The following is a 106,075-nucleotide window of genomic DNA, read 5'->3' as shown; positions in this document are numbered from 1 at the left end:
GCCCTAAGGTGGCAGGAGGAGGGGGCAGGCCTCCTCCACCTGGTGGACCTGGACCGGGCCCTGGGGCGGGGAGACAACCGGGAGGCCATGGCCCGCATCGCCGCCGCCCTCCGCATCCCCTTCCAGGTGGGGGGCGGGATCCGCTCCCTGGAGGCCCTGGGGGAGGTTCTGGCCCTGGGGGCGAGCCGGGCGGTGGTGGGCACGGTGGCGGTGAGGGACCGGGGCCTCTTGGAGAGGATGCTGGCCCTGGTGGGGCCAGAGCGGCTGGCGGTGGCCTTGGACGCCAGGGGCCTCGAGGTGGTGGTCTCGGGCTGGCAGGAGGCCGCCCCCATCCCGGCCCTGGACCTTCTCAAGGCCTGGGGGGAGATGGGGGTGCGCACGGTCATCTACACCGATGTGCGCCGGGATGGGACCCTGAAGGGCCTGGACCTGGAGGTGGTGGCCCGGGTGCGGGAGGCCTGGCCCTTCACCCTCATCGCGGGGGGCGGCATCGCGGGCCCTGAGGACCTGCGGGGCTTGGAGCACCTGGGCGTGGAGGGGGCCCTTCTGGGCAAGGCCCTCTACGAGGGGCGGATCCGCCTCCGGGAGTGGGGGCAGGAAGGTATGCTATAGGGCATATGAAGCTCGCGCACTGGGTCTTCCTCCTGGTCACCCTGGCGGTGATGGGGGCGGGGCTTTACCTGTACCTCTCCCTCCCCTACCTCCAGGTGCCCACCCCGTGGGGCCCGTGGCCCCTCTACTTCCTCCTCCCCGGGGCCTATGCCCTGGGGTTCCTGGTGGGGGGGCTTTATGCCCTGGCCTTCTGGTGGGCGGGCTTGGCGGAGCGGCGCGCCCTCCTCAGGGAGGTGCGGCGGCTGCAAGGGGAGGTGAACGCCCTGAAGCGGGAACGCATAGAGGAGATCCCCAGGATCCCTGACCGGGAAGAGGCATGAGGGACCGGACGGTCTGGCGCTTTCTCCCCCTGCCCCCTCTGGCGGCGTGGCGGGGCCTCATGGAGACCTTCGGGGTGGGGCCGGAGGCCGCCTTGGTCTACTGGCACCGGGGGGTGAGGCTTAAGGAGGACCTGGACCCCCCCCTTCGCCTTCTTCCCCTAAAGGGCCTGGAGGAGGCAACGGTCCTTTTAGAAGAGGCCCTCCGCCTGGGGAAGCGGATCCGCGTCCACGGGGACTACGACGCCGATGGCCTCACGGGCACGGCCATCCTGGTGCGGGGGCTTTCCGCCCTGGGGGCTAGGGTCCACCCCTTCATCCCCCACCGGCTGGAGGAGGGCTACGGCGTCCTGATGGAGCGCGTGCCCGAGCACCTGGAGGCGGCCGACCTCTTCCTCACCGTGGACTGCGGCATCGCCAACCACGCGGAGCTTCGGGAACTGGTGGAAAACGGGGTGGAGGTCCTGGTCACCGACCACCATACCCCCAAGGACACCCCGCCCCCCGGCCTCGTGGTCCACCCCGCCTACACCCCGGGGCTCGAGGAGCACCCCACGGGGGCCGGGGTGGCCTTCCTCCTCCTCTGGGCCCTGCACCAGCGCCTGGGGCTCCCCCCGCCCCTGGAGTACGCCGACCTGGCGGCGGTGGGCACCATCGCCGACGTGGCCCCCCTCTGGGGCTGGAACCGGGCCCTGGTGCGGGAAGGCCTGGCCCGCATCCCCACCTCCTTCTGGGTAGGCCTTCGGCTCCTCGCCGAGGCCGTGGGCTACACGGGGAAGGCGGTGGAGGTGGCCTTCCGCATCGCCCCCCGCCTCAACGCGGCAAGCCGCCTGGGGGAGGCGGAGAAGGCCTTAAGGCTCCTCCTCACGGACAGCGAGGCGGAGGCCCGGGCCTTGGTGGAGGAGCTAAACCGCCTGAACGCCAGGCGGCAAACCATAGAAGAGGCCACGCTGAAGAGGCTCCTTCCCCAGGCGGACCCTGGGGCCAAGGCCATCGTCCTCCAGGACCCCGAGGGCCACCCCGGGGTGATGGGCATCGTGGCGAGCCGCCTCCTGGAGGCCACGCTTCGGCCCGTCTTCCTGGTGGCCCAGGGGAAGGGGACGGTGCGGAGCCTCCACCCCATCAGCGCCGTGGAGGCCTTAAGGAGCGCCGAGGACCTGCTCTTGCGCTACGGCGGCCACCGGGAGGCGGCGGGCTTCGCCCTGGAGGAGGCCCGCTTCCCCGAGTTCCGGAGGCGGATAGAGGCCTTCGCCGCCCGGTTTCCCGACCCCGTGCGGGAGGTGCCCCTCCTGGGGCCGTTCCCGCCCCCTGCCCTCCTCCCCGAGGTCCACGAGGGGCTTAAGGCCCTCGAGCCCTTCGGGGCGGGCAACCCCGAGCCCCTCTTCCTCCTCCAGGGAAGCCCGGAAGGGGCGAGGACCCTGGGCGAGAACAAGGGGCTCGCCTTCCGGCTCCAGGGGGTGCGGGTGGTGGCCTGGCGCATGGGGGAAAGGCCCCTTCCCCAGGCGGTGGAGGTGGCGGCCCTCCTGGTGGAGAACCGCTTCGGCGGCGAGGTGAGCTACGAGGCCCAGGTCCTGGACCTCCGGGAGCCCGGGGAGGTCCTGGCCGAGGCCCAGCCCTTCGCCTTTCCCCTCTCCCTGGGGGAGGCCCTGGCCCGGGCGAGGCTGGGGGAGGGCGTCTACGTCCCCCAGGAGAACGGGGAGGGGTTGGCCTACGCCAAGGAGCAGGGCTTCCGCCTCCTTCCCCCGGAGGAGGCTTCCCTTTGGCTTGGGCTTCCGCCCTACCCAATCCGCCCGGAGCGGGTGGAGGTGGCCTTGGGGAGGGAGGCCAGGAGGCGCCTTTTGGCCCCTTTGGCCCTTGCCACCCCCGAGGAAAGGCTTCGGGCCCACGTGGCCCAAAGGCTCCTCTTCGCCTACGAGAGGCGGCATCCGGGGCTTTTCAGCGAGGCCCTTTTGGCCTACTGGGAGGTGAACGGTGTACAAGCAGCCGCGGGAAGCCCATGAGGCGCGGATTTACACCCAAGCCTACCGGGTGTACGGGGTCATCTACCTGGTGCCCGGGGCCGGGACCGCCGACCTCCTCAACCAGGAAAAGGCCTACCTTCCCGTGACCGGGGCCCTTCTCTACACCGCAGGCTACCTCCACCCCCCTGAGGCCAAGGACCTCAAGGCGAGCACCGGTTTCCTGGCCCTGCGCAAGGAGCGCATCCAGTGGGCGGTGGGGGGAAGGCCTTCCGAGCCCCGGACCAGCCCCGCCCTTCTGGAGCGGAAGCGCCTGGCCTTCCTCTTTGGCGATTACCTCCTGGCGGGGGAGCTCCTGGTGCCCCGGGGGGTGCGGCTTTCCGACCACCTTTCCCAGGCCAAGCCCTTCCAGACCCTCCTCGAGGCCAAGCTCTACACCCTAACCCCCGGGCGGCCCATCGTGGAGCTTGCGCCCCAAGAGGCCTTCCCCTTCGTCACGGTGAACCTGCGCCTGGCCGAGGCCCCGGGGGAGGCCCAAGACCCCCGGCTCACCCTATTTGGCTGAGGGCCTCCTTAAGGCGGGCGGCCTGCTCCAGGTTCTCCCGCAGGCGGGCCTCCTCCGCCTCCACCACCTCCTTGGGGGCCTTCTCCCGGAACCCGGGGGCGGAGAGCTTCCGCTGGCTTTTCTCCGCCAGGGCCAAGAGCTCCTGCAGGCGCTTTTCCTGGCGCCTTCTCCATTCCCCCACGTCCAGGAGCCCCTCCAGGGGCATGCGCACCGTCACCTTGGGCATGGCCTTCACCAGGGCCCGCTCGGGGGTGGCGGGGAGGAGGTCGGCCCGGGCCAGGAAGCGGAAGGCCTCGAGGTTTTCCCAAACGGGCCCCGCCTCCCCCTCCAGGTGGACCCGCACCTCCTGGGCGAGGGGAATCCCGGCCTCCGCCTTCAGGGCCCTCACCGCCGTCACCGCCTGCCTCAGGGCCTCAAACCGGGCCTCGGCCTCCGGCTCCTGGGGGCCGGGCTCGGGCCAGGGCTCCCGGGCGAGCTCCTCCCTGCCGGTGAGGGCCTGGTAGAGCTCGCTGGTGAGGAAGGGCATCAGGGGATGGAGGAGCTTTAAGAGGACGGCGAGGGCCTCCTCAAGCGTTCTTAAGGTGTGGGCGTTCCCCGCTTTGAGGGCGGGCTTGGCGGCCTCCAGGTACCAGTCGCAAAACTCGCTCCAGACGAGCTCGTACACCTCCCGGGCCGCCTGGGCCAGGTCCAGGGCCTCGTAGAGGGTGGTGACCTCCTGGACCCCCCGGCTTAGGCGGCTTCGCATCCAGCGGTCCGCCAGGGTGGGGGTGTCCTCCTTGGCCTGGAAGCCTTCCCGGGAGAGGAGGACGAAGCGGGCGGCGTTGTAGAGCTTGTTGGCGAAGTTCCGGGCCATCTCCAGCCAGCGGAGGTCAAGCCTTATGTCCTGCCCCCCCGTGGCCAGGTATATGAGGGCGAAGCGGAGGGCGTCCGCCCCGTAACGCTCCACCATCTCCAAGGGGTCTATGACGTTCCCCTTGGACTTGGACATCTTCTGCCCCTTCTCGTCCAGGACCAGGCCGTGGAGGAGGACGGTTTTAAAGGGCCTTTCCCCCATGAAGTGGTAGCCCGAGACCTCCATGCGGGAAACCCAGAGGAAGAGGATGTCGTACCCCGAGACCAGGACGTCCCCGGGGTAGAAGGCCTTGAGGTCCTCCGTCTCCTCGGGCCAGCCCAGGGTGGAAAGGGGCCAAAGGGCCGAGGAGAACCAGGTGTCGAAGACGTCCTCGTCCCGCTTGAGGCGCGGGCTTCCGCAGGCCTCGCAGAAGGTGGGGTCCTCCAGGTACCGCTCCGGCTTGGGAACGTTCACCGCGTGGCAGTCCTGGCAGTACCAGGCGGGGATCTGGTGCCCCCACCAGAGCTGCCGGGAGATGTTCCAGTCCCGGACGTTCTCCAGCCAGTCCATGTTCACCTTCTTCCAGCGCTCGGGGACGAAGGCGATGTCCCCGCGCCGGAGGCCCCTTAGGACCTCCTCCGCCAGGGGCTTCATCTTGAGCCACCACTGGGGGAATTGAGCGTACTCAATGGGGGTGCCGCACCGGGAGCAGGTGGCGAGGGCGATGGTGTAGTCCTCCTCCCTCACCAGGTGCCCTGCCTCCCGGAAAAGCGCCACCGCCCGCTTCCTGGCCTCAAAGCGGTCCAGGCCCCGGAGGGCCTCGGGGACCCTCTCCCCCTCCATGCGGCCTTCCAGGTTGATGACGGAGACGGGCTTTAGGCCGTGGCGCTCCCCGATCTCGTAGTCCGTGGGGTCGTGGGCGGGGGTCACCTTGAGGGCCCCGGTGCCGAAGTCCTTCTCCACCGCGGGGTCGGCGAGGATGGGGATCCAGACCTCCGTGAGGGGGATCCGGGCCCTTTTGCCGATTAAGTGCCGGTAGCGCTCGTCCTCGGGGTGGACGGCGATGGCCTGGTCGGCGAAGACGGTCTCGGGGCGCACCGTGGCGATCTCTATGAAGCCACCCCCCTCCACCTGGTAGCGCAGGGTGTAGAGCTTGCCGGGGGTGGGTTCGGTTTCCACCTCCAGGTCGGAGAGGGTGGTCTCGCACCGGGGGCACCAGTTCACGAGCCTGGGGGCGCGGTAGGCTAGGCCCTCGTGGTAGTAGCGGCTGAAGGCGTAGCGCACCGCCCGGGAGCGCCGCTCGTCCATGGTGAAGGCCTCCCGGCTCCAGTCGGCGCTGGCCCCCAGGCGCTTAAGTTGCCTCAGGATCGTCCCCCCGGACTCCTCCTTCCACTGCCAGACCCTTTCCAAGAACTTCTCCCGCCCCAGGTGGTGCCGGGTCTTGCCCTCCTTGAGGAGGAGGCGCTCCACCACCACCTGGGTGGCGATGCCCGCGTGGTCGGTGCCGGGAAGCCACACCGCCTCAAAACCCCGCATGCGCTTGTAGCGGATGAGGGCGTCCTGGAGGGAGTTGTCCAGGGCGTGGCCCATGTGGAGGGAGCCGGTGACGTTCGGGGGTGGCATGAAGATGACGAAGGGGGGCTTGCCGCTCTTGGGGTCGGCCACGAAGGGGTTCGCGGCCCACTTCTCCGCCCACTTGGGTTCCACGGACTTGGGGTCGTAGGCCTTGGGTAGGTCCATGCTACCCTCCACTTTACCCAAAACCCCGCGGGCAAGCCCACCGGGGCCTTCCCGGGGGCGGGGGGCTTAGGCGGGGGCGAGGGCGTAGAGGTAGTACCGCCCTTCCCCCAGGTGGAAGAAGGCCTCCTCGTAGGCCAGGCCCTCTATGGGGGTTTCGGGGGGGATCCGGAGGAAGACCTCCCCCACCCGGATCCCCTCGGGGAGGAGGGCCAAGGGGCCTTGGGCGAGGGCTTCGCTTTCCTCCTCGGGGTCGTTCAAGGGGGTGTAGAGGAGGCGGACCGGGAGGCCCTGAAGGCTTTGGAGCACGTTGCTGGGGTCCCGGAAAGCCGCCCGGTGGAGGAGGCGCTCTTCCACCTCCGCCACCTCCCCCAAGAGGGCGTAGCGGTCCAAGGGGAGGAGGGCCTTGCCGCTTTCCAGGAGGAGGAGGAAGCGCCCCTTGTCCTCCTCCGAGAGGAGGAGGGGGGCCCTATGCCGCCCCACGCGGGGGTCTTGGTCCAGCCGCCCTTCCTGAAGCAGCCTCCTTGCCGCTTCCAGGGCCTCCTCTCGGGTCTGGTAAAGGCTATAGGGGTTCACCTTGAAGAGGAGGTCGTACCCCCTGGGCCCCTGGACCAGCCAGGCCAGGTGGAGCTCGTAAAAGCGGTGCTTCCGCCACTCGGGGTGCACGGGACCAGTATAGGGGGCCTGGGGCTCTCATTGTGCCTTCACCTCTTGCCCAAAGCTATATCCGGGTATACCCTAAGCCCGGTATGGCGCTCTCCGAAGAGAGGGTCCTCGAGGCCCTGCGCACGGTGATGGATCCCGAGCTGGGCAAAGACCTGGTTTCCCTGGGCATGGTGGGGGAGGTCCGCCTGGAGGAGGGCCGGGTGGACCTCCTCATCAACCTGACCACCCCGGCCTGTCCCCTGAAGGGCCAGATTGAGGCGGACATCCGCCGGGCCCTCCTGCCCCTGGGGGTCTCGGAGGTGCGGGTGCGCTTCGGGGGCGGGGTGCGGCCCCCGGAGCAGTACCCCATCCCTGGGGTCAAGCACGTGGTGGCGGTGGGCTCGGGCAAGGGCGGGGTGGGGAAGAGCACCGTGGCCGCCAACCTGGCCCTGGCCCTGAGCCGGGAAGGGGCCAGGGTGGGCCTCCTGGACGCCGACCTCTACGGGCCCAGCCAGGCCAAGATGTTCGGGCTGGAGGGGCAGCGCCTCAAGGTGGACCAGGACCGGCGGATCCTTCCCCTCGAGGCCCACGGCCTCAAGGTCCTCTCCATCGCCAACATCGTCCCCCCAGGCCAGGCCATGATCTGGCGCGGCCCCATCCTCCACGGCACCCTGAAGCAGTTTCTGGAGGACGTGAACTGGGGGGAGCTGGACTACCTGGTGGTGGACCTGCCCCCTGGGACCGGGGACGTGCAGCTCTCCCTCACCCAGCTCACCAAGGTCTCCGGGGGGGTCATCGTCACCACGCCCCAGGAGGTGGCCCTCCTGGACGCGGAAAGGGCCGCGGACATGTTCAAGAAGGTGCAGGTGCCCGTCCTTGGGGTCTTGGAGAACATGTCCTTCTTCCTCTGCCCCCACTGCGGCAAGCCCACCCCCATCTTCGGGGAAGGGGGCGGGAGGCGGCTGGCGGAGAAGCTAAAGACCCGCTTTCTGGGGGAGATCCCCCTCACCCTGGCCTTGCGGGAAAGCGGGGACAAGGGCGTGCCCATCCTGGCGGAGGCCCCCGAGGGGGAGGAGGCCCAGGCCTTCCTGAAGGCGGCCCGGGAGCTGGCGGCCGCCTTAAGCGTGCAGGCGTTTATCGCCCTGCCCATGGCCTAGTATGGCCTTAGTCCTGGAAGGCACCAAGGAACGGGTCTTGGAACTGCTCCGGGCCCGGCCCCGCACCGCTAAGGAGATGGCCGAGGCCTTGGGGGTGAGCCGGGCCGCTATCCTGAAGCACCTTCAGGACCTCGAGGCCCGGGGCCTGGTGCGCTCCGAGGTGCGGAAGTGCCCGGGCCGGGGCCGTCCCTACCGCCTCTACCGCGCCCAGGACCAGGGGGCTCCCTACGCCGCCCTCTGCGGGGACGTGCTCAAGGGGCTGGAGGGGGCTTTGGGGCGGGAGGGGGTGGTGCGGCTTCTCCTGGCGAGGAACCGCACCCTCTTCGCCCCTTTGCACCTTAAGGACCTCCCCTTGCGGGAAAGGCTCGCCCGCTTGGCGGCCTTCCTCCGGGAACAGGGCTACGAGGCCGAGGTGGTGGAGGAGGGGGGGCACCTGTACCTGTGCCAGCACCGCTGCCCCAAGCTCGCCCTCTCTAGGGAGCACGAGGTTTTGTGCGAGAGCGAGCTCCTGGCCTACCAGGAGCTTTTGGGCCTTCCCCTGGTGCGGGAGGAGCGCATCGCCCAGGGGGGAAGCTGTTGCCGCTACCGGGTAGAATAGCGGGGTGTGGGTTTACCGCCTGAAGGGCACCCCCTGGGAGCTGGACCCCCTCATCCCCGAGCTCTTCCAACGGGGGGCGCGGGGCCTTTGGGAGCGGGAGGGGGAGGTCTTGGCCTACTTCCCCGCCCCCCTGGAACTCCCCTTTGGGGGAGTCTGGGAGGAACTCCCCGACGAGGACTGGCTTTTGGCCTGGCGGCGCGACCTAAAGCCCGTTCTCCTTCCCCCCTTCGTGGTCTTGGCCCCTTGGCACGCCTGGGAGGGGCCGGAAATCCCCTTGGTCATAGAGCCGGGCATGGCCTTCGGCACCGGGCACCACGAGACCACCCGCCTGGCCCTAAGGGGGCTCGCCCGTCACCTCCGCCCCGGGGAGAGGGTTTTGGACCTGGGCACGGGAAGCGGCATCCTGGCCATCGCCGCCGCCAAGCTCGGGGGTGAGGCCTTGGGGGTGGACGTGGACCCTTCCGTCCTGCCCCAGGCGGAGGAGAACGCCCGTAGGAACGGGGTGGCGGTGCGCTTCCTGGAGGGGAGCCTGGCGGAGGCCTTGCCCCATGGGCCCTTCGGGCTGGTGGTGGCCAACCTCTACGCCGAGCTCCACCGGGACCTGGCTTCCCGCTACCTCGAGGCCCTGGCCCCGGGGGGAAGGCTCCTCCTCACCGGGATCCTAAAGGAAAAGGCCCCCTGGGTGCGGGAGGCCCTAGAAAGGGCGGGGCTTTCCCCCGTGGAAGCGGAGGAGGAGGGCGAATGGGCCCTCCTCGTCTACCGGAGGTGAGGGTGCGCCCCCACCGCGCCTACAGTCCGGGCCTCACCGGGGTGCTTTCCCCCCGGGAAAGCCGCCACCTCCTGGAGGTCCTCCGGGCCCGGGTGGGGGACCGCTTCACCGTCTTTGACGCGGAGCGGGAGGCCTTGGCGGAGATCGTGGACCTGGGGCCCCCCGTGCGCTACCGCCTCCTGGAGGAGCGGCAGCCGGAGCGGGAGGTGGGGGTGGAGGTGGTGCTCTACCAGGCCCTTCTGAAGGGGGACAAGCTGGCGGACGTGGTGCGCATGGCCACCGAGCTCGGGGCCACCCGCATCCAGCCCCTGGTGACCCGGCACAGCGTCCCCAAGGAGATGGGGGAGGGAAAGCTGAAGCGCCTCCAGGCCGTCGCCCTCGAGGCGGCCAAGCAGTCGGGCAGGCTCAAGGTTCCCCAGGTCCTCCCCCCCATCCCCCTAGAGGCGGTGCCCGCGGTGCCCCAGGGGCTGGTGGCCCACGTGGGGGCTGCCCTCCTGGTGCGGGAGGCCTTGGACCCGGCCAGGCCCCTGGCCCTGGCGGTGGGGCCCGAGGGGGGGTTCGCGGAGGAGGAGGTGGAGCTCTTGCGGGAACGGGGGTTTGTCCCGGTCACCCTGGGGCGGAGGATCCTGCGGGCGGAGACCGCGGCCGCCGCCCTTTTGGCCTTGTGCACCGCGGGGGAGGGGCGGTAGGGCCATGCGGCTCGCCGGGCTCCTCCTTCTCCTCCTCCTGGGGGGATGCCGCTACACCTTCCTGCCCTTGGACCCGGGGAGGCCCATGGGGCCGGAGCGTCCCTTCCTGGTGGCCAGGCTCTACCCGGAAGGGGGGGAGGCCCGGCTGGACCTCCGGGTGGAGCGCCTTCCGCGGCCCGGCTACCTGCACCTCAAGTGGTTCCGGGAGGAGGCGCTCCTTGCGGAGAAGGCCCTTTTTCTGGAGGGCCCTGGCCGCCATGAGGCCCGTTTTCCCCTGGGCGAGGGGTACCACCGCCTGGTGGGGCTTTGGGAGGGGGAGGCCCTCTTCCAGCTGGACCTGGGAAGCCCCAGGCTACCGGACCCCGATCAGGTAGAGGACCAGGGGGAGCGTTAGGAAGGCCAAGGCGGTGGAGACCACCACGCTCCGCGCCACCCGTATGGCGTCGTGGCCGAACTCCCTCGTGAGGAGGAAGGCGTTCACCGCCACCGGGGTGGCGGACTGGAGGACCAGGACCTGGTGCTCCAGGCGGGGAAGGCCCAGGAGGAGCCCCACCCCGTAGGCGAGAAGGGGGCTGAGGAGAAGCCTTAAGGCGCTCGCCACCCCTTCAAACGCCCCCAGGGCGAAGCGGGTCTGGGCCATCTGCATCCCCAGGGTGAGGAGCAAGACGGGGATGGCCGCCTGGCCCATGAGGCGCACCCCCTCGTCCAGGCGGAAGGGGAGGGCCACCCCCAGGGCCCGGAGGAGGAGGCCCAGGAGGAGGGCGTAGAAGAGGGGGAGGCGGAGGGTGAAAAGGAGGCCCTCCCGAAGCCCTCCCCCCCGGATGAAGGCCGGGCCCAGGCCGAACATGAGCACGCTGGAGAGGATGAAGTAGACCACGGCCCGCCGCAGGCCCTCCTCGCCCAGGGCGAAGTAGACCAGGGAGAGGCCCATGTTGCCGGAGTTGGGGAAGAGGCTGCACACCAAAAGCCCCTTGGCGGCCTCCGGGGAAAGGCCCAGGGCCCTGCCCGCCCCCCGGATGGCCAGGAAGAGGAGGAGGTAGGTGAGGGTGAAGCCCAGGGCCAGGCCCACGATCCCCTCCCGGGAGTACTCCGCCCGGTACATGCTGTCAAAGATGAGGGCCGGCACCAGGAGGTAGAGGGTCAGGCGGCTCAGGGTGGTGAGGTCCATGGGCAGGCGCCTGCCCAGGAGGTAGCCCGCCAGGACCACCAGGGCCACGGGAACCACGGTGTTGAGAAGGGCCTGCATGTGGGGCATTCTAAGGGTATGCCTTCCTACCTGGCCCTGGCCGAGGCCATCAAGGGGGTGCTCTTGCGGGGGGCTGAGGCCCCGAGGCGGCAGGTGCTTCCCATCCCCGGGGGCCAGTTCCTGGTGATGCCCGCCGCCGACCAGGACCTGGCTTTGTGCAAGCTGGTGACGGTGGAGCCGGGGAAGACCCCTTCGGTCCAGGCGGAGGTCTGGGTGCGGCGGCTCGCCACAGGGGAGGTGTTCCACCTGCCCGGGGAGGAGCTCACCAAGCGGCGCACCGCCGCCCTTTCCCTCCTGGCCGCCCGGGAGCTCGCCCCCAGGCGGGAGGGGGCTTTGCTGGTGGTGGGCCCTGGGGCACAGGGGGAGGCCCACCTCGAGGCCTTCGCCGAGGGGTTTTCCCTCACCCGGGTCCTGGTGCGGGGGAGGGGCCGGGAAAGGGTGGAGGCCTTCTTGGCCAAGGCCCGCTCCTTAGGCCTTCCCGCCCAGGAGTGGAGGGAAGGGGAGGTCCCGGAGGACGTGGCCTTCCTCGTCACCGCCACCCCAAGCCCCACCCCCGTCCTGCCCGAGAGGGTGCCGGAAGGGGTCTTCCTGGCCGCGGTGGGGTCCTTCCGCCCGGGGATGCGGGAGGTCCCCGAGGCCCTGGTCCGGGAGGCGGCCCGCTACTGCGACACCGAGGACGCCCTGGCGGAGGCCGGGGAGTTCCAAGGGGTCACGGGGCCCGTCATCCCCTTGCGGGAGGCCCTTCTGGGGAAGAGGGGCGAGGGGCGGTTCGTCCTCTTCAAGAGCGTGGGCCACGCCCTCTTTGACCTGGCGGCGGCAAGGGCCTACCTGGGCCTTTAGGCGTCCCCTGGCCCCGCCTGCTAAACTCAGGGCCATGACGGAGAAGAACCTCGGCCGCTTTTACCAGGTGGCCCAGGACACCTGGAGCCAGCTTCCCCCCCAGGCCCGCTTCCGCCCCGTGGAGGACGGGAAGGTGCTGGCCCGCCATGGGCCCTTGATGGAGGGCTGGACCGAGGAGCTGGTCCAGGGCTTTTACGACACCCTTTTCGCCCACGCCGCCACCCGGGCGGTCTTCCGGGAGGGGGAGCGAAAGGAGCGGGAAAAGACCCTGAGGGACTGGTACCTGCGCACCCTCCGGGGCCCCTTCAACGGGGTCTACTTCGCCTGGCAGGCCCTGGTGGGCCTGGTGCATGTGCGCCGGGGCGTGACCAACGCCATGATGGCCTCCATGTGGAACTGGCTCACGGAAAAGGTGGCGGAGAAGGCGAGGCAGAGCCTCCCCCCTGCGGAGGCCCAGGCCCTGGAGGACGCCTGGCGCCGCCTGGCCTTCACCGTCATGGCCCTCATCGCGGAGGAGTACCTGCGCTCCTACCTCGAGGCCCTGGCCGTGGCCCTGGGCCAGGACCCGCAGGCCTTTGCCGAAAAAGCCCAGGAGCAGGCCGCTGCCATGCTGGCCGGCTTGAGCCCTAGCCCTTGACGGACCCCGCCAGGAGCCCCCGCAGGAAGTACCGCCCCAGGAAGATGTAGACCAAAAGGGTGGGCAGGGCGGCCAGGATGGCCCCAGCCATGGGCAGGTTCCACTTCACCGCCTCGCCCCCGGCCAGCTGCGCCAAGGCCACCGTGATGGGCTGGCTCTCGGGCCGGGTGAGGGTCACGGCGAATAGAAACTCGTTCCAGATCTGCGTGAACTGCCAGATGGCCACCACCACGAAGGCGGGGGCAGAAAGGGGCAGGATCACGTGGCGGAAGATGGCGAAAAACCCCGCCCCGTCTATGCGGGCCGCCTCCACCAGCTCGTCCGGGACCTCGCTGTAGTAGTTGCGGAAGATGAGGGTCACGATGGGGATCCCGTAGACCACGTGGACCAGGATCAAACCCCAAAGCGTCCCGTAAAGGCCGATGGCCTTCACGAACTGGAAGAGGGGGATGAGGATGCTCTGGTAGGGGATGAACATGCCGAAGAGCATGAGGGCGAAGAGGAGGTTGGCGCCCCTAAAGGGCCACTTGGCCAGCACGTAGCCGTTTAGCGCCCCCACCAGGGCGGAGAGGGCCGTGGCCGAAAGGGCCAGGACCAGGGAGTTTTGGAACTTGGGCCGGAAGGCTTCCCAGGCTATCCGGAAACTTTCCCAGTAGACCGGGTCCGGCCAGCGCCAAACGGTGTCCAGGGTGATCTTGGCGGGCTCCTTGAGGGCGGTGAGCACCACCAGGTACACCGGCATGAGGAAGAAGAGGGTGGCCAGGAGGAGAAAGGCGTAGAGGAAGGCCCGCCCCATCAGCGCCGCACCTCCTTCCTGAGCTGGCTCGCCAGGTAGGGGATCACCACCACCGCCACCAAGAGGAGGAGGAGGATGCCGATGGCGGCCCCCTTGGCGAACTGGTTCCCCCGGAAGGCCAAGAGGTACATGTAGATGGCGGGCACGTCCGTGGGGGCGTAGTCCAGCCCCGCCATGGCGAAGATGAGGTCAAAGATCTTCAGGGCGATGTGCCCCAGGACGATCATGGCCGAGAGGGTGATGGGGGCCAGAAGGGGGAAGATCACGTGGCGGTAGGTCTGCCACTCGCTGGCCCCGTCCACCTTGGCGGCCTCCAGCACCTCCACGGGGATGCCCCGGAGGCCCGCCAGGTAGAGGGCCATGGTGTACCCGGACATCTGCCACACTGCCGCCAGGATGACCCCCACCAGGGCCAGGCTGAAGCCGTGGGGCTCGGGGTAGGGGAGAAGGTGGAGGCCCCGCCCTAGCGTGAAGGCCCAGAGGAAGAGGACCCCCGCGGCGAGGAGGCTCCAGGCGAGGCGTTTGGGCTCCCCCTCCCGGTGGGCCCGCCAGGCCAGGTAGAGGAGGACGAGGCCCACCACCAGGGCGGTGTAAAAGGGGAGGGCGTTCCAGTCAAAGACCAGGACTTGTTCCCGGGTGGTGAGCCAGGGGAAGGAAAGGGGGGGAAGGCCGAAGAGGCTGGGCAGGACGTTGACCCCCCCGTGGGGCTGGAGGAGCCAGCGCCAGATGGTGCCCGTGACCACGAAGGAGAGGGCCATGGGGAAGAGGAAGACCGTGCGGAAGAAGCCTTCGCCCCGGGGCCCCCGGTCCAGGGCTATGGCCAAAAGGAGGCCCAGGCCCAGGCTGCCCCCCATGAAGAAGAGGGTGAAGAAGACGAGGTTCACCACGCTCTGGCGGAAGCGGGTGTCCACGAAGCCGGTGAAGAGCTCCCGGTAGTTTTCCAGGCCCACGAAGTGGAGTTCGGGCCTTAAGGCCAGGGCCTGGGCCGGGTTCTTCCCCCAGTCGCTGAGGGAGACCCAGAGGTTTTGGGCGATGAACCCATAGACGAAGATGCCCACCGCCACCAAGGAGGGCAGGAGGACCAAAAAGGCCGTGATGCGGTCGCGCATGGTGCCTCGGGGAAAAGCCCGTGGGGGCTCCTGCCCCCACGGGCAGAGGGCCCTTAGCGGCCCAGACCCACCTGGTTGGCGATGGCCTGGGCGGCGTTCGCGGCAGCCTGGGGGTTCTTGCTCTGCAGGAAGATCTCCATCACGGTGCCGAACTGGCTCATGAAGCTCTCGGGCGCCACCGCCCCGTGGACCAGGGAGCCCACGATGCGGTTGGACTTCCAGTCCTTCATGGCCGACTGGCCGTAGGCGTTGTACTTGGCGGGGTCAGAGTCCAGCCGGGCGGCGATGGAGCCCTTGAGGGGGTTAAAGGTGTCCTGCCCCTCCTTGGAGCCCACGAGCCTGAGCCAGTTGAGGGCGTTCTGGCGGTTCTTGGCCCCCTTGGGCAGGCCGAAGGAGTCGGAGAGCATCATGAAGACCCCGGAGGTGCCGGGGGAAGGGGCCCAGGCGAAGTCGGTGCCGGGGCGGAGCTTCAAGGTGGTGGCCATGTAGCCCGCGGCCCAGTCCCCCATGATGTTGAAGGCCGCCTGGCCCTGCACCACCCGGTCCACCGCCTGCTGCCAGGAGAGGCCGGCGGCGTCCTTGTTGGCGCAGTCCAGCACCTTGCCGAAGGTGTCCCACACCGCCACCGCCTTGGGGTCGGTGAACTTCAGCTTGCCGCTCCAGAGGTTGGCCCAGCCGTCCGGTCCCAGCATGGCCAGGGCCACGCTCTCCCACAGGTGCTGCTGGGTCCAGTTTTCCCCCAGGGCCAAAGGAGCCTGGAGGCCCTTCCGCTTCAGGGCCTGGCAGGTGGAGAGGAACTCGGCCCAGGTCTTAGGAGGCGTCACCCCCCACTCCCGGAGCTTGGCGGGCATATACCACATGACGTTGGAGCGGTGAATGTTCACGGGCACGCTCCAGATGCCGCCCTTGTAGGAGAGGAGGTCAATGAGGCCCTTGGGGAAGGCCTGCAGCCAGCCCTCCTGACGGAAGAGCCCCGTGAGGTCTTCCATCCGGTCCGCCACCACCCAGGTGCCGATGAGTTCCTGCCCCGCGTGCACCTGGAAGGTGTCCGGCGGGTCGCCGCCCAGCATGCGGGTCTTCAGGACCGCCTTGGCGTTGACCCCGGCCCCTCCCGTCACGGTGGCGTTGATGACCTCCACCCCGGGGTACTTCTGCTTGTAGAGCTTGATGAGGGCCTCGAGGGCCGGCCCCTCGTCCCCCGCCCACCAGGAAAAGATCTCCAGCTTGCCCGTCTGGGCCAGGGCGCTAAGCCCCAGGACCACGCCGATTGCCCAAAGCCATTTCCTCATACCTACCTCCATTGCGACGTGGGCTTTCCGCCCACAGGCCGCCCAGCTCAAAAAAGCGCGCCAGGAAGAGGCTGGCCCCACCCACCGCCGGGGCCAGGTGCCCGTAGACCGAGGGCCGCACGGGGAGGGCCCGGTGCGCTTCCACGAAGGCGTGGGCTTCCAGGGACTGGCGCAGGGAAGCCTCCAGGAAAGGGAAAAACTCCGCCGCCTTGCCCCCTACCACCACCAGGGCGGGGTCGTAGGCCACGGCGAGGTTGGCCAAGAAGCGGCCCAGGCCCTCCCCCAGGTGGCGGATGGCCTCCAGGGCCAGGGCCTCGCCCTCCCGGGCTTGCCGGAGGAGGTCCTCCAGGTCCTCCGCCCTCCCCCCTAGGGCCCGGTGGTGGGCCAGGAGGGTGCCCAGGCCCAGGGCCGTTTCCAGGCACCCCACGCGGCCGCAGGCGCAGGCCCTTCCCCCCGGCCCCAGCCAGTGGCCGAGCTCTCCCGCTGCCCCGTTGGCCCCCCGCAGGAGGCGGCCTTCCGCCACCACCCCAACCCCCAGCCCCGTGCTCAGCACCACGTAGGCCAGGTTGGCCTCCCCGTGGAAGAAGACCTCGGAAAGGGCCGAGGCCTTGGCATCGTTTTCCAGGGCCACGGCCAGGGGAAAACCGGAGAGGAGGGGCCTGAGGTCCAGGTCCCGCCAACCCAGGTTCGGGGCCAGGAGGAGGCGGTCTCCCACCACCACCCCGGGCAGGGTGAAGCCCAGGCCCAACGCCCCCGAGGCCTGGGGCAGGACCTCCTGCCGGAGCCTGTCCAGGCGCTCCTCGGGTCCGGCGTGCGGGTCATGCCGCCACTCCCGGGCCCAGAGGACTTCCCCGCGCCAGTCCAGGGCGAGGAGGACGGTCCCCTCCACGCCCAGCTCCGCCCCCAGGGCGAAGCGGGCCCGGGGCCGCAGGTGCAAGAGGGTGCCGGGCCGGCCCAAGGGGGGAGAGGTGGAAGCCCCCTCCTCCAGGAGTCCCTCCTGCAGGAGCTCGTCCACCAGGCGGCTCACCGCGCTCTTGGCCAGGCCGGTGAGCCGGGAGAGGTCGGCGCGGGTGAGGGGGGCGCGGCGCAGGTGCCCCAGGATGGCCCTGCGGTTCAGCCTGCGGATCTCCTGCGTGTCCCCCTTGCGCACACCCCACCCCTTTAGTTCGTTCTCGGGACTAAGTAAAGCACGCCCCTCGCGCGGCGTCAAGCCCTTGCCTTTTGCCCCCGGAGGCCTTAGCCTTTCCTCGAGGCCCGCTAGGGCCCAAAGCCAGGTCCCGTTGCCCTGGTGCCTGGGCGCGTAGCCCCGGCTTAAAGTGGGGAAGTCCGGTGCAAGTCCGGCGCTGTCCCGCAACGGTAACCGGTCAAGCCTCGTGCCTTGCTCCGTAGGCCGGAAGCCCGAATACCTGCCAGGGCCGCCCGCCAGACCCCACGGCGGGCACCTCACGCGGATGGGGGAGCGATGGGGGCAAGAAGAGCCTTTTTGCCCCTGCCGCTTTCCGGCAGGGGTTTTCCCTACCTCCCCCGGGCCTGGCCCTAGCGGCCTTAGGGAGGTAGGCATGAGGAAGATCCTGGCGTTTCTTGCGGTCCTTTGGGCTTTGGCCTTCGCCTTTCCCCTTACCCTCACCGATGACCTGGGGCGCACGGTCACGGTCAAGGCCCCGCCCAAGCGCATCGTCACCATGTTGCCCTCCGTGACGGAGACGGTGTGCGCCCTGGGGGCCTGCGACCGGATCGTGGCCACGGACGACTACTCCGACTGGCCGGAGAGCGTGAAGCGCCTGCCCAAGGCGGGCGGCCTCTACAACCCCAACCCCGAGTTCATCGTTTCCTTGAAGCCCGACCTGGTCTTGGTTTCCAAGTACGGCCGCCTGTACGAGACCTTGGAGCGGGCGGGGCTTACCGTGTTCGCCGTGCGCACGGAGACCTACCAGGACATCTTCAAGACCGTGCGCACCCTGGGGCAGCTCTTGGGCCTTTCCGGCCAGGCGGAGCGGCTTGTGGCCGAGATCCAGCGCCAGGTCTACCAGGAGGAGTCCCGGGCGGCTAAGGCCAAGGCCCGTCCCCGGGTCTACTACGAGATTGACCCCACCCCCTACACCGTGGGCCCGGAGAGCTTCATCGGGGTCCTCATCCAGAAGGCCCGGGGGGTGAACATCGTCCCCAAGGAGCTCGGCCTCTTCCCCAAGATCGCCCCCGAGTTCGTGGTGGAGAGGAACCCGGAGGTGATCGTGGCCACCTACCCGAACGCCCTGGAGACCATCCGGAGCCGGCCGGGGTGGAGCCGGGTGAGCGCGGTGCAGAAGGGGCACATCTGCGTGTTCACCGGGGGTGAGGACAGCCTCCTCTCCCGCCCCGGCCCCCGGGTGGCCCAGGGCCTCAGGCTCCTGGTGGACTGCTTCCACGGGCGCTAGGCCATGACCCGGGCCCTGCCCCTCGGCCTCAGGCGGAGCCTGGTCTTCGCCTGGCTCCTCCTCGCCCTCCTCCTGGCCCTGGTGCTGGGGGTGGCCCTGGGGACGGTGGCCCTCCCTCCCCTGGAGGTGGTGCGGGCCCTCTTGGGGCAGGGGGAAAACCCCATCGTCACCGAGATGCGCCTGCCCCGGGTCCTGGGGGGGATGCTGGTGGGGGCCGCCCTGGGGGTGGCGGGGGCCAGCTTCCAGGGCCTTTTCCGCAACCCCCTGGCCGACCCTTACCTCATGGGGTCGGCGGCGGGGGCGGCCTTCGGCGTGACCCTCCTCGCCGCCCTCCTGGGGGAGCTTTCCCCCGCCTTCGCCCAGCACGCGGTCTTCCAGCGCCTGCCCCTTTCCGCCACCCTTTTCGGTTTCCTGGGGGCCCTCTTCGCCACCCTCCTCACCCTGGTCCTGGCGGGCGGGGTGGCCCGCACCGGGGAACTGGTCCTGGCGGGGGTGGTGGTGGGGAGCGTCCTCACCGGGGCCACCACCTACCTGATGATGCAGGACGCCGACCGGGTGCGGGCGGTCTTCGCCTACACCCTGGGCAACCTGGCCTTTCTGGGCTGGCCCTCGGTGCGCCTCCTCCTCCTCTTCCTGGCCCTGGCCTTGCCCCCCTTGCTCCTCCTGGGCCGGATGCTGAACGCCCTGCAGCTGGGGGAGGAGGTGGTCAAGAGCCTGGGGGTGCCCCTCCAGGGGGTGAAGCTCCTCCTCCTGATGGCGGCCAGCCTCCTCACCGCGGCCGCGGTGGCCCAGGCGGGGATCATCGGGTTCGTGGGGCTCATCACCCCCCACCTGCTCCGGCGGCTCGTGGGGGACGACTACCGCGTCCTCCTCCCCGCCAGCGCCCTGGGCGGGGCCCTCCTCCTGGCCCTGGCCGACCTCTTGGCCCGCACCCTCACCCGGCCCGCGGAGTTGCCCGTGGGCGTGGTCACCACCCTCCTGGGGGGGCCCTTCTTCCTGTACCTGCTCTGGAGGCGCCGTGGACGGGCTTGAGGCCAGGGGAGTGGTGGGGCCCTACGCCCTTCAGGGGGTGGACCTCGCCTTGAGGCCCGGGGAGTGGGTGGCCCTCCTGGGCCCCAACGGCTCGGGGAAAAGCACCCTCCTCCGGGTGCTGGCGGGGCTTTTGCGCCCTAAGGAGGGGGAGGTCTTCCTGGAGGGGAGGCCCCTCAGGGCTTACGGGAGCTACCACCGGGGTCGCCTTTTGGGTTACCTGCCCCAGAACGGCCCTTACCCCGAAGGGCTTTGGGCGGAGGAGGTGGTGCGCTTGGGGAGGCTTCCCCACCAGGGCCTTTGGGGCCAGGAGCGCCGGGAGGACCGGGAGGCGGTGGAGTGGGCCCTGGAGGTCACCGGCACCTCGCCCCTCCGCCGCCGGACCCTCGCCACCCTCTCGGGAGGGGAGCGCCAGCGGGTCCTCCTGGCCCGGGCCCTGGCCGGGAGGCCCAAGTACCTTCTCCTGGACGAGCCCACCACCTTCCTGGACCTCGAGCACCAAGGGGAGGTGGTCGCCCTCCTGCGGCGGCTTTCCGGCCTGGGGGTGGGGGTGCTCTCCGTCCTGCACGATCCCAACCAGGCGGCCCTGGCCCACCGGGTGGCGGTGCTGGAGGGGGGGCGGCTCCTGGCCGAGGGGCCGCCTGGGGCCGTCCTCCTCGAGGCCTTCTTGCAACGCCTCTACGGTCCCCGGGTGCGGGTGGCCAAGCTGGAGGGGAATAGGCCCCATGTCTACCTGGACGGATAGGGCCAGGATCTACGTGCGGGGCCGGGGTTTTCTCCTGGACCTGGGGGAGGAGGTGGCCTTTTACACGGAAAGCGGCCCCAGGCGGGCCCGCTACCTCCTGGTGGGGCGGCTTTCCCCGCCCGAAGCCCTACGGCTCGGCCTGCCCCGGCACGGGGTGTTGCACTACCCCTTGCGGGTGGACCCCCTGGACTTCGAGTGGGAGGGGGATACCTTGGTCTTCCCGGGCCTCAGGGTGTACCTGGGGGGAGCCCCGCCCTTCGTGGAAACCCCCTACTACGCCTGGCGGCTTGGCGGCTTGACGCCCTCGGCCGGGAAGGGGTAGGGTGGCCTTACCGACCGTTCGGTCGTGAGGAGGGTGGCGCATGCGGCTCAAGGACAAGGTGGTTCTCATCACGGGGGCGGCCCACGGCATCGGCCGGGCCACCCTGGAGCTTTTCTCCCGGGAAGGGGCGAGGCTCGTGGCCTGCGATGTGGAGGAAGGGCCTCTAAAGGAGGCGGCGGAGGCCACGGGGGCCTTGCCCGTGGGGATGGACGTGGCGGATGCCGCCTCGGTAGAGGCGGGCTTTGCCCGGGCCCTGGCGGCGTTTGGCCGCCTGGACGGGGTGGTGCACTATGCGGGCATCACCCGGGACCACTTCCACTGGAAGATGCCCCTGGAGGACTGGGAGCTCGTCCTCAAGGTGAACCTCACGGGAAGCTTCCTGGTGGCGCGGGCGGCCTCCGAGGCCATGCGGGAGAAGAACCCGGGGAGCATCGTCCTCACCGCGAGCCGGGTGTACCTGGGGAACCTGGGGCAGGCCAACTACGCCGCCTCCAAGGCGGGGGTGGTGGGGCTTACCCGGACCCTGGCCCTGGAGCTCGGGCGGTGGGGCATCCGGGTGAACGCATTGGCCCCGGGGTTCATTGAGACCCGGATGACGGCCAAGGTGCCGGAGAAGGTGCGGGAGAAGGCCATCGCCGCCACGCCCCTGGGGCGGGCGGGGAAGCCTTTGGAGGTGGCCTACGCCGCCCTTTTTCTGGTCTCCGACGAGTCCAGCTTCATCACCGGGCAGGTCCTCTTCGTGGACGGGGGGAGGACTGTCGGGGCGGCCCCCGCCTGATAGGTACCCCACCGCGGCGAAAGCCGCGGTGGGGGCCCCCAAAAGGCCTAGCCTTCGTTCGGGCATCAACCAGGGCGCGGGAAGCGGAAGAGGGTGTAGGCTTGGGGCATGCGGATCCTAGGCTGGCTCCTCCTCCTTCTCGGGCTCGTCCTCGCCTGGTTCCTCCTGAGCCCCTTCGTGGCCCTGGTCCTTGCCCTTTTCGCCCTGCCCCTCGTTCTCCTTCTCGCCGCCTTGGCCCTCCCCGTAGCCCTGCTCCTTGCGGTTCTGGGGGCGGCCTTGAGCCTTTTGGGTCTTTTCGTGAAGTGGCTCCTCCCCTTGGGCCTGCTTCTCCTCGCCCTCTGGCTTCTTTTGAGCCCGAGGAGGCCCGTTCCTGGGGGGTGGTGAGGGTGGACTTCCGGAGGCTTGACGCCCACTTCCGGCGCCTGGTGGAGGAGGGCCTCATCCCCGGGGCCGTGGTCCTCGTGGCCCGGGAAGGGGAGGTGGCCTTCCAGGGGGTCTACGGCTTTTTGGACCCGGGAAAGGGCCTCCCCATGCGGGAGGACGCCCTTTTCCGGATTTACTCCATGACCAAGCCCTGGGTCTCCGCCCTGGCCCTGACCTTCGTGGAGGAGGGGAAGCTTTCCCTCCTGGACCCGGTGGAGGCCTACCTCCCCGGCTTTGCCGCCTTGAAGGTGGGGCGGGAGGTGGGGGAGGAGGTGGTCTTGGAGCCCTTGCGGAGCCCCCCCACGGTCTACGACCTCCTGAGGCACACCGCGGGCTTCACCTATGGGGTCTTCTTCCGTTCCCCCGTGAAGCGCCTCTACCTGGAGGCGGGGGTGGACCGCTTTGACCTGGACCGGGAGACCTTCTTGGAGCGCCTCGCCGGTCTTCCCCTCCGCTTCCAGCCGGGGGAAGCCTTTGAGTACGGGCTTTCCACCGACGTTCTGGGGCACCTCCTCGAGGCCCTTTCCGGCAAGACCCTGGACCGGCTCCTGGAGGAGAGGGTCTTCGCTCCCCTTGGCCTGAAGGACTCGGGCTTCCAGGCCAAGGACCCCGCCCGCCTGGCCCAGCCCTTCCCCAAGGACCCGGAGACGGGCCGGAGCCTCCGCCTTCTCCCCGTGGAAGGCCCCCCGCCCCGGTACGCCGGGGGGATGGGGGGCGTGGGCACCGCGGGGGACTACCTCGCCTTCCTCGAGGCCATCCGCCTGGGCCGGGGCCTGCTTTCCCCCACCCTGGCGGGCTTCATGGTGAAGGACCACCTGGGAAGCCTCTACCCCGAGGCCCTCAAGCGGGGGCCGGAGTACATGCCCGGGCCCGGGTACAGCTTCGGCCTTGGGGTGGCGGTGCGGGTGGAGCCCATGGGCTACTCCCCGGGTGCCTTGGGGGAGTGGACCTGGGCGGGCTTCGGCGGGACCTACTTCTTCGTGGACCCCCTCCGGGAGGTTACGGCCCTCTACCTCACCCAGGCCCCGAACCTCCTTTCCGTCTTGGAGCCGGAGAGGGCGCTCCACTCCCGGCTTGGGGCCAGGCTCCAGCACGCCTTCCGCACCCTGGTCTACCTGGGCCTGGAGTGAAGGGCGGCCTCGGTTCGCTCCAGGGCCAGGGGGATGTCCTCGTCCCTGAGGTCCCGATGGGTCACAAAGCGCACCCGCCCCCCCACGGCCCCCGCCAGGACCCCCCGGGCCTCGAGGCGCTTCAGGAAGCCTGGGGGATCGTCCACCTGGGCGTAGACCATGTTGGTCTCCACCGCCTCCGGGTCCACCCAGAGCCCCAGGCGGGCAAGCCCCAGGGCCAGGGCGCGGGCCATCTCGTGGTCGCGCCTGAGGTGCTTGGGGCCTTCCTCCAGGGCCAGGATCCCCGCCGCCGCCAGGACCCCCGCCTGCCGCCACCCCCCTCCCAGGAGCTTGCGGTAGCGCTGGGCCTCGGCCTCCAGCTCCTTGGGCAGGAGGAGGAGGCTTCCCACCGGGGCCCCAAGCCCCTTGGAGAGGGAGACCATGGCGGTGGTGAAGCCCCGGGCCAGGCGGGCGGGCTCCACCCCCAGGAAGGTGGCGGCGTTGAAGAGGCGGGCCCCGTCCAGGTGGGTGGGCAGGGCGTGGGCCTGGGCCAAGGCCAGGAAGCCCTCTTGCACCCCTAAAGGCACCACGGTGCCCCCAGCCAGGTTGTGGGTGTTCTCCAGGGCCAGGAGGCCCGTGGGGGCCTGGAAGGGGCCGGAGCGGATGGCCTTCTTCAGGGCTTCCAGGTCCGGCGCCCCGCGGGGGGCGGGGACGCTCCGCACCAGGGCCCCGGCGAGGAGGGCGGGGGCCCCAAGCTCGTACTCGTAGAGGTGGGCCCCTTCCGGGGCCAGCACCTCCGTGCCCCGGCGGAGGTGGAGGAGGAGGGCCACCTGGTTGGCCATGGTGCCCGAGGGCAGGAAGAGGGCCCTCGCGAAGCCCAGCATCTCCGCAGCCAGGCCTTGGAGGCGGTTCACCGTGGGGTCTTCCCCGTACACGTCGTCCCCCACCTCGGCCTCGGCCATGGCCTTGCGCATGGCCGGGGTGGGGCGGGTAAGGGTGTCGCTGCGGAGGTCGATCGGGCGCATGCCCCTAGGCTATCCCTTCCACTCCCACCGCCTGGGCCAGCTCCTGGGGCAGGAGGTAGACCTCGCCCCCCACCTCCACGCGCACCCCCCCTTCCTTGGCCAGGATGCGGAGGGGCCTTCCCGGGACCAGGCCGAGCCGAAAGAGGAGGTTTAAGGTCCCCTGGTCCTGGGCCAGGGCCCGCACCATCCGCGCTTCCCCTAAGGGGGCTTCCGGGAGGGGGATTGCCCGCACCTCGGGCAAGGCCAGCTCCTTGGTGGGGATGGGGTCCCCGTGGGGGTCAAAGGGGGGGTGGCCCAGGAGTTCGGCGATGCGCTCCTCGAAGGCCTCGCTGATCACGTGCTCCAGGCGCTCCGCCTCCTGGTGGACCTCCTCCCAGCCGTAGCCCAGGGCCTGGTGCAGGTAGGCCTCGAGGAGGCGGTGGTGGCGCAGGACCTCCAGGGCCACCCTCCTCCCCGCCTCCGTGAGCCTGGCCCCCCGGTAGGGGGCGTGCTCCACCAGGCCCAAGGCGGTGAGCTTCTTCAGCATCTCGGTCACCGAGGGAGGCCTGACCCCCAGGCGCTCCGAGAGGGCCTGGGTGGATACCGGGGCCTGGTGTTCCGCCTCCAGGAGGAAAAGGTGCTTCAGGTAGTCCTCCTGGGCCTCGGTCAGGGGAGGGCGCGCCATCCTCCTCAAGGTAGCACGAGGGACTTGCCCCGTGGTAGTCTGGAGCTATGAAGACCAAGAGGCTCCTTCTAGGAATGTTCGCCCTGCTGGGCGGCTTTGGCGGGGCGGAGGGCCTTGGCGACCCCATGGCGGGAAGGCTGGGGCGGGGAGCGGAGGTGCTCCTTCGCCTCTTCACGGAGGAGGTCCGCGAGGAGGCCTTCGCCCCGAGCTTCCTTGCCCAGGTGCCCGTGGCCCAGGTGGCGGCCATCGTGGCCCAGCTGAAGGCGAACCTGGGGGCGCCCAAGGGGGTGCGGCCCTTGGAGCCCGGGAGGTACCTCTTGGAACTGGAACGGGGGTACGTGCCCACCCGCATCAGCCTGGACCGGGAGGGGCGGATCGCGGGTCTCTTCTTTGAGCCCCCCGTGGCCAAGCTGCGAAGCCTGGAGGAGGCCCTGGAGGCCTTCCGGGCCCTTCCGGGGCGGGTGGGGCTTTGGGTGGAGCGGGACGGCAAGGCCATCCTCGCCCTGGGGGAAGACACACCCTTGGCCGTGGCCTCGGCCTTCAAGCTCCTGGTCCTCGCCGCCTTACGGGAAGAGGTGGAGGTGGGAAGGCGGGCCTGGGACGAGGTGGTCTTCCTGGAAGAAGCGTGGAAGAGCTTGCCTTCGGGCCTCCTCCAGGGCTGGCCGGAGGGAAGCCCCTTGACCCTCCACACCCTGGCCTCCCTCATGATCTCCGTCTCGGACAACACCGCCACCGACGCCCTGATCGCTCTTCTTGGGCGGGAGCGCCTCGAGGCCCTCGCCCCCCACCACCGCCCCTTCCTCACCACCCGGGAGGCCTTCAGCCTCGCCGCCCGGGGGAACCGGGACCTCCTAGGGGCCTTCCGAGAGGGAAACCTGGAGGCGAAGCGCCAGGTCCTGGAGGCCCTGGCCGGGCGGGGCCTGCCCCAGGTGGCGGACCTGCCCGTAGACCCCGGGAACTGGCCTCCCGAGGCGGACTGGCGCTTTTCCCCGAGGGAGCTCTGCCGCTGGATGGGGGAGGTGGCGGACCTTCCCCTCATGGGCATCAACCCGGGGGTCGCTCCCTTCGCCTGGGACCGGGTGGCCTACAAGGGGGGCTCGAGGCCCGGGGCCCTGAGCCTGGTCCACGCCCTCTTCCGGGGGGAAAGCCGCTACTGCGTGGCCTTCGTCTGGAACGGGGAAGGGGTGGACGAGCTCAAGGCCTTCACCCTCTACGGGGGCCTGCTGGAGCTTCTCCCCTAGGGGCTAAGCCCGAGGAGGCGCTTCAGGCCCAAGGCGGCCTCCACCCCTTGGGTGCCGTAGTTGTTGTTGAAGATGACGAAGACCCGCTCAGCCCTTTCCGCCAGGGTGCGGGTGGCCTCCGCCAAGTCCAGGAGCTCCTCCTCGGTGTAGCGCCAGTTGAAGCGCTCGTAGGGCTTTTGGTGGGGCCCTTTCCAGGCTTTGGCGTTCCTGCCGTGGCAGCGGAGGACGGCCACGGGGTGGGTGGGCTCCAGGATCCGGGGCGGGGCCTCGGGGTGGGGCGGGGCGTCCACGCTCACGTGGACGAGGCCAAGCCGCTTCAGCTCCTGCCTCACGAAGCCCCAGGCGGTGTACCACTTGGGGTTGCGGAACTCCACCGCCACCAGGTATCCCTGGGTCCTCTCCGCCAGGCGCTCCAGGTACCGGAAGCTCCGGGGCTTGGGTTCGGTCCAGGGGGGAAGGCCGAAGTGGAGGTAACCCAGCTTTCCCCCCTGCCTCAGGGGCTCTAGGGCCTGGAAGAAGCGTCCCCAAGCCTCCTCCACCACCTCCTCGGGCACCTCCCGCTGCGCCAGGTGCCCTTCCTGTCGGGGCAGGAGGGCCCGCAGGTCCTTGGGGAGGGCGCGGGCCTCGAGGCCGTGCCCCGTGAAGGCGGAGTAGGCCTTGATGTGGAAGAGGAAGCCCTTGGGGGTTCTCTCCGCCCACTTCCGCACCACCTCGAGGCGGGGCAGGGCGTAGAAGGTGCTGTCCACCTCCACGGTGTCAAAGTGCTGGGCGTAGTAGCGGAGGCGCTTTTCCGGGTGGCGCCTCACCTCCGGGGGGTACCAGCCCGAGGCGAGGAGGGTCTCGTCCGTCCAGCTCGCGGTGCCCACCCGGACCTCCGCCACGCCCTCATGGTAAGTCCTTACCAGGGAAGGGGGTACCATAGGGGCATGGAGCCCTGGCCCAGGCCCCGCGTGGTGGTGAGCGCCTGCTTGGGGTTCGCCGCGGTGCGCTACTCGGGGGAGCTCATCCCCGACAAGGTGGTGGCGGCCCTAAGAGCCCACGTGGACTTCCTCCCCGTATGCCCGGAGGTGGAGATCGGCCTCGGGGTGCCGAGGCCCGTGGTGCGCCTGGTGCGGGGGGAGGGGGGGGCCAGGATGGTCCAGCCCAAGACGGGGGAGGACCTCACGGAGAGGATGCGGGCCTTCAGCCTGGGCTTCCTCCAGGGCCTCGGGGAGGTGGAGGGCTTCCTCCTCAAGAACCGCTCTCCCTCCTGCGCCCTCAAGGACGCCAAGGTCTACGCCCACCCTGAGGGGGGCGGGGTGGTGGGGAAGGGGGCGGGGCTTTTCGCCAGGGCGGTGGAGGAGGCCTTTCCCCTCCTTCCCAAAGAGGACGAGGGGAGGCTCACCAACCCCCGCATCCGGGCCCACTTCTTCACCCGCATCTTCGCCCTCGCCCGGCTTCGGCGGGTGGAGGACCTCCCCGGCCTCATGGCCTTCCACGCCCGCTACAAGCTCCTCCTCCTGGCCTACAGCCAGAAGGAGGCGAGGGCCCTGGGCCGCCTCCTCGCCGAGGCCCAGGGGAGGCCCTTTCCCGAGGTCCGTGGGGCCTACGAGGAGGGGTTCTTGCGGGCCACGGAGAGGCTTTGGCGCCTGGGAGCCATGGCCGACGCCCTCCTCCACGCCTTCGGCTACTTCAAGAAGGCCCTCACCCCAAGGGAGAAGGCCCACTTCCTGGACCTCCTTGCGGACTTCCGCGAGGAGCGCCTGCCCCTCGAGGCCCCCCTGGCCCTCCTCGCCTCCTGGGCCCGGCGCTTCGCCGAGCCCTACGTGGAGGCCCAGGCCCTCCTGGAGCCGTACCCCCGGGCGCTGATGCACATCCCCGGGGCCTAGAGGAACCGGGCGAAGACCCGGCCCAGGGCCTCGAGGTTTTCCCGGGGGACCCGGTGGACGATGCGGCGGTCAATGTCCAGGTACTCGTGCACCAGGAGGTGGCGGAAGCCGATCCTCCTACACCCGCTCCACCCGCCCCCGGGCTTCCCTCGGGTTCCTCGCCCCGATGGCGAAGAGGGCGGTCCTGAGCTCCTCCAGGTAGTCCTGAATCCAGGCCGCCACCCGTTCCGTCCCCTCCAGGGCGGGCCTGAGAAGGGGGCGCGCCGCCGCCAGGAGGTCCGCCCCCAGGGCCAGGGCCTTGGCCCCGTCTGTGCCCGTGTAGACCCCGCCGGAGGCCACCAGGGGAAGGTGGGGCAGGACCTCCCGCGCCTCCAGGATGGCCCTCGCCGTGGGGATCCCGATCTCGCAAAGCTCCGGGTGGCGCACCTCCCCGAAGCGGACCCACTCCTCCACCCGGGCCCAGCTCGTCCCCCCGGCCCCGGCCACGTCCACCGCCGCCAGGGGGAGGTCCTTAAGGGCCAGGGCCGCCTCCCGGGAGAGGCCGTGCCCCACCTCCTTCACCATGGCGGGGAAGGGGAGGGGCAAAAGCCCGGCAAGCCTTTCCAGAAGCCCCCGGAAGTCCGTGTCCCCCCTCTGCACCGCTTCCTGCAGGGGGTTCACGTGGAAGGCGAGGGCGTCCGCCTCCAGCATCTCCACTAGGCGGATGAGGTCCTCCCGCCCGTAGCGCCTAAGTTGGGCCAAGCCCAGGTTGGCGATGAGGAGGACCCTGGGGGCCACCTTGCGCACCCGGAAGCTTCTCAGGGCCTCGGGGCGTTCCAGGACGATCCTGCCCGAGCCCAGCATCATCCCCACCCCTAAGGCCTCCGCGGCCTCCGCCAGGGCCAGGTTGATCCTCTCCCCGTTTTCCTCCCCCCCGGTCATGGCCCCGATGAGGAAGGGGGCCTTCAGGGTCTTCCCCAGGAAGGGGGTGGTGAGGTCCACCTCGCTTAGGGCAAGGCCCGCCAGGGCCTGGTAGCGGAGGCGGAAGCCCTCGAGGCCCGTGGTGGTCCTCTGGTAGGCCACCTCTTCCCGGAGGCAGGCCTCGAGGTGCTTTCGCTTCCTCTCCCGGAGGGTCACCCCAGCGCCTCCAGAAGGCCCTTGGGGACCTTTTCCAGGCCCAGGTCGTGGGCGATGAGCCGGGCGGTCATCTTGGCGGACATCATCACGCTCGGGAGCCCCGCCCCCGGCTGGTAGCTCTGCCCCACCAGGTAGAGGCCCCGCACGTCCTCCGAGCGGTTCTTGGGGCGGAAGGAGGCCGTCTGCCAGAGCACGGGCTCGGGGCCGAAGCCGTTGCCCAGGTGGCTATTGAGGGTCCACTGGAAGTAGTCCGGGGTGATGAAGTGGGTGTAGACCAGGCGGTCCATGAGCCCGGGGAGGTACCCCGCCTCGTCCAGGTAGCGGAGGGCCTTCTCCAGGTAGAGGGGGCCGAGCCTCCCCCAGTCCAGGCCGCTCCCGTTGTGGGGCACGGGGACCAGGGTGTAGGCGGCGTGGTGCCCCGGGGGGGCTAAGGAGGGGTCGGTGAGGGTGGGGAGGTGGAGGTAGTGGGCGAAGTCCTCGGGGAGGGCTTTCCGCTGGAAGATGTCCCGGAGAAGCCCCTCGTAGCGGTGGGAGAAGAGGACGTTGTGGTGCCTAAGCCTTTCCCCTTCGTCCCCCCGGGCCTTGAAGCCGAAGTAGGCCACGAAGAGGCTCATGGAAAGCCTCGTGCGCTTGAGGCGCCAGTCGCCGTTCCAGGTGCGGTCCTCGGGGGCGAGGAGCTCGCCGTAGGTGTGGACGTAGTCGGCGTTGGAGACCACGAGGTCGGCTTCTATCTTTTCCCCATCTTGGAGGACCACCCCCACGGCGCGCCGCCCCTTGGTGAGGATGCGGCGCACGGGGGCGTTGTACCGGATTTGCCCGCCGAGCTCCTCCAGCTTCCGGACGAGCCCCCGCACCAAGGCCCCCGTCCCCCCCATGGCGAAGTGCACCCCCCAGCGCCGCTCCACGAAGTGGATCATGGCGTAGAGGGCGGGCACCTGGAGGGGGTTTCCCCCGATGAGGAGGGGCTCAAAGGAGAAGATCTGCCGGGTCTTGGGGTTCTTGAAGTAGCGGGAGACCACGCCGAAAAGGGGCCGCACCGCGTCCAGGCGGAGGAGGTCCGGGGCCACCTTGAGGAGGTCCAGGAGGCTTCCGAAGTGGGTGAAGCCGAGCTCTAAAAAGCCCTTCTGGAAGAGGGCCCTGGCGTGGGCCTCAAAGCGGCGGTAGCCCTCGAGGTCCTCCGGGGCGAGGCGGGCGATCTCCCCCTCCAGGTGCGCGGGGTCGTCCTTGTAGTCAAAGTAGGTGCCGTCCGGGAAGTGGAGGCGGTAGAAGGGGTCCAGGGGGACGAGCTTCACGTAGCGCTCCGTGTGCTTAAGCCCTTCCTCCTGGGGAAAGTCGGGGTAGAGCCTGGGGTCCCCGGGCCTCGTGGCGAAGAGGTCCTCCAGGAAGGGGGGGACGGTGATCACCGTGGGCCCCATGTCAAAGGTGAAGCCCCCCGCCCGGTGCACGAAGGCCCTTCCCCCGGGGCCGTCCAGTTTTTCCAGGACCAGGACCTGAAGGCCCATGGCGGCGAGGCGGATGGCCGCCGAGAGCCCTCCCACCCCGCTTCCGATGACGATGGCCCGCATGGAGAGGAGTCTACCAGGCTTTCCGTCCCGCCGAGTTGGGCCTGGCCCACACAGGGGGCTGCCCCCGGGAGTGACCAGGCTGTGGGTCCACTCCAGCCTTTCCCGGGGGACCAGCCAGCGTCACACCTTCCGCCCCTTCCAGCGCCTTCCCGGGAGGAGGGCCAGGAGGTAGACGGGGAGGAGGAGAAGGGGGGCGAGGGGCGTGAGGAGGGCGGACCAGAGGGGCCCCCCGAGGGCCTTCTGCACCCAAAGCCGCTCCAGAAGGCCCATAAGCCCAAGTTCCCAACGCCCAAAGAGCCAAGGCAGGGTGTAGAGGGCGAGGTGGTAAAAGGCCGAGCCCAGGAGGACGGCGGGGTTCTTCAGGTGGACCGCCAGAAAGTTCTTCGCGAAGCCCGCCACCGCCTCCCCGTAGCCCCGGTACATCCGCGCCCGGAAAAGCCCCCTGCCCAGGAAGAGGCCGTAGGTCCGCGCCCTTCGGGCCAGGGCCACGTCCTCCAGGACCTCCCCCTTCACCGCTTCGTGCCCCCCGAGGGCGAGGTAGGCCGCCCTTCGGAAGGCCAGGACCTGGCCGTTCGCCACCCGTAGCCCTTCTAGAAGAGGGTGGGGGAGGAAGGAGAGGAGCCCGTGCATCACGAAGGCCACCAGGGCGCCCTCCCTAAGGCCCACCTCCTGGCGGGGGAGGGCGGAGACCATCTCCTTCCCCTCCAGGGCCTCCAGAAGCCCCCCCAAGGCCCCCTCCTCCCAGAGGACGTCGGCGTCGGTGAAGACCAAGACCTCCCCCCGCGCCTCCTGGGCGAGCTGGAAGCAGGCCCAGTTCTTCCCCGTCCAGCCCGGGGGCAGGGGGGCGCCCCGGAGGAGGCGGAAGGCGGGGTGGTGCCCCGCCGCCTCCAGGGCGGCCTGGGCGGTGCCGTCCTCGGAGAGGTCGTCCAGGACGAGGACCTCGAGGGCCCCCTGCCGGAGGAGGGCGGGGAGGGTCTTCTTTAGGTTTTCCGCCTCGTTCCGGGCCGGCACGAGGAGGGAGGCCGTGGGCCTCGGGGGCGTGGGGCGAGGCCTTAGGCGGGGGAAGGCGAGGAGGTTATGGAGGAGGGCGAGCCACCTCAGGAGGAGGAAGAGGAAGACCCCGAAGAAGAAGTCCCCCGTCATGGCCGAAAGAGCCTCACCAGGGGAAGCACCCTTTCCTCCAGGCTCCTCTTCCCCCGAAGCACCTCCCGGAAGCCCTCTGGCACCTCCCGGGGGTGGGTTTGGGCGAGGAGGGCGTCCAGCCCCTGGAGAAGCCCCCCCAGGGCCCTGGCCTCCTTGGGGGGGATGGGCTTCCCGATCCAGACGAAGGCCTCGGGGTGCTCGTACCCCCGGAGGACCACCCTTAGGGCCACGGGGAGGAGGGGAACCCCCGCCTTTTCCGCAAGCCAAGAAGCCCCTTCCCGAAGGGGCCCCAGGGGCCCCGGGTAGCGCATGGCCCCCTCGGGGAAGAGGGCCACCCACTCCCCCCGCTTAAGCCTCCGCAGGGCCTCCCGCACCCGCCCCGCCTCCAAGGCCCCCACAAGCTTCAGCACGGGGAAGGCCCGCAGGTTCTCCTCGGCCACGAGGAGGCTTAGGGGCCTCTGGTAGAGTTTCCCCAGAAGCCACGCCAGGTGGCCGTCAAAGAAGCCGTGGTGGTTCAGGACGAGGACCAGGGGGCCCGCGGGCGCCTCCCCCCTCAGGTAGACCCCCCGGAGGCTCCCCTTGAGGCTTCGCAGGAGGAGGGCCTCCACAAGGAGGCCCAGGGCCTTGCCCGTGGGCCTTTCCTTCAGGCGTTCCCAGAGGTCGGCCACGGGGTTATCTTAGGCGCCTCAGGGCCTCGGGGTGCCAGGCGAGGAGGAGGCCCTGGACCACGGCCAGGTTGGTGAAGAGGAAGAAGGCCATCTCCTCCAGGGGAAGCCCGAAGGCCCCGAGGCCTAGGGTGTACTGGGGGGAGATCCACCAGATCCCCTCCCGGATGGCCCAGGCGTCGGCGAACCAGAGGTAGAGGGTGGGGAAGGCCACCCCGAGGAGGAGGGCCCGCCGCCAGCCCCAGAGGAGGTCTCCCCCGAAGGCCCACTGCAGGAGGAAGACGGGGGCGAAGTAGGCGAGGATAAGCCCCAGGTAAAGCCCCTTCCCCCCGAGGGCGAGGAGGAGGACCCCCAGGGCGGCCACGAGGAGCCCCACCCCGCCCCCCACCACCCGGGCGAGGCCCCGCCCCGCCGAAGGCGGCGCCCCCGCCACCCGGTGGAGGAAGGCCCCGGTGAGGAGGGGCTGGAGGAGGAAGAAGAGGTACTCCTCCAGGGGCACGTACCCGAGGCGCAGGAGCACCCTCCCTTCTGGGTAGCCCCAGACCCCTTTCCACACCAGGTAGTTGTCCCAGGGGGTGGTGTAAAGGAGGGCGATGAGGGGCATGAGGAGGTAGGCCCAGAGCCTAGGGGGCCGGGGAAGGCCCGTGGCCAGGAGGAGGAGGAGGGGCGGGAGGAGGAAGACGAGGTGGAAGGCGAGGTAGGTCACGCCCGCACCCCCTCCCTAGGCCGCGCGGGAAGCCCGCCTTCGGGCCTCAAGGTGACCTGGGCGAGGACCCGGGGGAAGGGGAGAGGGTCTAGGCGGAAGCGGCGGAAGAAGGCCTGCAGGACGATGGGGCCCTCGAGGAGGGCGAAGTCCCGCCCCAGGCAGAGCCTCTGCCCCAGGCCGAAGGGGAAGTAGCGCCCGGAAGGGGTCCCCCTTTCCTCCAGGAAGCGCTCGGGCCGGAAGGCCTCCCCATCGGGGAAGTAGAGCCTCTGGGTCACGTAAGGGGAGAGGACCAGGGTGGCGCCCGGGGGGAGCCGATCCTTTCCCAGGAGGAGGGGCCTCTCCAGCCTCCGGGTGAGGACCCAGGCGGGGGGGAAGAGCCTCAGGGCCTCCTGGAAGGCGGCGAGGGCCATGGCCCCGTCCTCCGCCACCTTCTCCTGCCAGTCGGGGCGGTGGGAGAGGAGGAGGAAGGACCAGGTGAGGGCGCTCGCCACCGTCTCGTGGCCCGCCACCAGGAGGGTCACCGCCTCGCTTAAGGCCCGTTCCCGGGGGAGGTGGGAGAGGGGCGGGTGGGCGATGAGCCCCTCCGCCTCGCGGTAGAGGGCGGCCCGGTCCTTCCGGAAGCGGGCCTCGGCGGGGAGGTCCAGGAGGGCCAGGGGGCTTCGGGTCTGGGCCATGATCCGGTCCAGGGCCTTAAGGGCGTGCTCCGCGAGGCTTGGGGAGAGGGGCTTTCCGAAGAGGGCCCGCCCGAGGAGGCGTAGGGAGAGGGCGAGCATCTCCCGGTCCAGGTCCCGCTCCTCCCCCCGCCACTCCCCGAAGAAGGCCCGGGCCTCCTCCTCCATGGCCTCCCGGTAGGTCCTGACCGCCTTGGGCAGGAAGGGGTCCTTGAGGGCCTTGCGGGCCTCCTTCCAGCTTTTCCCCCAGTCGGTGAGGAGGCCCCTTCCCGTGAGGCGGGAGAGGGCCCGGTACTGGAAGGTGGCCTTGGTGGTCCCCTCGGCGAGGAGCGCCCCCTCCACCCCCTCGGGGTCAAAGACCAGGGCCAGGGGGAAGCCCGGCAGGGGAAGGAGGAGCCGGGGGTGGGCCCGGCCCCACTCCAGGAGGACGGCGAGGGGATCTTGCTGGAGGTTTCTTAGGTAGGGCTGGACCTCCCTCAGGGAAAGGCGCTTCATGGGAGCATCTTAACGGCGCACCAGGGGGCAGTACCCCGAGCGGGCCATGAGGAGGGCGAGGAGGGCCAGGCCCCCGAAGAGGAGCTTCTCGGGGCGGAAGAGGGCGAGGAGGAGGAAGAGGGCCGCCAGGGCGTAGCGGAAGAGGGCGATGGCCTTGAGGGCCTTTTCCGGGTCCTTCACCTTGAACATGCCCGCACTCTACCGGGGAAGCCCCTCCCAGGAGTGTACCCCCGCCTACCCTCGGGGGAGGCCCTTCGCCAGGCGCAGGTAGCGCCTCCTCGCCTCCTCCAGGTCCACCACGGGGTCCTTGGGGGCGTAGGAGGGGTACTCCGGGGCCCAGCGCTTGAGCCAACGCCCCTCGGGGTCGTGCCGTTCCCCTTGGGCCACCAGGTTGAAGACCCGGAAGTAGGGGGCGGCGTCCACCCCAAGCCCTCCCGCCCACTGCCAGCCCTGGAGGTTCACCGCCCGGTCCCCGTCCAGGAGGAGGTGGCGGAAGGCCTCCTCCGCCCTCCTCCAGGGGAGGAGGAGGTACTTCACCGCGAACTGGGCCACGGCCATGCGGGCCCGGTTGGAGAGGAAGCCCGTGGCCCTGAGCTCCCGCATGGCGGCGTCCACCAGGGGGACCCCCGTCTTCCCCTCGTACCAGGCCTGAAAGAGGGCCTCGTCCTCCTCCCAGGGGAAGGCCTGGAACCTCGGGTCCAGGGGCCTTTCCGCCATCCAGGGGAAATGGTAGAGGAGGTGGTAGGAGAAGTCCCGCCAAAGGAGCTCGGCCACCCACTTCCTCGCCCCCTCCCCGCCCCGCCTCTTAGCCTCCCAGGCGGCAAGCCTCGGGGAGAGGGCCCCCAGGGCGAAGTAGGGGGAAAGCCTCGAGCCCCCCTCCCCGTCCAGCCGGTCCCGTTCCTCGGCGTAGCGGGGAAGCTTGGCCTCGAGGAAGCCCCAAAGCCGCCTCAAGGCCGCCTCCTCCCCCGGCTCGGGGAGGGGAAGCCCCGGGTCTTCCCGGGGGATCTCCCCCTCCTCCGGCCCCTTAGGCAGGGCCTCGGGAGGGGGAAGGGGCGGGGCGGCTCCCCGGTAGAGGCGGCTAAAGGGGGTGTAGACCCGGTAGGGCTTGGGGAGGTCGGGGGGGAGGAGGTGGGGGGCGGGGAGGAGGTGGAGGGGGACGGGAAGGGCCTCGGCCACCCGGGCGTCCCGGTGGTGGCCGTAGGGGGTGTAGCCCTTCAGGGCGTAGACCCCTTGGGCCTTAAGCCTCCTCGCCGCCTCGGGCACCTTCTCCCAAGGGAGGCCCTCCAGGACCCAAAGGGCCCCGCCCCGGGCCCGGTAGGCCTCCCTAAGGGCCCGGACGTTCTCCAGGAACCAGGCCCGCCGCCTCGGGGTGGTCTTCAGGTTGTTGGGGTCCAGGACCACGAGGCCCACCACCGGCCCCCGGGCCAGGGCCTCGAGGAGGGCCGGGTGGTCGTGGAGGCGGAGGTCGCCCCGGTGCCAGACGAGAAAGGGGCCCATCAGGGGCTTTCCTCCAGGCTTGGGGGAAAGCGGGCGGCAAGGAAGGCCTTGGGCACGAGGAAGGCCCTTTCCCAGGCCTTGAGGTGGGCCCGCCTCCCCAGGTTGTCGTAGCCCGAAAGCCTGAGCTTGTCCAGGATCCCCCGGTACTGCAAGGCGGCAAGGGCGATGGCCGCCCGGCCCACCTTGAGGTGGCCCAGGCCCGCAAGCCCCTCCCGGTAGAGGGCCCGGGCCTTCCCCTCCAGGTGGGCCATGAGGGCGCGGTACTCCGGGGTGATGCGCCCCGCCATAAGGTCGCTCAGGCGCACCCCGTAGGCTTCCAGGAGCTCCATGGGCAGGTAGACCCGGTCCCGCCTCAGGTCCTCCCCCACGTCCCGGAGGATGTTGGTGAGCTGCAGGGCCTGGCCCAGCTGGACCGCCCGGGCCTCCGCCTCCCCATTCCCCCCGGCGATGGGGGCCATCATCCGCCCCACGGTGCCCGCCACCTGGTAGCAGTAGCGGAGGAGCTCTTCCTCTGTCCTGAGCCGCACGGGGCCGAGGTCGGTTTGGAAGCCCTCCCGCATGTGGGCGAAGGCCTCAAAGGGGATGTCCCAGCGCTCCAGGGCCCAGGCGAGGCCCTTCTCCCACTCGGCGAGGGGCCTCCCCCGGTAGGCCCGCTCCACCCCCGCCCACCAGGCCTCTAGGGCCTTGGGGCCCCCGCCCTCCCCGTCCACCGCCTCGTCCCCCAGGCGGCAGGCGGCGTAGACCGCCCAGGCCCCCTTGCGGGCCTCCTTGGGGAAGAGGAGGCTTCCCAGGTAGAAGGTGGCGGAGTGGGCCCGGAGGATCCGGAGGAGGGCTTTCCAATCGGGCTCCATACTGAGTTCAGTTTTAGTGTACCCCTTTTACGGGACTTTTGTCCCGCCCACACTCGGCCAAGCTGTACAAGACCTTGACAGGAGTTGTACAACCTGCTACCCTTAGGCCATGACCTCCTCCGGGGTGTACAGCATCGCCGAGGTGGAGGCCATGACCGGCCTCTCCGCCGAGGTGCTCCGCCAGTGGGAGCGCCGCTACGGCTTCCCCAAGCCCCTGCGCACCCCGGGGGGGCACCGCCTCTACCGTCTGGAGGACGTGGAGGCCCTGAAGACCATCAAGCGCTGGCTGGAGGAGGGGGCCACGCCCAAGGCCGCCATCCGCCGCTACCTGGCCCAGGAGGTGCGCCTCGAGGGCCTGGGGGCCGACCTCATCCAGGCCCTCCTCCGGGGGGACCTCGCCGGGGCCGAGGCCCTCTTCCGCCGGGGCCTCAGGCTCTTGGGCCCGGAGGGCGCCCTGAAGCACCTCCTCCTCCCCGTCCTCCGGGAGGTGGGGGAGGCCTGGCACCGGGGGGAGATCGGGGTGGCGGAGGAGCACCTGGCCTCCACTTTCCTCCGGGCGCGGCTCCAGGAGCTTTTGGACCTCGCGGGCCTTCCCCCGGGGCCCCCCGTCCTCGTCACCACGCCCCCCGGGGAGCGGCACGAGATGGGGGCCATGCTCGCCGCCTACCACCTCCGCCGCCGGGGGCTTCCCGCCCTCTACCTGGGCCCCGACACCCCCCTGCCCGACCTCAGGGCCCTGGCCCGGCGGCTTGGGGCGAGGGCCGTGGTCCTCTCCGCCCTCCTCTCTGAGCCCTTGAGGGCCCTTCCCGACGGGGCCCTCAAGGACCTCGCCCCCCGGGTCTTCCTCGGGGGGCAGGGGGCGGACCCGGAGGAGGCCAGGAGGCTTGGCGCCGAGCACTTGGAGGCGCCCGAGGCCCTCGCCGAGGCCCTTTGGCTGGAGACGGAAAAGGAGGAAGCATGAAGAGGTTTGGCCGCAAGGAGACCATCTACCTGAGGGGGGAGAACGCCCACACCCTCTACCGCCTGGAGGAGGGGCTGGTGCGGGTGGTGGAGCTTTTGCCCGACGGGCGCATCCTCACCCTGCGCCACGTCCTCCCGGGGGACTTCTTTGGCGAGGAGGCCTTGGAGGGCAAGCGCTACCGCTACACCGCGGAGGCCATGACGGAGGCCGTGGTCCAGGGGTTTGACCCCAAGGCCATGTCCCACGAGGCCCTGCACCAGGTGGCGAAGAACCTCGCCCGGCAGATGCGGCGGGTCCACGCCTACGAGGCCCACCTGCAGACGGGAGAGCTTCGGGCCCGCATCGCCCGCTACCTCCTCTTCCTCGCCGACACCCCGGCCTCCTACCGGGACGAGAAGGGCCTCTACGTCACCGTCTCCCACGAGGAGATCGCCGACGCCACCGCCTCCACCCGCGAGTCGGTGTCCAAGATCCTCTCCGACCTCCGCCAAGGGGGCCTCATCGCCACCGCCTACCGCAAGGTGTACCTCCTGAACCTTCAGGCCCTCGAGGCCGAGGCGGAAGGGGCCTTGGAGGCGGCCTAGCGCCCATGCGGGTTTTCGTCGTGGGCGGGACGGGGTTCGTGGGCCAGGAGGTGGTGCGGGCCCTCCTTAAGCGGGGCCACACCCCCCTGGTCCTCGCCCGCAGGTCCAGGCCCCTCCCCGAGGGGGCGGTCCTGGTGGAGGGGGACATCGCCAAGGAAGCCCCGGACCTCCAGGGGGCGGAGGCCGCCATCTACCTGGCGGGCCTTATCCGAGAGGGGGAGCAGACCTTTCAGGCGGTGCACGTGGAGGGGGTGAGGAACCTCCTAAGGGCCATGGAGCGGGCCGGGGTGGGCCGGCTCCTCCACATGTCCGCCCTGGGGGCAAGGCCAGACGCCCCAAGCCGCTACCACCGCACCAAGGCGGAAGGGGAGGCCCTGGTGCGCCAAAGCGGCCTGAGCCACGCCATCTTCCGCCCAAGCCTCATCTTCGGCCCCGGGGACGGGTTCTTCGGGGGGGTCCTTAGGGGCCTCGTCTGCGCCCCCCTTCCCTTCGTCCCCCTCATCGGGGACGGGAGCTTTCCTTTCCGGCCCGTGTACGTGGGGGACGTGGCGGAGGCCTTCGTGGAGGCCTTGGAGCGGGGCCTCGAGGGCACCTACGACCTGGTGGGGCCTAAGGAGTACACCTTCCGCGAGCTCCTCCTCCTGGTGATGGAGGCCTTGGGGAGGAAGAAGCCCTTCCTGCCCCTACCCCTTTGGCTCATGGACCGCCTCGTGCCCCTCCTTTCCCTCCTCCCCTTCAGCCCCCTCACCCTGGACCAGTACCTCATGCTCAAGGAGGGGAACACCGCCCCCTTCCCCGAGGCCCTTAAGGAAATCCTGCCCACGCCCCAGGCCCCGGAGGAGGTCTTGCCCCAGTACCTCCATTGCTAAGTGCCCGCACCTTGATTTCGCCACATGGGACGCCGGGGGTAGGGCTTTGCGAAGGCTCTTTTGGGGCCCCCGCTCTGGCGCAAGCCAGAGCGGGGTACTTAGGCCCCGCTCCTTGCCCTTGGCCTCCACCATGACGTCGGCCGGGGCGGGCAAGGCGGCAAGCAGGCGCTCCCAGTCCCTCTTCCTTACCCGGAAGGCGTGGGCCCCGGGGCGCTTTTTAGGGTCCTGGCTTGCCAGGTGCACCTTGGGCCGGCCCCGCCAGGTGGGAAAGGTGAGGCGGAAGGCCTCCTCCAGGGAGAGCCTCCCGGGGTTTAGGGCGTGGTGAAGGGTGTCCACCACCACGGGCACCCCCAGGGCCTCCGCCGCCTCCAGGGCCTCCTCCACGTTCCAGAGCCTCTCGTCGTTCTCCAGGGCCAGGTAGCGCAGGACCTCCCCCTCCCCCCGGAGGTTTTCCACGAAGCGGCGGAGGGCCCTCCCCTTCTCCCCGTAGGCCCCGCCCAGGTGGAGGACCAAGACCCCGTCTTCCGCCCCGAGGAGGGAGAGGACCCGGGCGGAGTAGCGGAGCTCCATTAGGGAGCGCTCCACCACCTTGGGGTCTTGGCTTCCCGGGTTCACGTAGGGCCCAGGGTGCATGGAAAGCCGCTGGCCGAGGGCACGGGCCAGGGCCCCGAGGCGCCCCAAGGCCTCCTTGTGGGCTCCTTCCCAGTCGTAGGGGAAAAGGGGGTGGGAGGCGAAGGGGATGAGGTGCTGGCCGATGCGGAAGAGGGCGAAGCCGTGTTCGGCGTTGAAGCGGAGGATCCTTTCCAGGTCCTTTAGGTTTTGCGCCACCTTCTCCCGCACCCGCTCCTCGGTGAGGTGGGCGAGGCGCAGGGTGCGGTTGGTGGTGGCCTTCAGGGTGAGGTTCTCGCAGGGGTAGCCCAGGCGGATCACCGGAGAAGCCTCGCCTCCAGGTAGACCTCCACCTCGTCCCGGACCTCGAGGAAGAGGAACCTCGGCCGCTCCAGGCCCCACTGGGAAAAGCGGGTGGCGAAGCGCCCCGAGAAGCGGTACCCCCCTCCCTCCTCCCGAAGCTCCCCAAGGACCCTCACGGGAAGCTTCTTCCCCGCCATCTCCAGCTCCCCTTCCACCACGAACCCGGAGCCTTCCCGGTAGGCCCTTTGGGGGTAGAGGCAGGCCTCGGGGTAGGCCTCGGCCTTCAGGATCTTCCGCGCCTTCTCGTCCCGCTCGGCGTTCCCCGAGTCCCAGGCCGCCTGCTTTAGGCAGACCTTTCCCGAGGCCTTCTCCCGCCCGTCCCAAAGCACCTCCCCCCGGGCCGTGGGGTTCACCCCCTCCCAGCTTCCCAAGGGGTAGTACCCCCGGTAGCGGGCCACCCCCTCCACGGCCAGGGGGGCCTGGGCCTGGGCCAGGAGGAGGAAGGCGAGGAGGAAAGCCCCCCTCACGGCCCACCCCCTCCCGAGGGGGAGAAGCGCCAGCGCTCCCCCAAGGTGGCGTAGTCCCGGAAGCCCAGGAAGAGGATGGGCCTGAGCCTGGCCTCGGGGCTTCCCTCCACGTGGACCACGTCCCCCAGGAAGAGGGCGTGGTCCCCGTCCATGGGCCACTCCGTCACCTTCAGCTCAAACACCGCCAGGGCCTTTTCCGGGACCAAGGTGTGGGCGAGCCTCCGGGCAGGCCTAAGGGCCACCCCGAGCCTCTCCGCCTTCCGGGCCTTCCTCCCCGTGAGGTAGCCCGCCCGCACCACCCAGGCCCGCTCCTCCCAGGGGAGGAAGGAAAGGGCCGCCTCGGAAAGCTCCCGCAGAAGGCTTAGGGTGTGGTTCTTCCGGTCCACGGCGAGGAGGAAGCGGAAGGGGCTTTTGGAAACGGGGGTCCACCAGGCCATGGGCATGAAGTTCTCCCCCGAGGAGAGGAGGGCGAGGCGCATGGGGTAGAAGAAGCTCCGGTACACCTAGACCTCCAGAACCTGCGGGGGAGGGTCCTTGAGGACCCCCTCCAGGACCTTCCGGGCCGCTTCCTCCGGGGAGAGGGCCCCCTTGGGCGGCCCCCCGAGGGGGGCCCAAAGCCCCGTGGCCACGGCGGGAAGCCGCACCAGGACGAGGTGCACCCCCTCCCGGGCGAGCTCCTTCCGGGCGGCCTCGAGGTAGGCCTCGAGGGCCCCCTTGGCCGCGGCGTAGGCGGCGAAGCCGGGAACCTGGACGTACCGGGGGTAGGCCCCGAAGAAGACCGCCCTTGCTCCCCGCTGGAAGCGGGCGTGCTTCAGGAGGAAGGCCGCGGTGAGGAGGTGGGCGGCGAGCATCCCCTCCAGGAGGTCCCGCCCCGCCTCCCGCACGGAGGCCCGCCCCGCCTTTCCCACGGCGTGGACCAGGAGGTCCAAGGGCCCCACCTCCTCCAGGAGGGCCTTGGCCTCCAGCTCGTCGGCGAGGTCTGCGGGAAGCGCCCTGGCCCCAAGCTCCCGGGCGAGCTCCAAGAGGGCCCCGGCCCGCCTCCCCGAGAGGAAGAGCTCGTGCCCCTTAAAGGCCCGGGCGAAGGCGCCCCCCAGGCCTCCCGTGGCTCCGGCGATGAGGACCCGCATGGCCTTCAGGCTAGGGCCTGGGGCGGCTTTGGTTTGTAGGGCAGGGAGAAAAGGGCTCCTCTCACCCCGCCCCACCTCGCGGTGGCGCATGGGCGGCTTCGGCCTCGCGGACGATGGCCCGCGCCAGGTCGCTGAAGATGCGCCGGTGGATGGGGTAAAGGGCCCACCAGTAGAGGAAGCCCGTGAGGCCCTTGGGCTCAAAGTAGGCGGTCTGGACGAGGAGGCTTCCCCCCTCCTCCTCCCGGGCCTCCCACTCCAGCCAGGCCCGTCCGGGCAGGCGCATCTCCGCCCTTAGGCGGAGGAGCCTCGGGGGCTCCACCGCCTCCACCCGCCAGAAGTCCACCGCCTCCCCGGGGAGGAGCTCGGTGGGGTGGCGCCTCCCCCGCCTCAGGCCCGGCCCCCCGAGGAGGCGGTCCAGAAGGCCCCTCAAGGCCCAGGCCCAGTTCCAGACGAGCCAGCCCCTCTCCCCTCCCAAAGAGGCGAAGCTCCGGAAGAGGGCCTCCGGAGAGGCCTGGGTGCGGAGGGCGCGGACCTCGCGGATGAGGCCCTCCCGGTCCTCGAGGCGGAACCCCCCGCCGTAAAGCGCCCCCGACCAGCGCGTCTCCACCTCCCCCAGGGCGATCCTCTCCAGGGCGAGCTCCACCGCCTTGCGGTAGGGGATGGGCGAGACCTCGGGGAAAAGGGCCCGGGCCCGGGCGGTGTCCGCCACCAGGGGGTGGAGGATCCCCTCCACCAAGGGGAGGGCAAGCCGGTTGGGAATGGGGGTGACGAGGCCCACCCAGAGGGCGGCAAGCCTCGGGGCGAGGACGGGGACGGGGAGGATGACCCGCTTAAGCCCCCGCACCTCGGCGTAAGTCTCCATCATGGCTTTGAAGGAGAGGGGCTCGGCGCCGATCTCCACCACCCCGGAAGGCCCCCTCTCCAGGGCCAGGAGGAGGTAGGCCAGCACGTCGCGGATGGCGATGGGGGAGACGGGGTTCAGCACCCAGCGGGGGGCCAGCATGACGGGCAGGCGCTCCGTGAGGTAGCGGACCATCTCAAAGCTCGCCGACCCTGAGCCCACGATGGGCCCGGCCCGAAACTCCGTGGCGGGAAGGCTCCCCCTCAGCACCTCCCCCACCTGGGCCCGGCTTCGCAGGTGGGGGGAGGGCTTCCCCTCCTTGGGCAGGAGGCCCCCGAGGTAGACCACGTGCGCAAGGCCCACCTCCCGGCCCACCCGGGCGAAGGCCTCCGCCTGGCGGCGCTCCGCCTCCTGGAAGGCCCTCTCCGAGAGCATGGCGTGGACCAGGTAGTAGGCGGCCTCCACCCCCTCCAGGGCCCGCCTCAAGGCCTCCTCGTCCTCCAGGCTCCCCTGGACCACCTCCACCCCCTTGGCCCAGGGCCTTCCTGCAAGCCGCGCCTCGTCCCGCACCAGGACCCGCACCTCGTGCCCCCGCTCCAGGAGGCGGGGCACGAGCCTCCCCCCCACGTACCCCGTGGCCCCCGTGACCAGGACGCGCACGCCCCAAGCCTACACCCCTCTTCCCCCGGGAAAAGGGCGGTAGGCCAAGGTCTTGCCGGAAAAGAGGCGCTACCCTGGCCCCCGTGCGGGCTTTGGTGGTGGGGGCGGGGATCGGGGGGCTCGTGGCGGCCCGGGCCCTGCAGAAGGCCGGGCTAGAGGTGCTGGTCCTCGAGGCCCACACCTACCCGGGGGGCCTCGCCGGAACCTTCACCCACAGGGGGCACCGCCTGGACGCCGGGGCCACCCTGCTTTCCGGCTTCGCTCCCGAAGGCCCCATGGCCCTCATCGCGGAGGCCCTGGAGGTGCGCTTCCCCGTGGAGCCCCTCCCTGAGGGCTTCCCCCTCCTCGAGGTCCACCTGCCCCGGGGAAGGGTGGTGCGGCCCGTGGGGCGGGAGGCGGAGCGGGAGGCCCAGCGGGACTTCTTCGGGCCAGAGGTCCTCCCCTTCTGGCGCTGGCAGGAGGAGAGGGCCAAGGCCCTCCTCCGCCTCGCTCCCCGCCTCCCCTGGCCCCCCGAGAGGGAGGAGCTTCCCCGCCTCCTCGCCCTCGTGCCCGAGCTTCTCCCCCTCCTCCCCGACCTCTTCTTGAAGGCGGTCCACCGGGCCCCCCAGGACCCCCACTTCCTCCGCTTCCTGGACGCCCAGCTCCTCATCGCAAGCCAGGCGGAGGCGGGGCGCACCTACGCCCTCTACGCCGCTTTGGCCCTGGACCTCCCCCACATGGGCTCAGCCCTCGCCCCAGAAGGCGTGGGGCGGGTGGCGGAGGCCCTGGCGGAGGGCCTTCCCGTGCGCTACAAGGCCCGGGCGGAGAGGCTTCTCCTCCGGGAGGGGCGGGCCTTCGCCGTGGAGGTGGCCTACGGGGGAAGAAGGCGGGGGGAAAGGGAGGTGGTGGAGGCCGACCTCTTCGTCCTGGACGTCCCCCTCGCCCCCCTTCTCGGCCTTCCCCTCAAGGCGCCCAAGGACGCCTGGGGGGCCTTCGTGGTCCACGGGGTCCTGCCCTTTAGGGCCCCTCCCCCCTACTTCCGGCAAAACGCCAGGGAAAAGCCCTTCGCCTTCCTCTCCCTGCGCCCCGAGGGGGAGAAGACGGCCTTCGCCCTAAGCCTCCACACCCCCCTCGCCCTCTGGGAGGGGCTTTCCCGGGAGGAGTACGGAAGGCTCAAGGCCCGGTGGGGGGAGATGGCCCTACGCCTTGGGGAGGCCCTTCTCCCGGGGCTGAGGGAGGCGGAGTTCCTCCTCTTCGGCACCCCCAGGACCTACGCCCGCTTCGCCGGGCGGGCCTGGGTGGGGGGGTATCCCCAGACCCACCCCTTCCGCTTCCCCCGGGTGCGGCCCTTTCCCAACGTCTTCCGGGTGGGGGAAGGGGTCTTCCCGGGGCAGAGCGTCCCCGCGGCAGCCCTCTCCGGGCTCAGGGCGGCCCGCCTGGCCCTAGAAGCCCTAGGCCTTGCAGGTAGCGAAGGAGAAGCCCGGCCGTCCTTCCCTCCCTCTCCGTGAGGAGGTCCAGGTGGGTGAGGCCGGGGAGGACCTGGGCGCGGGCCTCCGTCCCCGGGAAGAGTTCTCCCAGAAGGAAGTTCTCCGCCCTCGGGTAGAGGCCCCGCCCGGCCCCTAAGGCGAGCACCGGGTAGGGCAGGGCCCGGGGCTTGAGGCCCCGGAGGACGTAGGGGTACCCCCCCACCTCCAGGAGGAGCCGGTAGGGGAAGTACCACTCGGAAAAGCCCGTCTCGGGGAGGGCGAAGGCCCTCAGGAAGGCCCTGGGGTCCGTGGCCTCCCCCGTGTCCCGCCAGGCGACGGGGCCCGCCCTCGGCCCCCGCACCGTGCGCACAAGCCGCCCCTGGAGGAGGCCAAAAAGGCTAAAGCCCTCCCTGGCCCAGGCCCGGCCCACGCTCACGCTGAAGACGGGAAGGAGGCTGTAGTCGTCGTCCACCCGGAGGAGGGCCAAGGCCTCCCGGGTGGCCCGGTAGGGCCCGAAGGGAAGGACTTCCTCGGGCCTTTTCGCCGCCAGGAAGGCCTCGGCCTCGGCCAGGGCGAGCGCCTCAGGCCCAAGGCCCAAAAACTCCACGACAGGGCTTCCCTCCCCTCGGAGGAAGGCCCGGTAGCCCACGAAGCGGCCAAAGGGGAGGTCTGTCCCTTCATAAAAGGCCTCCTCCGTGAGGCGCGCCACCCCGGGGGCCCCGTCCAGGAGGACGAGGCCGGAAAGCTTCTCCCCGTGGAGGAGGGCGTAAAGCCCGGCGAGGGCCGCCCCCAGGGAGTGGCCCCCGAGGACCACGGGGGCGCGCCTCCTGGCCTCCTCCACCGCCAGGTCCAGGTCCTTGAGGTGCACCTCCAAGCCCCACGCCCTTAAGGGGGTGAGGTCGGGGAGGGGCATGCGCCGGTAGTAGGCCACGGGGTCCTCCTGAAGGAAGCCCCGGCGGTCCTCGAGGCCATTGGCCCGCCTCTCCCAGGCCCAGACCTCGAGGTCCGGGTCAAGGGCGCGCAGGTGCTCGGCCAACAGGGCGAAGTTGGTGCTTCCCCCGAGAAGCCCCGGCACCAGGAGGAGGAGGGCCTTGGGCCTTGGGGCGGGGTAGACGAGGGCGTAACTATGGTCCAGGTCGGGCCGCCCCGTGTCCGCCCCGGGGAGGGCCCGGTACTCCTGGCCTTGGGCCAGGAGGAGGGCGAGGGAAAAGGCCAAAAGCCGCCTCATGCCCCTCACCCTACCTCGGCGAGGACGAGGCCAATGAGGCCTAGCCTCCGGACCTCGGCCTGGAAGCCCGCCCCTTCCAAGAGGCGGAGGAGGGCTTCCGGGGAGGGGCGGAAAAGCCCGAGGGAGGCCCCGGGGCCGAGGAGGAGGAGGCCGAAAAGCCTCCCCCCAGGCCTTAGGACCCGCCTCGCCTCCCGGGCCGCCGCCATGGGGTCAAAAAACTCGTTCCAGGTGGGCCCGATGGCCACGCCCCCGAAGGCCCCCTCCCGGAAGGGAAGCCTCTCCCCGTGGGCGAGGAGGTAGGCTCCCGGGCGGCGCTTCCGGGCCACCCTCAGGAAGGCGGGGGAAGGGTCCACCCCCACCATCCCCTCCCCCAGGGCCTCCCGGTAGACCCCGGTCCCCGTGCCCACGTCCAAAAAAGGCCCTCCCGTGGGAAGAAGCCACTCCCGGAGGAGGGCGAGCTCCCCGGCGAGGTCCAGGCGCCCCCCGGAGAGGAGGCCCGTGGAGCGGGTGCGCCAGAGGTCGTAGCCCAAGGCCACGGGGGGAAACCGGTTGACGAGGGCGAGGAGGGGCCTTTCCCGGAAGGCCCGGAGGTCCAGAAAGCCCCCCTTCCAGGGGAACGCCCGGCCACACCCGGGGCATCCCTCCTCGAGGAGGGGCCCCCGGCAGAAGGGGCAGGCGAGGAGGGGAGGGAGCCAAGGGGGAACCCCCTCCCCGGGAGGCCCCGGGAAGGGGGGCTTGGGAGCCTCAGCGGTTCCCACCGAGGACGGTGGCGTCCACCACGGGGACCACGGTGAGGGTCCCCTCCTTGAGGCTCCCCACGGCGAAGACCGTGTAGACCTTGCCCGGCTCCAGCTCTACCCCGGGAAGGCTCAGGGCCACGGTGTCGGTGCCCGCCGCCCGGACCTCGAGGTCATAGGTCCCCGCGGCCACGGAGAGGTAGGGGCTCGCCTGGGGGAAGGGAAGGCCCGCGAGGAGCACGGGGCCCCCCTTCACCGCCACGTCCACCGCCGGGGCGTCGGGGGAGGCGTGGACCACCCGGATCCGGGCGTACCCCGCCCTGGGGAAGAAGCCGGCGAGGAGGTCCGTGTAGACCTGGGGCCGGATCTGGGCCAGGAAGCCCGTGGCGGCCACGGTGTAGTAGACCCCTTCCTTCAAGTCCAGCTCGGCGTCCATCACCACGGGGGCGTCCTGCCCCGCAGGCACCACCTGGACCCGGACCTTGGCGGCGGGGAGGGGGAGGTAAGGGGTGACCTCCTTGAAGGCCAGGCCGGTGATGGCCCGCTGCCCGTTCACCAGGACGTCCACCGCCGGGGCGTCCGGGGAGAGGTGGGCCACCCGCACCATGGCCCCTTGGCCTAGGGCCAGACCCACCAAGCCCGTCAAAACCATAGCGAAAAACCCGCGTTTCATGCCTGTTCACCTCCAGGCCTTGAGCCTAGCCGGGAGGCCTCGGGAGAACCTGGGTTTGAACCACAAAGAACTTCCAAAAGTAGCCGGGCCTACGCTGCGTGGAAGCCCCTGGGTGCCGAGGTGCGCCTTGTGGCTGCCTCCTGGCTATGGACCCGTGCCCCATGCTCAGGACGCCCCCTTTCCCGGGGCCCTAAGGGCCGTCCTGCTAAGCGGCTGCACGTTGATTCCGCAACACGGGTGGCCCGAAATAAGGCTTGGGAAGGTCTTTTTGGGGCCCCCACCGCGGCGAAAGCCGCGGTGGGGTACTTAGAGCCTGTGGGCCTCGAGGCCCTCCTTCCCACCTGCCTGCGGTGCGGATCCCCCTTCGTTCTCCAAGCGGCAGACGGGCCTAAGCCGCACCCCTAGGGCCGTCCCCAATAGGGCGAAGACTCCCCAGAGGGGGCCGTGGAGGCTGAAGGAGGCGGTACCCCCCAGGTAGGCCCCGATGTTGCACCCCCCGGCAAGCCGGGCCCCATAGCCCATGAGCACCCCGCCTAGGAAGACGCCCAGGTGGGTGCTCCAGGGAATTCGGCGAAGGTCCTTCAGACGTAGGCTTCCGCTTAGGGCCGCCCCCAGAAAGGCCCCCAGGAAGAGGCCGAAGTTGGTGACGCTGGTGGCGTCCCTCAGCACGCTCTCCTGCAGCCTCTCGGCGAAGGGGGGGTTGTGGAAGAGGGCCCAGTCCAGCACGGGGATGCCCAGGGCCTGGGCCAGCTTGCCCCCCCAGAGGGCGAAGGCCGCCGTCACCCCCCAGGGGCGGCCCTGGAGGAGGAGGAGAAGGAGGCTTCCCAGGGCCAGGAGGAGGGCCCCGCCCGCCAGGCTCCAGGGGCCGAAGAGGGGGTGGGTGGCCTCCCGGCGGAGGAGGGGCTCGAGCCTCCCCCGTCTCCTCCGCTCCACCTGGCTCACCCCCAGGTACAAGGCGGCGAGAAGCCCCATCCAGAGGGCAAGGCCCAGGTAGGGGGAGGGGAACCAGGTGAGGGCGCTTCCCGGGGTCCAGGCGGGCAGGCCCTGCCAGTAGGGGAGATGGTAGACCCCGAGGAGGGAGCCCGCCATGAAGCCCAGGAGCACCAAAAGCCCCCGGGTGTCCCCGCTTCCCGTGTGGTAGAGGGTCCCCGAGGCGCACCCATCCCCAAGCTGCATGCCCACCCCGAAGAGGAAGGCCCCCACCGCCAGGGCCACCCCTAGGGGCACCAGGAAGCCCTGGACCGGGAGGCCGAAGGCCTCCCCCTCTTTCAGGAAGGGAAAGAAGAGGAGGGCGGTGAGGGCGAAGAGGAGGAAGTGGGCCCGTAAAAGGCGGCTTTCCCCGGTGAGGAGGAAGCGGCGGAACCCCGAGGCGAAGCCGAACTTGGCGTGAAAGAGGGTAAGCCCCAGGAGGACCGCCACCCAGAAGGCGAGGAGGAGCCGGGGGCCGGAGGCCTGGTAGACCAGGTGGGAAAGGCCCGCAGAGCCAAGGGCGAAGAGGGCCAGGGCTAAGGGTTGGGGTCTCGCCGACCGCTCCATGCCCCCATATTACCCATGAGTCTAGTAAGGTCAAGGGTATAAGGCCTGCGCCGAGGGAGGGGCCCTGGAGTCCCAGGGCCCCTAGGCGGGGGCTTGACTAGAAGGCGAAGTCCTCCACGTACCAGCGCTCCGTCTTCTTGTGCTCCTCCTTGGGGTCCATCTTGCCCGCGTGGGCCAGCATGAGGATAAGCTTCCTGCCAGGAACGATCTCCACGTCGGTGGCCTCGCCGGTCTTGAGCTTGCGGCTGAACTCCACCGTCCACTTGCCCCCCTCGTAGGTGGCGGCGAAGGCCAGAATGGAGTTCTTGCCCCCCTCCTTCTCATCGGGCACCGGGGCCCCGGTGCGCTTCACCTGGTACATGTCCAAAGCCACGGGCCTGCCCTCTTCCACGTAGAAGAGGTACTGGTCTGCCCCCTTCTTCTTGTCCGTCTTCTCGGCCAGGAAGCCGAGGCCGATCCACCCCTTGCTCTCGCCCTCGAGGGCCAGGTAGAGGGTGTCCCCCACCACGCTCCAGTAAAGGGTGAAGCCGCTCTTCTCGTGAACGAAGCGCTTGGCGTACTCGCCGCCGGCCACCCGGCCGTCCACCTTGGGGGCTTGGGCCAGGGCCACACCCAGGGCCAGGACCAGAAACCAGACCGCGCTTTTTCGCATGGCCTACCTCCCGTTACTCCCGTATGGTGATGCCCACCACAAAAGCCACCGCCCCCACGTGCGTGTGGGCTAGGGCTGCTAGAACCGGACGGCTTCCCTTAAAGGCCTCCAGGAAGCCCTCGAGGCTAAAGAGGTTCACCTCCGCGTCCTGGGCGTTCCAGAGCAGGTGGTAGTAGGCGCCGAGAACCCCGGTGAGGATGCTTACCAGCATCCAGAGGAGGAAGGGGTAGCGCACCCACTTGCCCCGGTGGAAGAACATGAGGAGGGTCAGGGGAAAGCCCACCCAGGACACGAGGAAGGGGATCCGGCTCTGCCAGCTCTCCGTCCAGTGGTCCAGCACCCAGTGCTCCATGCCGTAGAAGGCGAAGCCTACCAGGGCGATGAGGAGGAAGGTGGAACGCAGGAACTCCAAGAGCCTTTCCTCTTCGGTCTTGGCTTTGATGAGGGCCTCGATCATATCCCACCTCCTACCTGGCCCGGTAGATGGCGAGGAGCCCCGTCACCCCCATGTGGGTGAAGGCCAGGGCCGCCAGGACCGGCCTGCTTCCCGCCATGGCCTCCATGGTCGCCTCAAAGGCAAAGGCCACCTCCCCCTCGAAGTTCCAGAGGAGGTGGAAGTAGGCCCCCAGCACCCCGGTCAGGACCGAGGCCCACATGGTGAGGATGAAGGCCCACCGCACCCAAGGGGTTTTCCGGTCAAAAAGCACCCAGAGGGTGAAGACAAACCCCGGCACGGCCACGAAGAAGGGGATCCTGCTCTGCCAGCTCTCCGTCCAGTGCTCCAGAAGGATAAGCTCCAGCGGGTACAGGACCCACCCCACCAGGCAGAGGAGGAGCATCACCAGCCGGATGAACTCCAGGGCCCACTGGGTTTGGTTCTGTGCGCTCCTGAAGGCCCGTACCATGCATCACCTCCTTACCCCTGACAGCACCATAACACCCGTACCCGGGGAGGTTTGTCCCCCGGGGCCCCCGTGCTGGCTTGGGCCAGCATGGGGTGGTATTAAAGGGGTTTTCCCGCCCCCATCCGGGCAAAGGAGGCGTGGGTGAGGGCGATGGCCAGGGCATCCGCCAGATGGCTGGGCTTGGGGGTTTCCTTCAGGCCCAAGATCCCCCGCACCATGAGGGCCACCTCCTCCTTGCCCGCGTGGCCGTGCCCGGCCAGGGCCTGCTTCACCTGCATGGGACCATAGGCATAGACGGGGACCAAGGCTTCGGAGGCCGCCACCAGCACCGCGCCCAGGGCCCAGCCCACCTTGTAGGCCAGCTCGTTTTGCCGGTAAAAGTACTGCTCCTCCACCGCGATGGCATCGGGGCGGAAGCGGAGGAGCACCTCCTTCACCCGGGCGTGGATGCGCCCCACCCGCTCCCTGGCGGGCTCCTGGTGAGAGGTCTTCACCACCTCCCCGTGGAGAAGCCGGGCCTTCAGGCTTCCCTTGCCCTCCACCTCCACCACCCCAAGCCCCAGGTGGGTGATCCCCGGGTCAATGCCCACCACCACCATGGCCGGGTCCTGGGGACAAGGGGGAGTCAGTTCCCCTTCCTGGGGGGATAGTCCCCGTCCCCGTAGCGGATGAAGGCGGGGATGTCAAAGTTGTAGGGGTCGGCGTGGGTGGGGAAGTCCAGGGGGCGCACGGGCCTGGGCACCACGGTGCTCTCCCCGAAGCCCGCGGCGATGAGGATGACCCGGAGCTCGTCCTGGGCCCGATCATCGTAGGTGACCCCGTAGAGGATGTCCACGTCCTCGTTGCCGGTGGCCTCCCGCACCCGTTCCACCACCTCCGAGGCCTCCATGAGGGAGAGGTCCTCCGAGCCCACCACGTTGAGGAGGAGGCGCCTGGCCCCTTCGATGGAGCGCTCCAGGAGAGGGCTCATGGTGGCGGTCTTGGCCGCCTCCTCCACCCGGCTTTCCCCCCGGCCGGCCCCGATGCCCATGAGCACCTGCCCGGCCCCCTCCAGGAGGGCCTTCACGTCCGCGAAGTCCACGTTGATGAGCCCCGGGAGGTTGATGACGTCGGTGATGCCCTTGACCCCGTGGTAGAGCACCCGGTCGGCGATGAGGAAGGCGTCCTTGAGGGAGACCTTCTTGTCCACCGCGGAGAGGAGGCGGTCGTTCTGGACCACCACCATGGCGTCCACCCGCTCCTTGAGGCGCCGGATCCCCTCCTCCGCCGCCTTCAGGCGCTTGGGGCCTTCAAAGCTGAAGGGCCGGGTGACCACGGCCACGGTGAGGGCCCCCAGGCGCTTGGCGATGTCGGCCACCACGGGGGCGCTCCCCGTGCCCGTGCCCCCCCCCATGCCCGCGGTGATGAAGATGAGGTCGGCCCCCTCCAGGGTCTCGGCGATGAGGTCCTCGGCCTCGAGGGCCGCCTTTTCCCCGACCTCCGGGTTGGCCCCCGCCCCCAGGCCCCGGGTGAGCTTCTCCCCCAGCTGCACGCGCACGTCCGCGAGGCTTTTGGCCAGCACTTGGGCGTCGGTGTTGGCGGCGATGAACTCCACCCCGGAAAGCCCCGCCTCGATCATGCGGTTCACCGCGTTGTTCCCCGCGCCTCCCAGACCGATGACCTTGATGACCGCTCCCTCCATGACCGCCTCCTCTCCCCAAACCCTCCGCTCAGAATAGGTTGTTCAAAATCTCCTTGATCCGGGCCCAAAGGCCCTCGCCCTTGGCCTTCTCCTCCCGCCTCTCCCGGGCCCGCCGGGGCTCGGGGGGCCGCAAGGGTAAGGTGGTGCCGAAGCGCACCAGGCCCACCGCGGTGGCGTGGGCGGGGGTGGCCACCACGTCGGTGAGGCCGGAGACCCCGTGGGGCTTGCCCACCCGGACCGGGAGCCCGTACTGTTGCCGGGCCAACAGGTCAAAGCCCCGGAGCAGGGCGGTCCCCCCGGTGAGGATCACCCGGTTCACCTTGATCTCCAAAGGCCCCAGGGCCTCGTCCACCGACTGGCGGGCCAGGTGCAGGATCTCCCGCAGGCGGGGGCGGATGATGCGGGCCAGCTCCGGGGCCGGCACCTCCCCCAACGAGCCCCCCTCCTGGTTGATCTCCAGGACGAGCTCCGGGTCGGCCAGCTCCGGCAGGGCCGCCCCGTACTTCCGCTTGACCCTTTCCGCCTCCTCAAAGGGGATCTTCAGGAGCTGGGCGATGTCCTGGGTCACGTGGTCCCCTCCCAGGGGCAGGACCGAGGAGTGGGCCAGGCGCCCCTCCCGGAACACCGCCACCCCCGTGGTGCCCCCGCCCACGTCCAGGAGGAGGACGGTCATGTGCTCCTCCTCCGGGCCCAAGGCCCCGAGGCCGCTCGCCAGGGTCTGGGCCACCAGGGCCTCGATCTCCAGCCCCGCCTCCTCCACCGCCCGGCGCAGGTTGGCCAGGGGCCCCCGGCCTGCGGCCACCAGGTGCACGTCCACCTCGAGGCGCACCCCGGCCATGCCCACCGGGTCCCGGATCCCCTCCTGGCCGTCCACCTTGAACTCCAGGGGCAGGGCGTGGAGGAGTTCCAGCTCGCTGTCAAAGGGGTAGGCCTTGGCCTGTTCGATGGCCCGCTCCACGTCGCCCTCGGAGATGCTCTGGCCCCTCCGGATGGCCGCCAGGCCGTGGCTGGTCACGCTCTTGAGGTGGGGCCCCCCTACCCCCAGGAGCACCCGCTCCACCTTGACCCCCGCCACCCGTTCCGCCTGGTGGAGGCTCTGCCGGATGGCCTCCGTGGTCCGCTCCAGGTTGACCACCACGCCCCGCTTCAGGCCTTGGGAAGGGACCGTGCCCTCCCCGATGATGTCCAGCACACCGTCGGGGGCCAGCTCCCCGATCACGGTGGTGACCTTGCTGGTGCCTACATCCAATCCGGCGATAATCATGGGCTTGCGCTCACCCCCCAAGAATACAGGAAAACCTTGCCCTTGGGCCGTCCGGCTTGGGCATACTCTAACAGAAGTTGCGGATCCGGGGCGAAAAGGCTCCCCTCGGCCAGGTCCACCCAGAACCCGGCGGGGGTGTAGCGGAGCCTTTTGGCCTCGGGGTAGGCCCGGGCCAGGGCCAGGAGGGCTTGGGTGGGGAGGGGCCCCTTGCCCTCCACCCTGGGCCCCTTGGCCCAGGGGGCCCCGCCGGGGAGGAGGGTGCCGTCCTGAGCGAGGGCGGCCCCGTCGCTCAGGGGTAGGAAGGGCTCCCGCTCCCGGAGGAGGAGGCGCACCGTTCCTATCCGGGGCTTTTCCAGCCTGGCCTCGGCCACCCAGGGGTCCGCCACCAGGGGCTTTAAGCGGTTCGGGAGCACCCAGAGCCAGGGCTCCCCCGGGAGGATGCGGGTTCGGGCCAGCACCTCCTCCTTTTTGAGGTACCTGAGCCCCTCCACCTCTACCCGATCCACCGGGAAGGAGACCAAGCTGGCCACGTACAGGGTGGCGAGGAGGAGCAGGGCCAGGAGGGCTCTCATGGTGCCCATCTTAATCCCTCCCTGTGAACAGGCCGTTAAACCTCATGGCCAGACCTCCCACTCCAGCTCCAGGGGGAGTTCCTCCTGGATGCGCTCCAAGAGCGCCAGCACGTCCTTGGCGGTGGCCTGGCCCAGGTTGACGATGAAGTTTCCGTGTTCCAAGGACACCATGGCGTCCCCCACCCGCAGGCCCTTCAGGCCCCGCTCATCGATGAGGCGGCCCGCGGACTGGCCCGGGGGGTTTTTGAAGGCGCAGCCCGCGCTCTTCTTCTTGGGCTGGCCCTTCCTGGCCGCGTCCACCTCGGCCATCCGCCGCCAGATCTCCTCCCTCGGGCGCTCTTCCAGCCGGAGCTTCACCCGGGTCACAATCCCCCCTGGGGGGAGGCGGCTTTGCCGGTAGCCGAAGCCCAGCTCCTCGGGGAGGTAGACCTGAAAGCGGCCCTGGTGGAAGATCTCCACCGCCTCGAGGACGTCGGCCATTTCCCCGAACCGGGTGCCCGCGTTCATCTTCACCGCCCCCCCCACCTGGGCGGGGATGCCGAGAAGCCCCTCGAGCCCGGAAAGCCCCGCCCGCGCCGCCTCCTGCACCAGGAGGGGGAGGAGAACCCCCGCCCCCACCCAGCCCTGGAGGTCGTAGGCCTGGAACTCCCCGGCCAGGCGGATCACCCGCTCCGGTACCCCCTCGTCCCGGACCAAGAGGTTGGAGCCGTTCCCCAGGACGCGGTAGGGGGCCTCCGTGGCCGCTTTCAGCTCCTCGCGGCTTTCCACCGTCCAAAGCTCCGCCGGTCCTCCCACCCCCAGGGTGGTGTAGTCCTTGAGGAGCACCCGCTTAACCTTCATGGGCAAGCCTCCGGGCCAGTTCCGTGACGTCTCCCGCCCCCAGGGCCAGCCAGAGGTCCCCGGGGGCTGCCGTGGACCGGGCGTAGGCCAGGGCCTCCTCCTGGGTCAGGAAGCGGGCGGCCTTGCCCCGGGTCTGGAGCCTGTGGGCGATCCTTCTTGCCAGCTCCTCGGGGTCCACCCCCGCCTTTTCCCCCGCGGTGTAGACGGGGAGGACCACCACCTCCTCTGCCCCCTCCAGGGCCTGGGCGAAGGCCTCCCACAGGGCCAGGGTCCTGAGGAGGCGGTGGGGCTGGAAGAGCACCCGCACCCTCCGGCCCAGGAGGAGGGCGGCCTCGATGGTGGCCCGCACCTCCGTGGGGTGGTGGGCGTAGTCGTCCACCACCAGGGCCCCCCCCACCTCCCCCACCCGCTGGAAGCGCCGCCCTACCCCGGGGAAGCGGGCGAGGCCCGTGAGGATGGCCTCCTCCGCCACCCCGAAGGCCAGGGCGGCCAGGGCCGCGGCCAGGGCGTTTTGCACGTTGTGGGCCCCCGGCACCTGCAGGCGGGCCTTTCCCAGGGCCTTGCCCCGGTGCACCAGGAGGAAGCGGCTTCCCGTGGCCTCCAGGACCACCTCCTCCGCCCAGAGCTCCCCCCCGGGCCCGAAGAGCCTCCGGGGTAGCCCCTGGGAAAGGGCCAGGAGGGTGGGGTCGGAGGCGGGGACCACCGCCACCTGGGCCCCCGCCAGGAAGCCCTGGGTGGCCTCCATGAGCTCCGCGAAGCTCCCGTGGTAGTTGGGGGCCTTCTCGCCGCTTGGGGCGATGTGGTCGGCCTCGAGGTTGGTGACCACCGCCACCCCTACCCGGACCCCCTGGAAGAGGGGGTCGGACTCGTCCACCTCCGCAAGCCTTGGGCCCTTCCCGTGGCGGGCGTTCCCCGGCAAGAGGGAAAGCTCCCCTCCCAGGAGCACCCAGGGGTCCAGGCCCGCGGCCAGGAGGATGCTGGCCAGCATCCCCGTGGTGGTGGTCTTGCCGTGGGTCCCCGTCACCCCCAAGGAGGGCCCCTGGGCCAAGAGGTGGGCCAGGAGCTCCATGCGTCTCAGGATCCGCATCCCCCTCCTCCTGGCCTCCGCCACCTCCGGGTGGTCCAGGGGGATGGGGGTGGGCACCACCAGGGTGTCCTCCGCCCCCAGGTGGGCCGGGTCGTGTCCGGAATGGACCGGTACGCCCAAGGCCTGGGCCCGCTTTCCCGGCCTCAGGTCGCACCCGGTGACCGCCACCCCCTCCGCCTGTAGGAGCCGGGCCAGGGCGCTCATGCCCACCCCCTCAATGCCCATGATGTGCGCGCGCCTCATAGGTACTCCTCCAACCAGTCCGCGATGCGTCCGGCGGCCCCTCTGGGGGAGAGGCGGTCCATGGCCTCGCGGTAAGGCTCCGGACGCGCCAGGATTGCCTCCACCTGGCGGGGGAGCTCCTCGTAGACCCCGAGCTCCGCCGCCCCCGCCTCCCGGTAGGCCCGGGCGTTGGCCGCCTGCGCCCCGCCGTCCAGGCTTGGGGGCAGGGGGAAGAGGAGGGCGGGAAGGCGGTGGAAGGCGGCCTCCGCCAGGGTGCCCGCCCCGGCCCGGGAGAGGAGGAGATCGGCGGCGCTCATGGCCAGGGGGGTGTCCAGGAAACCCGCCACCCGGTAGTCCTCCTCCTCCAGGTGGCGGTAGCGGGCAAGCCAGCGCTCCCCCACCTGGTGGAGCACGGCAAGGCCCAAGGGCTTGAGGAGGGGGGGGAGGTTCTCGTTGAGCTCAAGGCTTCCCTGGCTTCCCCCCAGGACCAGGAGGAGGGGCTTTCTGGGGTCAAAGCCCAGGCGGGCCTTGGCCTCGGCCTGGGGGTAGCGCACCTCCCGCACCGGGTACCCCGTGACCCGCGCCTTGCGGGCAAGCCAGGGGGGCAGGGCCACGGGCACGGAGAGGGCGAGGCCCCTGGCCAGGGGGGCCAGGGCCCGCACGGCCAGGCCCGGCTTGGCGTTTTGCTCGTGGAGGAGGACGGGCACCCCCCAAAGCTCCCCCCAGAACGCCCCGGGGAAGCCCGCATAGCCCCCGGTGGAGAGGACCGCCTTGGGGCGGTTTTTCCGCAGGAGGGCTTGGGCCTGCCCCAGGCCCCGGAGGAGCTTCCAAGCCTCCCCCGGCCTCAGGGCGCTCCGGTCCAGCTTGCCCGCGGGGATGAGGGCGTGGGGCAGGCCGCTTGCGGGGAGGAGCCTGGCCTCGAGGCCCCCCTCGGCCCCCAGGTAGAAGACCTCATGCCCCCGGCGCCGGAGTTCCTGGGCCACCGCCAGGGCGGGGAAGAGGTGGCCCCCGGTGCCGCCCCCGGTCAGGAGGACCATCCTGCCACCTCCTTGCCCTGGGCTTCCCGGGCCAGCCGCAAAAGCACCCCCACGGCCAGGCCCGAAACCAGGAGGGAACTCCCCCCGTAGGACACCAGGGGCAGGGGCACCCCGGTCACGGGCAGGAAGCCCACGGTGACCCCGATGTTCAAGGCGGCCTGCAGGGTGAGGTAGAGGGTGAGGCCCAGGGCCACCAGGCTTTCCGGGCCCTTCAGCCTGAGGGCCAGGGCGAGCCCCCGGGCGAAGATGAGGAAGTAGAGGAAGAGGACCACGAGCCCCCCGAGCCAGCCGGTGGCGAAGACCACGCTGGCGAAGACCATGTCGTTGTGGGCCTCGGGGAGGTGGGGGAGGGTCCCCCCGGGCCCCTGGCCCAGGGGCCCCGCCAGGACCAAGGCCTTCTGGGCCTGGGTGACCTGGTAGGCGGTGTGGGCCGGGCTGGCTTCCCCCTGTAGATAGTCCAGAAAGTTTGTGAAGCGTTCGGAAACGTAGCGGAAGCGGGCGAAGTAGTACCCCGAGAAGGGGGCGAAGGCCAAAAACCCCGCCAGGGTCACGGTGATGAGCCTCCGCCAGGGAACGCCAGCGAAAACGAAGAGGAGGCCGCTTAGGGTGAGGAGGAAGAGGGCGGTGGCGAAGTCCGGCTCCACCAGCACGAGACCTGCCACCCCTGCCGCCAGGACGGCGGCCCCCACGATGGGGTAGTCGTTCCCCTTCCGCCCCACGAAGGAGGCCAGGTAGAAGACCAGGGCCACCTTGGCCAGCTCCGAGGGTTGGAAGGCCACGGGCCCCAGGTAGAACCAGCGGCGGACCCCGCCCGGGCCACCCCCGAGGACGAGGACCAGGAGCAAGAGGGCGAAGGTGCCCAGGAGGAGCAGGCGCCCCTGGCGCAGGTAGAACCGGGGGGGGATGAGGACCCCCAGGAGGAGGGCCAGCAGGGCCAGGGCCACCCGCAGGAGGTGGTCGGCGAGGAGCCCGGGCTCTGCCGCCCCTACCCCCAGGAGCCCGAAGGCCAGCAAGAGGAGGGCGCTCAGGAGGAGGACGGGGTCCACGGCTCACCTCCCAAGGCGAAGACCGCTTCCCGAAAGGCCTGGGCGCGGTCCCTGTAGTCCTTGAACTGGTCGAAGCTGGCGGCCAGGGGGGCCAGGAGGACGCTTCCCCGCTCCAGCCGCTTCAGGGCCTCGGCCACCGCCCGTCTTAGGGCTTGGCGCCCCTCGGGTTCGGGGATTTCCACCACCTCGGTCCCTTCCCCCAGGGCCCGGGCCATCTTGGGCCCGTCCCGGCCGATGGCCAGGATGAGGCGTACCCGGGGGAGAAGGGCCTTGAGGGCCTCGAGGTCCGCCCCCTTGTCCTCCCCCCCCAGGATCCAGGCGATGGGGGCGGGGGCGGCCTCTAGGGCGGCGGCCACCGCGGGGGTGCGGGTGGCGATGGAGTCGTCTATGAAGACCACCTCTCCCTTGCGGGCGAAGACCTGGAAGCGGTGCGGGGGGCTGGGAAGGCTTTGGAGGCTTTGGTGGAGGGCTTCCGGGTCAGGCTTCCTGCCCAGGAGGTCCAGGTAGGCGCGAAGGGCCTGCAGGGCGGCCCGCAGGTTGGTCTCCCGGGGGTTCGGCCCCGGGGTAAAGGGGTAGGGGCGGGCGGGGGAGCGCTCCGCCGCCTCCCGCACCCGGGGGTCCTGGGCGTTGTAGACCAGGGCCTCCTCCCGGGTCAGGTTCCTCAGGAGGTTGAGCTTGGCCTGGTGGTAGGCCTCGAGGCTCCCGTGCCGGTCCAGGTGGTCCACCCCCAGGTTCAGGAGGACCGCCACCCTGGGGCGGAAGCCGTGGATGCGCTCCAGCTGGAAGCTGGAAAGCTCGGCCACCGCCACCTCCGCCAAATCCACCACGCTCACCAGGGGGGGGTCCACGTTGCCCCCCTCCAGGGCCCTTAAGCCCTGGCCCCGGAGGAGGTGGGCGGTGAAGAGGGTGGTGGAGGTCTTCCCCGCGGTGCCGGTGATCCCGATGATGGGGGTGGAGGCGAGGCGGTAGGCCAGCTCTGCCTCGCCCAGAACCCGCGCCCCCCTTGCCCGCAGGCGCTCCAGGTGGGGGTGGTCAAGGGGCACCCCGGGGGCGGCCACCACCTCCGGGTACGTCCCTTCCAGGTCCCAGTCCGGGGTAAACCCCAGGGCCAGGGCCTCCCGCACCTCGGCTTCCTTGGGCCGGTCATCGTAAAAGCGGGCGGGAAGCCCCCGCTTTCTCAGGAAGGCCAACACCCCAAGCCCGCTCCTTCCCAGGCCGTAGACCAGGATCATGCCCAACCCCCAAAGGCCAGGGCCGTGGCCAGGGCGGTGAGGAGGGCGAAGCGGAAGACGATCTTGGCCTCCCCCCAGCCCGAAAGCTCAAAGTGGTGGTGCAAGGGGCTCATGCGGAAAAGCCGCCTCCCGGTGCGCCGAAAGTAGAGGACCTGGGCCACCACGGAGAGCACCTCCATGACGGGCACGATGGCCGCCAGGGGCAAGAGCCAAAGCTTCCCCGTGAGGACGAAGAGCCCGGCCACCATGGCCCCCAGGGCCTGGCTTCCCGTGTCCCCCATGAAGACCTTGGCCTTGGGGGCGTTGTGCCACAGGAAGCCCAGGACGCCCCCCAGGAGGGTCTGGGCGAAGGGGTAAGGGTAGAAGGGGAGGAGGAGGATGGCGGTCACGCTGGCCAAAAGCCCGTCCAGGCCGTCGGTGAAGTTGAAGGCGTTGGCGGCCCCCACCACGGCCAGGGCCACCAGGAGGACGTCCAGGATGGGCCAAGGGGTGTAGGCCACCTGCCGCACCGCGAAGAGGGCGAAGACCAGGGCCATGAGCCCTTGGTAGAAGAGCTTTTCCCGCGCCCTCATGGGGCGCTCGCGGCTTCCCCCCAGGTCGTCCAGGAGGCCCAGGAGGGCGAAGCCCAGCCCCAAAAGCCAAAGGCTCCAAAAGGCGTCCCGCCCCAGGAGGAGGTAGGCCAGGAAGGCGGCCGAGAGGAAGGCCACCCCTCCCATGCTGGGGGTGCCCTCCTTGGCCAAATGGCTCTTGGGCCCGTCCTGCCGCACCCTTTTCCCCAGGCCCAGGCCCTTCATCAAGCCGATCCAGACCGCGGTGAGAAGCCAGGAGAGGAGCAGGGCTAAGGCCATACCACCTCCTTGCAGGAAACCACCCGCTCGCCGGGGCTTAGGTAGACCGCTTCCCCCCAGAGGGCGAAGTCCTCCGCCTGGGCCAGGGGCTTAACCCCTTCCGGGCGCACCAGGTAGACCCCGTCCAGCAGGGCCACCACCCCGCAGGCGCCGGCCTGGGCCTTGCGGGCCGGGTGGGGGAGGGGAAGGGTGAGGCCCTCGGGGTGGAAGTAGGCCTCCTGGCCCAGGGCCACCACCCTTTCCTCCCAGACCACCACCTGGCGGAAGGGGCCGGGCCGCACCAGGGCCTCCCCCAGGTGGAGCCCCTCCCCGTCCACCCAGTAAAGCCCCTCCGGGGTCAGGGCCGCGTCCAAGGCGGGGTAGGGGTAGAGGCGCTCCTCCGTCCAGACCCCGCTTCCCAGGCCCACCGCCAGCCGGGGCGTGGCCCGCAGGAAGCGGGGCACCCCCGGGAGGGGGAGGCTTTCCAGGGTGCCCTCCCGGTAGCGCAGGAGCTGGTAGGGGTAGGCGGCGTAAAGGGTCTTTCCGTCCGCGTCCAGGAAGAGGGGGCTCCCCGGCAGGGCCACCTGGAACCGGCCCGTGACCAGGCCGCCCGTGGCGAAGCCCCCGGGGTAGGGGAGGGTGGGGGCCGTGGCCGCCAGGGGGGCGCAGGCGGCGAGCAGGGCCAGGTAGGGGATGGGGTTTAGGCGTCCCATAGTTCCAAGATCCGCTCCAGGCTAAGGGCCCTCGAGGCCTTCAGGTACACCAGATCGCCGGGCTTCACCCGCGCCTTCAGCCAGGAGAGGGCTTCCTCCAGGCTTTCCGCCCTCTCCCCCCCCAAGGCGGCCTGGGCCTGGGCGTGGGGGCCCAGGTAGAGGGGCTTAAGCCCGAGCCGGGCCGCCTCCTCCGCCACCTCCAGGTGAAGCCGCCTGGCCTCCTGGCCCAGCTCCCGCATCTCCCCCAGCACCACCCACTTCCGCCCCGGCTGGCTGGCGAGCCAGCGCAGCCCCGCCTTGACGGAAAGGGGGTTGGCGTTGTAGGCGTCGTTGAGAAAGACGACCCCCCCCTTCTCCTTCCGCTCCATGCGCCCGGGGGGAAGGCTTAAGGAGGAAAGCCTTGCCGCCACCTCCCCGGGGTCTTGGCCCAGGAGTTCCGCCACCGCCAGGGCCGCGAGGGCGGCCAGCGCCGGGCCCAGGCCGGGGTAGGGTAGGCGCACCGCCCAGCGCCGGTAGCGGAAACGGCTCTCCGTGGCGAGGAGCTCCAGGTCCTTCCCCGGGAAGGTGGCCTCGCCGAAGCCGTAGGTGGGGTGCGCCTGGGGGTAGCCGAAGCCCCGGAGCACCTCCGCCGCCTGCAGGCTCACCAGGGCCTGGGGAGCCTTTAGGAGGAGGCTTTCCTCCCGCACCACCCCCTCGAGGCTCCCGAAGGCCAGGAGGTGCTCCTCCCCCAAGGCCGTGAGCACGGCGAGGGCGGGGCGGGCCAGGTCCATAAGCTCCGCCATCTCCCCCACCCGGTCGATCCCCAGCTCCACCACGGCCCCAGGGGCCTCGGGGGAAAGGTTCAGGAAGAAGCGGGCCAGGGGGGGGGCAGTGTTCTGGTTTCCCGGAGGGGCGGGAAACCCCAGGCCCTGGGCCAGGGCCTCCTTGGTGGTGGTCTTGCCCGTGCTGCCCCCCACGGCCACCACCACCCGGGGGAAGAGACCCCTTAGGGCCCGCCCCAGGTGGAGGAGGGCCTGGCGAGTATCCCGGACCTCCACCGTGGCTTCCCCGGGGCGGTCCGAGAGGACCAGGTGGGCCCCCCGGGCCAGGGCCTCGCCCGCAAAGGCGCGGCCATGGGTCCTCTCCCCCGGAAGGGCCACAAAAAGGCTCCCGGGGCCCACTTCCCGGCTGTCCCAGTGCAGGTCGTGGACGGGCTTGCCCCCGGGGTGGAGCCTTCCTCCCACGGCCTCGGCCACCCACTCCGGCGTCAGTTGCCTAACATGAGTAAGATACACAAGCCACTCACCGTCCTCCAGCATAGGGGGGCAGGCCCCGGTAGGCCAAGAGCGAGGCGGCGATCTCCCGGAAGATGGGGGCGGCCACCTGGCTCCCGTTGATCTCGCCCTTGGGGTGGTGCACGGCCACCAGCACGGTGTAGAGGGGCCGGTCCCCGGGCACGAACCCGGCGAACCACGCGGTGAAGACCTCGCGGGAGTAGCGCCCCTCCACCACCACCTGGGCCGTCCCCGTCTTTCCCGCCAGGGGGTAGCCCGGGAGGTGGGCCCTGGGGGCCAGGCCTTCCGCCAGGGCCTGGCGTACGCTTCGGGCGGTGCTTTCCGAGAAGACCCGCTCCGCCTTGGCCTCCTGGTGGGCGAAGAGGCGGGGCGGCCGGTAAAGGCCGTCCCGGAGGGTGGCGAAGGCCGCGGCCAGGTGCAAGGGGGTGATGAGGAGGCCCTGGCCGAAGGTGTGGTTGGCGTAGGCGGCCCGGCTCCAGGTCTGGGGCGGCCGCACCAGGGGCGGGGCCACCCGGATTCCAGGAAGGGGTTTTGGGTCCGTGAGATGCAGCCTTTCCAGGTAGGTGTGGAAGACCTCTTTGGGAAGGGCTTCGGCCAGCTGGCTGATCCCCACGTTGGAGGAGTACTTGAGCACCTCCGCCAGGGTGAGGACCGGGGGGTGGGGCACCGCGTCGCGGATGGTCCAGCCGTCCACCACCCGGAAGGGCGGGGCCTCCACCCGGGTGGTGAGGGAGGCGGCCCCTTCCTCCAAGAGGATGGCGGCGGTGAGGGCCTTGAGGGTGGAACCGGGTTCCAGGGGCACCAGGAAGGCGTGGTTGCGCCAGGAGATGTCCTGTTCCGGGTCCTTGCGGGGGGCCAGGGGGTCAAAGGCTGGTCCGTTGGCCACGGCGAGGAGGCGACCCTCAGCGTCCAGGACCAAGGCGGTGGCGAAGGCCCCCCGGCTTCGGGCCAGGCCTTGCCAGAGGGCCCGCTCCGCCATGGCCTGCACCCAGGGGTCCAGGGTCAGGGTGAAGGACCGGCCCTCGGAGAGGGCCCCGTTCAGGTCCCGCTCCAGGCCCTCGAGGCCCCTCCCGGACCCCCGCTCCCCAAAGCCCAGGAGCTGGCTGGCGCTTTGGCCCAAGGGATAGTGGCGGCCCCCCTTTAGGGTCAGGGCCAAGGGCGTCCCGTCCTGGGCGTAGAGGGCGCCCCGGACCGGGGCCGGGGGAGGGGGAGCGGGCTGGAGCCTGGGGGGGTGGCTCACCAGGGCGTAGACCCCCAGGAGGAAGAGGAGGGACCAGGCGGCCAGCCCCGCCAGGACCAAGGGCACCCGGCTGACCCCGGTGGTCACGGGGCCCACCTCCCCCGGCTCATGGGCACGAAGCCCTGGCTCTCGGCCCACTCCAGCACCCGGTGGGGCTGGGTCTGCCGCCACTTTTCCTGGAGCAATGCCTCTTCCTTGGCCTCTAGCCGGGCGAGCCGCTCCTTTAGGGCCTGGAGCTCTGCCTTTTCCACCTGGTTGCGGTGCCCGGCGGCCAAGACCAGGAGGAGGCCCACCAGGTAGAGGAGGCCGAAGCGCCAGGCGGCCCTCATGCCCCCTCCTTCTCCCCGGCCCGGAGCTTGGCGCTCCGGGCCCTGGGGTTCTGGGCCACCTCCTCGGGGCTTGGGGTGATGGGCTTCTTGGTGAGGACCTTAAGGCCGCTTTCCCTGAGGAAGCGCTTCACCAGGCGGTCTTCCAGGGAGTGGAAGGTGATGACCACGAGCCTCCCCCCCGGGGCCAGCACCTCCTTGGCCTGCTCCAGGAACTCGGCCAGGGCGGGAAGCTCCTCGTTCACGTACATGCGCAGGGCCTGGAAGGTCTTGCGGGCGGGGTGGCCGGCTTTGCGGAAGCCCACCGCCTGGCGCACGATCTCCGCCAGCTCCGTGGTGGTGCGGATGGGGCGCTTCTCCCGGGCGGCCACGATGGCCTTGGCGATGCGGTAGGCCTGCTTTTCCTCCCCCAGGTCCCGCAGGATGCGGTAAAGCGCCTCCAGGGGGAGCCGGTTCACCACCTCTTCCGCGGTGGGTCCCTCTTCCCCCATGCGCATGTCCAGGGGGCCCTCCCTCTGGTAGCTGAAGCCCCGGCTGGGCTCGTCCAGGTGGAAGCTGGATACCCCGAGGTCGGCCAGGATGCCCGCCACCCGGTCCACCCCGGCCTCGGCCAGGGCCTCCTTGAGGTGGCGAAAGTTCCGCTTTAGCACCTTAAGCCCGGGAAGCCCCAGGGCGCGGGCCCTTTCCACCGCCTCCGGGTCCTGGTCCAGGCCGAGGACCAGGCCGCCCCGCTCCAGGATGCCCCGGGCGTGGCCCGCGCCTCCCAGGGTGGCGTCCACGTACACCTCCCCAGGCCGCACCTGGAGGAGGTCTAAGGCCTCCTTGTAGAGGACGGGGGTGTGCTGGGGAGTGGTCTCCATAAATCCCTATCCGATAAGTCCCCGCAGGGCCTCGGGGGCCGGCGGGTTGCGCATGATCTCCTCAATGGCCTTCCACCAGCGTTCCTGGCTCCAGATCTCCAACCGGCCTGGAGCCCCGGCGATGACCACCTCCCCGCCCTCCTCGAGGCCCGCGAACTGGCGCAAGGGCGGAGGAATCAGCACCCGGGAAGCATTGTCCATGCGGGTCTTGTGGGCCCCCGAGTAGAAGAAGCGCACGAAGGCCCGGGCCTGGGCGTCGGTGAGGGGGAGGTTCACCAGCTGTTCCTCAATCTTGCGCCAGCGATCCGAGGGGAAGACGTAGAGGCAACCCTCCATGCCCCGGGTGAGCACCAGCCCGTCCTCGAGGAAGTCCCGGAAGGGGGCGGGGATGACCACCCGCCCTTTGTCGTCCAGGCTGTACTGGTACTCGCCGAAGGGCATCTCCCACCCGCTCCCACCTTCCGGGGTATGGGCCCTGGGCCTGTGAGGGCGCCTTTGGCCGTACCCAGGAAAGGCTTTTCGGCCCAAAGTATACCATGGTCCTCCCACAGTTTTCCACCACGTCCCACCTATGACCCACCAGGGCCCCACCCCCGGGGAAAACAAAACCCCGAGCCGAAGCTCGGGGTCCAGGACAGGGCGTAAGCCGGGTTCTGTTTTCCGCGGTCATCTCTCTGGGACCGGTGTCGCCACCGGCCTCAAGCGGCCCATCCCGCAGGTTTTGACGGGCCGGGCAAGCCCTTCCTGCCTACTGGGCCTTGCACCGGGTGGGGTTTGCCGTGCCGCCCCTGTTGCCAGGAGGCGCGGTGGGCTCTTACCCCACCGTTTCACCCTTGCCCGCACCGGGGAGGCCCCGGCCGCTGGCGGTCTCTTCTCTGTGGCACTTTCCGTCGGGTTACCCCGCCCAGCCGTTAGCTGGCACCCTGCCCTATGGTGCCCGGACTTTCCTCACCCAAGGGGGTTGGCCCTCGGGCGCGACCGCACCCCTGTCCTGGGGCACCTTTCATCTTACCAGGGATGCGGGCTAAAGTGAAGGCGTGCGGCTACCCTGGTACGCCCCCTGGCTCCTCTTGCTCTTGGCCCTGGTGGGGCTTGGGGTGCTGGGGCTCCTCTGGCTCCTCGGGTTTTTGGGCCTCGCCCTGGGCGGCTTGGCCATGGCCTGGAAGCGCCTTCGCCGCCTCTTTGGCCCCCCGTGGCGGCGCCTGCCTCCGCCCTAAGGCAGGTGTTGCGGGAAGGCCCGGAGGGGGCTAGACTAATAGATGGCTTTCGCACGGCCAAGACCGTGCGCCAGGAGGACACCGTGAAAGAAGGCATCCATCCCAAGCTGGTGCCCGCCCGCATCATCTGCGGTTGTGGCAACGTCATCCACACCTACTCCACCAAGCCGGAGATCCACGTGGAGGTCTGCAGCAAGTGCCACCCCTTCTACACGGGGCAGCAGCGCTTTGTGGACACCGAGGGCCGGGTGGAGCGCTTCCAGCGCCGCTTCGGCGACAGCTACCGCAAGGGCCGCTAACCACCCCGCCGAGGCTTCCCCCTCGGCGGGGGCCCCAAAGCGCGTGGAGGCTCGGAGGGGCCAGCCCCTCCGGGCTTTTCTCCGTCCCAGGCCGGGCGTAGAATGCCCCGGGAGGAAGGATGCCGCCCACCCTTCACCGCCAAGGATGGATTGAGGTCATCGTGGGGCCCATGTTCTCCGGGAAAAGCGAGGAGCTTATCCGGCGGGTCAAGCGGGCCCTGATCGCCAGGCAAAGCGTGGCGGTGTTCAAGCCCAGGCTGGACAACCGCTACCACGAAAGCCACGTGGTCAGCCACGATGGGGAACGGGTGGAGGCGCTTCCGGTGGCCAGCGCCGCGGAGATGGAGGCCCACCTTGCCTCCCTGCCGCAGGTGGTGGCCGTGGACGAGGCCCAGTTCCTGGACCGGGGCCTGGTGGGTCTGGCGGAGCGCCTGGCCCAGCAAGGGGTGCGGGTGATCTTGGCGGGGCTGGACCTGGATTTCCGGGGCGAGCCCTTCGGCATCATGCCCGAGCTTCTGGCCCGGGCGGAGTTCGTGGAAAAGCTCACCGCCATCTGCGTGCGGTGCGGGGCGCCCGCCACCCGGACCCAGCGCTTGGTGGACGGCCTGCCCGCCCGCTACTCCGACCCCATCATTCTCGTGGGGGCAAAGGAGCGCTACGAGCCCAGGTGCCGGGCCTGCCACCAGGTGGTCTACTGAGCCAAGGGGAGCGCCGTGCCCTTCCGCTTCTTAAAGCGGATTTCCAGTACGCCCTGACGCAGGCTGGCCTGGGCGGTGCCCTCCTCTATGGGCCCCGGTAGGTCCAAGGTGCGGCGGAAGGTGCCCATGGGCCTTTCCTCCAGCAGGTAGACCCCGGGGAGGGGGTGGCGCACCCCGGCCAAGGTGACCCGGTTTCCCTCCTCTAAGAGTTCCAAGTCCTCGGGGCGCACCCCGGGGAGGTCCACCAGGAGCACGTAGTGCTCGTCCTCCTCCAGGAGGTCCACCCGGGGGGTCCAGGCGGCAGGTTCCAGGGGGTAGCCTTCGGGTCCGATGCCGGCGAGCTGATAGGCCAGCTCGTTGATGCGCTCCTGCAGCTCCTTCAGCTTGCGCAGGGTCTCCAGGCGGTCCAGGCGCTCCAGCATGCCCTTAGCATAAGGGATGTGGAAGTCCTACCCGTGCTGGCAGGCCCCACGGGGAGCGGCAAAACCCTCCTGGCCCTCCGGTTGGGGGAGGAGCTACCCCTCGAGGTGGTGTCCGCGGACGCCACCATGGTCTACCAGGGCCTGGACATCGGCACGGACAAGCCCACCCTCGAGGAACGGGAGCGGGTGCCCCATCACCTCGTGGACGTCCTGCCCCCCTCCGAGGCCATGAGCGTGGCCCGGTTTCTGGACCTGGCGGAGGCGGCCATCGCCCAGGTCCTCTCCCGGGGGCGGGTGCCCTTGGTGGTGGGGGGGACGGGGTACTACATCCGGGCCCTTTCCGAGGGCCTTCACCAGCTTCCCCCGCCCGATGAGGAGGTCCAGGGGGAGATCTGGCGCGAGCTGGAAGCCAAGGGTCGGGAGGCCCTGATGGAAGCGCTTTTCCGGGCCAGCCCCGAGGATGCCGCCCGGGTGGCGGGGAACCCCCGGAGGCTGGTGCGGGCCCTGGAGGTCCTCCGGCGCACGGGCACCCCGCCGGCCCGCTTTCCCCGGCGCCCGCCCCGCTTCCGCTACAAGAAGCTCGTCCTCTGGCCCGAGCGGGCCTGGCTTTTCCCCCGGCTGGAGGAGAGGGCCAGGCGCCAGTTCGCCCGGGGGCTGGTGGCGGAGGTGAGGTCCCTTCTGGCGCACTACCCCCGCATCCCCACCGCCCTCCAGGCCATCGGCTACAAGGAGGTGGTGGGCTACCTGAAGGGGGAGTACAGCCTGGAAGAGGCCCTTTTGCGGGACATCCGGGCGGTGAAGGCCTACGCCAAGCGCCAGTACACCTGGTTCCGCCACGAGCCCGGGGACGTGACCTACCTTCCCCGGGGTGGGGAGGAGGCCTACGTGGGGTTTCGCGACTGGCTCCGCCTCCACTTCGGGCTATAGTGGGGGCATGCTGGCCCACGAGATCCGCGCCAAGGTGGCCCGAGGGGAGGTCTCCCCCCTGGAGGTGGCCGAGGCTTACCTGGAACGGGTCCGCCGCCTGGACCCGGGCCTGGGGGCCTTCCTCAGCCTGAACGAGAACCTTCTGGAGGAGGCCCGGAGGGTGGACCCCGCCTTGCCCCTGGCGGGCCTCCTGGTGGCCGTCAAGGACAACATCGTCACCAAGGGCCTCCCCACCACGGCGGGAAGCCGGCTTTTAGAGGGCTTCGTGCCCCCTTACGAGGCCACGGCGGTGGCCCGGCTCAAGGCCCTGGGGGCCCTGGTCCTGGGCAAGACCAACCTGGACGAGTTCGGCATGGGCTCCTCCACGGAGCACTCCGCCTTCTTCCCCACCAGGAACCCCTTTGACCCTTCCCGGGTCCCCGGGGGGAGCAGCGGGGGCAGCGCCGCGGCGGTGGCGGCCGACCTGGCCCCTTTGGCCCTGGGCTCGGACACCGGGGGGAGCGTGCGCCAACCCGCGAGCTTCTGCGGCGTGTACGGGCTCAAGCCCACCTACGGCCGGGTGAGCCGGTTCGGCCTCATCGCCTACGCCTCGAGCCTGGACCAGATCGGCCCCATGGCCCGCTCCGTGCGGGACCTGGCCCTCCTCATGGACGCCGTGGCCGGACCCGATCCCCTGGACGCCACCAGCCTGGACCTCCCCCCCCGCTTCCAGGAGGCCTTGCAAGAACCCTTGCCTCCCCTGCGTTTGGGCTTGGTGCGGGAGGGGCTTTCCGGAAATAGCCAGGGGGTGGAGCGGGCCCTGGAGGAGGCCCTCCGGGTCTTCCAGGGCCTGGGCCTCGCCGTGAAGGAGGTGTCTTGGCCTTCCTTGCCCCTGGCCCTCTCCGCCTACTACATCCTGGCCCCCGCGGAGGCCAGCTCCAACCTGGCCCGCTACGACGGAACCCTGTACGGGGCGAGGGCGGAGGGCGAAGCCCTTTGGCCCGTGGTGGAGGCCACCCGGGCCCGCTTCGGCCTCGAGGTGAAGCGGCGCATCCTGGTGGGAACCTTCGTCCTCAGCAGCGGCTACTACGAGGCCTACTACGGCCGGGCCCAGGCCTTCCGGAGGCGTCTCAAGGCCGAGGCCCAAACCCTCTTCCAGGAGGTGGACCTCCTCCTCCTCCCCACGACCCCCCACCCCGCTTTCCCCTTGGGGGGGCGTCCCGACCCCCTCGCCATGTACCGGGAGGACCTCTACACCGTGGGGGCGAACCTGGCGGGGCTTCCCGCCCTCTCCTTCCCCGCGGGGTTTGAGGAGGGGCTTCCCCTGGGGCTCCAGCTCCTCGCCGCCTGGGGCCAGGACGAGCGGCTCCTGCGGGCCGCCTTGGCCTTTGAGGAGGCCACGGGACGGGCCTTCCTCAAGGCCCCGCTGGGAGAGGCCCTCTAGTGGACGCCACCCTCCGCTACCGCATGGCCACGCGCCTGGCCCGGAGGCTCAGGGCCGAGGGGCGGCCCCTGCCGGTGCCCCTTTTGGGGGAGGCCCTGGGGCTCAAGGGGCCGGTGGGGCCCATCCTGCGGCCGCTCCTGGACGGGCGCTTTATCCCCGGGGAGGAGGTGGGGCTTTGGGAATGGCGCTACCCCTTTCCCCACCCCGGGGAGGCGGTGGTGGTCCTGGACCTGGAGACCACGGGCCTGGCCCCGGGGCTGAACGAGATTATCGAGGTGGCCCTGGTGCGCCTGGAGGGGGGAGAAAGGCGGGCCTTCCAGAGCCTGGTGCGCCCCAAGCGCCCCCCCAGCCCCTTCATCCAGCGGCTCACGGGCATAAGAACCTGGGAGCTGGAGGAGGCCCCGCCCCTGGAGGCGGTGCTGGAGGAAGTCCACCCCCTCTTGGAGGGGGCCACCCTGGTCATCCAGAACGCCCCCTTTGACCTCTCCTTCCTCCGCCCGGCCCTGGAGGCCCTGGGCTTCCGCTTGGAAAACCCGGTGGTGGACACCCTCCGCCTGGCCAAGCGGGCCATGCGGGGCCTGCCGCGCTATGGCCTGGACGCCCTGTCCCAGGTCCTGGAGCTTCCCCCCCGGGGGGAGCACCGGGCCTTGGAGGACGTGGAGCGCACGCTTGCCGTGGCCTACGAGGTGTATTATATGCTCACTTCAGGTAGCCCCCGTCCGCTTCGGGACCTCGGGAGGTGATATGACCGCGCGCTATGTTCTGACCAGCGCCTGTATTCAGACCGGGACCATGGCCCTCACCCTCTCCCTGCGCCAGAACCTCCTCGGCAAGGAGCGGGTGCGCTTCGTGGACGAGGAGGGGGAGGTCTACGAGGCCGAGGTGGACTGGCGGCAAGGGGTGGTGCGGGGGCTTTTGCCCTACTACCAGAAAAGGCGGCTTTCCGCCAACGAGACCATCCTCCTTTACTTCAGGGGCGAGGAGGTGGAGCTCAAGGCGGCCCCCAGGAACCTGCCCCGGGCGGGCGTGCCGGGGGAGGTCCGGGAGGTGGGGCGAAGGGAAGAGGAGGCCCAAGGGGGTAGCGAGCCCAGGTTGGAAAAGCGGCGGGTCCGGGTCACCCCTTACCCCAAGGAGGTGCTCTTCCCCCACGAGCCGCAAAGGGTCCTGGAGCCTCCGGGGGTGACCGAGGACCTGAGGCGGCTGGGTTTCCACCTGGAGGGAGGGCCCCCTTGGGTGTACCGGGCTCCCTTGGGGCGCCGCCAGGTGGTCCTCGCCCTGCTGCGCCCGGGGGAAGGGGAACTGGCCCTCCTCAAGCCCTACCGGGGGCCTGGGTCCTACGCGGCCCTCCTGGCCCCGGAGTCGCAGAAGGAGGCGGTGCCCGAGGGGCTCGGCTACCTTTCCCCCGAGGCGGTGAACCGCCTGGTGCGCCTCAAGGCCCGTTTCCCCCTTTCCCCTCTGGACCTGGAAGACCTCCTCTGCCAAGGGCGGGTGGACCTGGAGGCGGTGGAGGCTCTGGAGGACCGCCTGGTGGCCGAACTCTCTGAGCGGGGGGCCTTTGCCGCCCTCCTCCTCCTCCTGGCCCAAAAGCCCATGGGAGAGGTCTTCCTCTTGGCGGACCTCGAGGCCGAGGCCCTGGAGGAGGGCCTCATCCCCGAGGTGGTGCGCCAGGGGGTGGAGCTTCTCGCCCAGCCTCCCTTCCTGGTGCTCAAGCGCCTGTCCCCCGGGGAGTTCTTGCTCCGCCAGGAGGTGGAGGAGGCCCTTTCCGACCTGCAGGCCTTTGCCCAGGGGCTGAAGGACCGCCTCAGCCGGGTCCGTGGGGGCGCTTGACCAAGGTGGCCTCCCCCAAGGCCAGGTCAAAGCTTCGGCGGGCCCGCTCCTTCAGGGCCGCCACCTTTTCCCAGTCGGGGATGCGGCCGTACATGGCCGCCTTGGACAGCTTGATGGGATCGCCGGGAAGCTCCTGGAAGTAGGCTCCGGCCTCCTTGGCGAAGGCCGCCACCTTGGGGTCGTAGGAGAGGGCGGCAAAGGGGGTGCCGGCCGCCGCCGCCAGGATGAGCCCGTGCAGGCGCATGGAGATCACATATCCCGCCTGGGCGGCCAGGTAGAGCACCCGCCGCGGGTCCGAGGTCTTCTCAATGCGGTGGAGGTAGAAGACCTCCGCCACCTCGTCGTCGTAGCCGGGTTGCAGGAGGAGGACCAGCACCTGCTTGCCCTCGTGCACCAGGTGGTTGGCGGTGATGTAGAGGTTTTTCAGGGCCTCCTGGCCCACCCCGGCCCGGGGAATGACCAGGACCAGGTCCTCCTCCCGCTTCACGGGCGGGGGGGTGAGGAGCAGGGCGGGGTCGGCCCCCAAGGTGGCGGGAAGGCCAAGCCGCCTGGCGTAGTCCAGGGAATCCTGGTCCCTGAGGATGAGGGGGACGTCCCTTAGGGCCCGCTGGACCTGGCGCTCCCCCCAGGGGGAAAGGGGGCCCAGGGACTGGTTGAAGACCACGACCCGCTTGCGGAAGAAGCGGGCGAGCCGCAGGACGGACAGGTAGTAGAGAAGGCTTAGGGAACTGGTGGCGTCCTGCAAGAGCCCTCCGCCCCCCAGAAGCCACAGGTCCGCCTGCAAGAGGGCCAGGGGGTTCAGGCGGTTGGCCGCCCGGATCCCGTGTTCCCCCGCGGTGCGCCTGGGGTCGCCGGAAAGGGCTAAAACCCGGTGGCCCCGGGCTTTGAGCTCCCGGGCGATGGCCTCCAGGATGGCCTCGTCCCCCGCGTTTTTGAACCCGTAGTACCCCGCTACCCCGACCACCATGCCCTTAGCCTCCTTACCAGGATAACCCCGAGAAGCCCCAGGAGAAGGCCGAGGAGGGCCCCGTTCACCACCCGGAAGAGGGAGATGAGGAGGGGGGTGTGGAAGTGGCTGAAGGTGTTGAGGATGGAGGCCACGCCCAAGGCGGCCAGGAAGAGGAGGCCGTTTTGCATCCAGCGGGGCCAGGGGAGGAGGAGGGCCAGGGGGAAGAGGGCGTGGCCGAAGACCTCCTTGAAGCGGGGCCGCACCATCACCTCCTGCAGGAGGCTCCGGAGCTTGAGCTCCAGGTCAGGGACGATGGGGGCATCGTTCCCGCGCCGGAGGAGGGCCAGGCCCAGGAGGAGGAGGGCCAGGCCCGCCAGGGCCACCTCCCCCAGGCGCAAGGGGTGGAGGAAGAGCCGGGTGAGGCTTCCCTTGAAGTCCCGGTCCAGGAAGCTTAGGGCCACCAGGAGGGGGGGCAGGAGGAGGGTGAGGGAGACCCCCTTGAAGGCCTGGAGCCCCAGGACCGTGGCCGGGGTGGAGCCCAAGGCGGAGAGGAAAACCGCCCCCGCCAGGGCATACCCCAGGGTGCGGAGCCAAAACCACAGGCCGTTCCTGGGCCCCAGAAAGCCCAGCACCGGGAAGACCAGGGCGGCGAGGAGGGCCCCGGCCTGGCTTCCCGCATAGCCCAGGGCGAGAAGGAGAAGGAGAAAGGCCACCAAGGGCCCGTAGACGGGTAGGCCCAGGGCGAGGAGGCCAAGCCCTGCCAGCACCCCTACCCAGGCGGCGTGGCGCCAGGGGCTTGGGGCGAAGTCCCGGGGCTTGGGGTGGCCGAGGGGGATGGCGCTCGCCTCCAGGCCTTGAAGGAGGCGCTGGAGGAAGCGGACGGTGTCCTCGGGGTAGGGGTAGGGCCTGAGGTATAGGAGCTGGTGGCCCCGCTCCCTGGCGGCCAGGACGTACTTGTCCGCGGCCTCCAGGGGGTCTAGGGTGAGCTGCCACTCGTAGCGCAGGCTGAAGAGGCGGAGGACGCCCCGCTCCTGGAAGGCGGCGAGGCCGGGTTGGGGCGTGCCCTCGATGAGGGCCACGGGCACCTGCACCAGGGCCTCTGCCTCCTCCAGGCGGTAGGGGTAACCCAGGGCCTCGAGGCCCGCGAAGACCACCGCATCCGCCTCCTTGGGGACCAGGGGAAGGGCGGGGTCCAGGAGGCGGTAGCGGTGGTTGATGGGGCGCACCACCACGAAAAACCCCGCCTCCTTGGCCCCCCGGACCTCCTCCAGGGGGTAGAAGGCGGGGAAGGCCTGCACGTCCACGGGAAAGCCAAGCCAGGGGCCAAGCCTTTCCGTGGGGAGCCCGTAGGCCCCCTTCAGGAGGTCCAAGAGCCAGGGCTCGCCCTTCAGGTAGTACCAGGAAGGCCTTGCGGGAAGGCCGGACTCCAAAAGCTCCCGGCCGTTCCGGTAAAGGAGCGCCCCCTGGGCCACCCAGTCCTTCACGAAGCGCTCGGGGAAGGCCACGCCCTCCACCCCAAGGGCCCGGTAGGCGGCGAGGGCCTCCAGGAGGCCACGCCCCTGGGCCCGGGCCTCCTCGCGCACCGCCTCGGCATCCACCACCAGGACTACGGGGCCAGGGCGCTCGGCCCGCATGCGGGGCAGGAGGGAGAGGAGGGAAGGGGCCAAGGCCAGGAGGATGAGGAGGTTCAGGAGGCGCTTCATGCCACCCCCATCCACGCCAGGCGGGCTAGGGCGCTCTTGCCGCGCGCCGTTTCCCCGGCGATGCCGATGACGAAGGGCTTAGGAAACTCGCTCACCCTTCCATGATAAGGGTGGGGAAGCGGGTTTCCCTCGGGCTACCGGGCCACGGCCTCCCGCTCCTGGGCGTGGCCGATGGTGGCGTCGGTCTCCACGTCAAAGGCGTGGAGGCGGGAGGTGTCCGCCAAAAGCTCTACCCGGTCCCCGGGCTTCACGGGGGCGTGGCCGTCCACCTTGGCCACCAGGACCGCGCCGTCCACGCTCACGTGGATCTCCGTCTCCGCTCCCAGGGGTTCGGCCACCTCCACCTCGCCCCGGATGACGTTTTCCTCCTCGGGGATTACCGTGTAGCCCTTTAGCCCCAGGTGCTCGGGCCGGATGCCCATCCACACCTCCTTGCCCGCATAGGGCCGTGCCGCCTGGGCCAGGGTGGCGTTGGCCCGCACCCGGAAACCGGGGGCGGTGAGGTAGAGCTTCTCCCCTTGAACCTCCACCCGGGCCTTGATGAAGTTCATGGAGGGGCTGCCGATGAACCCGGCCACGAAGCGGTTGGCGGGGAAGTCGTAGAGGTTTAAGGGGGTGTCCACCTGCTGGATCTCCCCGTCCTTCATGACCACGATGCGGTGGCCCAGGGTCATGGCCTCCACCTGGTCGTGGGTCACGTAGATGGTGGTGACCCCAAGCCTCCGCTGGAGCTTGGCGATCTCCGCCCGCATCTCCACGCGGAGCTTGGCGTCCAGGTTGGAGAGGGGCTCGTCCATGAGGAAGACCTTGGGCTCGCGGACGATGGCCCTTCCCATGGCCACCCGCTGGCGCTGGCCGCCCGAGAGCTCCCGGGGCTTGCGGTTGAGGAGGTGCTCGATCTTGAGGATGCGGGCGGCCTCCTTCACCCGCCGGTCAATCTCGTCCTTGGGGTAGCGCCTGAGGCGGAGCCCAAAGGCCATGTTCTCGTAGACGTTCATGTGGGGGTAGAGGGCGTAGTTCTGGAAGACCATGGCGATGTCCCGGTCCTTGGGGGGGACGTCGTTCACCAGGCGGTCGCCGATGTAAATTTTGCCCTCGGAGATCTCCTCCAGCCCCGCGATCATCCGCAAGGTGGTGGTCTTCCCGCAGCCACTGGGCCCCACGAAGACCACGAACTCCCCGTCCTCGGTCTCCAGGTTGAAGTCCTTGACCGCCACCACCTTGCCGAAGCGCTTCCACACGTGCTCCAGCTTTACCTTGGCCATCGGTTCCTCCCTTACCCCGCGCTTTGAGCCCCTTTGGCCCATCGGGGGTACGGCCTGATTTTAACAGGGCCTTCACCCCCCGTGCGCTTAGAATGGGGAGGCCCGAACAAACTGGGCCAGTGTTCTAAAGGAGGAGCCTTATGTTAAGGGGGTTCAAGGACTTCTTGATGCGGGGCAACGTGGTGGATCTGGCGGTGGCGGTGGTCATCGGTGGGGCGTTCGGCCAGGTGGTGAACTCCTTGGTGGCCGACGTGCTCACGCCCTTGCTCGGGACCTTGGGTGGGGTGCCCGACTTTTCTGCCTGGAAACTTGGGCCTTTGGGCATGGGCAAGTTTCTTAACGCCGTGGCGAACTTTGTGGTGGTGGCGGCGGCCATCTATTTCCTGGTGGTGGTGCCCATGCGGGAGGTTCAAAACCGTTTGAAGCGGGAGGAAAGGGCGGCCCCGCCCGCGCCGCCTGAGCCTCCGGAAGAGGTCAAGCTTCTTCGGGAGATCCTCCTGGAGTTGCGGAAGAGGGCCTGACCCGGTTCCAGAGGAAGAGGGCCAGGTAGGCGAGGCCCAGCTCCGGCCTGGGGCTTGTGGTCACGGAGAGGGCGAAGGCGTGGAAGAGGAGGCTTTCCAGGGCGTGGCGGGGGCTTCGCCAAAGGAGGTCTTTGAGGGCTGGCCCCTGCCTGAGGGCGAGAAGGCCCAGGTAGGGGAGGTAGGGCCAGGGGCCCGTGGCTAGGCCCAGGGCGGAAAGCCCCAGGCTGGCAAAGGCGAGGCCGCGCAGGGCGGGCAAGGGGTCCAGGCCCAGGGGCCTGAGGCCCTGCCAGAGGGGTTCCTCTTCCCCGGGCCAGGGGGCCTTGAGGAGGAGGAGCCTTCTGCCTTCGTGCCCGCCCAGGTAAAGCCCCGGGTCCGGCGCCACCCCCAGGGGAAGGAGGTGGGCGGGGTGTTCCCCAAGGGCTTGGAAGAGGAGGGGGTCCAGGGGGAGGCCGTCCACCAGGAACCAGGTGTGGGGCCTGCCGGAGAGGAGAAAGCCCAGAGCCCTTTCCACCCGGTGGCCCCGGTGGGCCAGGATCCCGGGCCAGGCCTCCGGGGGTTCCCGCAAGAGGGCCTTGGCCCAAGGGGGGGCGTGCTGGAGAGGGGCGGTGCGGAGGCGGAAGCGGACCTCCAGGGTTTCTTCCGGCTCCAGCCGGAAGCGGGCCAGGAGGTTTCCCCGGTGGGCGTAGACGTCCAGGGGCCTCTTGGAGAGGGCGAGTTCCGCTACCTCCTGGCCCGGCCCGTCCTGGGGCAGGGGGAGGAGGGCCTCCTCGAGGCCTTGGGCCGTGTAGCGGAGGGCGTAGCGGGGGGGTGCCATGGCTAGACCATCGGCGGGCCATGATACCACCTCCGGGGTTGACGGGCGGGGCGGGGCCGCGTAGGGTGGAAATATGTGGCTATGCGCATATGGTCACAGGAGGATATATGCCTAGCGCCCTCCACCGGTACAAGGCCGAGTTCTTCAAGGCCCTGGCCCACCCCCTGCGCCTGGCCATCTTGGACGCCCTCCGGGAAGGGGAGAAGTCGGTCTCCTCGCTGCAGCGGGAACTCGGCGCCGAGCAGTCGGGGCTTTCCCGGCAGCTTTCCCTGTTGAGGGAGCGGGGGCTGGTGGAGGCCAGGCGGGAGGGGCAGATGGTCTACTACCGCACCCGCGACCCGGAGGTCTACACCTTCTTGGACCTGGGCCGGCGGATCTTTGAGCGGCACCTGGAGGCGGAGCGGGGCCGCCTCGAGGCCCTGAAGGAGGAGGCGTGAGCTGGACTCTCCTGGCCGCTTTCCTGCTCGTGGGGGCCTCCGCCTTGGCGGGCGGGTGGGCGGGGAAGGGGAGGGCGTACCCCTGGCTCTTGGGGGCGGGCGGCCTGGGGTTCCTCCTGGGGGGCGGGGCCCTGTGGGGGGCGGAGGCCAGCGCTGGCGGCCTCTTCCTGATGCTCTTGGGGCTTTTGACCCTCGGCCTTGCCCCCTACCTCCCGGACTACCTGGCCCACCACCCCAAGGAGGCCAGGGCCTACGCCGGGACCGTGCCCCTTTTCCTCCTGGCCATGGCCGGGGTCTCCCTGGCGCCCCCGGGGTTCGCCTTCCTCTTCCTCTGGGAGGGGATGGCCCTTTTGGGCTACCTCCTGGTGGCCTTGGAGGGGCCCAAGGCCCAGGAGGGGGCCAGGGCCTTTTTCCTGGCGAGCCGGCTCTCGGGGGCCGGGCTTTACCTGGCCTTCCTGGGCCAGGGGCACCTGGGCCCGGACTGGGTCTGGGCGGGCCTCCTGCTGGGCTTCGGCGTGAAGGCGGCCCTCTTCCCCTTCCACCTTTGGCTTCCTTTGGCCCACCCCGTGGCCATCAGCCCGGTCTCCGCCCTCCTCTCCGGGGCCATGACCAAGCTGGGCCTGTACGGCCTCTACCAGGCCTGGGCCTGGTTCGGCCCGCCCCCTGCTTGGGTGGGCCTGGCCCTGGCCCTGCTCGGGTTCCTGGGGGCGGTGTACGCCCTGGTGCGGGGCTTGGGGGAGGAGGACCTGAAGGGGGCCCTGGCGTACTCCAGCGTGGAGAACCTAGGCCTGATGCTGGCTGCCTTGGGGGGGTACTTCCTCACGGGGGCCCCCCTCTTCCTGGCGGCCTTCTTCCTGCACCAGGTGGGGCATGCCCTCTTCAAGGGCCTCCTCTTCCTGGGCTCGGGGGCCTTGGCCGAGCGGCGGCTATCCCGCCTGGGAGGGCTTTGGCGGCAGGAGCCCTTTCTGGGGAGCCTTTGGCTGTTGGGGGTGGCGGTGGGGGCGGGGCTACCTCCCGGGGCGGTCTTCGTGGCGGAGTGGGCCCTGTACCAGGGCCTTTTCGCCGCCCCCGGCTTCCTGGTTCTGGGCGTCGGGGCCTTGGCTTTGGTGGGGGCGCTCGCCCTTTACTTCTACGTGCGCCTCTTCGGCCTGGCCTTCCTGGGGGCGGCGCGGGCGGAGGTGGGCGTGGAGCTCGGCCCGGGGATGCGGGGGGGGCTTTTGGCGCTGGCGGTTCCTCTGGGGGCTTTGAGCCTGCTTCCGGACCTCTTCTTGAAGCCCCTGGCCCAGGAGGTGTACCCCAACTGGGGGGTTTTCCCCCTCCTCTTCCTGGCCCTGGGCCTGGTTCGCTGGCTTGCCCGGAGGCCCCACCGGGCCTATGGCACCTGGGACTGCGGCTTCCCCCGCTTGAGCCCCAGGATGCAGCCGAACGGCCTGGGCTTCTCGGAGCCTGCCCTGCGCCTCTTTCCCTTCCTGCGCCTCGAGGTGGGGGAGCGGCCGAGGCTGGAGGAGCCCTTGGCGGGGGTCTACCGCCAGCTGGGGGAGGGCTATTCCCGGTTCGCGCGCCTGGTCCAAACCCTGCAGTCGGGAAGCCTGCACTTTTACCTCCTCCTCCAGCTTCTGACCCTGGTGGTGGTCCTGGGGGTGGTGCTCCTATGACGGCGTTCTTGCTCCTCCTCCTCGCCCCCCTCTTTGGGGGCAGCGTGAAGTGGCTGAAGGCTAGGCTCACCCACCGCCGGGGGGCTAGCCCTCTCCTGGAATACCGGAACCTGGCCAAGCTTTGGGGGAAGGCCTGGGTGAGACCCACCCTAAGCACCCCCGTCTTCCTCCTGGGCCCGGCTTTAGCCCTTGGGGGCGCCCTGGCGGCGGCAAGCCTCCTTCCCCTGCTGCCGGGTCCCGGGTTCACCGGGGACTTCCTGGTGGCCCTCTACCTCCTCAACCTGGGCCGCTTTTTCCAGATGCTTTCCGCCTTGGACACGGGGAGCGCCTTTGGGGCCCAGGGGAGCTACCGGGAGGGCCTGGTCACCCTCTTGGCCGAGCCGGGAACCCTGATGGCCCTGGGGGCCGCGGCCCTGGCCGGGGAGGGGCCCCGCTTGGCGGGCTTCCCGGAGCTCGGCCCGCAAAACGCCCTGGTGCTCCTCTTGGTCCTGGCCTCCTTGGCGGTGGCCCTTCTGGCGGAGGGGGCGCGGATGCCGGTGGACGACCCCACCACCCACCTGGAGCTCACCATGATCCACGAGGCCCAGCTCCTGGACCACGGGGGGCCCTTGCTGGCCCTATACGAGCTGGCCGCCTCGGTGAAGATGCTGTTCTACGCGGGTCTCATGGCCCTTCTCCTGCCCGGCCCCAAGGTGCTGGTCTTCCTGGGGCTGGCCGCGGCCTGGGTGCTGGCCTTGGGGTACCTGGAGACCTTCGGGGTGAAGCTTCGCTACCTGCGGCTTCCCGATTTTCTTTCCTACAACACCCTCTTCGGGGTGCTGGCGCTTTTGGGGGCGGTATGGAGGTTCTGAACACCTTGGTGCTGGCGGTCTTGGCCACGGGCTTCCTGATGGTGAGCCGCAGGAGCCTGGATGCGGTCATCAGGCTTTACGCGCTTCAGAACGTGCTCTTGGCCCTGATCTCCTTCGGGCTGGCCCGGGGCGAGGTGCACTTCCTCCTGGCGGGCCTGGCCCTTTTCCTCATCAAGGGGGTGGCCATCCCCTGGTACCTCTTCTGGCTTCTGGACCGCCTCGAGGTCAGCCACGAGGTGGAGGGGTACCTCTCGGTCTCCCTCTCCCTCCTCCTGGCGGGCCTGCTCACCGGCCTGGCCTTCCGGGTGGGGGCGGTCTTCGTGCTGCCCGAGGCGCCCTTGCCCCAAGGGGTGCCGGTGGCCCTCTCCCTGGTCCTCCTGGGGGTGCTCTCCATGGTGAGCCGAAAGAAGGCCATCAGCCAGGTGCTGGGCTTCCTGGCCCTGGAGAACGGGGTCTTCCTCCTGGCCCTCTCGGAGAGCCACGGCCTGCCCCTCTTCGTGGAGCTGGGGGTGGCCCTAGACGCCTTCGCCGCGGTGTTCCTGGCGGGGATTCTCATCTTCCGCATCAAGGGGGAGATGGGCCACGTGGACACGGCCCGCATGCGGGCCCTGAGGGGGTAGGGGATGCTTTGGCTCCTTCTGCTCCTTCCCCTCCTGGCCCTCCTGGGCCGACGGGAGCGGGACGCCTTGGCGCGGCTTTCCCTCCTGGCGCCCCTCTTCTCGGCGGCCCTGGCCCCTTTCCTCCTGGGGCAGGTGGCGGGGCCTTTTCGCCTGGACGGGGTGGGCCTCTTCTACCTCCTCCTGACCGACCTCCTCTATGCCCTCATCGCCCTGTTCGCCCGGGGCTACTTCCCTGAGGAAGAGGCCTGGCGCTTTTACTGGGCGGGTGCCCTCTTCCTGCTGGCGGCCCACGGGGCCTACCTGGCCCACAACCTGGGGGTGCTTTGGATCTTCGTGGAGGGGTCCACCCTGGCCTCGGCCCTCCTCGTGTACCACAAGGGGGGAACCAGGGCCCTGGAGGCCACCTGGAAGTACCTCATGTTGGGGAGCGTGGGCATCGCCTTGGGGCTCATGGGGGTCATCCTGGTCTACGCCCTGCTTTCCGGGGCCACCCTGGACTGGGGGGAGGCCCGGGCCTTGGTGAAGGGGGCCAACCCGGAGGGCCTTAAGCTGGCCTTCGCCCTCCTCCTGGTGGGCTTCGGCACCAAGGTGGGCCTCTTCCCCCTGCAGGCCTGGCTTCCCGACGCCCATGCGGAGGCCCCGGGGCCGGCCTCGGCCCTGCTTTCCGGCACCCTCCTCAACGTGGCCTTCTACGCCCTTCTGCGCTACACCGCCTTGGCCCAGGCGGCGGGGCTTTTCCCCTTTGCCTCCAGCCTCCTTCTCGCCTTTGGCCTCCTGAGCCTGCTGGCGGCGGGGCTCTTCCTCTTCGGCCAAAAGGAGTACAAGCGCCTTCTGGCCTACTCCAGCATGGAGCACATGGGCCTCGCCGTCTTCGCCCTGGGGCTGGGCCTGCCCTGGCTGGCCCTCTTCCACACCCTGGCCCACTCCCTGGCCAAGACCCTGGCCTTTTTGGGGGCGAGCGGGATCCTGGCCCTCACCCACGCCAAGGAGGTGGGGCGGGTGGGGGGCCTTTTCCGCTCCCTTCCCGGTTTGGGGGTGCCCTTCGTCCTGGCCCTGGCCGCCCTCGGGGGGCTTCCTCCCTTCCCCCTCTTCTTCGCGGAGTTCAAGGCGGTGGAGGCGGCCATGCGCTTTCCCCTCCTGGCTGCCCTCTACCTGGCCGGGCTCGGGCTCGCCTTCGTAGGCCTCCTCGGCCCCATGACCCAGATGGGCTTTGGCCCGGGAAAACCCCTCAAGGCCAGGGGGCTTGACCTGTGGGCGCTGTGGCTCCTCCTGGCCCTCCTTCTGGCCCTCGGGGTGTTTCCCCCGGTGGGGGCCTTTAAGACCCTGGAGGTGGTGCTGTGGACGCGGTGAGGGAAGCCCTGCGGGAGGGGCGCCCCGTGGCCCTTTTCCCCGAGGGGGGGCAGGCGGTCTTGGTGGTGGAGGTGGGGCGGGCTCTCCGGGTCTTCCGCCTGGGCGAGGGGGGGAGTTTCCCCAGCCTGGCCTCGGAGTTCCCCTCCTTGGATTGGTTCGAGCGGGCCCTGTGGGAGCGGGGCTACACCCCGGTGGGCCATCCTGGGCCCAAGCCCCTAAGGCGGCACGACCTCCCCTACGCCTTCCGGGAGTTCCCCGAGCTCCACGGGGTGCCGGTGGGCCCGGTGCACGCGGGCATCATTGAGCCCGGCCATTTCCGCTTCAGCGTCCTGGGGGAGCGGATCCTGCACCTGGAGATCCGGTTGGGTTACCAGCACCGGGGCCTCCTAAGGCGCCTCCTGGGGAAGGGTCCTGAGGCGGCCCTCCTCCTGGCGGAACGGGCCGGGAGCGAGCCCGTGGCCCACGCCTTGGCCTTCGCCCTGGCCTGGGAGGAGGCCTTGGGCCGCAGAGCCCCACCCCGGGCCCAGGCCCTGCGCCTCGCCGCCTTAGAGCTGGAGCGGGCCTTCGGGCACCTGGGGCACCTGGCGGGGCTTTTCACCGATATCGGCTACGCCTACGGGGCCACCCAGGTGGGGCGCATCCGGGCCCTCCTCCAGGGGGAGGTGGACCGCCTCACCGGCCACCGCTACGGGCGGAACTTCGTGCGGGTGGGGGGCGTGTGGCGGGAGGGGCGGCCCGACCTGGCGGCCTTGGCCACTTATCGGGAGGAGCTTTCCCGGCTGTTGCCCCGCCTCCTCAAGCACCCCCAGGTGCTGGACCGCATGCGCTACGTGGGGGTGGTGCGCCGGGTGGAGGCGGAGGCCTACGGGTTCGTGGGGCCCACGGCCCGGGCCAGCGGGGTGGCCCGGGACCTGCGGCAGGACGACCCCGCCTACCCCGGGTTCCGGCCGGTGGTGCGCCAGGGGGGGGACGTCCTCTCCCGGGCCCAGGTGTACGCGGAGGAGGCGCTTCAGGCCCTGGACTACGCCCTGGGCTTCCTCACCCACCTCCCCGAGGGCCCCTTGGCCCAGGACCTTCCCCCGGGGGACGGGGAGGCCATGGCCCGGGTGGAGGCGGGGCGGGGCGAGGTCTTCTGGTTCGTGCGGCTGGAGGGCGGCAAGGTGGCCTTGGCGGAGGGGGTGGACCCCTCCTTCAAGAACTGGCGGGCCTTGGAGCTAGCGGTGCGCGGGGAAGGCCTCCCGGACTTTCCCCTTTGCAACAAGTCCTTTGACCTCTCCTACGCCGGGAACGACCTTTAGGGGTGGAGCATGAGCCTCTTGAAGACTTGGAAAATCGGCCTTCTGGCCCGTCCCCTCGAGGCCCTCCTGCGGGTGCCGGACCACGCCTTCGGCTACCCCCTCCTGCGCCCTGAGGGCCTCACGGAGCCGGTACGGGAGGACCTCATGGGGCTCTGCCCCAGCGGAGCCTTCTTCCAGGAGGGAAGAACCTTCGGGCTGGACCTGGCCCGGTGCGTGGGTTGTGGGCGGTGCGCCCTAGCCCATCCCGAGGCGGTGGGGGAGATGAAGCGCCTGGAGGTGGCCGTCACCCGGAAGGAGGACCTGGTCCAGCGGGTGGACCTGGAGCGGGGGACCTTCCTGGACCCTGGGCCGCCGCCCCCTCCCCGGAAGGAGCTCGCCCTCCCCACCCTGGCCTTCCGGGAGGTGAGCGCGGGGGACACGGGGCTTGCCGACTCGGAGATCGCCCTTCTGGGAAACCCCTTCCACGACATGGGCCGCTTCGGCTTCTCCGTGGTGGCCTCCCCCCGGCATGCGGATGCCCTCTTGGTCACGGGGCCGGTGAGCCGCAACATGAGGGAGGCCCTCTTGCGCACCTACGAGGCCGTCCCCGAGCCCAAGGGGGTGGTGGCGGTGGGCAACGAGGCCATCTCCGGCGGGCTCTTTGCCGGGGGCCTCGAGGTGGAAGGCGGGGTGGACCGGGTGGTGCCCGTGGACGTGTACGTCCCCGGCGACCCCCCTCGCCCCGGCGCCATCCTCTTCGGCCTCCTCCTCCTGGCGGGCCGGGTGCGCCAGCGCCTGGTGGGCGGGGTCTTGCGCTAAGCTTTTCCCCATGGAGTGGCTCCTCACCCCAGGACCCGTCCGCCTGCACCCCAAGGCCTTGGAGGCCCTGGCCCGCCCCCAGCTCCACCACCGCACCGAGCCCGCCCGGGAGGTGTTCCTGAGGGCGCGAGGGCTCCTAAGGGAGGCCTTCCGTACCGAGGGGGAGGTCCTGATCCTCACGGGAAGCGGCACCCTGGCCATGGAGGCCTTGGCGCAAAACCTCTTCGCCCCCGGGGAGAAGGTCTTGGTCCCCGTCTACGGCAAGTTCTCCGAGCGCTTCTACGAGATCGCCCTGGCGGCGGGGCTTGAGGCCCACCGCCTGGACTACCCCTACGGCCGGGTGCCCCGCCCTGAGGACGTGGCCCAAAAGGGCTACGCGGGGCTTTTCCTCGTCCACTCGGAAACCTCCACCGGGGCCCTCGTGGACCTTCCCGCCTTGGCCCGGGCCTTCAAGGGGGAGAACCCCGAGGGCCTGGTGGGGGCGGACATGGTGACGAGCCTCCTGGTGGGGGAGGTGGCCCTCGAGGCCATGGGGGTGGACGCCGCGGCCTCGGGAAGCCAGAAGGGCCTCATGTGCCCCCCGGGCCTGGGCTTCGTGGCCCTCTCCCCCAGGGCCCGGGAGCGGCTGAAGCCCAGGGGGTACTACCTGGACCTCGGCCGGGAGCTAAAGGCCCAAAGGGAAGGGGAGAGCGCCTGGACCCCGGCCATCAACCTGGTCCTGGCGGTGGCCGCCGTCTTGGAGGAGGTTCTCCCCCGCCTTGCCGAGCACCTGGCCCTGAAGGCCTGGCAGAACGAGCTTCTCTACCGGGTAGGGGAGGAGCTTGGGCTTAAGGCGGTGCCCGAGGTGCGAAGCCCCGCGGTGGCCGCCTTCTACCTGCCGGAAGGGGTTTCCTACCGGGCGGTGAGGGAGGCCTTCGCCGCGAGGGGGGCGGTCATCGCCGGGGGGCAGGGGCCCCTGAAGGGCAGGGTCTTCCGGCTTTCCCTCATGGGCCATTACGACCGCTACGAGGCCCTGGGGGCGGCGGCCCTTTTCCGGGAAGCCCTTAGCGGTATTCTTCCAGCTTCCTGAGCATCTCCTCCCGGGTGTAGACGGCCCTGGCCCCCCCCACCAGCTTCGGCCTGGTCTTGGCGGCGAGGAGGACGGCCTCGCCCAGCTTCCGCACGGAAAGCCGCAAGGGAACGGCCACGGGGCGGAGGTGCATCCCGATGAGGACCCCGCCCACGTCCATGCCCCCCTGGGCCTGGGTCTTTAGGGACTCCACCATGACGGGGTCTTGAAAGCGCAGGAAGGCCGCCGTGGCCAAGGCGCCCCCCGCCTTGGGGTGGGGGAAGACGGTGACCTCCTCCAGGCCAAAGGCCCGGGCTGCCTCCCGCTCCACCACCAGGGCCCGGTTCAGGTGCTCGCACCCCTGGACCGCTACCCACACCCCCCGCTCCTGGAGGGCGGGGAGGAGGCCCTCCAGGATGGCCTCGGCCACCTGAAGGCTCGGCCTTGTCCCCACCCTTTCCCCCAAGACCTCGCTGGTGGAGCCCCCCAGGACGAAGAGGCTTCCCCGCTCCATGGGAAAGAGATCCAAGAACTCCCGGATGGCGCGCTCTGCCGCCTTGCGGATGCCCTCCATACCCTTAGCCTACCCCTGGCCTGGGGGGAGGCATCCGGGCTGGGCCCGCTTGGCGTAGTGCAGGGTGAAGGGAGGAAGACGTATGGCGCGGAAATGGTGGTTCGGCATGGCGCTGGCGCTCGCGTTCCTGCTGGTCCTGGGGCAGCAGCCGGGAGCGCCCGAGGTCTACCTGAGCGAGATGGCGGGGCAAGGGTTGAAGGGGCGGGCGGTGGTCCTGGCGTGGCCCCAGGGGGGCCTTGAGGTCTTCCTGTTTCTGGAGGGCTTAAGGCCCAACTCCGGGGCCTACGCCAACCACATCCATTTCAACCGGGCGGGCAACGCCAACTGCCGGGAACAGAACGGGGACCAGATCCTAGGCCTCACCTCCTTGGTGCCGGACGCCAACGGGCGGGCCGTGGCCTACACGCGGCTGCCCAGCGCCCGCCTGCCCGAGGGCACCACCTACGTGAACGTGCACACCAACACCCCCACCCCGGTGGGGGCTAGCCTCGCCTGTGGCGACCTGCGGGCGGTTAAGGAGCGGTACTAGGGGGGTCTTATGCGCGGGCTTTGGCTGGGCGTGTTGTTGCTGGCGGGCTGCTACCCCCCTTCGGGAGGGGGTGGGGGAGGAGGTCTACAAGCCTGTCCCGAGGTCATCCAGATTCAGGGGTTCGCTTACCATCCGTCCCAGTGTTTTGTGGCCAGGGGCGCCAGCGTGCGTTTTCAGAACCAGGACTCTGTCCCTCACACCGCCACCGCCGAGAACGGGTCTTTTAACACCGGCACCCTTAACCCGGGCCAGACCTCCGACCCCATCGCCTTGAACCAGTTGGGAACCCACCCCTACTTTTGCACCTTCCATCCGGGCATGCGGGGGAGCATAGAGGTGCGTTAAGGAAGCTGGAGACGTACCAGGAGCGCTTCCGGGGGACCCGTCCGGGGTCCCTCGGTTTTCCCTGGGGGCTCGAGGCTCAGCGCCAGGGTGCGGAAGCGGCCGTAGTTGGCTTCCAGCACCCGGGCGCCCGTTTGGGCCAGGGGATGGAACCGGCCCTCCGCCTCCCCCCAAAGCTGGTAGCGGCGCCCTGGGGGTGGGGGCTCGCGCATCAGGATCAGGCAGCGACCGTCCTCCCGCCATAGCAAGAGTCCCAGGCTCTGCCCGTCGGAGCGGAGAAAGCGCCAGTGGGTCCCGGGGTCGCTGGCCCAGTAGGCCACCTGTTCCAGAAGGGCCTCGCCCCGGGCCGCCCGTTGCCAGAGGTGCGCTCCCACCAGCAAGACCCCGGCCAGGGCGGCGGCCAAGAAGAAGGACCGCACCTGGGGGCGCCCTCCGCGCACCAGGCGGGCGCGGGCCTTGATCCTGGCCCAGGTCCCCGGGGGCGGGGGGGTGGGGGGCAACGCCTCGGCTACCAGGTAAAAGGCTTGCTCCAGGGCACGGAGTTCCTTCTGACAACGGGGGCAGCCCCGCAGGTGTCCTTCCACCCGGGCCCTTTCCTGGGCCTCGAGGCCTCCGGTGAGGTAATCGGGCAAAAGTCCCTCCACGTGCTCCATCTAGGTCTCCCCAAGCCTTTCCCGCAGTTTCAGAAGCGCCCGGCGGATCCGGGCTTTGACCGTGCCCAGGGGAAGGTTGTGGCGCTGGGCCAGCTCGCGGTGGCTCAAGCCTAAGTAGAACGCTTCTTCTAAAAGCTGATGCTCCTCCGGGGAAAGGCTTTCCAGGGCTTGTTTCGCCACCACCCTCTCCTCGTGGCCCCCTTCCCGGAAACCCAGGGCTATCTCCCGATCCCCCTCGGGATCGTCGGGGTCCAGGTCCGCCCGGGGAGGTAGCCGCCGCCTTTGCCTCAACCGGGAAAGGGCGAGATTGCGGGCGATGGCGTAGGCAAAGGTGGCAGGGTCGCCCCGCCTGGGGTCGTAACGCCAGGCCTCGCGGCACAGCTTGAGAAAGGTGTCTTGCAAGGCTTCCTCCGCCTCTTCCCGGCTCCCCAGAATGCGGATGAGGAGGGCATAAATCCGCGGGGCGAGGGCCTGGTAGAGGGCCTCCAAGGCCTCCTCGTCTCCCCGTGACAGGCGGAGCAGGAGAACCTCCAGGGCTACCCGCTCCCTATCTGACACTACCCCCTCCACCTCCCCCCCGGATGCACCCCCAGTGCCCCGGCCTTGCGCTTTCCCCCGAGGAAGGCCCTTCACATTCCCCGGCTACCCAAGCGCCGTTTCCCGAAAAAGCGCCCACCCCTCCGACAGGAGGGCATCCTATGCGAGGGTTCCCGCCAAGGTCAACCCCCTAGCGCAGAAGGAGGTCCAAGACGATGAAGGAGAACATCCCCAGGCTCACCCCCACGTTGGCCTGGAAGAAGGCCACCTCCACCCGGGAGAGGTCCTCCGGGGAGACCAGGCGGTGCTCAAAGAGGAGAAGCCCCCCCACGAGGAGGAGGCCCAGGTAGTAGAAAAACCCGGCGCCATAGCTTATCCCGGCCATCAGAAGGGCGAGCCAGGCAAGGAGGTGGGTGGCCCGGGCGAGGAGGAGGGCTTGGGGGATGCCGAAGCGGGCGGGGATGCTCTTCACCCCATGGGTTCGGTCAAAGGCGTAGTCCTGGGTGGCGTAGAGGATGTCAAACCCCGCGATCCAAAGCCCCACCCCGGCCCAGAGCCAGTAGGCGGTGGGGTGGAAGGTGCCCGCCACGGCGATCCAGCCCCCGGCGGCGGCGGCCCCGATGGTGAGGCCCAACACGTAATGGCAAAGCCAGGTGAAGCGCTTGGTATAGGAGTAGAAGGTGAGGAAAAAGACGGCCACGGGCAGAAGGCTGGCGGTGAGGGGGTTTAGGGAAAGGCCCGCGTGGATTAGGAGGACCAGGCCCAGAAGGGCCAGGAGGAGGGTCTCCCAGGGCTTCACCAGGCCCTTGGGCAGGTGGCGGTTCCGCGTGCGGGGGTTCAAGGCATCTATGGGCCAGTCGATGAGGCGGTTCAAGGCCATGGCCATGGTCCTGGCCCCCACCATGGCCAGGGTCACCAGGAGGAAGGTGCGCCACCCCGGCCACCCCCCTGCCGCCAGGAGCATCCCCCCGTAGGCGAAGGGGAGGGCGAAGAGGGTGTGTTCAAAACGGACGAGGTCCAGGTAAAGCTTGAGGCGGCTCACCCTTTGCGTACCTCCAGGATGCGGTTCTTCTCGTCCACCAGGACCACGGTGGGCTTGAGGCTTCTCGCCTCCTCCTCCTCAAAAACCCCGTAGGCCACCAGGATCACCAGGTCCCCCGGCCGCACCAGGTGGGCCGCGGCCCCGTTGATCTTCACCTCCCCGGAGCCCCGCTCCCCGGGGAGGGCGTAGGTGGTGAGCCGGGCCCCATTGGTGATGTCGTAGATGTCCACCTGTTCGTAGGGAAGGATGCCCGCCGCCTCCAGGAGGTCCTGGTCCACCGTCACCGAGCCCACGTAGTGGAGATCGGCCTCCGTCACGGTGGCCCGGTGGATCTTGGCGTGGAACATCACGCGCCTCACGGAGGCCAAGTCTACCCTTCCGCCGCCTCCGTGGGAAGCGTGCCCGGGACGAAAAGGGTCTTGGCCTGGGTGTAGAGGGCCTGCCCGGGAGCCGCCTTCCTGGGCCGCCACACGTGCTTCTTCCTGGTGTAGTCCACGGGGACCTGGGCCTCTCCCCGGGCCTTGGAGTGGTAGGCGGCGAGCCTGGCGGCGAAGAGGAGGTCCTCCAGGGGAGGGTTTTTGCCCTCGGCCTTGAGGATCACGTGGCTTCCCGGGACCCCTTGGGCGTGGAACCAGAGGTCCTCCGAGTGGGCGGCGCGGGTGAGGAGGTCGTTTTCCTTGGCGTTCCGCCCCACCAGGACCAGAAATCCGGAAGGGGAGGTGTAGCGGAGGCCGGGGCCCTTTCCCTTCCCCTCCTTGGGCCGCGCGGAGAGGCGGAGGAGGTCTTCCAGGGAGGCGGTCTGGACCCGGGCCATCTCCTCCTCCAGGGCCTTCACCTGGGCCTCGGTCTGGGGGATGAGCTCCAGGGCCCGCTCCGCAAGCGCCTCCAGGCGCCGGGCCCGCTCGTAGAGCTTCTTGGCGTTCTCCTGGGGGGAGAGGGTGGGGTCCAGGGAAACCTCCACGGGACCCCCGTCAAAGCCTTCCAGGACCACCCTCTCCGCCCCCTTGGGCACCTCCTTGAGCCGCGCCAGGAGGAGGTCCGCCTTGCGGCGGAGGCCTTCCGCCTCCTCCAGGCGCTCCAGGGCCCTGTGGTAGTCGGCAAGCCGGGCGAGGAGGGTCTTCCGCTCCCGCTCCAGGGCCTCGAGGAGGGGCTTCCTGAGCGCTTCCTTCTCCTCCTCGGCCCAGCGCCGCCTTAACTCCTCGGAAAGCTCCGTGCGCCAGGCGGGGTCTTCCACCAGGCTCCGCAAGGCCCGGTGCACCCGCTTAAGCCCCCCCTCGTCCAAGGGGGTCTCGGGGGTAAGGCCAGCCCGGCGGGCGAGCTCTTTCATGAGGGATGGGCCCACCCCGTCCACGTGGCGCACCACCTCCTTGAGGGGTCGGCCCAGGAGGGGTCTCAGGTCTTCCAGGGAGGCGGTGCGCGGGTCCAGCTTCGCGTAGGGCGGGGGAGGGGTGTAGGGAAGGCCGGGGCGGAGTTCCCGGTAGCGGTTTACCTCCTTGGTGATGACCCGGTCCACCCCCAAGATCCGCCCTTCCTCGCCCAGGAGGAGGAGGTTGGCGTTGCGGCCCGTGGCCTCCAGGACCAGGACCGAAGGGGGGGTGTCCACGAAGCCCTTCTCCCCGGCGAAGCGGAAGAAGGCCACCCGGTCCAGCTTGAGCTGGCCCGCCTCCACCAAGGGGCCCTTCACCCGGGCCTCCAGTTGCCGCTGCAGGGGGGTTTTGGGCTCCCCCGAGAGGGTGCCCGCCTCCAGGACCAGGCTCGGGTTGGGGGGGCGGTAGCGCAGGACCAGGTTGAAGATCCGCCCCGTCCTCCCCTTGAGGAGGACCGCCAGGGCCCCTTCCTCGGGGAAGGCGAGGCCCAGGTTCTGGGCGGGGAGCTCCCCCTGAAGCTCCCGCAAGACCGCGTGGATCAGGAGACCTTCCATTTTCTAAAGGCCACCAGGAAGGCCGTGTGCCCCACCTGCTGGAACCGGGGGTGGGCCACGGGAAGCCTCACCTCCCACTCCCGCCAGGACACCTCCAGGACCCGCTCCAGCCTAAGGGGCAGGCCCTCCGCCCGGCGTATGAGCTCCAGCACCTGGGTGATGTTGGGGAGGTAGGCCACCAGGAAGCGGTCGGGCATGAGGGCTTCCGAGGCCCGCTCCAGCACCGCCCAGGGCTCCATGAGGTCCAGGGCCACCCCGTGAAAGCTCTCGGGTTCCAGCCGGGCTTCCTCCAGGCTTCCCTGGTGAAAGCGGACGTTTTCCACCTGCCAGAAGGCCCGCACGTTGGCCTCCGCCTGGGCCAGGTGTTGCGGGCGCTTCTCGTAGCTCTCCACGAGCCCTTCCCGCCCCACCGCCCGGGCCAGGAAGAGGGTGAGCCCCCCCGAGCCCGTGCCCGCCTCCAGGACCCGCATCCCCGGGGCCAGGTCCAGGAGGGCCACCATGGCGCTGGCGTCCTTGGGGTAGGTGGGGGTGGCGCTCCGCCGCATGTGGAGCACGTACTCCTCCAGGGTGGGGCGGTGGACGGAGAGGGGCTCCCCCAGGTGGGTCCACACCACCCCGCCGGGCCCGGCCTCCCGGATGGCCTCGTGGGGCACCGTCCCCCGGTGGTGGTGGAACACCCCGCCCTCCTTAAGGCGCACCAGGAAGGCGCGCCCCTTGGGGTCCTTGAGGAGGTAGAGCTCGCCTTCCACCCCGCCCACTTTAGCGGGCGGGCCCCAGGGAGTCCAGCACCCGGCCGAGGCCCAGAGGGGGCAGGCGCCAGAGGGCCCTCATACCTTGAAGAAGCCTTCCACCGGCAGGACGAAGACCACGGCCCCGCCCACCTGAACCTCCACCGGCTGGGCCAGGAAGGGGTCGGGGGCCTCGGAGAGGGGAAGGCCCCGGGTGACCAGGCGGGTGCGGGTGCGGCACTTCTCCCGGATGAGGTCCAGGACCTCGGGCACCCGCTCGTCCTCGAGGCCGATGAGCAAGGTGGTGTTCCCCTCCCGCAGGAAGCCGCCCGTGGAGGCCAGCTTGGTGGACTGCAGGCCCCGCTCCAGAAGGGCCTTGGTGAGCCCGGGGGCGTCCGTGTCCTGCACGATGGCCACGATGAGCTTCATTGGAGCCCATTGTACACCCCGTGCCACTCCTGGAGGCTCAAGACCCCGAGGGGCTTCTCCCGGGCGCGGAGGATGGCCTTGAGGCTCCACCAGGCGCCTTCCAGGGTGGTGATGAAGGGAAGCCCCCGCTCCACCGCCCGCCTTAGCTCGGGGTGGGGTACAGGGCTGATGAGGAGGTCATACTCCCCTTCCGCAAGGGTGAAGCCCGCTACCAGGTAGGCCTGCTTCACCTCCTCGGCCCGCGCCTCCTCCCCCGGGGGGAGGCCCTCCGCGATGAAGCGCACCCGGCCCTGGAGGGGTAGCCTCTGCCCGGCCCCGAGCTCCGCCTTGTAGTAGGCCAGGTAGGGGTCCTCGTCTATCCCCATGCTCTCCCCGGTGGAGCGCATCTCCGGGCCAAGCACCGGGATGACCCCGGGGAACTTGATCCAGGGGATCACCACCTCCTTGACCGCGTAGTAGGGGGGGACGGGGTCCAGGTCCCGCACCCCAAGCTCCCTAAGCGTCTTGCCCACGGCGATGAGGGCGGCCAGCTTGGCCAAAGGGACGCCGATGGCCTTAGAGACGAAGGGCACCGTGCGGGAGGCGCGGGGGTTCGCCTCCAGGATGTACACCTCCTCCCCCAGCACCGCGTACTGCACGTTCAAAAGCCCCCGAACCCCCAGGGCCAGGGCCAGGCGGCGGGTGTAGTCCTTCACCTTGGCCAGCGCCCCTGGCGGGAGGTGCACGGGGGGAAGCACCGTGGCCGAGTCCCCGGAGTGGACCCCGGCCCGCTCCACGTGCTCCATAACCCCGGCGATCATCACCTCCTCCCCGTCCGCAAGGGCGTCCACGTCCAGCTCCAGGGCCCCTTCCAGGTAGCGGTCCAGGAGGATGGAGGGCTTTTCCTCCAGGGGGGCGTAGACCTCCTCCAGGTAGCGCACGAGCTCCGCCTCGTCCCGCACCACCTGCATGGCCCGCCCGCCCAGCACGTAGCTGGGCCGGGCCAAGAGGGGATAGCCCACCGCTTCCGCGAGCCGCAGGGCCTCCTCCGGGGTCTGGGCCACCCGGCCCTCGGGCGTGGGGATCCCCAGCCTTTGGCACAGGCGATGGAACGCTTCCCGGTCCTCCGCCTGGTGGATGGCGGAGAAGGGGGTACCGAGGAGCCTAACCCCCGCCTCCTCCAGCCCCTTAGCGAGCTTCAAGGGGGTCTGGCCCCCCAGGGTGGCGATGACCCCCAGGGGCTTTTCGTGTTCCACCAGGTTCAGGACGTCTTCCAGGGTCAAGGGCTCAAAGTAGAGGCGGTCGGCGGTGTCGTAGTCGGTGGAGACGGTCTCGGGGTTGGAGTTCACCATGATGGTCTCAAACCCCGCCTCCTTCAGGGCCCAGACCGCGTGGACCGTGGCGTAGTCGAACTCCACCCCCTGGCCGATCCTTATGGGGCCCGAGCCCAGGATCACCACCTTGGGCTTGGCGGTGGCCCAGACCTCGTCCTCCAGCTCGTAGGTGGAGTAGTGGTAGGGGGTGTGGGCCTCGAACTCGGCGGCGCAGGTGTCCACGGTCTTGTAGACGGGCACCACCCCTAAGGCCTTCCTCTCGGCCCGCACCGCCTTTTCCTCCTTCCCCAAAAGCTCCCCCATCCTCCGGTCGCTGAGGCCCAAGCCCTTGTAGTAGCGGTAGTCCTCCCGGTCCTTGGGGGGGTGGGTTTTGAGCCACTCCTCGGCCTCCACCAGCTCCTTCATCTGGTGGAGGAACCAGGGGTCTATGTGAGTGGCCTGGTGGAGCTCCTCCACGGGCATTCCCCGCCGGAGGAGTTCCAGGACGGCGTAGATGCGGTCGGGGTTGGGGTAGAGCTTCCCCTCCAGCGCCTCCGTCTTGACCCCGGCGAGGGCCTTCACGTCCCGCTCCAGGCCCCTAAGGGCCTTCATGAGGGCTTCCTTGAAGGTGCGGCCCATGGCCATCACCTCCCCCACCGACCGCATCTGGGTGGAAAGCTCGTCCCTTAGCTCCCCGAGGGTGTTGGGGAGGTCCCTGAACTTCTCGAAGGCGAAGCGGGGGATCTTCACCACCACGTAGTCGATGGTGGGCTCAAAGGAGGCGGGGGTCTTGCGGGTGATGTCGTTGGGAAGCTCGTCCAGGCGGTAGCCCACCGCGAGGAGGGCGGCGATCTTGGCGATGGGGAAGCCCGTGGCCTTGGAGGCGAGGGCCGAGGAGCGGGAGACCCGGGGGTTCATCTCGATGACCACCTGCCGCCCCGTCTTGGGGTTCACGGCGAACTGGATGTTGGAGCCCCCGGTGTCCACCCCGATCTCCCGGATCACCGCCTTGGCCGCGTCCCGCATCCTCTGGTACTCGGTGTCGGAGAGGGTCTGGGCCGGGGCCACGGTGATGGAGTCCCCCGTGTGCACCCCCATGGGGTCCACGTTCTCGATGCTGGTGATGATGACCACGGTGTCCGCGTGGTCCCGCATCACCTCCAGCTCAAACTCCTTCCAGCCCAGCACGGACTCCTCCACCAAGGCGGTGTGCACCGGGGAGAGGAGGAGGCCCCGCCCCAGCACCTCCACGAGCTCCGCCTCGTTCCTGGCGATGCCGCCCCCCGTGCCCCCCAGGGTGAAGGAGGGGCGGACCACCACGGGATAGCCCACCTCCCGGGCGAAGTGGAGCCCCTCCTCCACGCTGGCCACCATGCTCCCCCGGGGCACCTCGAGGCCGATCCTGCGCATGGCCCTCTGGAACTCCTCCCGGTCTTCCCCCTTTTTGATGGCCTCCGCCTTGGCCCCGATGAGCTCCACCCCGTGGCGGGCGAGCACCCCTTCCTCGTGGAGGGCCATGGAGAGGTTCAAGGCGGTCTGCCCCCCTAGGGTGGGCAGGAGGGCGTCCGGGGCCTCCTTGGCGATCACCTTCTCCAAAAACTCCAGGGTGAGGGGCTCCACGTAGGTGCGCTCGGCCAGCTCCGGGTCGGTCATGATGGTGGCGGGGTTGGAGTTGACCAGGATGGCCTCGTATCCTGCCCCCCTCAGGGCCTTTACCGCCTGGGTTCCCGAGTAGTCGAACTCCGCGGCCTGCCCGATGGTGATGGGCCCTGAACCGATGATGAGGATCTTTCTGAGGTCTCTTCTCGGCGGCATCGCGTACCCGAGGGTTGAGCTTAGCACAAGCGCGGGGGGGCGCCAAGGCGTTGCGGCGAACTTATGCGAAGAGGCCGGTTTGGTGCGCATAATATTGCAGATGCCCTGGGGCGGGCCCGCGCTATACTCAGGCCATGCGCAAGGTGCGCCCCGAGGAACTCCCGGCCCTCCTCCAGCAGGGGGTGAGGGTGGTGGACGTGCGGCCTCCGGACCGGAGGACCACGCCCCTGCCCTTCCCCGCGGAGTGGGTACCCTTGGAGAAGATTCAAAAGGGAGAGCACGGCCTGCCCCGGGAGCCCCTCCTCCTGGTATGCGAGAAGGGCCTCCTGAGCCAGGTGGCGGCCCTCTACCTGGAGGCCGAGGGGTACGAGGCCATGAGCCTGGAGGGCGGCCTCCAGGCCTTGACGGAGGGCAACTAGCTCCTTAGAATGGCGGATGCTGAGCGTGGTGAGCGTAGCTCAGCTGGTCAGAGCACCGGACTGTGGATCCGGGGGTCGTGGGTTCAAGTCCCATCGCTCACCCCAAAACCGCCACCCCGAAAGGGGTGGTATTTTAGAGGAGGGCCCCGCCCTCCCTTGCGAGGATGGCGGAACCGGTAGACGCGCCGGACTTAGGATCCGGTGGGGTAACCCGTGCGGGTTCAAGTCCCGCTCCTCGCACCAGCCGGGCGGGGCTCTTGCCCCCCGAAGCGAGAGGTGAGGCGTGGCGGAGATCCTGGAGCGTTCCGGATACTTGGTGAAGGTCCGCGTGGAGGTGCCCGCGGAGGAGGTACGGAGGAGCTACGAGGCGCTCCTGCGGGACGTGGCCAAGCGGGTGCGGGTTCCGGGCTTTCGCCCGGGAAAGGCGCCCCTGAAGGTGGTGGAGGCCCGCCTGGGGCGGGAGGAGCTTCTGGCCGACCTCAAGGAGCGCCTGGTGGAGGCCACCTACCCGCAGGCGGTGCGGGAGCTTGGGCTTCTGCCCGTGGCCGCCCGGGTGGTGGAGGAGGAGCTCAAGGAGGGGGAGGGCTTCCGCTACGTGGCCGAGGTGGAGAACTACCCGGAGGTGAGGCTTCCCGACTGGCAAAGCTTCGCCCTGGAGGTGGAGCCCCCTGCGGTCACGGAGGAGATGGTGGATAGGGCCCTGGAGGAGCTCCGCCACCGCTACGCCGAGCTCGTCCCCGTGGAGCGGGAGGCCCAGGAGAAGGACCACGTCTTCGTGCGCACGGAGGAGGGGGCGGAGTTCCCCATAGACCTCGCCAAGGCCCTGCCCCACGTGCGGGAAGCCCTCCTCGGCAAGCGGGCGGGGGACGTGGTCATGGTTCCCGTCCTGAACGAAAAGGGCGAGAAGGTGCGGGAGGTGAGGACGGAGGTCTTGGAGGTCAAGGCCCTAGAGCTCCCCGAGCTGGACGAGGAGTTCGCCAAGACCCTCGAGGCGGAAAGCCTGGAGGACCTGAGGGCCAAGGTGCGGGAGAGCCTGCGGCGCCAGGCAGAGGCCCAGTACCAGGAGGCCCGGGAGCGGGCCTTCCTGGAGAAGCTGGCGGAGGGGCTCGAGGCGGAGATCCCCCCCTCCATGGTGGAGGCGGAGGAGCACCACCTCCTGGAGCACCTAGCGGAGGATCTGGCCCGGCAGGGCATCGCCCTCGAGGCCTACCTCAAGGCCTTGGAGGAGCGGGGCGAGCTCGGGAAGTTCCAGGAGGAGCTCAGGGGGGAGGCCCTGAAGCGGGTGAGGCGCTCCCTGGCCAAGGAGCGCCTGGCGGAGGAGCTCAAGCCCGAGGTCTCGGAGGAGGAGTGGCAGGCCTACCTCCAGGCGGTGGCCCGCTCCTCTGGCCAGTCCCTCCAGGAGCTGAAGCGCACCCTGGGGGAGCGGGGCCTGGGGCGCCTCAGGGCCGCCTACCTCCAGGACAAGGCCCTCCGGGAAGCGGTGGCCAAACTCCTCTAAGCCGCTTGGTGGCCCAGGGGGGTGTTCCCCCTGGGCTTGCCGCTACAATGGGGACTGGTATGGTCATACCCTACGTCATAGAGCAGACCGCCCGCGGCGAGCGGGTCTACGACATCTACTCCCGCCTCCTCAAGGACCGCATCATCTTCCTGGGCACCCCCATAGACGCCCAGGTGGCCAACACCATCGTGGCCCAGCTCCTCTTCCTGGACGCCCAGAACCCCAACCAGGAGATCCGCCTCTACATCAACTCGCCCGGGGGGGAGGTGGACGCTGGGCTTGCTATCTACGACACCATGCAGTTTGTGCGCGCCCCCGTGTCCACCATCGTCATCGGCATGGCCGCCAGCATGGCCGCGGTCATTCTGGCGGCGGGGGAGAAGGGAAGGCGTTACGCCCTGCCCCACTCCAAGGTGATGATCCACCAACCCTGGGGCGGGGTACGGGGCACGGCCAGCGACATCGCCATCCAGGCCCAGGAGATCTTGAAGGCCAAGAAGCTCCTGAACGAGATCCTGGCCCGGCACACCGGCCAGCCCCTGGAGAAGGTGGAGAAGGACACGGACCGGGACTACTACCTCTCCGCCCAGGAGGCCCTGGAGTACGGCCTCATCGACCAGGTGGTGACCCGTGAGGAAGCCTAAGCCCTTTTGCAGCTTCTGCGGCCTCCGGCCCCCGGAGACGGGCCGCCTCTTGGAGAGCCCCATCGACGAGGTCTACATCTGCGAGGACTGCGTGGAGCGGGCCATAGAGCTCCTCCGCCAGGAGCCCCGCACCCCCAAAGGCCCAAGCCGCCTCCCCCGGCCCCAGGAGATCAAGGCCCACCTGGACCAGTACGTGGTGGGCCAGGAGGTGGCCAAGAGGGCCCTCTCCGTGGCCGTCTACAACCACTACAAGCGCCTCCTCCACCCCGAGGCGGAGATCGGCAAGGCCAACATCCTCCTCATCGGGCCCACGGGCACGGGCAAAACCCTCCTGGCCGAGACCCTGGCCCGCTTCCTGGACGTGCCCTTTGCCATCGCGGACGCCACCACCCTCACCGAGGCGGGGTACGTGGGGGAGGACGTGGAGAACGTCCTCCTCCGCCTCCTGCAGAACGCGGACTTCGACGTGGAGCGGGCGGAGATGGGCATCGTCTACATAGACGAGATCGACAAGATCGCCCGCAAGTCGGAGAACCCCTCCCTCACCCGGGACGTCTCCGGGGAGGGGGTGCAGCAGGCCCTCCTCAAGATCATCGAGGGCACCATCGCCAACGTGCCTCCCCAGGGCGGCCGGAAGCACCCCCACCAGGAGTTCATCCCGGTGAACACGAAAAACATCCTCTTCATCCTGGGCGGGGCCTTTGAGGGGCTGGAGAACATCGTGAAGGCCCGCACCGAGCGCACCGCCATCGGCTTCACCCGCACCAAGGCCAAGGAGGAGCCCCTGGAGGTCATCCCCGAGGACCTGGTCAAGTTTGGTATGATCCCCGAGTTTGTGGGCCGGGCGCCCCTCATCGTCCAGCTCCATCCCCTGACGGAGGACGACCTGGTGCGCATCCTCACCGAGCCCAAGAACGCCCTGGTGAAGCAGTACCAGGAGCTCTTGCGCATGGAGGGGATTGAGCTCCGCTTCACCCAGGCGGCCCTGAAGGAGGTGGCGAGGCGGGCCCTCAAGCGGGGCACGGGGGCGAGGGGTCTTAGGGCCATCCTGGAGAAGGCCATGGTGGACCTCATGTTTGAGGCCCCCGGAAGCGGGGTGAGGGAGCTCGTCTTTGACCTCCCCCACCTGGATAACCCCTTGCGGGCCCTCGAGGAGGCCAAGCTAAGGCAGGCCTCCTAGGCGCCGGGGTGGGGCCCCCAAAAGGGGTGTCCTGGGGCTTAGCCCTCTAGCCTTCGCACCAGCTCCTCCTTGAGGGCGAAGAGCCTTTCCGTAAGGGAGACGTGGTACACGTGGGGGTTCACCAGGCGGCGCACCCCGGGGTCCAGGCGCGCCACGTCCTGCTGGCGGCGCCTTTGGAGTTCCTCCAGGGCCAGGGGGGGAAAGAGCCGCTTCCCCCGGTAGACCTCTTCCAGGAGGGGTTCTAAGCGGAACTCCCCGGGCCTTAAGGTGCGCCGCTTGGTGGGGTCCGTGGGGTGGCGGAGGCAGAGGGGGCGATCCTCCCGCACCTCCTCCTCGTGGGTGGCGAGGAGGTCGGCGGTGGCCAGGCCCCTTTGGTCGTAGACCCGGTAGACCTTCTTGTGCCCTGGGTTCAGGATCTTTTCCAGGGAGTCCGAGATCTTGATGGCGGGGGCCCAGGTGCCGTTCTCCCGGATGGCCACCAGCTTGTAGACCCCACCTAGGGCCGGGTACCCCCAGGAGACCACCATCTTGGTGCCCACCCCGTAGACCAGGCGTCTAAGGAGGCCCTCCGGATCCACCCCGTAGCGGGGGGCTTCCTCCAGGATCTGGCTTTTGATCTGCCAGATGACGAGCTCGTCCAGGTCCCCGGAGAGGACGATGAGGGCCTCGGGGAACCCCGCCTTGTCCAGCTCCTTGGCCACCTGGATGGCCAGGTAGGCCAGGTCCCCGGAGTCGATGCGCACCCCCACGGGGCGGTGCCCCTTACGCCGCAGGCGCTCGAAGACCCGGATGGCGTGGGGGAGGCCGGAGTGGAGGGTGTCCACCGTGTCCAAAAGGAGGATGGTGTCGTCGGGGAAGACTTCGGCGAAGGCCTGGAAGGCGTCTTCCTCCCCGTAGCCCAGGGCGAGAAAGGCCTGCACCAGGCTGTGGGCGTGGGTGCCGGAGGAGGGGAGGCCCAGGAGGTGGGAGAGGCTTACGGCGCTACTCCGGTTCGCCCCCCCGATGAGGCTCGCCCGGGTGGCGCCCTCCCCGCCCTTGCCCGGGGCCCGCCTCAGGCCAAACTCCAAGACCAAGGCCTCCCCCGCCGCCTCCCGCACCCGGCTCGCCTTGGTGGCGATGAGGGTCTCGTGGTTGATGCGGTTCAAGAGGGCGGTCTCCAGGAGCTGGGCCTGGAGGAGGGGGCCTTCCGCGCTCACCAGGGGCACCTGGGGGTGGGCCACCCGGCCCTCGGGGAGGGCCCTTAGGGTGAGGCCCTGGAAGCCCCCCACCTCCTTCAGATAGCGGAGGTAGTCCTCAGCGAAGAGGGGTTTCCCGCTCCGGCTCTTGAGGGCCCTGAGGGCGGCCAGTTCCTCCTCGCCGAAGCGGACGCTTTCCATCCAGGAGAGGAGGGGATCCAGGCCGGCGAAGACCGTGTAGCCCGCCTGGTGGGCCCCGTAGTCGGGGTTTTTCCGGTAGAAGGCCTCAAAGAGGGCCTCCTTCTCGTGGAGCCCCAGGCGGAAGTAGACCTGGCCCATGGTGAGCTGGTAGAGGTCGGTGTAGAGGATGCCGAAGGGGTCCATGGGCCTAGCATAGCCCCCTCCTTTTCGCTAAACTAGCGGGATATGGTGGAGGTCCACACCTGTAGCCCCGGTTGCCGCCACCACCTGGGAGGGGCGGGGTGGGGGGAGGCGCCCTTGGTGCGCCTCGGCTACAACAAGGAGGCCCGCGCCCGGAAGTTCCCCTACCTAAAGGCCCTCATGGAGCGGCCCCTGGTCTTCGACGGGGCCATGGGCACGGAGCTGCAGAAAAGGGACCTCGGCCCGGAGGACTACGGGGGGGAGGCCTACTTCGGCTGCCCCGAGGTGTTAAACCGCACCCGGCCCGAGGTGGTGCGGGAGATCCACCTGGCCTACCTGGAGGCCGGGGCCGAGGTCATAGAGACCAACACCTTCGGGGCCTTAAGGCACGTCCTGGCGGAATACGGCCTGGAGGACGAGGCCGAGGAGCTGGCCTTCCTCGGGGCCAGAATCGCCCGGGAGGCGGCGGAGGCCCACGGGGCCTTCGTGGCGGGGGCCTTGGGGCCGGGGACCAAGCTCATCTCCCTGGGCCAGATCACCTGGGACGAGCTCTACCGGGCCTACAAGGAGGCGGCGAGGGGGCTTCTCAGGGGCGGGGTGGACCTCATCCTCCTGGAGACCGCCCAGGACCTCCTCCAGGTGCGCTGCGCCGTCTTGGCGGTGCGGGAGGCCATGGCCGAGGTGGGGCGGGAGGTGCCCCTCCAGGTGCAGGTGACCATAGAGGCCACGGGCACCATGCTGGTGGGCTCGGACGAGCAGGCGGCCCTCGCCGCCCTGGAGAGCCTTCCCGTGGACGTGGTGGGCATGAACTGCGCCACCGGCCCCGACCTGATGGACGCCAAGATCCGTTACTTCGCCGAAAACGCCACCCGCTTCGTCTCCTGCCTGCCCAACGCCGGCCTCCCCCGGAACGAGGGGGGAAGGGTGGTCTACGACCTCACCCCCGGGGAGCTCGCCCAGTGGCACCGCAAGTTCGTCCTGGAGTACGGGGTGAACGCGGTGGGGGGGTGCTGCGGCACGGGGCCCGAGCACATCAAGAAGGTGGCCGAGGCGGTGCGGGGCCTTCCCGCCCCCAGGCGAAAAGAAGACTTCCCCCCCCAGGTGGCCTCCCTTTACCAGGCGGTGGCCTTGAGGCAGGAGGCGAGCGTCTTCCTGGTGGGGGAGCGCTTGAACGCCACGGGGAGCAAGCGCTTCCGGGAGATGCTCTTCGCCCGCGACCTCGAGGGCATCCTCGCCCTCGCCCGGGAGCAGGTGGAGGAGGGGGCCCACGCCTTGGACCTCAGCGTGGCCTGGACGGGGCGGGATGAGCTTCAGGACCTCAAGTGGCTCCTCCCCCACCTCGCCACCGCGGTCACCGCCCCCCTCATGGTGGACTCCACCTCCCCGGAGGCCATGGAGCTTGCCCTCAAGTACCTCCCGGGAAGGCTCCTCCTGAACTCCGCCAACCTGGAGGATGGCCTGGAGAAGTTTGACCGGGTGGCCTCCCTGGCCAAGGCCCACGGGGCCGCCTTGGTGGTCCTCACCATTGACGAGCGGGGCATGGCCAAGACCCGGGAGGAGAAGGTGGGGGTGGCCCTCCGCATGTACCAGCGCCTCACGGAGCACCACGGCCTCCGCCCCGAGGACCTCCTCTTTGACCTCCTCACCTTCCCCATCACCCAAGGGGACGAGGAGAGCCGCCCCCTGGCCAAGGAGACCCTCCTGGCCATAGAGGAGCTAAGGGAGAGGCTTCCCGGGGTGGGGTTTATCCTCGGGGTTTCCAACGTCTCCTTCGGGCTCAGGCCCCGGGCGAGGCGCGTCCTCAACTCCGTATTCCTGGACGAGGCGAGGAAAAGGGGCCTCACCGCCGCCATCGTGGACGCGGGGAAGATCCTCCCCATAAGCCAGATCCCCGAGGAGGCCTACGCCCTGGCCCTGGACCTCATCTACGACCGCCGCAAGGAGGGGTACGACCCCCTCCTCGCCTTCATGGCCTACTTCGAGGCCCACAAGGAGGACGTGGCGGCCAAGGAGGACGCCTTCTTGGCCCTTCCCCTTCTGGAAAGGCTCAGGCGCCGCGTGGTGGAGGGGAGGAAGGGGGGCCTCGAGGCCGACCTGGAGGAGGCCCTGAAGGCGGGGCACAAGCCCCTGGACCTCATCAACGGCCCCCTCCTCGCGGGGATGAAGGAGGTGGGGGAGCTTTTCGGGGCGGGGAAGATGCAGCTCCCCTTCGTCCTCCAGGCCGCCGAGGTGATGAAGCGGGCGGTGGCCCACCTGGAGCCCCACATGGAGAAGAAGGGGGAGGGCAAGGGGAAGATGGTCCTCGCCACGGTGAAGGGGGACGTGCACGACATCGGCAAGAACCTGGTGGACATCATCCTCAGCAACAACGGCTACCAGGTGGTGAACCTGGGGATCAAGGTGCCCATCGAGGAGATGCTCAAGGCGGTGGAGGCGCACAGGCCCCACGCCCTGGGCATGTCCGGCCTCCTGGTGAAGAGCACCCAGGTGATGAAGGAGAACCTGGAGTATATGCGGGATAGGGGCTATACCCTCCCCGTGATCCTGGGCGGGGCCGCCCTTACCCGAAGCTACGTGGAGGAGCTAAGGGCCGTCTACCCCAACGTCTACTACGCGGAGGACGCCTTTGAGGGCCTGAGGCTCATGGAGGAGCTCACGGGCCACGCCCCTCCCGAGCTCACCCGAAAGGCTTCCCCAAAGCCCAAGAGGGAGGCCCCCAAGGTGGCCCCCCGCCCCCGGCCCGTGGGGGAGGCCCCCGCTGTTCCCAGGCCCCCCTTCTTCGGGGTGCGGGTGGAGGAGGGCTTGGACCTTCCCACCATCGCCCACTACGTGAACAAGCTCGCCCTCTACCGGGGCCAGTGGGGCTACAGCCGGAAAGGGCTTTCCCGGGAGGCGTGGCAGGCCCTGGTGGCGCGGGAGGCGGAGCCCGTCTTCCGGAGGCTCTTGAAGGAAGCCGAGGAGGAGGGCTGGCTCAGGCCGCAGGTGCTTTACGGCTTCTTCCCCGTGGCCCGGGAGGGGGAGGAGCTTCTCGTCTTCTCTCCGGAGACGGGGGAGGTCCTAACGAGCTTCCGCTTCCCCCGGCAGAAGGGCGGGGGGCTAAGCCTCGTGGACTACTTCCGCCCGCGCTTCGCCCCGCCCTTGGGGGACGAGGCGGCCTGGATGCCCAAGGAGGCCTTCCAAGCGGGGGCCCGGGACGTCCTCGGGGTCCAGCTCGTCACCATGGGGGAGGCCCCTTCCCAAAAGGCCAAGGCCCTCTTTGAGTCCGGGGCCTACCAGGACTATCTCTTCGTCCACGGCTTCAGCGTGGAGATGACCGAGGCCCTGGCGGAGTACTGGCACAAAAGGATGCGGCAGATGTGGGGCATCGCCCACAAGGACGCTACCGAGGTCCAGAAGCTCTTCCAGCAGGGCTACCAGGGGGCCCGCTACTCCTTCGGCTACCCCGCCTGCCCGGACCTCGCCGACCAGGCCAAGCTGGACCGGCTCATGGGCTTCCACCGGGTGGGGGTGCGCCTCACGGAGAACTTCCAGCTGGACCCGGAGCACGCCACCAGCGCCCTCGTGGTCCACCACCCCGAGGCCCGCTACTTTAGCGTGGACTAAACCCACCAGGCGAGCTTCTTCCTAGGAAAGGCCTTGGGGGCCACCTTTTCCCCCTTGGGGTAGCGCTCGGGGAGGTAGTGGGGGAAGGCGTAGCTTTCCAGCGCTTCCTCCAGCAGGTTGACGATCCAGACCTCGGGGATGCCCGCCTTTTGGTAGAGGGGAAGCTTGAGGGCGCGGTCCTGGACCAGGGTGGTCTCGGCCACCTCCACCACCAAAAAGGCGTCTTCCGGCCCCGGGTCCCTCTCCCGGTAGGCCTCCAGGGGCGGGCGCAGGAGGACGAGATCGGGCACGGGTTCGGAGGTCTCGGAGAGGAGGAGGGGACACCGCACCATGACCACGGCCTCGCTTCCCAGGGCCTTTTGGAAGAGCCGGTCCAGGTGCATCACGTAGAGGCGGTGCCTTTTCCCCATGGGCGACACGGCATAAACTTCCCCTTCCAGAAGCTCCACCTGCTCAGGTAAAGCCCCGGCCTCGTAGGCCTTGCGGTAGGCCTCCACGGTGAAGCGGTGCTTGACCATCCTTGCCCTCAATATACTGCCCCCGTGGCAGGGGGTCTGCTTGGGCTTTACCACGCCGCCAGGCGCTCGGGTCTGAGGCCCGCCCTCCTGGAGTCCTTGGGGCCGAGGGCGCCCTTTTCCCGGCTTTCCCTCCTGGGGGTAAGGCCTTGGCACCGCCTCGAGGTCTGGGAGGGGAGGCTCTACCTGGACGGCAGGCGGGTGGGGGAGGCCCGGGAGGTCTTCCGCTACCTGGAAAGGGGTCTGGGCAAGGGCTTCTTCCCCGCCTGGATCGGGTTTTTCGCCTACGAGTTCGCCCGCCACCTGGGGCTTCCCGCCCACAAGCCCCTCCCTGGCCTCCCCGAGGCCTTCTTCTATTACTACCCGGAGGGGTATGCCCTCCTGGAGGGAAGGCTCGTGCAGGCCCCCTCCTTCCCCTTGCGGCCCCTCCCCCACGTGCCCCCGCCCGTCCCGGGCTGGCCCCTGGTCTCGGACTTTCCCCGGGAGGCTTTCCTGAGGGGGGTGCGGGAGGTGCAGGAGAGGATCCGGGCCGGGGTGGTCTACCAGGTGAACCTCTCCCACCGCTTCCGCCTCCTAGGCCCCGTGGACCCCCTCCTCCTCTACGCCCGGCTTCGCGCCCTGAACCCCTCCCCCTTCATGGGGCTACTGGAGGGGGAGGGGTGGGCGGTGGTCTCGGGGAGCCCCGAAAGGCTCTTCCAGAAGGTGGGGGCCCGGGTCCTGGCCCGCCCCATCGCGGGCACGCGGCCCAGGGGGAGGACGGAGGCGGAGGACCTGGCCCTGGAACGGGAGCTCCTTTCCTCCCCCAAGGAGCGGGCGGAGCACGCCATGCTGGTGGACCTCCTGCGCAACGACCTCGCCCGGGCGGCCCGCCCGGGTACGGTGCGGGTGCGGGAGCTTTTCACCGTGGAGCGCTACGCCCACGTGATGCACCTGGTCTCCGAGGTGGAGGGCCTCACCGGGGCCTCCCTGGGGGAGGTCTTCGCCGCCCTCTTCCCCGGGGGGACCATCACCGGGGCCCCCAAGGGGACGGTGATGGAGGCCATAAGGGACCTGGAGCCCGTCCCCCGGGGAGCCTACACGGGGAGCCTGGGGTACGTCTCGGGGCGGGGGGCGGATTTCAACATCCTCATCCGCTCCTTCCAAAGGGTGGGGGAGGAGGTCCTCTTCTCCGCGGGGGCGGGGATCGTCATCGCCTCGGAGGCGGAAGAGGAGTACGCGGAGACCCTCCACAAGGCCCAAAGCCTCCTTCTCGCCCTGGAGCGGGGAAGCCCGGGGCAGAGGCCCCTTCCCCCCAGGCCCACCTCCGCCTGGAGCCCGCCTCCCCCGCCCCGGCGCCTTGGGGCCCGCGTCCTCTTCCTGGAGAACCGGGACTCCTTCTCCTACAACCTCGTGGACTACCTCCGCGCCCTGGGGGCCGAGGTCTTGGTGGTGGACCAGGAGGAGGAGCCGGACCTCAAGGGCTTCACCCACCTCCTGGTGGGCCCTGGGCCCAAGGACCCCTTTACCGCAGGCCGGGTCTTGGAGTGGACGGCGCGGGCCCTGGCGGAGGGCATCCCCTTCCTGGGGGTCTGCCTGGGCCACCAGGCCCTGGGGGTGGCCCTGGGGGCGGAGCTCTACCGGGAAAGCCCCGTGCACGGGGAGGCCCACGCCGTCTTCCACGGGGGCGAGGCCCTCTTCCGGGGCTTTCCCAACCCCCTGCCCTTCGCCCGCTACCACTCCCTGGCCCTGAGGCGGCTTCCCCCCGCCCTCAGGCTCCTCGCCTGGACGGAAGCGGGGGTGCCCATGGCCATCTGGGACGGGAGGCGGGCCTACGGGGTGCAGTTCCATCCGGAAAGCATCCTCTCCCCCTGGGGGATGGAGCTATTGGCGCGGTTCCTGGAAACGGGTTAATACCACGCCGGCGACGGGGCCTGGCCCTTGGCGGGGGCTTGGGGGGAAAATGGGGCATGCGGCGGGTCTTGCTCCGGGGCAGGCCTTTTGGGGAGGAGTTGCCGGAAAGCCTCGTCTACCACGGGGCGAGCGTCTTCACCACCTTAAGGGCGGAAGGGGGAAGGCCCCTTTGGCTTGAAGAGCACCTTTTCCGCCTGCGCCGCCACGCCCTGGCCTTGGGGCTCCCTTACCCCGGGGATCGGGTCTTTGTGGAGGAGGTGGAGGCCCTGCTTGCCGCCTTTCCCGACTCTCCTTGCCTCCGCCTCCGCCTCACCGTGGGGGAGGGGGTGTGGCTCTCCGAGGCGAGGCCCTACGCCCCCTTGCCCCCTTCCCTCTACCGGGAGGGGGTCCGGGTCCGGCTCACGGGCTACCGGGTCCACCCCGACCTCGCCCGGTACAAGACGGGGAACTACCTCCCCTACCGCCTGGCCCTGGAGGAGGCCCGGAAGGAGGGGGCTTTTGAAGGGCTCCTCTTGGACGCCTTCGGCCACGTGGTGGACGGGAGCCGCACGAGCCCCCTGCTCTTCCGGGAGGGGACGCTCTACCTCCTGGAGGGGGGCCTCGAGGGGATCACCCGGGAGAAGGTGGCGGAGGCCGCCCGGGGCTTGGGCCTCCGGGTGGAGCGGGTTCTTCTGCGCCCGGAGGGGCTTCAGGGCACCCTTCTCCTGGCGGGAAGCGGCGTGGGCCTCTTGCCGGCGGGCTTCCTCCCCCAGGAGCTTCTTCCCCTGGTCCAGGCGTTCCTTCCC

The 106,075-nt window shown here is 70.0% G+C and carries 112 protein-coding genes, 2 tRNA genes, 1 other RNA gene, 1 pseudogene and 1 riboswitch (2 of these 117 cut by a window edge); of the genes and pseudogenes, 51 read left to right on the top strand and 65 right to left on the bottom strand.

What is annotated here, in order from left to right; translation table 11 throughout:
- The 4 genes in view from hisA to ACYQ0J_RS02935 are tightly spaced (at most 5 nt apart) and all read left to right on the top strand, a layout consistent with a single transcriptional unit that may run on beyond the window.
- Positions 1 to 612: the 3' portion of a 1-(5-phosphoribosyl)-5-[(5-phosphoribosylamino)methylideneamino]imidazole-4-carboxamide isomerase gene (gene hisA, locus ACYQ0J_RS02950; RefSeq protein WP_460170682.1), read on the top strand. The gene continues 102 nt to the left of window position 1, outside the view; the window shows 612 of its 714 coding nt (coding positions 103–714); the start codon falls outside the window, past its left edge; the stop codon is at positions 610 to 612.
- A gap of 5 nt (positions 613 to 617) precedes the next feature.
- Entirely contained in the window at positions 618 to 932 is a 315-nt protein-coding gene (locus ACYQ0J_RS02945) for a LapA family protein (RefSeq protein WP_460170681.1), read from the top strand.
- Positions 929 to 2,929 carry a single-stranded-DNA-specific exonuclease RecJ gene (locus ACYQ0J_RS02940; protein WP_460170680.1) on the top strand — a complete coding sequence of 667 codons (2,001 nt, stop codon included), beginning with the start codon at positions 929 to 931 and terminating at the stop codon, positions 2,927 to 2,929. The genes ACYQ0J_RS02945 and ACYQ0J_RS02940 overlap by 4 nt, the downstream gene beginning before the upstream one ends.
- Positions 2,901 to 3,452 carry a DUF6812 domain-containing protein gene (locus ACYQ0J_RS02935; RefSeq protein ID WP_460170679.1) on the top strand — a complete coding sequence of 184 codons (552 nt, stop codon included), beginning with the start codon at positions 2,901 to 2,903 and terminating at the stop codon, positions 3,450 to 3,452. Before ACYQ0J_RS02940 ends, ACYQ0J_RS02935 begins: the two co-directional genes overlap by 29 nt.
- On the opposite strand, the gene ACYQ0J_RS02930 is transcribed toward ACYQ0J_RS02935, so the two are convergent.
- Both ACYQ0J_RS02930 and ACYQ0J_RS02925 read right to left on the bottom strand, forming a co-directional pair.
- A complete protein-coding gene (locus tag ACYQ0J_RS02930; RefSeq protein WP_460170678.1) occupies positions 3,436 to 6,024 on the bottom strand; it encodes a valine--tRNA ligase in 2,589 nt (862 codons plus the stop codon). The two genes, ACYQ0J_RS02935 and ACYQ0J_RS02930, sit on opposite strands and share 17 nt — an antisense overlap.
- Before the next feature lie 66 nt (positions 6,025 to 6,090).
- Positions 6,091 to 6,687: a hypothetical protein gene (locus ACYQ0J_RS02925; protein WP_460170677.1), complete on the bottom strand. Its 597-nt coding sequence runs from the start codon at positions 6,685 to 6,687 to the stop codon at positions 6,091 to 6,093.
- 83 nt (positions 6,688 to 6,770) lie between these two features.
- Here ACYQ0J_RS02925 and ACYQ0J_RS02920 point away from each other — a divergent pair, with 83 nt between their 5' ends.
- Genes ACYQ0J_RS02920 through ACYQ0J_RS02900 form a run of 5 tightly spaced genes read left to right on the top strand, consistent with a single transcriptional unit; the run spans position 6,771 to position 10,273 of the window.
- The gene (locus ACYQ0J_RS02920; protein WP_460170676.1) at positions 6,771 to 7,823 is read left to right on the top strand and encodes an Mrp/NBP35 family ATP-binding protein; all 1,053 of its coding nucleotides are present in this window, start codon (positions 6,771 to 6,773) and stop codon (positions 7,821 to 7,823) included.
- 1 nt (position 7,824) lies between these two features.
- Positions 7,825 to 8,421: a helix-turn-helix transcriptional regulator gene (locus tag ACYQ0J_RS02915; protein ID WP_460170675.1), complete on the top strand. Its 597-nt coding sequence runs from the start codon at positions 7,825 to 7,827 to the stop codon at positions 8,419 to 8,421.
- Between the two features lie 4 nt (positions 8,422 to 8,425).
- Positions 8,426 to 9,190, top strand: a complete 765-nt coding sequence (locus ACYQ0J_RS02910; RefSeq protein WP_460170674.1) for a 50S ribosomal protein L11 methyltransferase — start codon at positions 8,426 to 8,428, stop codon at positions 9,188 to 9,190.
- 2 nt (positions 9,191 to 9,192) lie between these two features.
- Positions 9,193 to 9,879 carry a 16S rRNA (uracil(1498)-N(3))-methyltransferase gene (locus tag ACYQ0J_RS02905; protein WP_460170673.1) on the top strand — a complete coding sequence of 229 codons (687 nt, stop codon included), beginning with the start codon at positions 9,193 to 9,195 and terminating at the stop codon, positions 9,877 to 9,879.
- Positions 9,880 to 9,883: 4 nt separating this feature from the next.
- The gene (locus tag ACYQ0J_RS02900) at positions 9,884 to 10,273 is read left to right on the top strand and encodes a hypothetical protein (protein WP_460170672.1); all 390 of its coding nucleotides are present in this window, start codon (positions 9,884 to 9,886) and stop codon (positions 10,271 to 10,273) included.
- On the opposite strand, the gene ACYQ0J_RS02895 is transcribed toward ACYQ0J_RS02900, so the two are convergent.
- The gene (locus tag ACYQ0J_RS02895; RefSeq protein ID WP_460170671.1) at positions 10,232 to 11,134 is read right to left on the bottom strand and encodes an AEC family transporter; all 903 of its coding nucleotides are present in this window, start codon (positions 11,132 to 11,134) and stop codon (positions 10,232 to 10,234) included. The genes ACYQ0J_RS02900 and ACYQ0J_RS02895 overlap by 42 nt on opposite strands.
- 9 nt (positions 11,135 to 11,143) lie before the next feature.
- Here ACYQ0J_RS02895 and ACYQ0J_RS02890 point away from each other — a divergent pair, with 9 nt between their 5' ends.
- Together ACYQ0J_RS02890 and ACYQ0J_RS02885 are read left to right on the top strand one after the other, a co-directional pair.
- Positions 11,144 to 11,965 (top strand): Rossmann-fold NAD(P)-binding domain-containing protein, encoded by an 822-nt coding sequence (locus ACYQ0J_RS02890; RefSeq protein WP_460170670.1) that lies wholly within the window; start codon positions 11,144 to 11,146, stop codon positions 11,963 to 11,965.
- Between the two features lie 34 nt (positions 11,966 to 11,999).
- On the top strand, positions 12,000 to 12,602 hold the full coding sequence (locus ACYQ0J_RS02885; RefSeq protein ID WP_460170669.1) for a protoglobin domain-containing protein: 603 nt from the start codon (positions 12,000 to 12,002) through the stop codon (positions 12,600 to 12,602).
- Here ACYQ0J_RS02885 and ACYQ0J_RS02880 read toward each other — a convergent pair.
- From ACYQ0J_RS02880 to ACYQ0J_RS02865, 4 genes are read right to left on the bottom strand one after another with little or no spacing between them, the layout of a single operon-like run.
- Positions 12,592 to 13,398, bottom strand: coding sequence for a carbohydrate ABC transporter permease (locus tag ACYQ0J_RS02880; protein ID WP_460170668.1), 807 nt, complete (start codon positions 13,396 to 13,398; stop codon positions 12,592 to 12,594). The genes ACYQ0J_RS02885 and ACYQ0J_RS02880 overlap by 11 nt on opposite strands.
- Positions 13,398 to 14,507 (bottom strand): carbohydrate ABC transporter permease, encoded by a 1,110-nt coding sequence (locus ACYQ0J_RS02875; RefSeq protein ID WP_460170667.1) that lies wholly within the window; start codon positions 14,505 to 14,507, stop codon positions 13,398 to 13,400. The genes ACYQ0J_RS02880 and ACYQ0J_RS02875 overlap by 1 nt, the downstream gene beginning before the upstream one ends.
- A 53-nt stretch (positions 14,508 to 14,560) precedes the next feature.
- Positions 14,561 to 15,796 carry an ABC transporter substrate-binding protein gene (locus tag ACYQ0J_RS02870; RefSeq protein WP_460170666.1) on the bottom strand — a complete coding sequence of 412 codons (1,236 nt, stop codon included), beginning with the start codon at positions 15,794 to 15,796 and terminating at the stop codon, positions 14,561 to 14,563.
- Positions 15,753 to 16,946: an ROK family protein gene (locus tag ACYQ0J_RS02865; RefSeq protein WP_460170665.1), complete on the bottom strand. Its 1,194-nt coding sequence runs from the start codon at positions 16,944 to 16,946 to the stop codon at positions 15,753 to 15,755. Before ACYQ0J_RS02865 ends, ACYQ0J_RS02870 begins: the two co-directional genes overlap by 44 nt.
- A gap of 119 nt (positions 16,947 to 17,065) precedes the next feature.
- Positions 17,066 to 17,224: riboswitch (cobalamin riboswitch) on the top strand.
- 131 nt (positions 17,225 to 17,355) lie between these two features.
- On the opposite strand from ACYQ0J_RS02865, the gene ACYQ0J_RS02860 reads away from it, so the two are divergent.
- The 7 genes from ACYQ0J_RS02860 to ACYQ0J_RS02830 all read left to right on the top strand — a co-directional run bounded on the left by ACYQ0J_RS02860 (position 17,356) and on the right by ACYQ0J_RS02830 (position 22,637).
- Entirely contained in the window at positions 17,356 to 18,210 is an 855-nt protein-coding gene (locus tag ACYQ0J_RS02860) for an ABC transporter substrate-binding protein (protein ID WP_460170664.1), read from the top strand.
- Between the two features lie 3 nt (positions 18,211 to 18,213).
- Complete coding sequence (locus ACYQ0J_RS02855) at positions 18,214 to 19,242, top strand: FecCD family ABC transporter permease (protein WP_460170663.1); 1,029 nt, start codon at positions 18,214 to 18,216, stop codon at positions 19,240 to 19,242.
- On the top strand, positions 19,229 to 19,984 hold the full coding sequence (locus tag ACYQ0J_RS02850) for an ABC transporter ATP-binding protein (RefSeq protein ID WP_460170662.1): 756 nt from the start codon (positions 19,229 to 19,231) through the stop codon (positions 19,982 to 19,984). The genes ACYQ0J_RS02855 and ACYQ0J_RS02850 overlap by 14 nt, the downstream gene beginning before the upstream one ends.
- On the top strand, positions 19,965 to 20,306 hold the full coding sequence (locus ACYQ0J_RS02845) for a hypothetical protein (RefSeq protein ID WP_460170661.1): 342 nt from the start codon (positions 19,965 to 19,967) through the stop codon (positions 20,304 to 20,306). Before ACYQ0J_RS02850 ends, ACYQ0J_RS02845 begins: the two co-directional genes overlap by 20 nt.
- Before the next feature lie 40 nt (positions 20,307 to 20,346).
- Complete coding sequence (locus ACYQ0J_RS02840; RefSeq protein WP_460170660.1) at positions 20,347 to 21,084, top strand: SDR family oxidoreductase; 738 nt, start codon at positions 20,347 to 20,349, stop codon at positions 21,082 to 21,084.
- 108 nt (positions 21,085 to 21,192) lie between these two features.
- Entirely contained in the window at positions 21,193 to 21,468 is a 276-nt protein-coding gene (locus tag ACYQ0J_RS02835; protein ID WP_460170659.1) for a hypothetical protein, read from the top strand.
- A 2-nt stretch (positions 21,469 to 21,470) separates the two neighbouring features.
- Complete coding sequence (locus ACYQ0J_RS02830; protein ID WP_460170693.1) at positions 21,471 to 22,637, top strand: serine hydrolase domain-containing protein; 1,167 nt, start codon at positions 21,471 to 21,473, stop codon at positions 22,635 to 22,637.
- Here the strand turns inward: ACYQ0J_RS02830 and ACYQ0J_RS02825 are convergent.
- Positions 22,619 to 23,641 (bottom strand): threonine aldolase family protein, encoded by a 1,023-nt coding sequence (locus ACYQ0J_RS02825; RefSeq protein ID WP_460170658.1) that lies wholly within the window; start codon positions 23,639 to 23,641, stop codon positions 22,619 to 22,621. The two genes, ACYQ0J_RS02830 and ACYQ0J_RS02825, sit on opposite strands and share 19 nt — an antisense overlap.
- Positions 23,642 to 23,645: 4 nt before the next feature.
- The gene (gene mntR, locus ACYQ0J_RS02820; RefSeq protein WP_460170657.1) at positions 23,646 to 24,305 is read right to left on the bottom strand and encodes a manganese-dependent transcriptional regulator MntR; all 660 of its coding nucleotides are present in this window, start codon (positions 24,303 to 24,305) and stop codon (positions 23,646 to 23,648) included.
- A gap of 47 nt (positions 24,306 to 24,352) precedes the next feature.
- Here mntR and ACYQ0J_RS02815 point away from each other — a divergent pair, with 47 nt between their 5' ends.
- Positions 24,353 to 25,546, top strand: a complete 1,194-nt coding sequence (locus tag ACYQ0J_RS02815; protein WP_460170656.1) for a serine hydrolase — start codon at positions 24,353 to 24,355, stop codon at positions 25,544 to 25,546.
- Here the strand turns inward: ACYQ0J_RS02815 and ACYQ0J_RS02810 are convergent.
- Positions 25,543 to 26,427, bottom strand: a complete 885-nt coding sequence (locus ACYQ0J_RS02810; protein ID WP_460170655.1) for a DUF72 domain-containing protein — start codon at positions 26,425 to 26,427, stop codon at positions 25,543 to 25,545. The genes ACYQ0J_RS02815 and ACYQ0J_RS02810 overlap by 4 nt on opposite strands.
- 45 nt (positions 26,428 to 26,472) lie before the next feature.
- Here ACYQ0J_RS02810 and ACYQ0J_RS02805 point away from each other — a divergent pair, with 45 nt between their 5' ends.
- On the top strand, positions 26,473 to 27,414 hold the full coding sequence (locus ACYQ0J_RS02805; protein WP_460170654.1) for a YbgA family protein: 942 nt from the start codon (positions 26,473 to 26,475) through the stop codon (positions 27,412 to 27,414).
- Here the strand turns inward: ACYQ0J_RS02805 and ACYQ0J_RS02800 are convergent.
- The 10 genes from ACYQ0J_RS02800 to ACYQ0J_RS02755 form a co-directional block, all read right to left on the bottom strand.
- Positions 27,411 to 27,527 (bottom strand): HepT-like ribonuclease domain-containing protein, encoded by a 117-nt coding sequence (locus ACYQ0J_RS02800; protein ID WP_280512754.1) that lies wholly within the window; start codon positions 27,525 to 27,527, stop codon positions 27,411 to 27,413. The two genes, ACYQ0J_RS02805 and ACYQ0J_RS02800, sit on opposite strands and share 4 nt — an antisense overlap.
- A 4-nt stretch (positions 27,528 to 27,531) precedes the next feature.
- Positions 27,532 to 28,530, bottom strand: a complete 999-nt coding sequence (gene fni, locus ACYQ0J_RS02795; protein WP_460170653.1) for a type 2 isopentenyl-diphosphate Delta-isomerase — start codon at positions 28,528 to 28,530, stop codon at positions 27,532 to 27,534.
- Positions 28,527 to 30,095, bottom strand: a complete 1,569-nt coding sequence (gene crtI / locus ACYQ0J_RS02790; RefSeq protein ID WP_460170652.1) for a phytoene desaturase family protein — start codon at positions 30,093 to 30,095, stop codon at positions 28,527 to 28,529. The genes fni and crtI overlap by 4 nt, the downstream gene beginning before the upstream one ends.
- 120 nt (positions 30,096 to 30,215) lie before the next feature.
- Positions 30,216 to 31,238, bottom strand: a complete 1,023-nt coding sequence (locus ACYQ0J_RS02785; protein WP_460170651.1) for a glycosyltransferase family 2 protein — start codon at positions 31,236 to 31,238, stop codon at positions 30,216 to 30,218.
- Positions 31,235 to 31,906 carry a lysophospholipid acyltransferase family protein gene (locus tag ACYQ0J_RS02780; RefSeq protein ID WP_460170650.1) on the bottom strand — a complete coding sequence of 224 codons (672 nt, stop codon included), beginning with the start codon at positions 31,904 to 31,906 and terminating at the stop codon, positions 31,235 to 31,237. Before ACYQ0J_RS02780 ends, ACYQ0J_RS02785 begins: the two co-directional genes overlap by 4 nt.
- A gap of 4 nt (positions 31,907 to 31,910) precedes the next feature.
- Complete coding sequence (locus ACYQ0J_RS02775) at positions 31,911 to 32,609, bottom strand: lycopene cyclase domain-containing protein (protein ID WP_460170649.1); 699 nt, start codon at positions 32,607 to 32,609, stop codon at positions 31,911 to 31,913.
- Positions 32,606 to 33,775: a cytochrome P450 gene (locus ACYQ0J_RS02770; protein ID WP_460170648.1), complete on the bottom strand. Its 1,170-nt coding sequence runs from the start codon at positions 33,773 to 33,775 to the stop codon at positions 32,606 to 32,608. Before ACYQ0J_RS02770 ends, ACYQ0J_RS02775 begins: the two co-directional genes overlap by 4 nt.
- 9 nt (positions 33,776 to 33,784) lie before the next feature.
- Positions 33,785 to 33,964 (bottom strand): hypothetical protein, encoded by a 180-nt coding sequence (locus ACYQ0J_RS02765; protein WP_093007492.1) that lies wholly within the window; start codon positions 33,962 to 33,964, stop codon positions 33,785 to 33,787.
- A 45-nt stretch (positions 33,965 to 34,009) separates the two neighbouring features.
- On the bottom strand, positions 34,010 to 35,272 hold the full coding sequence (phr, locus tag ACYQ0J_RS02760) for a deoxyribodipyrimidine photo-lyase (RefSeq protein ID WP_460170647.1): 1,263 nt from the start codon (positions 35,270 to 35,272) through the stop codon (positions 34,010 to 34,012).
- A complete protein-coding gene (locus tag ACYQ0J_RS02755; RefSeq protein ID WP_093007488.1) occupies positions 35,272 to 36,123 on the bottom strand; it encodes a phytoene/squalene synthase family protein in 852 nt (283 codons plus the stop codon). Before ACYQ0J_RS02755 ends, phr begins: the two co-directional genes overlap by 1 nt.
- A 109-nt stretch (positions 36,124 to 36,232) precedes the next feature.
- Here ACYQ0J_RS02755 and carH point away from each other — a divergent pair, with 109 nt between their 5' ends.
- From carH to ACYQ0J_RS02740, 3 genes are read left to right on the top strand one after another with little or no spacing between them, the layout of a single operon-like run.
- Entirely contained in the window at positions 36,233 to 37,084 is an 852-nt protein-coding gene (carH, locus tag ACYQ0J_RS02750) for an HTH-type transcriptional repressor CarH (RefSeq protein WP_093007482.1), read from the top strand.
- Complete coding sequence (gene ldrP / locus ACYQ0J_RS02745; RefSeq protein ID WP_093007480.1) at positions 37,081 to 37,668, top strand: transcriptional regulator LdrP; 588 nt, start codon at positions 37,081 to 37,083, stop codon at positions 37,666 to 37,668. Before carH ends, ldrP begins: the two co-directional genes overlap by 4 nt.
- Before the next feature lie 5 nt (positions 37,669 to 37,673).
- Positions 37,674 to 38,537 carry an NAD-dependent epimerase/dehydratase family protein gene (locus ACYQ0J_RS02740; protein WP_093007478.1) on the top strand — a complete coding sequence of 288 codons (864 nt, stop codon included), beginning with the start codon at positions 37,674 to 37,676 and terminating at the stop codon, positions 38,535 to 38,537.
- A 111-nt stretch (positions 38,538 to 38,648) separates the two neighbouring features.
- Here the strand turns inward: ACYQ0J_RS02740 and uvsE are convergent.
- From uvsE to ACYQ0J_RS02715, 5 genes and pseudogenes are all read right to left on the bottom strand, one after another.
- Positions 38,649 to 39,467 (bottom strand): annotated as a pseudogene (gene uvsE / locus ACYQ0J_RS02735) (UV DNA damage repair endonuclease UvsE); the annotation flags it as partial.
- Entirely contained in the window at positions 39,464 to 39,976 is a 513-nt protein-coding gene (locus tag ACYQ0J_RS02730) for a YceI family protein (RefSeq protein ID WP_093007476.1), read from the bottom strand. The pseudogene uvsE and the gene ACYQ0J_RS02730, both read right to left, overlap by 4 nt.
- Complete coding sequence (locus ACYQ0J_RS02725; protein WP_093007474.1) at positions 39,973 to 40,479, bottom strand: flavin reductase family protein; 507 nt, start codon at positions 40,477 to 40,479, stop codon at positions 39,973 to 39,975. Before ACYQ0J_RS02725 ends, ACYQ0J_RS02730 begins: the two co-directional genes overlap by 4 nt.
- Positions 40,480 to 41,103 carry an SDR family NAD(P)-dependent oxidoreductase gene (locus ACYQ0J_RS02720; protein WP_093007546.1) on the bottom strand — a complete coding sequence of 208 codons (624 nt, stop codon included), beginning with the start codon at positions 41,101 to 41,103 and terminating at the stop codon, positions 40,480 to 40,482. It abuts the gene before it with no gap.
- Positions 41,104 to 41,164: 61 nt separating this feature from the next.
- A complete protein-coding gene (locus ACYQ0J_RS02715) occupies positions 41,165 to 42,604 on the bottom strand; it encodes an SDR family oxidoreductase (protein ID WP_093007472.1) in 1,440 nt (479 codons plus the stop codon).
- A gap of 83 nt (positions 42,605 to 42,687) precedes the next feature.
- Here ACYQ0J_RS02715 and ACYQ0J_RS02710 point away from each other — a divergent pair, with 83 nt between their 5' ends.
- Positions 42,688 to 44,091 (top strand): phytoene desaturase family protein, encoded by a 1,404-nt coding sequence (locus tag ACYQ0J_RS02710; protein WP_093007470.1) that lies wholly within the window; start codon positions 42,688 to 42,690, stop codon positions 44,089 to 44,091.
- Here the strand turns inward: ACYQ0J_RS02710 and ACYQ0J_RS02705 are convergent.
- The 24 genes from ACYQ0J_RS02705 to rnpB all read right to left on the bottom strand — a co-directional run bounded on the left by ACYQ0J_RS02705 (position 44,006) and on the right by rnpB (position 64,995).
- Complete coding sequence (locus tag ACYQ0J_RS02705; RefSeq protein WP_176758168.1) at positions 44,006 to 45,277, bottom strand: alpha/beta fold hydrolase; 1,272 nt, start codon at positions 45,275 to 45,277, stop codon at positions 44,006 to 44,008. The two genes, ACYQ0J_RS02710 and ACYQ0J_RS02705, sit on opposite strands and share 86 nt — an antisense overlap.
- 5 nt (positions 45,278 to 45,282) lie before the next feature.
- Positions 45,283 to 46,035: a methyltransferase domain-containing protein gene (locus tag ACYQ0J_RS02700; protein WP_093007466.1), complete on the bottom strand. Its 753-nt coding sequence runs from the start codon at positions 46,033 to 46,035 to the stop codon at positions 45,283 to 45,285.
- Positions 46,022 to 46,687 carry a DUF4397 domain-containing protein gene (locus tag ACYQ0J_RS02695; protein WP_093007464.1) on the bottom strand — a complete coding sequence of 222 codons (666 nt, stop codon included), beginning with the start codon at positions 46,685 to 46,687 and terminating at the stop codon, positions 46,022 to 46,024. The genes ACYQ0J_RS02700 and ACYQ0J_RS02695 overlap by 14 nt, the downstream gene beginning before the upstream one ends.
- Before the next feature lie 306 nt (positions 46,688 to 46,993).
- A complete protein-coding gene (locus tag ACYQ0J_RS02690) occupies positions 46,994 to 48,223 on the bottom strand; it encodes a YeeE/YedE family protein (RefSeq protein WP_460170646.1) in 1,230 nt (409 codons plus the stop codon).
- Positions 48,224 to 48,320: 97 nt separating this feature from the next.
- Complete coding sequence (locus ACYQ0J_RS02685) at positions 48,321 to 48,875, bottom strand: DOMON domain-containing protein (RefSeq protein ID WP_460170645.1); 555 nt, start codon at positions 48,873 to 48,875, stop codon at positions 48,321 to 48,323.
- 13 nt (positions 48,876 to 48,888) lie between these two features.
- Positions 48,889 to 49,332: a hypothetical protein gene (locus ACYQ0J_RS02680; RefSeq protein ID WP_460170644.1), complete on the bottom strand. Its 444-nt coding sequence runs from the start codon at positions 49,330 to 49,332 to the stop codon at positions 48,889 to 48,891.
- Between the two features lie 10 nt (positions 49,333 to 49,342).
- On the bottom strand, positions 49,343 to 49,780 hold the full coding sequence (locus ACYQ0J_RS02675; protein WP_460170643.1) for a hypothetical protein: 438 nt from the start codon (positions 49,778 to 49,780) through the stop codon (positions 49,343 to 49,345).
- 98 nt (positions 49,781 to 49,878) lie between these two features.
- Positions 49,879 to 50,379: a crossover junction endodeoxyribonuclease RuvC gene (gene ruvC / locus ACYQ0J_RS02670; protein WP_460170642.1), complete on the bottom strand. Its 501-nt coding sequence runs from the start codon at positions 50,377 to 50,379 to the stop codon at positions 49,879 to 49,881.
- Between the two features lie 26 nt (positions 50,380 to 50,405).
- Complete coding sequence (gene ftsZ / locus ACYQ0J_RS02665; protein WP_460170641.1) at positions 50,406 to 51,461, bottom strand: cell division protein FtsZ; 1,056 nt, start codon at positions 51,459 to 51,461, stop codon at positions 50,406 to 50,408.
- A 28-nt stretch (positions 51,462 to 51,489) separates the two neighbouring features.
- On the bottom strand, positions 51,490 to 52,725 hold the full coding sequence (gene ftsA / locus ACYQ0J_RS02660; protein ID WP_460170640.1) for a cell division protein FtsA: 1,236 nt from the start codon (positions 52,723 to 52,725) through the stop codon (positions 51,490 to 51,492).
- The gene (locus tag ACYQ0J_RS02655) at positions 52,722 to 53,306 is read right to left on the bottom strand and encodes an FtsQ-type POTRA domain-containing protein (RefSeq protein ID WP_460170639.1); all 585 of its coding nucleotides are present in this window, start codon (positions 53,304 to 53,306) and stop codon (positions 52,722 to 52,724) included. The genes ftsA and ACYQ0J_RS02655 overlap by 4 nt, the downstream gene beginning before the upstream one ends.
- A 33-nt stretch (positions 53,307 to 53,339) precedes the next feature.
- A complete protein-coding gene (locus ACYQ0J_RS02650) occupies positions 53,340 to 54,137 on the bottom strand; it encodes a UDP-N-acetylmuramate dehydrogenase (RefSeq protein ID WP_460170638.1) in 798 nt (265 codons plus the stop codon).
- Complete coding sequence (murC, locus tag ACYQ0J_RS02645) at positions 54,127 to 55,467, bottom strand: UDP-N-acetylmuramate--L-alanine ligase (RefSeq protein WP_460170637.1); 1,341 nt, start codon at positions 55,465 to 55,467, stop codon at positions 54,127 to 54,129. Before murC ends, ACYQ0J_RS02650 begins: the two co-directional genes overlap by 11 nt.
- Complete coding sequence (locus ACYQ0J_RS02640) at positions 55,464 to 56,483, bottom strand: UDP-N-acetylglucosamine--N-acetylmuramyl-(pentapeptide) pyrophosphoryl-undecaprenol N-acetylglucosamine transferase (RefSeq protein ID WP_460170636.1); 1,020 nt, start codon at positions 56,481 to 56,483, stop codon at positions 55,464 to 55,466. Before ACYQ0J_RS02640 ends, murC begins: the two co-directional genes overlap by 4 nt.
- On the bottom strand, positions 56,471 to 57,529 hold the full coding sequence (locus ACYQ0J_RS02635) for an FtsW/RodA/SpoVE family cell cycle protein (protein WP_460170635.1): 1,059 nt from the start codon (positions 57,527 to 57,529) through the stop codon (positions 56,471 to 56,473). The genes ACYQ0J_RS02640 and ACYQ0J_RS02635 overlap by 13 nt, the downstream gene beginning before the upstream one ends.
- Positions 57,508 to 58,761: a Mur ligase family protein gene (locus tag ACYQ0J_RS02630; protein ID WP_460170634.1), complete on the bottom strand. Its 1,254-nt coding sequence runs from the start codon at positions 58,759 to 58,761 to the stop codon at positions 57,508 to 57,510. The genes ACYQ0J_RS02635 and ACYQ0J_RS02630 overlap by 22 nt, the downstream gene beginning before the upstream one ends.
- Positions 58,758 to 59,609 (bottom strand): phospho-N-acetylmuramoyl-pentapeptide-transferase, encoded by an 852-nt coding sequence (locus ACYQ0J_RS02625; protein WP_460170633.1) that lies wholly within the window; start codon positions 59,607 to 59,609, stop codon positions 58,758 to 58,760. Before ACYQ0J_RS02625 ends, ACYQ0J_RS02630 begins: the two co-directional genes overlap by 4 nt.
- On the bottom strand, positions 59,600 to 60,301 hold the full coding sequence (locus ACYQ0J_RS02620) for a hypothetical protein (protein WP_460170632.1): 702 nt from the start codon (positions 60,299 to 60,301) through the stop codon (positions 59,600 to 59,602). Before ACYQ0J_RS02620 ends, ACYQ0J_RS02625 begins: the two co-directional genes overlap by 10 nt.
- Positions 60,289 to 61,599, bottom strand: coding sequence for a UDP-N-acetylmuramoyl-tripeptide--D-alanyl-D-alanine ligase (locus tag ACYQ0J_RS02615; protein ID WP_460170631.1), 1,311 nt, complete (start codon positions 61,597 to 61,599; stop codon positions 60,289 to 60,291). Before ACYQ0J_RS02615 ends, ACYQ0J_RS02620 begins: the two co-directional genes overlap by 13 nt.
- The gene (locus ACYQ0J_RS02610; RefSeq protein ID WP_460170692.1) at positions 61,583 to 62,902 is read right to left on the bottom strand and encodes a peptidoglycan D,D-transpeptidase FtsI family protein; all 1,320 of its coding nucleotides are present in this window, start codon (positions 62,900 to 62,902) and stop codon (positions 61,583 to 61,585) included. Before ACYQ0J_RS02610 ends, ACYQ0J_RS02615 begins: the two co-directional genes overlap by 17 nt.
- Entirely contained in the window at positions 62,899 to 63,144 is a 246-nt protein-coding gene (locus ACYQ0J_RS02605) for a hypothetical protein (RefSeq protein WP_460170630.1), read from the bottom strand. The genes ACYQ0J_RS02610 and ACYQ0J_RS02605 overlap by 4 nt, the downstream gene beginning before the upstream one ends.
- Positions 63,141 to 64,001 (bottom strand): 16S rRNA (cytosine(1402)-N(4))-methyltransferase RsmH, encoded by an 861-nt coding sequence (gene rsmH, locus ACYQ0J_RS02600; RefSeq protein WP_460170629.1) that lies wholly within the window; start codon positions 63,999 to 64,001, stop codon positions 63,141 to 63,143. The genes ACYQ0J_RS02605 and rsmH overlap by 4 nt, the downstream gene beginning before the upstream one ends.
- Positions 64,002 to 64,007: 6 nt before the next feature.
- The gene (gene mraZ / locus ACYQ0J_RS02595) at positions 64,008 to 64,442 is read right to left on the bottom strand and encodes a division/cell wall cluster transcriptional repressor MraZ (protein WP_460170628.1); all 435 of its coding nucleotides are present in this window, start codon (positions 64,440 to 64,442) and stop codon (positions 64,008 to 64,010) included.
- A gap of 185 nt (positions 64,443 to 64,627) precedes the next feature.
- Positions 64,628 to 64,995, bottom strand: an RNA gene (gene rnpB, locus ACYQ0J_RS02590) — RNase P RNA component class A.
- A 43-nt stretch (positions 64,996 to 65,038) separates the two neighbouring features.
- Here rnpB and ACYQ0J_RS02585 point away from each other — a divergent pair.
- From ACYQ0J_RS02585 to ACYQ0J_RS02575, 3 genes are all read left to right on the top strand, one after another.
- Positions 65,039 to 65,218, top strand: a complete 180-nt coding sequence (locus ACYQ0J_RS02585) for a hypothetical protein (RefSeq protein WP_460170627.1) — start codon at positions 65,039 to 65,041, stop codon at positions 65,216 to 65,218.
- A gap of 83 nt (positions 65,219 to 65,301) precedes the next feature.
- On the top strand, positions 65,302 to 65,517 hold the full coding sequence (gene rpmE, locus ACYQ0J_RS02580) for a 50S ribosomal protein L31 (protein ID WP_026234242.1): 216 nt from the start codon (positions 65,302 to 65,304) through the stop codon (positions 65,515 to 65,517).
- Positions 65,518 to 65,636: 119 nt separating this feature from the next.
- Complete coding sequence (locus ACYQ0J_RS02575) at positions 65,637 to 66,215, top strand: thymidine kinase (RefSeq protein ID WP_460170626.1); 579 nt, start codon at positions 65,637 to 65,639, stop codon at positions 66,213 to 66,215.
- On the opposite strand, the gene ACYQ0J_RS02570 is transcribed toward ACYQ0J_RS02575, so the two are convergent.
- Complete coding sequence (locus ACYQ0J_RS02570; RefSeq protein ID WP_460170625.1) at positions 66,209 to 66,637, bottom strand: Hsp20/alpha crystallin family protein; 429 nt, start codon at positions 66,635 to 66,637, stop codon at positions 66,209 to 66,211. The two genes, ACYQ0J_RS02575 and ACYQ0J_RS02570, sit on opposite strands and share 7 nt — an antisense overlap.
- 18 nt (positions 66,638 to 66,655) lie before the next feature.
- On the opposite strand from ACYQ0J_RS02570, the gene miaA reads away from it, so the two are divergent.
- Genes miaA through ACYQ0J_RS02550 form a run of 4 tightly spaced genes read left to right on the top strand, consistent with a single transcriptional unit; the run spans position 66,656 to position 70,814 of the window.
- A complete protein-coding gene (gene miaA / locus ACYQ0J_RS02565; RefSeq protein WP_460170624.1) occupies positions 66,656 to 67,564 on the top strand; it encodes a tRNA (adenosine(37)-N6)-dimethylallyltransferase MiaA in 909 nt (302 codons plus the stop codon).
- Positions 67,565 to 67,571: 7 nt separating this feature from the next.
- Positions 67,572 to 68,987, top strand: coding sequence for an Asp-tRNA(Asn)/Glu-tRNA(Gln) amidotransferase subunit GatA (gatA, locus tag ACYQ0J_RS02560; RefSeq protein WP_460170623.1), 1,416 nt, complete (start codon positions 67,572 to 67,574; stop codon positions 68,985 to 68,987).
- Complete coding sequence (locus tag ACYQ0J_RS02555) at positions 68,987 to 69,730, top strand: 3'-5' exonuclease (protein WP_460170622.1); 744 nt, start codon at positions 68,987 to 68,989, stop codon at positions 69,728 to 69,730. Before gatA ends, ACYQ0J_RS02555 begins: the two co-directional genes overlap by 1 nt.
- A gap of 1 nt (position 69,731) precedes the next feature.
- Entirely contained in the window at positions 69,732 to 70,814 is a 1,083-nt protein-coding gene (locus ACYQ0J_RS02550; protein WP_460170621.1) for a hypothetical protein, read from the top strand.
- Here the strand turns inward: ACYQ0J_RS02550 and csaB are convergent.
- The 3 genes from csaB to ACYQ0J_RS02535 all read right to left on the bottom strand — a co-directional run bounded on the left by csaB (position 70,789) and on the right by ACYQ0J_RS02535 (position 74,731).
- Positions 70,789 to 71,781 (bottom strand): polysaccharide pyruvyl transferase CsaB, encoded by a 993-nt coding sequence (gene csaB, locus ACYQ0J_RS02545; protein ID WP_460170620.1) that lies wholly within the window; start codon positions 71,779 to 71,781, stop codon positions 70,789 to 70,791. The genes ACYQ0J_RS02550 and csaB overlap by 26 nt on opposite strands.
- A complete protein-coding gene (locus ACYQ0J_RS02540; RefSeq protein ID WP_460170619.1) occupies positions 71,766 to 73,466 on the bottom strand; it encodes a DUF5693 family protein in 1,701 nt (566 codons plus the stop codon). Before ACYQ0J_RS02540 ends, csaB begins: the two co-directional genes overlap by 16 nt.
- Before the next feature lie 134 nt (positions 73,467 to 73,600).
- On the bottom strand, positions 73,601 to 74,731 hold the full coding sequence (locus ACYQ0J_RS02535) for an ABC transporter ATP-binding protein (protein WP_460170618.1): 1,131 nt from the start codon (positions 74,729 to 74,731) through the stop codon (positions 73,601 to 73,603).
- A 140-nt stretch (positions 74,732 to 74,871) separates the two neighbouring features.
- On the opposite strand from ACYQ0J_RS02535, the gene mscL reads away from it, so the two are divergent.
- The gene (gene mscL, locus ACYQ0J_RS02530; RefSeq protein ID WP_460170617.1) at positions 74,872 to 75,252 is read left to right on the top strand and encodes a large conductance mechanosensitive channel protein MscL; all 381 of its coding nucleotides are present in this window, start codon (positions 74,872 to 74,874) and stop codon (positions 75,250 to 75,252) included.
- Here the strand turns inward: mscL and ACYQ0J_RS02525 are convergent.
- Complete coding sequence (locus tag ACYQ0J_RS02525; RefSeq protein WP_460170616.1) at positions 75,206 to 76,066, bottom strand: hypothetical protein; 861 nt, start codon at positions 76,064 to 76,066, stop codon at positions 75,206 to 75,208. The genes mscL and ACYQ0J_RS02525 overlap by 47 nt on opposite strands.
- A gap of 107 nt (positions 76,067 to 76,173) precedes the next feature.
- Between ACYQ0J_RS02525 and ACYQ0J_RS02520 the strand changes: the two genes are divergently transcribed.
- Genes ACYQ0J_RS02520 through ACYQ0J_RS02485 form a run of 8 tightly spaced genes read left to right on the top strand, consistent with a single transcriptional unit; the run spans position 76,174 to position 84,144 of the window.
- Entirely contained in the window at positions 76,174 to 76,503 is a 330-nt protein-coding gene (locus ACYQ0J_RS02520) for an ArsR/SmtB family transcription factor (RefSeq protein WP_460170615.1), read from the top strand.
- Positions 76,500 to 78,158 (top strand): proton-conducting transporter transmembrane domain-containing protein, encoded by a 1,659-nt coding sequence (locus ACYQ0J_RS02515; RefSeq protein ID WP_460170614.1) that lies wholly within the window; start codon positions 76,500 to 76,502, stop codon positions 78,156 to 78,158. Before ACYQ0J_RS02520 ends, ACYQ0J_RS02515 begins: the two co-directional genes overlap by 4 nt.
- Positions 78,155 to 79,009, top strand: coding sequence for a respiratory chain complex I subunit 1 family protein (locus ACYQ0J_RS02510; RefSeq protein WP_460170613.1), 855 nt, complete (start codon positions 78,155 to 78,157; stop codon positions 79,007 to 79,009). The genes ACYQ0J_RS02515 and ACYQ0J_RS02510 overlap by 4 nt, the downstream gene beginning before the upstream one ends.
- Positions 78,997 to 79,629, top strand: coding sequence for a hypothetical protein (locus ACYQ0J_RS02505; protein WP_460170612.1), 633 nt, complete (start codon positions 78,997 to 78,999; stop codon positions 79,627 to 79,629). The genes ACYQ0J_RS02510 and ACYQ0J_RS02505 overlap by 13 nt, the downstream gene beginning before the upstream one ends.
- Positions 79,630 to 79,632: 3 nt before the next feature.
- On the top strand, positions 79,633 to 80,979 hold the full coding sequence (locus ACYQ0J_RS02500; RefSeq protein ID WP_460170611.1) for a proton-conducting transporter transmembrane domain-containing protein: 1,347 nt from the start codon (positions 79,633 to 79,635) through the stop codon (positions 80,977 to 80,979).
- A complete protein-coding gene (locus ACYQ0J_RS02495) occupies positions 80,967 to 82,277 on the top strand; it encodes a hydrogenase large subunit (protein ID WP_460170610.1) in 1,311 nt (436 codons plus the stop codon). The genes ACYQ0J_RS02500 and ACYQ0J_RS02495 overlap by 13 nt, the downstream gene beginning before the upstream one ends.
- Before the next feature lie 9 nt (positions 82,278 to 82,286).
- On the top strand, positions 82,287 to 83,075 hold the full coding sequence (locus tag ACYQ0J_RS02490) for an NADH-quinone oxidoreductase subunit B family protein (protein WP_460170609.1): 789 nt from the start codon (positions 82,287 to 82,289) through the stop codon (positions 83,073 to 83,075).
- Between the two features lie 10 nt (positions 83,076 to 83,085).
- Positions 83,086 to 84,144 (top strand): pyridoxal-phosphate-dependent aminotransferase family protein, encoded by a 1,059-nt coding sequence (locus tag ACYQ0J_RS02485; protein WP_460170608.1) that lies wholly within the window; start codon positions 83,086 to 83,088, stop codon positions 84,142 to 84,144.
- On the opposite strand, the gene ACYQ0J_RS02480 is transcribed toward ACYQ0J_RS02485, so the two are convergent.
- Positions 84,119 to 84,697: a TIGR01440 family protein gene (locus ACYQ0J_RS02480; RefSeq protein ID WP_460170607.1), complete on the bottom strand. Its 579-nt coding sequence runs from the start codon at positions 84,695 to 84,697 to the stop codon at positions 84,119 to 84,121. The two genes, ACYQ0J_RS02485 and ACYQ0J_RS02480, sit on opposite strands and share 26 nt — an antisense overlap.
- 106 nt (positions 84,698 to 84,803) lie before the next feature.
- Between ACYQ0J_RS02480 and ACYQ0J_RS02475 the strand changes: the two genes are divergently transcribed.
- Positions 84,804 to 85,226: a hypothetical protein gene (locus ACYQ0J_RS02475; protein ID WP_460170606.1), complete on the top strand. Its 423-nt coding sequence runs from the start codon at positions 84,804 to 84,806 to the stop codon at positions 85,224 to 85,226.
- A 9-nt stretch (positions 85,227 to 85,235) separates the two neighbouring features.
- Positions 85,236 to 85,571 (top strand): plastocyanin/azurin family copper-binding protein, encoded by a 336-nt coding sequence (locus ACYQ0J_RS02470; RefSeq protein WP_460170605.1) that lies wholly within the window; start codon positions 85,236 to 85,238, stop codon positions 85,569 to 85,571.
- Here ACYQ0J_RS02470 and ACYQ0J_RS02465 read toward each other — a convergent pair.
- The 8 genes from ACYQ0J_RS02465 to carB all read right to left on the bottom strand — a co-directional run bounded on the left by ACYQ0J_RS02465 (position 85,568) and on the right by carB (position 93,985).
- Positions 85,568 to 86,221 (bottom strand): anti-sigma factor, encoded by a 654-nt coding sequence (locus ACYQ0J_RS02465; RefSeq protein WP_460170604.1) that lies wholly within the window; start codon positions 86,219 to 86,221, stop codon positions 85,568 to 85,570. The genes ACYQ0J_RS02470 and ACYQ0J_RS02465 overlap by 4 nt on opposite strands.
- Complete coding sequence (locus ACYQ0J_RS02460) at positions 86,222 to 86,791, bottom strand: RNA polymerase sigma factor (protein WP_460170603.1); 570 nt, start codon at positions 86,789 to 86,791, stop codon at positions 86,222 to 86,224.
- A 157-nt stretch (positions 86,792 to 86,948) separates the two neighbouring features.
- Positions 86,949 to 87,800: a menaquinone biosynthesis prenyltransferase MqnP gene (gene mqnP, locus ACYQ0J_RS02455; protein ID WP_460170602.1), complete on the bottom strand. Its 852-nt coding sequence runs from the start codon at positions 87,798 to 87,800 to the stop codon at positions 86,949 to 86,951.
- Positions 87,797 to 88,147 carry an aspartate 1-decarboxylase gene (panD, locus tag ACYQ0J_RS02450; RefSeq protein ID WP_460170691.1) on the bottom strand — a complete coding sequence of 117 codons (351 nt, stop codon included), beginning with the start codon at positions 88,145 to 88,147 and terminating at the stop codon, positions 87,797 to 87,799. Before panD ends, mqnP begins: the two co-directional genes overlap by 4 nt.
- A gap of 23 nt (positions 88,148 to 88,170) precedes the next feature.
- The gene (locus ACYQ0J_RS02445; RefSeq protein ID WP_460170601.1) at positions 88,171 to 89,721 is read right to left on the bottom strand and encodes an Rqc2 family fibronectin-binding protein; all 1,551 of its coding nucleotides are present in this window, start codon (positions 89,719 to 89,721) and stop codon (positions 88,171 to 88,173) included.
- Positions 89,706 to 90,479 (bottom strand): tRNA (adenine-N1)-methyltransferase, encoded by a 774-nt coding sequence (locus ACYQ0J_RS02440; protein WP_460170600.1) that lies wholly within the window; start codon positions 90,477 to 90,479, stop codon positions 89,706 to 89,708. Before ACYQ0J_RS02440 ends, ACYQ0J_RS02445 begins: the two co-directional genes overlap by 16 nt.
- 69 nt (positions 90,480 to 90,548) lie before the next feature.
- A complete protein-coding gene (locus tag ACYQ0J_RS02435) occupies positions 90,549 to 90,878 on the bottom strand; it encodes a cyclic-di-AMP receptor (protein ID WP_093007449.1) in 330 nt (109 codons plus the stop codon).
- Positions 90,875 to 93,985 (bottom strand): carbamoyl-phosphate synthase large subunit, encoded by a 3,111-nt coding sequence (gene carB / locus ACYQ0J_RS02430; protein ID WP_460170599.1) that lies wholly within the window; start codon positions 93,983 to 93,985, stop codon positions 90,875 to 90,877. Before carB ends, ACYQ0J_RS02435 begins: the two co-directional genes overlap by 4 nt.
- A gap of 134 nt (positions 93,986 to 94,119) precedes the next feature.
- On the opposite strand from carB, the gene ACYQ0J_RS02425 reads away from it, so the two are divergent.
- The 6 genes from ACYQ0J_RS02425 to clpX all read left to right on the top strand — a co-directional run bounded on the left by ACYQ0J_RS02425 (position 94,120) and on the right by clpX (position 97,726).
- Positions 94,120 to 94,404 carry a rhodanese-like domain-containing protein gene (locus ACYQ0J_RS02425; protein ID WP_460170598.1) on the top strand — a complete coding sequence of 95 codons (285 nt, stop codon included), beginning with the start codon at positions 94,120 to 94,122 and terminating at the stop codon, positions 94,402 to 94,404.
- A gap of 28 nt (positions 94,405 to 94,432) precedes the next feature.
- Positions 94,433 to 94,509 (top strand) — tRNA-His (locus tag ACYQ0J_RS02420).
- Positions 94,510 to 94,562: 53 nt separating this feature from the next.
- Positions 94,563 to 94,647, top strand: a tRNA-Leu gene (locus ACYQ0J_RS02415).
- Positions 94,648 to 94,687: 40 nt separating this feature from the next.
- Positions 94,688 to 95,902 carry a trigger factor gene (tig, locus tag ACYQ0J_RS02410; protein ID WP_460170597.1) on the top strand — a complete coding sequence of 405 codons (1,215 nt, stop codon included), beginning with the start codon at positions 94,688 to 94,690 and terminating at the stop codon, positions 95,900 to 95,902.
- Positions 95,903 to 95,961: 59 nt separating this feature from the next.
- The gene (gene clpP, locus ACYQ0J_RS02405) at positions 95,962 to 96,546 is read left to right on the top strand and encodes an ATP-dependent Clp endopeptidase proteolytic subunit ClpP (RefSeq protein WP_460170596.1); all 585 of its coding nucleotides are present in this window, start codon (positions 95,962 to 95,964) and stop codon (positions 96,544 to 96,546) included.
- On the top strand, positions 96,533 to 97,726 hold the full coding sequence (gene clpX, locus ACYQ0J_RS02400) for an ATP-dependent Clp protease ATP-binding subunit ClpX (protein WP_460170595.1): 1,194 nt from the start codon (positions 96,533 to 96,535) through the stop codon (positions 97,724 to 97,726). The genes clpP and clpX overlap by 14 nt, the downstream gene beginning before the upstream one ends.
- 38 nt (positions 97,727 to 97,764) lie before the next feature.
- Here the strand turns inward: clpX and ACYQ0J_RS02395 are convergent, their stop codons facing one another.
- Complete coding sequence (locus ACYQ0J_RS02395; protein ID WP_460170594.1) at positions 97,765 to 99,285, bottom strand: nicotinate phosphoribosyltransferase; 1,521 nt, start codon at positions 99,283 to 99,285, stop codon at positions 97,765 to 97,767.
- 42 nt (positions 99,286 to 99,327) lie between these two features.
- Between ACYQ0J_RS02395 and metH the strand changes: the two genes are divergently transcribed.
- Positions 99,328 to 102,885 carry a methionine synthase gene (gene metH / locus ACYQ0J_RS02390; protein ID WP_460170593.1) on the top strand — a complete coding sequence of 1,186 codons (3,558 nt, stop codon included), beginning with the start codon at positions 99,328 to 99,330 and terminating at the stop codon, positions 102,883 to 102,885.
- Here the strand turns inward: metH and ACYQ0J_RS02385 are convergent.
- Entirely contained in the window at positions 102,882 to 103,403 is a 522-nt protein-coding gene (locus ACYQ0J_RS02385) for a Uma2 family endonuclease (protein WP_460170592.1), read from the bottom strand. The genes metH and ACYQ0J_RS02385 overlap by 4 nt on opposite strands.
- 24 nt (positions 103,404 to 103,427) lie before the next feature.
- Here ACYQ0J_RS02385 and ACYQ0J_RS02380 point away from each other — a divergent pair, with 24 nt between their 5' ends.
- Positions 103,428 to 105,290 (top strand): chorismate-binding protein, encoded by a 1,863-nt coding sequence (locus tag ACYQ0J_RS02380; RefSeq protein ID WP_460170591.1) that lies wholly within the window; start codon positions 103,428 to 103,430, stop codon positions 105,288 to 105,290.
- Between the two features lie 56 nt (positions 105,291 to 105,346).
- On the top strand, positions 105,347 to 106,075 hold the 5' portion of the coding sequence (locus ACYQ0J_RS02375) for an aminotransferase class IV (protein ID WP_460170590.1). 18 nt of this gene lie beyond the right edge of the window; 729 of the gene's 747 nt are visible here — the first part of the coding sequence; it begins with the start codon at positions 105,347 to 105,349; its stop codon lies off the right edge, out of view.

The organism is Thermus sp. FJN-A (assembly GCF_054655095.1).
The sequence above is the reverse complement of the archived record's forward strand: the minus strand, read 5'-3'. Positions and strand labels throughout refer to the sequence as shown.

Bases quoted from the DNA above. Each gene is read 5' to 3' on its own strand.
- ACYQ0J_RS02945 (WP_460170681.1), top strand. From the start codon at position 618: ATGAAGCTCGCGCACTGGGTCTTCCTCCTGGTCACCCTGGCGGTGATG.
- ACYQ0J_RS02940 (WP_460170680.1), top strand. From the start codon at position 929: ATGAGGGACCGGACGGTCTGGCGCTTTCTCCCCCTGCCCCCTCTGGCG.
- ACYQ0J_RS02930 (WP_460170678.1), bottom strand. From the start codon at position 6,024: ATGGACCTACCCAAGGCCTACGACCCCAAGTCCGTGGAACCCAAGTGG.
- ACYQ0J_RS02920 (WP_460170676.1), top strand. From the start codon at position 6,771: ATGGCGCTCTCCGAAGAGAGGGTCCTCGAGGCCCTGCGCACGGTGATG.
- ACYQ0J_RS02915 (WP_460170675.1), top strand. From the start codon at position 7,825: ATGGCCTTAGTCCTGGAAGGCACCAAGGAACGGGTCTTGGAACTGCTC.
- ACYQ0J_RS02900 (WP_460170672.1), top strand. From the start codon at position 9,884: ATGCGGCTCGCCGGGCTCCTCCTTCTCCTCCTCCTGGGGGGATGCCGC.
- ACYQ0J_RS02895 (WP_460170671.1), bottom strand. From the start codon at position 11,134: ATGCCCCACATGCAGGCCCTTCTCAACACCGTGGTTCCCGTGGCCCTG.
- ACYQ0J_RS02890 (WP_460170670.1), top strand. From the start codon at position 11,144: ATGCCTTCCTACCTGGCCCTGGCCGAGGCCATCAAGGGGGTGCTCTTG.
- ACYQ0J_RS02885 (WP_460170669.1), top strand. From the start codon at position 12,000: ATGACGGAGAAGAACCTCGGCCGCTTTTACCAGGTGGCCCAGGACACC.
- ACYQ0J_RS02880 (WP_460170668.1), bottom strand. From the start codon at position 13,398: ATGGGGCGGGCCTTCCTCTACGCCTTTCTCCTCCTGGCCACCCTCTTC.
- ACYQ0J_RS02875 (WP_460170667.1), bottom strand. From the start codon at position 14,507: ATGCGCGACCGCATCACGGCCTTTTTGGTCCTCCTGCCCTCCTTGGTG.
- ACYQ0J_RS02870 (WP_460170666.1), bottom strand. From the start codon at position 15,796: ATGAGGAAATGGCTTTGGGCAATCGGCGTGGTCCTGGGGCTTAGCGCC.
- ACYQ0J_RS02860 (WP_460170664.1), top strand. From the start codon at position 17,356: ATGAGGAAGATCCTGGCGTTTCTTGCGGTCCTTTGGGCTTTGGCCTTC.
- ACYQ0J_RS02855 (WP_460170663.1), top strand. From the start codon at position 18,214: ATGACCCGGGCCCTGCCCCTCGGCCTCAGGCGGAGCCTGGTCTTCGCC.
- ACYQ0J_RS02845 (WP_460170661.1), top strand. From the start codon at position 19,965: ATGTCTACCTGGACGGATAGGGCCAGGATCTACGTGCGGGGCCGGGGT.
- ACYQ0J_RS02840 (WP_460170660.1), top strand. From the start codon at position 20,347: ATGCGGCTCAAGGACAAGGTGGTTCTCATCACGGGGGCGGCCCACGGC.
- ACYQ0J_RS02835 (WP_460170659.1), top strand. From the start codon at position 21,193: ATGCGGATCCTAGGCTGGCTCCTCCTCCTTCTCGGGCTCGTCCTCGCC.
- ACYQ0J_RS02825 (WP_460170658.1), bottom strand. From the start codon at position 23,641: ATGCGCCCGATCGACCTCCGCAGCGACACCCTTACCCGCCCCACCCCG.
- mntR (WP_460170657.1), bottom strand. From the start codon at position 24,305: ATGGCGCGCCCTCCCCTGACCGAGGCCCAGGAGGACTACCTGAAGCAC.
- ACYQ0J_RS02815 (WP_460170656.1), top strand. From the start codon at position 24,353: ATGAAGACCAAGAGGCTCCTTCTAGGAATGTTCGCCCTGCTGGGCGGC.
- ACYQ0J_RS02805 (WP_460170654.1), top strand. From the start codon at position 26,473: ATGGAGCCCTGGCCCAGGCCCCGCGTGGTGGTGAGCGCCTGCTTGGGG.
- crtI (WP_460170652.1), bottom strand. From the start codon at position 30,095: ATGCGGGCCATCGTCATCGGAAGCGGGGTGGGAGGGCTCTCGGCGGCC.
- ACYQ0J_RS02785 (WP_460170651.1), bottom strand. From the start codon at position 31,238: ATGACGGGGGACTTCTTCTTCGGGGTCTTCCTCTTCCTCCTCCTGAGG.
- ACYQ0J_RS02770 (WP_460170648.1), bottom strand. From the start codon at position 33,775: ATGAAGCGCCTTTCCCTGAGGGAGGTCCAGCCCTACCTAAGAAACCTC.
- ACYQ0J_RS02765 (WP_093007492.1), bottom strand. From the start codon at position 33,964: ATGTTCAAGGTGAAGGACCCGGAAAAGGCCCTCAAGGCCATCGCCCTC.
- phr (WP_460170647.1), bottom strand. From the start codon at position 35,272: ATGGGCCCCTTTCTCGTCTGGCACCGGGGCGACCTCCGCCTCCACGAC.
- ACYQ0J_RS02755 (WP_093007488.1), bottom strand. From the start codon at position 36,123: ATGGAGCCCGATTGGAAAGCCCTCCTCCGGATCCTCCGGGCCCACTCC.
- carH (WP_093007482.1), top strand. From the start codon at position 36,233: ATGACCTCCTCCGGGGTGTACAGCATCGCCGAGGTGGAGGCCATGACC.
- ldrP (WP_093007480.1), top strand. From the start codon at position 37,081: ATGAAGAGGTTTGGCCGCAAGGAGACCATCTACCTGAGGGGGGAGAAC.
- ACYQ0J_RS02740 (WP_093007478.1), top strand. From the start codon at position 37,674: ATGCGGGTTTTCGTCGTGGGCGGGACGGGGTTCGTGGGCCAGGAGGTG.
- ACYQ0J_RS02720 (WP_093007546.1), bottom strand. From the start codon at position 41,103: ATGCGGGTCCTCATCGCCGGAGCCACGGGAGGCCTGGGGGGCGCCTTC.
- ACYQ0J_RS02705 (WP_176758168.1), bottom strand. From the start codon at position 45,277: ATGAGGCGGCTTTTGGCCTTTTCCCTCGCCCTCCTCCTGGCCCAAGGC.
- ACYQ0J_RS02695 (WP_093007464.1), bottom strand. From the start codon at position 46,687: ATGAAACGCGGGTTTTTCGCTATGGTTTTGACGGGCTTGGTGGGTCTG.
- ACYQ0J_RS02690 (WP_460170646.1), bottom strand. From the start codon at position 48,223: ATGGAGCGGTCGGCGAGACCCCAACCCTTAGCCCTGGCCCTCTTCGCC.
- ACYQ0J_RS02685 (WP_460170645.1), bottom strand. From the start codon at position 48,875: ATGCGAAAAAGCGCGGTCTGGTTTCTGGTCCTGGCCCTGGGTGTGGCC.
- ACYQ0J_RS02680 (WP_460170644.1), bottom strand. From the start codon at position 49,332: ATGATCGAGGCCCTCATCAAAGCCAAGACCGAAGAGGAAAGGCTCTTG.
- ACYQ0J_RS02675 (WP_460170643.1), bottom strand. From the start codon at position 49,780: ATGGTACGGGCCTTCAGGAGCGCACAGAACCAAACCCAGTGGGCCCTG.
- ruvC (WP_460170642.1), bottom strand. From the start codon at position 50,379: ATGGTGGTGGTGGGCATTGACCCGGGGATCACCCACCTGGGGCTTGGG.
- ftsZ (WP_460170641.1), bottom strand. From the start codon at position 51,461: ATGGAGGGAGCGGTCATCAAGGTCATCGGTCTGGGAGGCGCGGGGAAC.
- ftsA (WP_460170640.1), bottom strand. From the start codon at position 52,725: ATGATTATCGCCGGATTGGATGTAGGCACCAGCAAGGTCACCACCGTG.
- ACYQ0J_RS02655 (WP_460170639.1), bottom strand. From the start codon at position 53,306: ATGGGCACCATGAGAGCCCTCCTGGCCCTGCTCCTCCTCGCCACCCTG.
- ACYQ0J_RS02650 (WP_460170638.1), bottom strand. From the start codon at position 54,137: ATGAAGGTTAAGCGGGTGCTCCTCAAGGACTACACCACCCTGGGGGTG.
- murC (WP_460170637.1), bottom strand. From the start codon at position 55,467: ATGAGGCGCGCGCACATCATGGGCATTGAGGGGGTGGGCATGAGCGCC.
- ACYQ0J_RS02640 (WP_460170636.1), bottom strand. From the start codon at position 56,483: ATGGTCCTCCTGACCGGGGGCGGCACCGGGGGCCACCTCTTCCCCGCC.
- ACYQ0J_RS02630 (WP_460170634.1), bottom strand. From the start codon at position 58,761: ATGATCCTGGTCTACGGCCTGGGAAGGAGCGGGCTTGGGGTGTTGGCC.
- ACYQ0J_RS02625 (WP_460170633.1), bottom strand. From the start codon at position 59,609: ATGGCCTTAGCCCTGCTCCTCTCCTGGCTTCTCACCGCGGTCTGGATC.
- ACYQ0J_RS02620 (WP_460170632.1), bottom strand. From the start codon at position 60,301: ATGGGACGCCTAAACCCCATCCCCTACCTGGCCCTGCTCGCCGCCTGC.
- ACYQ0J_RS02615 (WP_460170631.1), bottom strand. From the start codon at position 61,599: ATGCTGGAGGACGGTGAGTGGCTTGTGTATCTTACTCATGTTAGGCAA.
- ACYQ0J_RS02605 (WP_460170630.1), bottom strand. From the start codon at position 63,144: ATGAGGGCCGCCTGGCGCTTCGGCCTCCTCTACCTGGTGGGCCTCCTC.
- rsmH (WP_460170629.1), bottom strand. From the start codon at position 64,001: ATGGAGACCACTCCCCAGCACACCCCCGTCCTCTACAAGGAGGCCTTA.
- mraZ (WP_460170628.1), bottom strand. From the start codon at position 64,442: ATGCCCTTCGGCGAGTACCAGTACAGCCTGGACGACAAAGGGCGGGTG.
- ACYQ0J_RS02575 (WP_460170626.1), top strand. From the start codon at position 65,637: ATGCCGCCCACCCTTCACCGCCAAGGATGGATTGAGGTCATCGTGGGG.
- ACYQ0J_RS02570 (WP_460170625.1), bottom strand. From the start codon at position 66,637: ATGCTGGAGCGCCTGGACCGCCTGGAGACCCTGCGCAAGCTGAAGGAG.
- gatA (WP_460170623.1), top strand. From the start codon at position 67,572: ATGCTGGCCCACGAGATCCGCGCCAAGGTGGCCCGAGGGGAGGTCTCC.
- ACYQ0J_RS02550 (WP_460170621.1), top strand. From the start codon at position 69,732: ATGACCGCGCGCTATGTTCTGACCAGCGCCTGTATTCAGACCGGGACC.
- csaB (WP_460170620.1), bottom strand. From the start codon at position 71,781: ATGGTGGTCGGGGTAGCGGGGTACTACGGGTTCAAAAACGCGGGGGAC.
- ACYQ0J_RS02540 (WP_460170619.1), bottom strand. From the start codon at position 73,466: ATGAAGCGCCTCCTGAACCTCCTCATCCTCCTGGCCTTGGCCCCTTCC.
- ACYQ0J_RS02535 (WP_460170618.1), bottom strand. From the start codon at position 74,731: ATGGCCAAGGTAAAGCTGGAGCACGTGTGGAAGCGCTTCGGCAAGGTG.
- mscL (WP_460170617.1), top strand. From the start codon at position 74,872: ATGTTAAGGGGGTTCAAGGACTTCTTGATGCGGGGCAACGTGGTGGAT.
- ACYQ0J_RS02525 (WP_460170616.1), bottom strand. From the start codon at position 76,066: ATGGCACCCCCCCGCTACGCCCTCCGCTACACGGCCCAAGGCCTCGAG.
- ACYQ0J_RS02520 (WP_460170615.1), top strand. From the start codon at position 76,174: ATGCCTAGCGCCCTCCACCGGTACAAGGCCGAGTTCTTCAAGGCCCTG.
- ACYQ0J_RS02510 (WP_460170613.1), top strand. From the start codon at position 78,155: ATGACGGCGTTCTTGCTCCTCCTCCTCGCCCCCCTCTTTGGGGGCAGC.
- ACYQ0J_RS02505 (WP_460170612.1), top strand. From the start codon at position 78,997: ATGGAGGTTCTGAACACCTTGGTGCTGGCGGTCTTGGCCACGGGCTTC.
- ACYQ0J_RS02500 (WP_460170611.1), top strand. From the start codon at position 79,633: ATGCTTTGGCTCCTTCTGCTCCTTCCCCTCCTGGCCCTCCTGGGCCGA.
- ACYQ0J_RS02490 (WP_460170609.1), top strand. From the start codon at position 82,287: ATGAGCCTCTTGAAGACTTGGAAAATCGGCCTTCTGGCCCGTCCCCTC.
- ACYQ0J_RS02485 (WP_460170608.1), top strand. From the start codon at position 83,086: ATGGAGTGGCTCCTCACCCCAGGACCCGTCCGCCTGCACCCCAAGGCC.
- ACYQ0J_RS02480 (WP_460170607.1), bottom strand. From the start codon at position 84,697: ATGGAGGGCATCCGCAAGGCGGCAGAGCGCGCCATCCGGGAGTTCTTG.
- ACYQ0J_RS02475 (WP_460170606.1), top strand. From the start codon at position 84,804: ATGGCGCTGGCGCTCGCGTTCCTGCTGGTCCTGGGGCAGCAGCCGGGA.
- ACYQ0J_RS02470 (WP_460170605.1), top strand. From the start codon at position 85,236: ATGCGCGGGCTTTGGCTGGGCGTGTTGTTGCTGGCGGGCTGCTACCCC.
- ACYQ0J_RS02465 (WP_460170604.1), bottom strand. From the start codon at position 86,221: ATGGAGCACGTGGAGGGACTTTTGCCCGATTACCTCACCGGAGGCCTC.
- panD (WP_460170691.1), bottom strand. From the start codon at position 88,147: ATGTTCCACGCCAAGATCCACCGGGCCACCGTGACGGAGGCCGATCTC.
- ACYQ0J_RS02445 (WP_460170601.1), bottom strand. From the start codon at position 89,721: ATGGAAGGTCTCCTGATCCACGCGGTCTTGCGGGAGCTTCAGGGGGAG.
- ACYQ0J_RS02435 (WP_093007449.1), bottom strand. From the start codon at position 90,878: ATGAAGCTCATCGTGGCCATCGTGCAGGACACGGACGCCCCCGGGCTC.
- carB (WP_460170599.1), bottom strand. From the start codon at position 93,985: ATGCCGCCGAGAAGAGACCTCAGAAAGATCCTCATCATCGGTTCAGGG.
- ACYQ0J_RS02425 (WP_460170598.1), top strand. From the start codon at position 94,120: ATGCGCAAGGTGCGCCCCGAGGAACTCCCGGCCCTCCTCCAGCAGGGG.
- clpP (WP_460170596.1), top strand. From the start codon at position 95,962: ATGGTCATACCCTACGTCATAGAGCAGACCGCCCGCGGCGAGCGGGTC.
- ACYQ0J_RS02395 (WP_460170594.1), bottom strand. From the start codon at position 99,285: ATGGACCCCTTCGGCATCCTCTACACCGACCTCTACCAGCTCACCATG.
- metH (WP_460170593.1), top strand. From the start codon at position 99,328: ATGGTGGAGGTCCACACCTGTAGCCCCGGTTGCCGCCACCACCTGGGA.
- ACYQ0J_RS02385 (WP_460170592.1), bottom strand. From the start codon at position 103,403: ATGGTCAAGCACCGCTTCACCGTGGAGGCCTACCGCAAGGCCTACGAG.